Below are 113,165 nucleotides of genomic sequence, written 5' to 3'. Positions count from 1 at the left end.
AAACCTTTACATAGATTGGATCTCAAAAATCCCACTGGTACATGTAGAGCCTTTAGAAACTTCAATTGGTCAAAGAGAATTTATTATGTCGCATGCAGGAATTCCACCTCATTGGGACTTGGACGAAGCCTTGAATGCATCTTTATCTATTGAAAAAATGTTAAAAAATTCTAAAGATAGAAAGCTTTATTTATCTTGTATTTTTAGTAATTTACCCCCTAAAGAATATCCAGAAATTTCTTATTTGGAGATTCTTCGATTAAATACTAATTACTTGACTAGAATGAGATTCTTCTCCGAAGAGAATGGACTAAATTTAACTTGTAAAGGTCCTGCTAATGATTCTCCTAGAGGTTTTCTTCCTTGGTTTAAGCATAATCTTAAAATATTAAAAGGTAACAGACATATTTTATTTGGGCATTGGTCATCCTTGAAAGGTAAAATAGATAAAAAAAATATCTCTGCCTTGGATACAGGTTGTGTATGGGGTAACCCCCTTAAAGCCTTACGACTAGAAGATGGTCGAGAATTTAATTCTAATGTTGTAAATTAGACAAATGAAAATTTACCTTGTAGGCGGTGCTGTAAGAGATTTAATCCTTGAAATACCCTCAAAGGAAAAGGATTGGGTAGTTGTAGGTGCCTCACCTGTTGAAATGGAAAAATTGGGTTTTAAGCTTATAGGAAAGGATTTTCCTGTTTTCTTGCATCCTAAGACTAAAGAAGAGTATGCCTTAGCAAGAAAAGAAAGAAAAACTGGACTAGGCCATAAAGGATTTACTTTTTATAGCGATTCTAGTGTTAGCCTAGAAGAAGATTTAATTAGAAGAGACTTAACTATAAATGCAATAGCTCAGAACGTAGAAAATAATGATCTTATTGATCCTTATGGAGGCATAAATGATATAAAAAATAAAATACTCAAAAAAGTATCTTCGGCATTTTCAGAGGATCCTTTAAGAGTATTGAGAGTTGCTAGATTCAAAGCAAAACTTGCTCACTTAGATTTCTTCATAGAAGATGAAACTTTGAAAACCATGAAATCAATCTCTTCTTCAGGTGAAATCAACACCCTCTCTAAAGAAAGAATATGGCAAGAAACTATTAAAGCTTTAAGTGAAGAGAATCCAGAAGAATTTTTTGAAGTTCTTAACTCTTGTGATGCTCTTCGAGAAATAAGCACAGAAGCTTCCGAAGGATATCAAAAATCAAAAGGAGCTCTAAAAATAATTACAAAATATAAATTTTCTCCTGAAATAGTTTGGTCAGTATTTTGTAGCTACTCTGGCTCTGTTGAAAGAATTAGTAAATCCTTCAAGGCTCCAAAGAAATTTATTGAATCGGCTGAAGTATTAAGTAATCTGCTAAGTTTTCTAGAAAAAAAAGAAGTAACTCCAGAAAATATTCTTAAAGTTCTTTTAAAATGTGATGCCTTGAGAAGGCCAGAAAGAGCTCAAGCATTATTGCCGGCCTTAGAAAAACTTTCTATTTATTATAAATACCCAAAAATAAATTGGGAAGAGTTACTGATTAGATCTATAGAAATAGTACCTGATAAAAACTATATGAATAAATCTGGAAAAAATATTAGTAAAAATTTAGCAGAAAAAAGGTTAATACTAATAAAGGAGGTTCTAAGAGTTGAATAACAACAAGGTTGTTTTGGTGACCGGAGGGGCAAAAAGAATTGGGAAGAGCTTATCTGAATACTTTCATAAGAAGAATTATGATGTAGCTATTCATTACAATAATTCTTCTAAAGAAGCGGAAGAATTATCAATTAACTTGAATAAGTTAAGAAATAATTCTTGTAAAATATACCAAGCTGATCTTACTGAAACTGATTCTGTAACTAATTTATTAAAAGAAATAAAAAAAGAAAATAAAAACCTTCATATTTTAATTAACAATGCGTCTAGTTTTTATCCTACGCCTATAAATAAAGCAAACTTGGAAGATTGGTATGACTTATCATTCACCAACCTAATCTCTCCTTTCATATTGATAAAGGGTCTAAAAGACCTACTGAAAAAAAATGAAGGTTGTATTATTAATATTTCTGATGCTATGGCCAAAAAAGGTATTGACCAGTTTAGTCTTTATTCTGCTGCTAAATCTGGATTGGAAGCTATTACAAAATCTTTTGCTAAAGAATTGAGTCCAAAAATTAGGGTAAACGCAATTGCCCCTGGAGCTATGTTGTGGCCTGAATTAAAAAATAATGAAGGCTCTTTAGAAAGAGAAACTATTCTAAAAACCATCCCTCTTGGCAGAACAGGTGAAGCAGCTGATATAGCCTCTGCAGCTTATTTTATTTCTCAATCTAAGTATATGACTGGTCAAGTGATAAATATTGATGGAGGAAGATCTCTTTCATAAAAAAAACGGCCAGATAAAACTGGCCGTTTTTAGTATTTGTAATAAATTCTAGAATTCAGCCATAAATTCTAAACCCCAAGTTTGAGGAGCTCCCCAACCCTGGAAACCACCAGCTCCAAATAACTGAAGTGTTTGTTCATGATACTCAGTATCTGATAAATTCTTACCAGAAGCTGTAACTGAATATCTAGCATTTGCATCTGACCAAACATACGCAATACTGATATCAGTAATATCATATTTAGGCTCAATAACTCCAGTACCACCTACAGCCTTATCTACAATATAGAATTCATCCATCTGTTTATGAGATATGTAGGTTGTTAATGACCCTTGTCCTATTTGTGTTTCATGTAAAAGTCCAACAGAAAAAGTATCTTCAGGAGTTCTTCCAGTAGGAAGGCCTCCAAAACTTACTGTTCCATCTGGATCATCAGTACACCACAAGCCATCATCAGCTGTTCCATATATACAGTCAGGACCAATTGGAACCAATAAACTGCTTTGAACTGATTTAGTAGTTTCGCCCTCTTGATGGGCATATGTACCCATTAATGAGAATCCATTACCTAATTCAAAAGAATATTCAACTTCAACACCATCTATTTCTGTCTCAGCATGGTTGTTTATTACCGTGTCAGTACCAGGAGGATAAGCTACACTCACAATTGTTTGGAACTGACGACCTTCTACCGTAGTATCAAAAGCTGCTATATTTAGGGTTGCCCTTCCATCCATAAACTGCATTTTTGCTCCAAACTCTGTCTGTTCAACAAGTTCTGGTTCAAAAGTAAATTTAGCCCTAACACCTCTCATACTGTAACCGCCTGACCTAAAACCTTCTGATCTAGAAACATATACCAAGATATCATCCGAAACTTGATAATCTGCACTCAACCTTGTGACTGTATCACCCCAGCTGTCACCTAATTCTTGAAAAGGAACTGAGCTTCCACCAGCTTGCAAATCGAGACGAGTATTAAAGTACTTATCTTCATCTATTTTTCTTGCGCCAATCCCGATATCTAATTTGTCATTAACTGCCCAAATAAAGTTTGCAAAAAAGGACTTGGAATCAGTGTTCTGCTCATTAATTGCAAAAGTAGGTGCTAGAGGAAAATAACATTTTGTTATTCCTTTAGCTAACCATCCAGGATTAGGTGTAGACCCCAAAGCTGCACAAGCCACATCAGGAGGCAAAAAACCTAAAAAACTAGAAGTAGCATCAACTGGGAAATTTAAGAAATTATTTGAAGACTGCCAGAAATCAATTTCATCTTCATACAAATAAGCCCCTATTTGATAGGATAAAGGTCCACTCTCTCCAGATAAACGAAGTTCTTGAGTAAATACATCAAAATTCTGCCTTCTATCGGTATGTAACTGAGCGAAACCAATGCTTGCATCAGTAAAAGACATGCCATCAAAATCTTGCTTAACTCTGTCATAACTATTTGAATTAGCTACTATGTAAGTTAAAGAACCATAACTGGTATCCCATTCTAAAGTTAATGAAGTGTTATCTACCATATACTGAACAAACTCGTCGGTATCAGCTCTATTTTCAAATGGATCAGGTCCATCAGACCTAGGGTCTTGAGGAGGTATATCTGAATTATCTCTAATTGAGTCATATCTCAAGTGAGCACTAAAAGTATCCGTCGGCTCCCAAAGAACTTGAAGTAATTTAGCTTCATAATCAATTGCGCCAGTATCTTCTCCTTTAAAGGTATTTGTCCAATAGCCATCCATTTTTTTAGAAGTAAGACCTAATTTTACTTTCACAGTATCACCAGGAAGATTTTGAATAGCTCTATAAACTTTATTACCATAATCTCCAACTTTCACAGATACCTTAGTACCAAGAACTCCCGTAGGATCAGTTCTTCTTAGTTGGATTGTTCCAGCTGAAGTATTCTTTCCAAACAGAACTCCTTGAGGACCTCTATTAACTTCAATTTGCTGAACATCAAAGGTATCTAACAACATTCCTGTAGTTGAACCCATAAAAACACCATCTATAGCAACTCCAACCGGTGAAGTTTGCGTTTTTTCAATACCTCCATAACCCTGGCCTCTCATAAAAATAGCACCAGCACTTGGCCCAGCCGTATTCATTCCTATAAATAGATTAGGTACCATGGTATCTAGATCTCTAATAGTGGTTACTTGCATTCTTTCTAGAGCTGTTTCATTGAATGCAGTCACTGCCACTGGCACTTCTTGCAAATTCTCAGAAATCCTTCTGCTTGTAACCATTATTTCCTCTACATCGTCTTCTTCCGCTCCAAAAGACACGCTTGTAAAACTTATACCAGTGGTTATTAAAACAAGCACCAAAGGTAAGCGCACAAAAGATTTTAAATACATATGACTTTCTCCCCAAGAATTTCTATAAAATATATAGTTTTATAGTATCAAAAAAAATTGGTTTTGCCTAAAAGGGTTTTTTTTGGTAAACAATCAATATAACATTGCCTAAACGCACTGTTATATGGAAAAAATAAATCGTAAATAATTATGTTATCTAAAGACCAAGACCAACAAACCGGAACTATGGAAGTTTTAGAAAAGCATAAAATAGATGTAAGTGCCATAGAAGGTTGTATGAAAGAAAATATTGATGGATTCAAAGGGCCTATATTTTTAGAAGAATTTAAAGGAGGGCAATCTAATCCTACTTATAAAATTACCTCACAAGATAAATCTTATGTTTTGAGAAGAAAACCTCCTGGAACTTTACTGAAATCAGCTCACGCAGTAGATCGAGAATACAAAGTTATATCTGCCTTAAATAAAACAGAAGTGCCTGTACCTAAAAGTTATTTCCTTTGTGAAGATGAGAATATTATTGGAACTTCCTTTTATATCATGGAATTTAAAGATGGAAGAGTTTTATGGGATCCAGCAATGGAAGATTCAAACTCAGATGAAGCGTTTGAGGTCTATCGATCAATGAATGAATCATTAGTTTTACTTCATAAAGTAATTCCAAAAGAAGTAGGTCTAGAAAATTTTGGTAAGCCAGGAAATTATGTTGGAAGACAGGTATCCAGATGGTCTAAACAATATATTGATTCCGAGACAGAAAATATTGAATCTATGAATAATTTAATTAAATGGCTTCCCGATCACCTTCCAGTTGAGAAACAGACTAGTATTGTCCATGGAGACTACAGTATAAGCAATGTTATGGTAGGAAAAACTGATCCTAATGTGATCGCTATACTTGATTGGGAACTTTCAACTTTAGGAGACCCTTGTGCTGATTTTAATTATCACTGCCTTCAATTTACTTTAAATGATAAGTTAGCTGACTCAAAATATTGTAAAGAAAAAGGAATCCCAGCTATTCAAGATTATGTAAAGATGTATAGCGAAAAGATGGGAATAGACTTATCAGAGGAGTGGAATCTATATACTGCATATAATCTTTTTAAACTTGCAGGTATTCTACAGGGAATAATGGGAAGAGTAAGAGATGGAACGGCAGCGAGTAAACAAGCAGCAGAAAGAGCGAGTGGTGCAAGAGGATTAGCTGATGCTGGGTGGGAATTAATTGAAAAACACTTTAAATAGGAGAAAAGATGGCCATAGGTAAATTTTTAATAGAAGCAAGTCATATCATGATGTTTGCAAGATCAGTAGGTGACCCAAATCCAATTTATTACGATGAAGAGTACGCAAAAAATACAGATTGTAAAGGCATCATACCACCTCCTACTTTTCCACAGGCTAGTGCACAATTTGATCCTGAGTATGGATTACGTCCAAAAATAGGTGAAGAATGGTTTGGATCTGGAAAAGAGGCCACAGGCCTTAAACCAAAAAAAGAGCCTAAAGATGACAAGAAAGAAGATGGAGGAGTAGCAATGGGATTACATGCAGAGCAGCATTTTGAATATCATAAACCTGTCCTTGCAGGAGACATACTTACGGCTTCTATCAAACCTGGAGAAAGCTGGGAAAAAGATAGTAAAAGAGCAGGAAAACTAAAATTTAGTGAAGGCATTACAGAATACAGAAATCAAGATGGAGAGCTTGTGATAACTGCAAGAGGGATAGGTGTACAAACTGAGAAACCAGTGGGGAGTTAAAAAATACTTATGCTTAAATTAAATGAAATAAAAATTGGAGATTCTTACAAAGAAACTCTGGTAGAAGATTTAAAAAGAACTCAAATAGTCCAATATGCAGGTGCCTCAGGAGACTATAATCCTTTGCACACTGATGAAATATTCACCACTCAAGTTGCTGGTTACCCTAGTGTCTTTGCCCACGGCATGCTAACTATGGGGATGACGGGGAAGATGATTACAAATTATGTAGGTGATGGAACTCTTACTAAATATGGAGTAAGGTTTACTAACCAAGTTTGGCCTGGAGATACTTTAGAGAGTGAGGCAAAAATAACTGCTATTCGAGAAGAAAATGGGATAAATTTAATTGACTTAGAAATAGTAACAACCAATCAAGAAGGAGTCACAGTAATCTCAGGTACTGCTACAGCAAAAGTAAGTAAGTAATTTTCGACTATGTTAGACAAAGAAAGCTTGGTCGGAGGTAGACAAGCAAAAATTACTTTAATACTTTTAGTGTTGGTTTATGTTTTTAATTTCATAGACAGACAAATCTTATCTGTCCTTGCTGAAGATATTAAAATGGATCTTAATATTTCAGATAGTGATATTGGTTTTCTTTTTGGTACGGCCTTTGCAATCTTTTACTCAGTTTTTGGAATCCCTCTTGGAAAATTATCTGATGTTTGGTCTAGAAGAAAAATAATCAGTCTTGGTCTAGGAACTTGGAGTTTGATGACTGCACTTTCTGGAACGGCAAGATCTTTTACCTCTTTAGCTATATTTAGATTTGGAGTAGGTATAGGGGAATCAAGTGCTAGCCCAGCTACATATTCAATGTTATCTGATTATTTCTCTCCAAAAGTAAGGAGCACTGTGTTGGCTATTTATGCTAGCGGTCTATATATAGGTGCTGGAATAGGAATCTTTCTAGGCGGCTGGATTGTAGATTTATGGAATAATGCTTTTCCTGATATTTCTTTAGCTCCTTTTGGGTTAAGAGGATGGCAAGTTGCTTTCATGGCTGTTGGTATACCAGGTATTATTCTTGCCTTTTTTACCTGGCAGATAAAAGAGCCGCCTAGAGGTCTAAGTGAAAATATAAGCTCTCCTGAATCGCTCTCTCCTTTTCGTGAGATGCTAAAAGAGTTTATTGGCATTACTCCTTTTGGTCTTTTAGCATCCCCTAACTTAATAAAAGAAATTTTAGTTAATCTATTTATAGGATTAACAATCTTTTATAGCATGTTTGCTCTTATTATTTTCACTGGCGATAGAGTTCAATGGATTGCTTTTGGGATTGGTCTATATTTATTAAGTTGTTGGATTCAAGGAATGAAACATAGAGATTTAGGTGTCTATCAAATCATCTTTAAGAGTAAAGCATTGATAGCTTCTAGCATTGGCTTTGGGTCAATAGCCTTTGTAACTTATTCTATTAGTGCCTGGGTCCCGTCTTTTTATATAAGAAATCACGGAATAAGCGAAGCTGAAGCAGGAACAGTCTTAGGTCTTACAGCGGCAATAGGAGGCATAATTGGTACAATATCTGGAGGTATCTTAGGAGACTTACTTAAGAGAAATTACCCAAATGGACGTTTATATATAGGTTATATAGTTGTAATTCTTACAATTCCATTATGTTTGGGTCTTTTATATGCCGAAAATTTATATGTTTCCTACATATGCAACTTCCTATTTCATATAGTCACGCCATTATGGGTGGGCATTGGGCCAGCAACTGTATCTGATTTAGTATTGCCGAGAATGAGAGCTCTTGCAGGGGCATTTTATCTACTAATTGTATCAATGATTGGTCTAGCTTTAGGCCCTTATTCGGTTGGTTTTATAAGTAATACTTTACAAGATCAGGGAATGAATGATGGTGAGTCTCTAAAATTTGCACTTGCTTCATCTCTAGTAATCTTAGTGATAACCATAATTGCATTATCTTTTGCAGGCAAATATTTAGCAAAAGAAGAGCGGTCACTTTTATCTAAAGCTAAATCTTTGGGTGAAATATTCTAAAATTCTTCTAAAATCTGAGTAAAGGTTTTTTTTGAAATGGGATGCCTCAAATCTCCTGCTATTTCATGCACGGGCTTAAGGACAAAAAGATACTCCAGTATATCTGAACTAGGAAGCTCTAAGCCGTTTTCTGAATAAATTAAATCGTCATACATAATTAAATCTAAATCAATAACTCTATTAACAAATTTTCTTTGGGTTTCATCTCTGCCTAATTTCTTTTCTAAAACTTTTAAAAGAATATTCAATTGACCTGGATTAAGTTCAGTGACTATGCTTAAGGCAAGATTATGGAATTCAGGCCCTTCGAAGCCTTCGGCTGGAGATTTATATATAGAAGAAAATTTACATGAATTAAATGCTTTAAGGAGTAAATCTTTAGCTTTAAATATATTGAGTTCAGGATCTATATTACTTCCAATGCTTATGATTACTAAAGTCATTATTTTGATCTATATATTGTTAGGCCTACAGCCTTAGAACCTCTCAAAGCTCCCGGTTTCTTTAAAGTTAACTTTAAACTACTTACAGGAAACTCTTCTAATATTCTTGAAGAAATTTTTTCTGCTAAATGCTCAATGAGTTTACTTTTAGTTTCTTTAGTTAAACTAATTATCATTTTGGAGACTGCCTTATAATCTAAAGCATCAGATATATCATCCGAAGAACCTGGCTTACTGCAATCATAGTGCATTTCCATATCAATACTTATTAATTGACGAACCTCCCTCTCCCAATCAAAAATACCAATGACTGCTTCAATCTCTAATTCTTCTATTCTTATAATATCCATAAATTATATTTCTTCTAAACTCCATCTAGGATTCACTATCAATTTATTTGGCTCTATAATACCTTCTAACAACTTATGATATCCTGCATAGGCAACCATAGCACCATTATCTGTGCACCTATCTGATTGAGGAAAAAAAATATCATGCCCTTGTAATCCATTTACCAACCTTCGTCTAATATAAATATTTGATGCTACCCCTCCACCAATCACAAGTTGTTTTAAATTTTCATCCTCCAAAGCCCATTTGCATTTAATCAACAAAGTATCAGCAACAGCTTCTTGAAAAGAAGCTGATATATTTGCTCTATATGATTCACTTATATTTTTTTTATTTCTTAAATTGTATAAAACTGCTGTTTTTAATCCGCTAAAACTGAAATCTAAAGAGCGTTTTGAAGTCATCGGTCTTGGCAGTTTAATAAAGTTTGGCTTTCCAAGCCTGGCTAATTTTTCTATATTTGGACCCCCGGGGTAAGGTAAATTTAATAACCTTGCTACTTTATCAAAAGCTTCTCCAACAGCATCATCTAACGTTTGCCCTATGATTTTATAATGCCCTACTTCATCAGATCTTATAAGGAGACAGTGGCCTCCTGAGATTAATAGTGTGATAAATGGAAAAGATGGTGGATTTTCTTCTAAAAGATTTATTAAAAGGTGAGCTTCCATATGGTGAATACCTATCGAAGGGATTCCCCATCCTAATGATAAAGCTTTAGCTATTGACGCACCGACTATAAGGGGCCCTTTAAGTCCTGGGCCCGATGTATAAGCTATACCGTTAATAGAATTATAGTTAACTTCAGAGGAACTCAATGTAGCTTTAATTAAAGGTAGCAACTTTAATACGTGATCCCTAGAAGCTAATTCAGGGACAACTCCACCAAATTTAGCATGCAATTTAGTTTGGCTATAGATCTCTTCAGCTATTATAGAATTTACGGAGCTATCATATATAGCCACTCCTGTCTCATCACATGATGTCTCAATTCCTAAAATTTTCATAATTAATCATAAGTTAATAACAAATTTAAAAAAGAATCTATAAAGAAATTCTTTGCAAAGAAACTAATCCCTCTATAGAATTGCCCGTCTTTGTAAAGATACAGATTATATGCCATCAATTAAAATAAGAGATAAGGAAGCCTTCGACATAGGTTTAAGAAAATTTAAAAGGGCTGTTGAAAAAGCAGGAATAGTCACGGAAATAAAAAAACGTGAATTCTATGAAAAACCCACATCTGTTAGAAAAAGAAAAGCTGCTGCAGCCGTTAAAAGAGAACAAAAAGTTCAAAGAAAAAATAGATTGAATAGACCGCCAAGGTACTAATCTTTCAGTCATATTTAGTGGAAAATAACTCCATAATTCTTCAGATAGAAGAAAATATAAAAATAGCCATGAAAAATGGCCAAAAAAATAGACTATCCACATTGAGAATGCTTAAGTCTGAAATGAACCTATTAAAGATAGAGCAGAAGTCAGAACTATCGATTGACCAGTCTTTAAGTGTAATACAAAGAATGATAAAACAAAGAAAAGAATCCGCGGTTCAATTTTCTAATGCTGGCAGAGAAGAACTCTCTAACAAAGAATTAGAAGAAATAGAAACTTTAAAGGAATATATGCCTAAGCAACTTAATGATGATGAATTAAAATTAGAGATCCTTGATACAATTGAATCTACTTCATCTAAATCTCTAAAGGATATGGGAAAAGTTATGGGCATCTTAAAAGAGAATTTACATGGCAAAGCTGACATGTCAAAAGTAAGTAATTTAGTTAAAGAATCTTTGAGTTAAGTATCTTATTCCTTTAAATACCTATCTCTTAGCCTTAATGAACGAGTCATAACAGGCATCTCATTTCCTGAAATAAAAATACGTTCAGCAAACGCAGTCACCTCTAGAGGATCTTCACTCCATATTATAAAGTCAGCTGTTTTACCAATTTCTATTGAACCTATAGAATTTAATGAGAAAGATTCAGCAATATTTTTAGATAGCGCATCTATCGCCACATGCCAAGGTAACCCATATGAAACTGCTATCCCTGCTCCCTGTCTACTTAAATAAGCATTATGTGTTTCATGAGAAGAGATAAGAATCTTAACACCCGCTTCGTGCAGTTTTGCTGCATTATCTAAAGAAGCTGCTATCTCATCAAAAGAACTTGGCAAGTTATCTATTGGTTGGATGATTACAGGTACTTTTGCTTTCATTAAACTCTCAGCTACTCTCCATCCTTCTTTTGCTCCAGCTATTATTAAATTAATTTCAAATTCTTTTGATAAATCAATCAAAGCTAATATATCTGAGGCTCTATTTGCATGGACAATCAAAGGTATTTCTCTAGAGAGAACTCTAGATATAGATTTAATATCTCTAGTTGAAAAAGATATTTTATCTGGTTTAAAATGTTCTTCTAATTTACCAGAAAGTATGTATTTCTTTGCCTGAAGAAAAGAATCTTCTAACATTAAAATATTAGCAGCTCTAGAATCTTCTCCGCCACCAATCCTAGCTATTAATCCTATATCTCTTTTTATTAAACTTTTCTCTAAAGAGCTTGTTAGAGAAAAAGCTGATATTAAGCCTGAAAACAAATTCTTTCCAAAACTTGGTGACGATAAAGAAGTGGTTATTCCGCCTCTAAGGTTGTAGGGTATTAAAGAGGAAGATGGATTATAGGCCTTAGAAATACCTAGGCCTGAAGAATAATACTTAGAGCTATCATCTCTAGTGTTTGGTTCTAACTCAATTTCTACAAGTCCTATTTGCGTTAGTGGAGCTAGAAAACCTGGGGTTAAAAAGTTACCTTCCGCATCTATTTTATCAATTCCAGATACTATTATATTTTTAGAAATATTAATAATTTTTCCTTCTTTAATATGTAAATCAGCTCCTTCAATAAAACCTAGAGAAGTAGTATGAATCTTTGCATTTTTTATAAGAAATTCTGAAGCTTGTAAAGAACAGCTAATAATTAAATAAAGCAGAATATTGATAAATATCTTCAATATCATAATCTATTTTTGTCAGGTTGAATTATTCCTAACTCAAAGTCTGTTGACTTTGGAGTTAAAGAATCTGATATAAAATATCTTTGAATTCCATCGATAAATACCCTCTCTGTTTTACTATAGACGCTAAAAGGATCACTATCCCAAAGAACTAAATCTGCCATCTTGCCTTTTTCAATAGTACCGACTCTATCAAGAATACCTAAAGCCTTGGCTGGATTCCTAGTAATCCACTGAATAGCTCTTGATCTAGGTATATCTAGTCCAGCTCTTCTACCTGCTGCCATTGCCTTTGCAGCTTCTTGATTTAATCTTTGAATTCCTATTGCAGAATCTGAATGAACAATAGCGCAACCTTTTCCTTCATTTGCCTGATCTACTATTGCAACATTCTCCCAAACCATATCAAAAGCTTCATTTTTAAAACCCCACCAGTCTGCCCACATTGCTGCACAAACATCATTTTCTGACAATAAATTTGCTACCTTATAAGCTTCTATTGCATGATGGAAAGCTGTAACTTTATAGCCAAATTCCTTAGATATGTCTAACATAATAGCCATCTCTTCAGCTCTATAGCAATGATTCTGAACTAAAATCTCTCCATTTAAAACGCCTGCTAAAGTATCTAATTTTAAATCTCTTTTTAAATTGGTTTTATCCGAGTAATTAACAGCATCTATCCAAGCATTCCTGTAACCTGCAACATTTCCCATCCTAGTTGAAGGCTCAGTACCTTTTCTCCTTCCGTAAACTCTTTTTGGGTTTTCTCCACAGGCCATCTTTAAAGTATATGGCGCTCCAGGAAATTTCATCCCTTGAACAGTTGTAGACCAAACATTTTTTAGAGTAACTCCTCTCCCGCCGAATAAATTAGCAGAACCTGGCAAAACATGAAAAGTAGTGATGCCTCCTTTGAGTGCTAAAGGCATTTGAGGATCCTGAGTCCATACAGAATGTTCAGCCCAAACATGAGAAGTCACTGGATTCGTTGCCTCATTTCCATCTGAGTTACCTTTCAAGGAAGGAGAAGGATATACCCCCATATGTGAATGGATATCTATTATCCCCGGTGTTACCCATTTACCTTCGCCTGATATTACTCTAATACCTTCTGGCATATCATTGGTCTCTCCGATATCTTTTATTTTATTTTCTGAGACCCAAATAAAACCATCTAAAATTTCCTTACCAGTGCCTGTTAGGATTCGAGCTCCCTTTATAATAAAATCAACATTCTTTTCAGGAACATAAGTACTTTTAAATACTTCAAAATCTCCTTGTCTTGAGTCATGATCTTCTGAGCAACTAAGTAACGCAAAAAATATTATTAGAAGAAAGTACTTTTTCATAAATTATTATCTCTATTCAACTATTCTTTTTTCCCTGTTTATCCTCTCTGTTGTATCAACAATAGCTACAGTCTGAGAATCAACCTCTATATTAACTAAAAAAGGTTCTTTATTCTTACCTAAATTCGTAGAATTTATTGTTTCTGGAATTAAAAAAATAGATAAAGAATCTTTTCCATTCTTTGCTATTGTTAGACTTGCTCCATTAATAGCTATATATCCCTTATTGAATATATATTTTGATAGTTCTGCAGGCTTTTCTATGACTAATTCTATTTCATTCCCTGAATTTAGTATTGAAGCAAAAGAGACTCCATATATATGACCTGAGAGCAAATGCCCTCCTATTTCACCTCCGTATTTTAAGGATCTTTCTAAATTAACTAAAGAGCCCATTTCTAGGTCTTTTAAATTTGTTGCTCTTAGTGTTTCATGAATTACATCAAAATATACAGTCCGGTAACTTAAGTTAACGACTGTAAGACAAGTACCATTAACTGAAATACTATCTCCTTTTGTTAATCTTGAAAGAAATTGAGATTTAACTTCTAAACCTAGTTTAAACCCAGATATTTCTTCTGCAAATTCTTTTACCTTTCCTATTTCTTGAATTATTCCTGAAAACATAACTAAATTTTAAGGCTTGATTTTAGCAAAGCAGCTTGTTCGGAATATTGTTTATCTTCCTCTAAGAATCTTAAAAGATCTGAAACTTTTGCTATCGAATAAATAGGAAAGCCCAAGTCTCTTATAAGCGTTTTCTTTACTGGCAAGTCTGTGATTATCTCTTCTCTATCCAAGCCTATAATTGCAGCTTCTATCATTCCTCCTGAATCTAAAGTCTTTTTAACACTGCTCCTAAGTGCAGTTCCTACTGTCAAAACATCATCAACTATCAGAACTCTTCCATCGAGCTCTGCACCAATAAAATTACCCCCTTCACCATGATCTTTTAGCTCTTTTCTATCAAAACATATTGGAATTCGTTTTTTTGTTTTGTTATATAAAATAGAACTTATAGCCGAAGCTAAAGGAATTCCCTTATATGCAGGTCCAAAAATAATATCAAAATCTATTTCCTTTTCAAGAATCAGGTTCGAATATAAATCAGCCAGTTCATATATGGCTCCACCGCCAAATAAAGCTGACATATTAAAGAAATAAGGACTATTTAAACCTGATTTGAGCTTAAAATCTCCAAAAATTAAGGCTCCTAACTCTAGAGAAAGAGAAAAGAATTTATTACTATTAGAAAATTCAGACAAAAGATTTATAAACTTTATTTAAATATTTAGAACCTACTTTAACAATTACATGCAACATTGTCGTAAAATATGATTTTAATTTCTACACATGTCTAAATTATTTGTTATAGCAGCACCCTCAGGGACGGGAAAAACTAGCCTGATTAAAGCCCTTTTAGCTCAGGAAATAAACAATCTAAAGCTAGGTATCTCATTTACTACTAGAAAAAAAAGACTAAATGAGAGAGAAGGCAAAGACTATTTCTTTATAGAAAAGAAGAAATTTACAACCATGCTTGAAAAAGCATTATTTCTAGAACATGCAGAGGTGTATGAAAACCTCTATGGCACAAGCAAAGAATGGGTTGATTCTCAGATGAATCTAGGTAAAGACTTAATTCTTGAGTTGGATTATCAGGGCGCCCTTCAAGTTAAGAATATTTATAAAAATGCTGTCTTAGTTTTTATACTGCCTCCATCATTTTATGCCTTAAAAAAAAGACTAAAGGACAGAGATTTAGATTCTAATGAATCTATAGAAAAAAGGTTATCTGAAGCAAAAAAAGAGATCAATTATTCACATAATTTTGATCACATAATTGTAAATGATAATTTTAAGGAATCATTAGAAGACCTAATAGACATAATCTCCCTGAAAAATATACAAAAAAAAGAAAGAATGCTTAGTGCTAAAAAGACTCTTAAACTTCTTATGGAAGATAGTTAAGTTTTAGAGTACAGTACGCATCCCTAATCAATTTATATAAAAGAGCATGGCTAGAATAACAGTTGAAGATTGCCTAGATAAAGTAAATACTAGATACGAATTAATCCTGCTTGCGGCTAAAAGAGCAAGACAACTTACCTCTGGGAGAAGAAGATCAACTCTTGAAACAGATGGTGATAAAGCTACGGTCACAGCTTTAAGAGAAATAGAAGCTGGATTAGTATCTCCTCAAAATATCAATGAGCTTAAAGTTGATATTGCAGACCTTGAAGAAGAATTCACTCAACAACTTTCTGAAAAGCCTTCTATAGACATTAAGTAATTCTTTTTTTGATTTCTTACTTATGCACCCGGAAAATGGGTGTTTTGTCCTATAATATATTTTAGTATGGAATCAATAGACGCTTTAACTGAGAAATTAGGCTCTTATTTAAAGGCTAAAGAAATAGAATTAGTAAAGAAAGCCTATAATTTTGCCTCTCAAGCTCATACTGGGCAATATAGAAGTAGCGGAGATCCTTATGTCTCTCATCCTATCGCAGTAGCAAATATTCTTAGCTCCTTCCAAATGGATCAAGACAGTATTTCAGCTGCAATGCTTCATGATGTCATGGAAGACTCTGGCACTCCAAAAAATGTTATAGAAAAAGAATTTAATAAAAATGTAGCAACTCTTGTAGATGGTGTTAGCAAATTAGACAAACTGCAAACTTCATCAAGACAAGAAGCTCAAGCTGAAAATCTTCAAAAAATGATTCTAGCTATGGCTAGCGATATCAGAGTTATTGTTGTAAAACTAGCAGATAGACTTCATAACATGAGAACTATCGAATATCTCAATAAAGAGAAACAATTAAGGATAGCTAAAGAAACTTTAGAAATCTATGCACCTATCGCACACAGAATTGGCATGAATAATGTTTACCGAGAGCTAGAAGATTTAGCTTTTAAGAGTATCTATCCTACTAGAGCTAAAAGGTTACAAAGAACTGTCAAGAAAAATGTAGGTGGCAAAAAGAGACTAGTAAATAGAATGTTAAAAGCTATCGAAAAAAAACTAAATGATCAAGATATCTTAGCTATTGTTGAAGGAAGGGAAAAACACTTGTATAGCATCTATAGAAAGATGAAAGAAAGAAGAAGATCTTTCCAGGAAATAATGGATACTTATGCCATAAAAATAATTGTTGAAGAAATTTCGGATTGTTATAAGACATTAGGGTTAATACATGCCTTGTACAAGCCCATAGAGGGGAGATTTAAAGACTATATTGCAATACCTAAATCTAATGGATATCAATCTGTTCATACTGGTATTTTTGGACTAGAAGGTCAGCCTATTGAAATTCAAATAAAAACTAAAGAAATGGATGATTTAGCGCAAAATGGCATAGCTTCTCATTGGCTTTATAAGTCTGGTGAAAAACAAGATTCTATTCCTCAAAATAAAGCCCGGAGATGGGTTGCGGAACTTCTTGAGATGAGAGAAGCTACCAATGATTCAAAAGAGTTTGTTGAAACAATTAAATCTGATTTATTCCCAAAAGATATTTATGTTTTTACGCCTGAAGGAGATATTATTGAAATGCCAGAAGGTTCTACTCCCATTGATTTTGCTTTTGCTGTTCACACTGACATAGGCCATCACTGCCAATCTTGCAGAATTAATAAAAGACTAGCCCCTCTTAGTGTCCCTTTAGAGAGTGGACAAACTATAGAAATAATAAGAGATAATTTATCACAAACAAATCCTGCATGGCTAAATTTTGCTAGAACTGCAAGAGCAAGGACGAGTATAAAACACTACTTAAAAAACTTAAAAACCTCTGAGGCTAAGATATTCGGCAAGAAGCTTTTGGAACAATCTCTTGAGTCGTCTAATATAAAACTTAAAAGCATAACTAAGCTTGATTTAAGAGCAGCGCTAGATCATATAGGAGTTAGCTCCTTAAATAAGCTTCTTGAAGAAATAGGACTTGGAGAAAGAACTGTAAATGTTGTGACACACCAAATGCTAGCTAGACTTGGCAAATCTAATTCGCTTACTGAAGAAACAATTCCGATGGAGATAACAGGTTCAGAGGGTTTAGTTGTTAACTATGGTACTTGTTGCAAACCTATACCGGGAGATTCTGTCATAGCTCATTTCACTACAGAAAGGGGAATGGTTGTCCACCAAGAAAGATGTAAAAATATTTTATCTATAAGAGAAGATCCTACTCAATGCTTTCCTGTTAACTGGCAACCAGAACTTAAAAAAGGATTTTCTGCTGAAATAAGAATCCTCGCAATAGATGAAACAGCTCTCTTAGCAACTATTGCTTCGGCTATCTCAAACTCGGATACCAATATAGAATCTATCCAGAGTCTTGCAAAATCTTTGGAGGAAATTGAATTCTTTCTTACAATAGAAGTGTTGAATAGAATTCACCTTGCAAAAATTATGAGGAAAATTAGATCGTTAAGAGCTGTGCATTCAGTAACTAGAGTGCACTCTCAAGAAATGAGAAATATTAGTACTATTCACTAATTCTATAAAAAATGGTTAACAGAAAAAAAATTGAAAGCTCGGATGCCCCAAAAGCAATAGGACCTTATTCACAGGCAATAGCGATGGGAAATATTGTTTATCTATCTGGGCAAATACCCTTGGATCCAAAAACAATGAAACTAGTCCAAGGTGAAGAGGCCCAGATCAAACAAGTTTTTAAAAATCTTGAAGCAGTTTGTAAAGCAGCTGATTCAACATTTGATGACATAGTAAAAATTAATATTTACTTAAAAGATTTAGCTATCTACCCTTTAGTAAATGAAATAATGACTTTATTATTTAAAGAGCCTTATCCAGCCAGAGCTGCGATAGAGGTTTCTAAATTGCCTTTGGATGCTTTAATAGAAGTTGAAGGAGTGATTATTAAAGACAGCACATATAGCTTCTAATGACCTCTGGGAGAAATTCTCTTAGCTCTATATCAAAACTAAAAGGAGTAGGTCCTAAGGTTTATGAATCATTATTAAGGCTAAATATTCAAACTATTGAAGATGCCTTATTCCACCTTCCCTATAGATACGAAGACAGAACAAAAATAACATATGTTGCAGATGCACTAGAAGGGGTGACCGGATTATTTCAAGGTGAAATAACTTCTTGCCAAATTGTATTTCGAGGCAGAAGAATGTTAATTGTTGAACTTTATGACGGTACGGGCTCATTTAAAATAAGAATGTTCCATTTTGCAATGGCACAGAAGAATAATCTTTCAATAGGTAAGATAGTTAGATGTTACGGAACCTTACACCATAGACCTAATGGAAAAGAATTGATACACCCAACCTATCAAGTCTTTAATAAAGATTACATTCCAAACATTGAGAATAGTTTTACTCCAATTTACCCAACAACTGATAATTTAAAACAAGGTAGACTTAGAAACCTCATAAGAAATGGTCTTTCTTATGCAGAGAAATATAATTTACTAAATCAGCATTGGGAAACAAAAAAATTCACTCAATATGGCTCTATACTTGACGCCTTATTATTTATTCACAACCCTCCAGCAGATACTGATATTGGGATACTTTCTCTAGGTAAGCATCCGGCTCAAAGACAATTAATTTATCAAGAGCTCATAGCTCATATGCTATGTTCAGGGATCTTAAAAAAAGAAAATGATGCTAGAAATGGTCCAGCATTGCCCTTGAATTCAAAAAAAGAAGACTCCTTCTTAAATAAACTAGGCTTTAATCTAACTTCTAGTCAGAAAAATTCTTGGTCTGAAATTCTAAATGATCTAAAAGGTAAATCACCTATGAGGAGGCTCCTTCAAGGTGATGTAGGCTCTGGAAAGACAGTTGTAGGCGCTTTAGCAGCTTTGCATGCTTCAGAAAATAAATTCCAGACTGCCTTAATGTGCCCAACAGAAATACTAGCCGAACAACATCATGCAAATCTTGCTAATTGGTTTAATGACCTTGGTATCAAAGTGTCTTTATTAACAGGGTCTACAACCAGTGTAAAAAGGAAACAGATTGTCAAAAAACTCTATGAAGGTGATATAGATATCCTAATAGGAACTCATGCATTATTTCAACCAGATGTTATTTTTCATAAACTTGGCCTAACTCTAATAGATGAGCAACAAAGGTTCGGTGTTCATCAAAGATTCTCTTTATTACAAAAAGGTGGTTCTAAAGAAAATAGCTCACATCAACTTATCATGACTGCCACACCTATACCACGGACCTTAGCAATGACTGTCTATGGTTCGTTAGAGGTTTCTACAATTGATGAAATGCCTCCAGGACGAATACCAATAGAAACAAGTGCCAGACCTAATTCGATGAGGGATAAGATCTCAAAGAGAATACAAGAAGTATGTAGTGAAGGGCAAAAGGTTTACTGGGTTTGTACTCTTATAGATGAATCAGAGGAATTAGAAGCTCAATCTGCAGAAGATTTGTTCAAAGAACTATTGATGACTTTACCAGAAATTAAAATAGGTCTAGTTCATGGTAAATTAAAGAAGAAAGAAAAAGATCAAGTAATTAATAATTTCAGAGATGGGAAAATCCAACTATTAGTTTGTACTACAGTGATAGAAGTTGGTGTAGATGTTCCAGAAGCTAATCTAATGATTATAGAAAATGCTGAGAGACTAGGTCTATCTCAACTCCATCAGCTCAGGGGGAGAGTAGGCAGAAAAGCTAATTCTAGATCTCACTGCCTACTATTATACAAAGAACCTTTAAGTGTTATTGCTAAAGAAAGAATTGAAATTATGGAAACTAATAATGATGGTTTTGCAATTGCCGAAAAGGATTTGGAACTTAGAGGAGCTGGCGAGATATATGGAACAAGACAGTCTGGGATGATGGATCTAAAAATAGCAGATCCTATAAGAGATTCAGAACTCTTAGAACAGGCACAAATAGAAGCAATAGAAATGTCTAAGAATAATAGTCAATTAGCTTATTTACTTGTAGATAGATGGGTAGGTAAGGTAGTTGATTACTCAGATTCATAAAATTTTAACTCAATATAAAGAAAATTCTTTCTGGTCTTGGATATCCCTCTATGGTCTTAAGAGTTGAATCAGGATCTAATCCATCTTTTAATGATCTAAATGGCATCCAATCTGATGAACTTTGCTCATCTATGCTTGTTATTAAAGATTTAGAAACATTATCTATAGATAGATTTACTTTTTTAACAAGTTTCTCTATACCTAAAATAGTATGAAGAAACCAAACATTAGGCATGTTGGAATATTTACCTTTAGGGACCAAAACTTCTCCATAACAATCAGGCGCAATTATTGTCTCTAAAACTATTCTCCCTCCTGGTTTCAAATGGGCTTTAAGATCTTTTAAATGTTGTAATGGGTCTCTTTGATGATAAAGAAGCCCCATACTAAAAACAATATCAAAACAATTACTGATAAAACCTAATTCCTCTATTCTTGAAGGTATCATGTTAATTCTATCTGATTTAATGAATTTATTAATTGCAAGGAACTGAGTGAAATGATTCAAGTTTGGTTCTAGACAGACCACTAAATTAGCACCTGAGCCTAACATCCTAAAACCATAATATCCGTTACCAGATCCTACATCTAAAATATTACTAGAGTTTAAATCTACATCTAACTCTAAAAACCTTTTCCATTTCAGGTCTGAATTCCACTCGCTGTCTATAAAAATTCCTTGAATATCAAAAGGCCCTTTCCGCCATGGAATTAAATTTAAAAGAAGGTTCTTAGTTAATTCTCTATCTTCTTCTTGCCAGTCGCCAGCTATAGAAACAGACTTATCTAAATTTATCTTAGAAGGCTGCATATGAGGTAAATCAGATAGTAACTTTACCCAACTATCTATTCTTTTATCCTTTTTATTTAAATAAGGATTTAGATCATAGCTATTTATTAATTCCTTCCAGGCCGGATTTAATCTTCCCATCTATTTAACACATAGTAATGTAATAAAATTTAAATTACTCATAATCTTCATAACCCTTTTAAAGCCAATTGATTTAATTCTTTTAATGTGGTCTTGCTCTGTTTCTGTTATCAAAACACCATCTAAGGCATCTCTTTTCCTGGCAACCTCAAGATCAGAATAACCATTTTCTAATTTAAAACTATGATGGATGTCCCTTATTAAATTAGTTCTCATTATGGACTTAAAATGTATTTTTTCAGAAATTATGCACGCCCCTTCATCTACTAATGATTCATAAATTATACGAATCAAATCTTTACGTTCTTTAATAGCTAGAAATTGCATTAAGTAGTTCACTATAACCAATGATGCATTTGATAAAACCACTTCCCTAACATCACTTAATATAAACTCTACTTGAGTATTTTCTGCACTCTTAAGAAACCTTTCTTTACACATTCTTATCATGTGCCTCGAATTATCAACTGCTAAAATCTTATTATTTATCATAGGCACTAATAAAAGAGACTCTGTGGCAGCTCCTAATGAACAACCTAGATCATATATATTGGTATCGGGTCTAATATATTTCCTTCCAAATTCCCGGACTAATTTTAGAGAAGACTGATATCCAGGAACAGACCTATTAATCATGTCTTCAAAAACTTTGGTTACTTCCTCATTAAAAGCAAAAGGAATATCCTTTACTTTATCGGAAATATAAATATTATCGCGTTCACTCATCATATTTATTGATATTAATTAAATGAATTACATCATCAAGTCGCCAGAAACAAAACAAGAATGGAGTAAATATTTTTCATTTAGATGGGAATTATTACGTAAACCTTGGAATATGCCATTAGATTCTTTAAAAGATCAATTTGAAGATCAAGGGTTCCATTTAATAGCTATGACTAATGAGTTAAAAATAATTGGAACTGGTAGAATTCATTTAATTAATAAATATGAAGCTCAAATTAGATACATGGCTGTTTCTGAAGATTATAGAAGAACAGGCCTAGGATCAAAAATCCTTGCTGAATTAGAGAAGGAAGCTGAGAATCATAATGTTCATAAAATAATTCTAAATGCTAGGAATAATGCTCTAGATTTTTATAGATCTCTTAAATATATAGAAACAGGGCCATATGAATCAGACACCGGAATACCTCATACTAGAATGGAAAAAGAAATATCTTTATTAGATTAATGGGGCTATCACTAGACTTACTATTGCCATTACATTAATTAAGATATTCATAGCTGGACCGGAAGTATCCTTAAATGGATCACCTACAGTATCTCCAACCACAGTAGCTGCATGAGTATCTGTCCCCTTGCCTCCTAAGTTACCTTTTTCAACGTATTTTTTTGCATTATCCCAAGCACCGCCAGCATTAGCCATAAATAGAGCCATCAATACACAAGCCAACAAACCTCCAGCTAACATACCTCCTAAAGATTCAGCTCCCAGCCAAAAACCTACTACAGGAGGTGCTCCCACAGCGATTATTCCTGGTAAAAGCATCTTTTTTAAAGCAGCAGTAGTTGCTATATCTACACATTTTTCTGTGTCAGGTTCTGCATTACCTTCTAATAAGCCTGGTATTTCTTTAAATTGTCTTCGTATTTCATTAATCATCTCAAATGCAGCATCACCGACTGCGGTCATTGTTATAGATGCTATAAGAAAAGGAATAGCTCCTCCAATAAAGAGACCAATCAACACCATAGGATCATTAAGTAGCAAAATAAATGATTCTTCTCTTCCTGGATTATTGGCTACTGTTGAAACAAAAGCAGCAATAATGGCCAATGCAGCCAATGCAGCCGCACCTATAGCGAAACCCTTCCCTATAGCAGCAGTTGTATTTCCTTGTTCATCTAATTCATCAGTTATCTTTCTTGTTTCTGCAGGCATCCCAGCCATTTCTGCTATACCTCCAGCATTGTCTGCCACAGGTCCGTAAGCATCTATTGCCATAGTTATACCTACAGTTGAAAGCATTCCTACAGCAGCTATACCTACTCCATATAAACCAGTAAGTTCAGTAGATATGTAAATTATAGTAGCTATGCAAGCTATAGGCAGTACAACCGACTGCATACCTACTGATAATCCTGTAATCATGACTGTTGCTGGCCCAGTTTGACCCGATTCAGCTATTTTAACCACCGGCTTTGACCCTGTGTAATACTCTGTGATAAGACCTATTGCTATGCCTCCAACAGAACCACATACAACAGCTAACCAAACATTATCTCCTGCTCCTTCTAGTAAATGATTTGTTAAAAAATACGCTGCCGAAATAAAAACAATTGGAGCACCAATGGTTCCTATTCTCATTGCCAAAGCAGGAGAAAGGTTAGAAAAAATACGGACAATTATAATTCCTATAATTGAAGAGATTAAACCTATAGAAGCTAGAGCTAGAGGTAAAAACATCATGCCTTCTTTTGCTACAGTTAAAGTTGCACCTATTGCTATGCAAGCAATCATGGATCCGCAATAAGACTCAAAAATATCTGAACCCATTCCAGCAATATCCCCTACATTATCCCCTACATTATCTGCTATTACGCCCGGATTTCTTGGATCATCTTCTGGTATTCCAGCTTCTATCTTTCCTACTAAATCAGCTCCTACATCAGCGCTTTTTGTGAATATACCTCCGCCAACTCTTGAAAATAATGCAACTATTGAAGCTCCCATTCCAAAGCCTTCTATAGAATGAGCATCCCCACTTAAAATATAATATAAAGAACCTAAACCTATTAGACCTAAGGAAGCAACGCAAAGGCCCATAATAGAGCCTCCATAAAAAGCTACAGAAAGTGCTGCCTCGGCACCAGAATCAGAGGCTGCCGTTGCCGTTCTAACATTGGCTTTAGTAGCAGAATACATACCCAACCATCCAGCGATTGCAGAAGATACTGCGCCAGAAAACACAGCTAGAGCTGTTGCTTGGCCTAAAGGTGATATAGCAACCAAAATAATTACTACTGATGCAAAGCCCAAAAGATATGTATATTCTCTTTTCATAAAGACCATAGCACCTAAGTGAATTTGGTCTCCTATTTTCTTTACTTTATCATCACCTTCAGGGAATCTATTTACAATAATGTAAATCCCCAAAGCCACTAAAAGACCTAAAACACCTAATATAGGCGGTATAGCCAAATAACTTTCTATCATTATTTCTCCATGCATTTTTAAAAGAAGACTTATTTATGGTTTGCAGTCTACAAGAATAGGCTTTAAATTTAAATATGTATTTATTTAGAATTATTCTCGAATATAGATTCACTGAACTCATCTTCAGACTTTGCGACCACCGTGGATATCATGGCATCACCACAAACATTAACAGCTGTTCTGGTCATATCCAATAACCTATCTACTCCTATTATTAGAGCTATACCTTCAACCGGCAAGCCTACTTGTTGCAAAACCATCGCTAACATAATTAATCCAACTCCTGGAACGCCAGCTGTTCCTATAGATGCAAGTGTGGCTGTAATAATAACCATAAGGTAGCCCGTTAATGTTATATCTACATTGTAGGCTTGAGCTATGAAAACTGTAGCAACTCCTTGCATTATAGCTGTTCCATCCATATTAATAGTTGCCCCTAAAGGAACTGTAAGAGATGAGATTGAGGAATTAACACCTAATTTATTTTGTACTGTATCAATAGTGACTGGCATAGTTGCACTACTTGAAGAAGTACTAAAAGCAAAAACTGCCAAAGATCTTACTTTTGTTAAGAATGTTAAAAAACTCAACTTAGTAAAAGTAGTAAAAATAATTCCATAGGTTACAAGACCATGAAAAACCAAAACAATCAATACTAAGAGAAAATACTTTGCTAAATTCCCAACTATACCTAAACCTTCAACGGCAAAAATAGTTAGAAGTAAAGAAAATACACCGTAAGGAGCTAGATTTATTAACATAGTTACTAGTTTCAAAACAACCTCATTTAATCTCTCGAAGCTCATCTTAAGATTCTTTGCTGAATCTCCAGTTGCTTTTAGAGCTAGACCAAACAAAATAGCAAAAACTATTATCTGGAGCATATTACCTTCTGCCATAGCAGCTACAGGGTTGATTGGAAAAATATTAATTATGACTTCTTTTAAACCGGGAGACTCTTTAGGGGTAAAAGATTGCGGCAGAGACATGTCTAGATTTAAGCCTGGACCAATTAATAAAGCAAAGATCAAAGCTAAACTTATAGCTATAGCTGTTGTAAATAAATATAAAGAAAATGTTTTAAAGGAGATACTCCTTAATTGTGAATTTGACGAAATTGAAGCAACTCCACAAACCAATGAAATAAAAACTAGTGGCACAACAGCTAGCCTCAAAGAAGCTATAAATACTTTACCTATTACATCAAAAATTCCATTGGCTAGAATGTCATAGAAAATAAAATAAAATATAGAATTAAGCATCCCCATGTCGTTAGAGAACTTTATTAACGATCCAATAAAGATTCCCAAAAACATCGAGAAAACTATCTTAGAAGTTAAGGACATAAAATCAGAAAGTTAATCTATTTCAATCATTTCAAAATCTTCTTTCCCTACGCCACAATCAGGACATAGCCAATCTTCAGGAACATCATCCCAAGCTGTGCCAGGAGCTATCCCATCATCAGGCCAACCTTCGGCCTCATCATATATTAGTCCGCAGACTATGCACTCCCATTTTTTCATTTATTTCTCCTTAAATTCTGAATAAAAGTTTAAATATTCTACATTAACTTTTATAAGTACCTAGACTTTAACAACCAATTTTTAAAATAAAGGCTAATATACAGCATGGAAAATCTTCTAAAAAAAATTAAAGCTTTAAGCTTGTTAGCAAGAATAGATAAACCTATAGGTACTCTTTTACTTCTATGGCCAACACTTTCATCATTCTGTCTCCTTACGTATGGAAACCCTTCTTTAAATTTAATCTTAATTTTTATTTTAGGAACTTTCTTAATGAGATCTGCTGGATGTATCATTAATGATATATTTGATAGAGAATTTGACAAGGAAGTTTTGAGAACTAAGACAAGACCTTTGGTCACTAAAGAAATAACAGTAAAAGAAGCATTATTTGCTTTCGTAATATTAATATGCTTATCTGGATTTCTTTTGTTCTTTTTAAATAAACTCTCTTTATATATGGCGCTTATAGGGTTAGGCTTAGCAATTTTATATCCCTTAACCAAAAGGTTTTTTTCAATTCCTCAATTTTTCTTAGGTCTAGCCTTTTCCTGGGGAATAATTATGGTTTCCGCTGCTGAACTTAATCAAATAACTATTAATGCATGGATTATGTTTTTGGCCTGCTTTCTTTGGATAATAGCCTATGACACTATTTACGCATTGGTAGATAAAGAAGATGATTTAAAAATAGGAATTAATTCTTCAGCCATTAGTTTTGGTGATAAAGAGCTAAATATTATTTTAATTTGTCATCTATCTTCAACATTTTTTTGGGCAATATCTGGAATCCTTGCCAAGGTAAGCATAGTTTTTTATATAGCACTATTTTTAGCAGTTCTCCTAAGTTTTTACCAAAAAGAATTAATTAAAGAAAGGGAGAAAGATAAATGCTTTGCAGCATTTACTAATAACAATTGGATAGGTCTATCAATTTTTATTGGTTCTTTTTTAGGAACTATCTAAGTGGAAATTAATTTTATAGAGTCCATTGATTCCATATCTGAAAGTGAATGGGATAATTTAATAGAAACAGATTACCCATTTTTAAAACATTCATTTTTCACAGCTTTAGAAAGATCTAAATGTATAGGACCTAATACCGGATGGATGCCTTTTTATTTACTTCTATATGAAAATAAAGAGTTAGTAGGACTGATGCCTTTATTTCTTAAAACTAATTCTTCTGGTGAATTCATATTTGACTGGTCATGGGCAGATGCATTTTATAGGAATGGTATGCAATATTATCCAAAATTAGTTAGCTCCATCCCATTTACACCTGCATCTGGTCCAAGATTATGTTTAAAAAAAAATCTAAATAAGTCTGAAACAATTAGATTAATTATGTCGGAAATTAAACAACTTTCAGTACAATTAGAAATATCAAGCTTTCATATTCTTTATCCCGACCCGAAAGAAAAAACAGCATTTAAAAATTCTGAGTTAAGCCTTAGAACTAATAATTCTTTTCACTGGTTCAATAAAGGTTATAAAAAGTTTGAAAATTTCTTAGACGACTTTACGTCAAGACAAAGAAAAAACGTTAAAAAAGAGAGGGATAAAATTAAAAAACAAGGCCTAACCATGGTCAGATTTCTAGGCCCTGATATTACAGAAGAAATGTGGGATATTTTTTATCTATTTTATAAAAGAACCAATGGAATAAGGGGAAGTGGTGGATACCTGAACTTAGAATTTTTTAAGATAATCGGAGAATTAATGCCCAATTCTCTATTACTGGTTATGTGTAAGAATGAATCTAATGAATACATAGCGGGGGCATTAAATTTTTTTGATACAAAAACTCTCTTTGGAAGATATTGGGGATCCATAGAGGATTATGATGCCTTACATTTTGAAACTTGTTATTATCAGGGTATAGATTTTTGCATTGAAAATAATATTTCAAAATTTGATCCTGGAGTTCAAGGGGAGCATAAGATTAAAAGAGGTTTCTGTCCTATAGAAACTTATTCATTTCATTGGATAAAAGATGAGAGATTTAAAGAACCTATCTATAATTTTCTTTTGGAAGAAAAACAACATATAACATCTTATAATCAAGCTTGTATAAAACAACTTCCCTTTAAAGAAGATTTAATTAAAGAGATTTATAAAGATGGATTCAATATTAGATAAAGAGCATTTCCAGGAAGGGATTTTTTATTTAAAAAATAAAGATCCTGATTTAAAGAAAATTTTAGATTTTTCAAAAGGAGAGATTGCTTCTTTTAACAGGACTCCTGGATTTGCAGGACTCATAAATCTGATAATAGAACAGCAATTATCAGTTGCTTCTGCCAAAGCTATCTACAAAAGATTGAAAAAACTACTTAAAAATATTAATCCTGAAAATGTACAGAAAATTACTGATCTAGAACTATCTGAGATAGGGCTGAGTAGACAAAAAATATCTTACTGTAAAGTTATAGCTAGAGCATGCATGGATGGAAGCATGAATCTAAATAAAATAAAATCTATGAATAACGACGAAGTTATAAATTATCTAACCCAATTTAAAGGCATTGGGGACTGGACTGCTAATTGTTATCTTTTAGCTTGCTTAAAAAGAGTTGATGCCTGGCCTAGCTCTGATCTAGGTTTACAAGTAGCCATTCAAAGAATTAAAAATTTAGAAAAAAGACCAAATGTATTGACAACTTCTGAGATAGCTGAAGCTTGGAAACCTTTTAGAGGTGTAGCAGCAATAATATTATGGTCTACTTATGATATATAAAAGAATGAGGTTATCTTGTATACAAGTTTTAAATCAAAAAAAAATATATCTAAGACTAGATTATTAATCTCTCTTTTTGAAACTAATTACATAAAATATAAAGAACTCTTTTCTGAAAATAGAATTAAAAAAGATCTTTCTTTTTTTCTTCCAGAAGGCACTTTTAAAAGTGAAGTTTCAATGGTAATTAAATCTCTCTCGCAACACACTGATTTATTGCAAATAAAGCATGGGCATTTCAGCACCTTTGGTTTGCGGGACAGTAAGATAGAAGTTGCCATATATCACGATGCAAAAATGGCAGAAGTTATAAAATTTAATGGAAAGAAGCAGTTCTGGCTCCTAAATAAATATCCGAACCTCAAAATGTTAAGTAAAGATGAAAAGTTTCAATGGAATCTATATTTAGCAGAATGGTTAAGTTTCTCAAAAAAAGAAGGTTTATCAAGCCAAGATTTAAAAATAACTTATTAAGTTTATCTATTATAGAGCATTTGTTCTATTTAAGTGCATTTTAAAAGAATTTTATTCAAAAAATTGCACCTTTGATGATCATATGCTATGTTATAGTCAATCTATATAACATTTTATTAATTCATAAACGGAGAAAACTATGTCAAAAGATATGAACAAATACGAATATATTTGGTTAGATGGCTTTAAACCTGAACCATCACTAAGAAGTAAGGTAAAAGTTTCAACTGATAGAAAGGCGCCTGACTGGTCTTTTGATGGCTCTTCGACTCAACAAGCTGAAGGTGGGAGTTCTGACTGCTTACTAATTCCTGTACAACAATATGAAAACCCCCTAAGTGATGGGTCTTTAATAATGTGCCAGGTTGAGACTGGAGAACATGAAGTGCATCCTTCCAATACAAGAGCTGCTGCAGATAAAGTAGTTACAGATGATTGGTGGTTTGGTTTTGAACAAGAATTTTTCTTAACCGACAAAGAAGGTAATCCACTAGGATGGGAAGATGGAACACCAGCTCCTCAAGGAGACTACTACTGCGGAGTAGGAGCTAATAATGTTCAAGGCAGAGAAATTTCAGAAGCTCATATGGATGCATGTCTAGATGCAGGGATTGAATTAACGGGCACTAATGCAGAAGTTGCATTAGGTCAATGGGAATATCAAGTTTTAGGTAAAGGGATAAAAGCAGGTGATGATTTATGGGTTAGTAGGTACTTACTCTTTAAAGTTGCTGAAGAATTTGGGGTTTCTGTTAATCTTCATCCTAAGCCAAAAGAAGGTGATTGGAATGGATCAGGAATGCATACAAATTTTTCAAATGGCGAGATGAGAACAAGAGGCTCTGAAGAGCTTTTTTCAGTATTTTGTGAAAAATTAGGAGAAGTTCATTCAGAAGGTATAGCTTCGTATGGATCTGATAATGATAAAAGGCTAACAGGACTTCATGAAACTCAAAATATTGATCAATTCTCTTATGGTATTAGTGATAGAGGAGCCAGTATAAGAATTCCTATTTATACTGTGGAGCATAACTGGAACGGTTATTTGGAAGATAGAAGACCAGCTTCAAATGCAGATCCATATAAAATAATAACCCATATTGTTGGAACCCTTATAAATTAAAATAATAAGCTCCAGAACAGAGTTAATCCTTTTCTGGAGCTTATAAGGAACCATGGATCATTTAGACAAATTACTGACCGGATTACAAACTGCATTAATAGTTTTTTCTAAAGATCTGAGAGTAGAGTATATGAATGCATCTGCCGAAGATATTTTCTCAGTAAGCAAAACCTCTTGCTTAGGTAAAAATATATCTGATCTCTTCTATGAAGAGCTAGATAATTTAAATGGATTGAAACAAGTTTTTAAAAAAAAGATACAGCTTACTAAGCATGATGCTGTTCTGTACTTAAGAGAAGGAAAAACAGTTGTATGCGATTATCAAGCTTGCTATATAAATTTAGGAAAAAATTCAGAAAAATTAATATTCGAGATTAATAAGAAAGAATTTGCTTCTAAAATTAAGCAAAATGTCACTTTAATTAATAACCAAAAAGTTACAAGTCAATTTGCTAGAGGAATGGCACATGAAATAAAAAATCCTTTAAGTGGAATTAAGGGCGCAGCTCAGTTGCTAGAAAAACAACTGGATAAAGATGAACTCAAAGAATATACAAAGATTGTTATACAACAAACAGAAAGACTCTCTAGACTTGTTGATAATATCTTAGGCCCGAATACTAAACCCATCTTTGAATTACAAAATATTCATTTCCCTATTGAAAAAATGTTGGCTTTGATAGAAGTTGAGACGCTCAAGGAAATAAAAATAATAAAAGACTTCGATCCTAGTATTCCAGAAATTTCTTTTGATCTTTCTCTAATGGAGCAAGCTCTTTTAAACATTCTCAAAAATGCTCGAGATGCTTTATTTAAAAAAGCGAGTGAATCTTATATTAAGGTTACAACTAGAGTAGGTCACCAAGAATATATAGGAAAAAAACGTTTTGGCACTATATGCAAGATCATAATTGAAGACAACGGGCAAGGCATACCTCAAGAAATTCATGACTCAATATTTTTTCCAATGATATCTGGTAAAGAAGGTGGAAATGGCTTGGGTTTAGCAATAACGCAAGGCATACTATCTCAGCATAATGGTACTGTTACCTTTAATAGCAGCCAGCATAAAACTACATTTACTCTTATGCTTCCAATAGAAAAAAATGATATAGATGAAAATAACCAAAAAGAATTAATTTATGCAAAATACTTTAAATAAAGTCTGGGTTATAGATGATGATGAGTCTATAAGGTGGGTTCTAGAAAAAGGTTTAACTCAGAGTAAACTAGAAGTAATAACTTTTTCAAATGCAGATGCGGCACTAAAGCTGCTAAAAAAAGAAACTCCTTCTGCCATATTAAGTGATATAAAAATGCCAGGAAAAAGCGGTTTGGAATTACTTGAAATAATGCAATCAGAATACTCAAAAATTCCTATAATCATAATGACTGCTCATTCTGATCTTGAAAGCGCAACTTCATCTTTTGAAAAGGGTGCTTGGGACTATTTACCTAAACCATTTGATATTGAACATGCCATTGAAACAGTTCAAAGAGCAATAGTACAAGAAAGTCATATTGAAAGTAGTATTGAGATTGGTTCTGAGATTATTGGAGAAGCTCCTGCAATGCAGGATGTTTTTAGAGCAATAGGAAAACTAAGTAATTCACATTCTACTGTTCTTCTCACTGGAGAAACAGGCACCGGCAAGGAATTAGTAGCTAGAGCTTTATTTCAACATAGCCCAAGAAAGAAAGAACCTTTTATAGGTCTCAATATGGCAGATATACCTAAAGATCTTTTAGAGGATGAACTGTTCGGTCATGAAAAAGGTGCCTTTACTGGAGCAGACGAAAAAAGATTGGGGAGATTTGAGCAGGCAAATAATGGAACACTTTTCTTAGATGAGATTGGTGACATGCCTCTTGAAACTCAAACAAGGCTTCTTAGAGTCCTTTCAAATGGAGAATTTTATAGAGTTGGAGGTCATAAACCTATATCTATAAATGTGAGGGTTATTGCAGCTACTCACCAAAATCTAACTAAACAAGTATCTGAAGGTACTTTTAGAGAAGACTTATTTCATAGATTAAATGTAATAAAAATAGATTTACCTAAATTAAATCAAAGACAAGAAGATATCCCATCTTTGAGTAAACATTTTCTTAAGGCATCTTCCATTGAAATGGATACAGAAGCAAAGTATTTATCTAAAGAAACTGAAGAGCACTTCAAAGGTTTATTATGGCCAGGAAATGTCAGGCAACTAGAAAATACCTGCAAATGGCTAACTGTGATGTCTCCAAGTAGAGAAATTAGATTGGAAGATCTGCCTAAAGAATTGTTAGAAGAAACTTCTATTCAAGAGGAAAAATGGACTGATTCTCTTAATTCCTGGGCTGATTCTCTATTACTCAGCGGTAATCAAGATATTTTGAGGGATGCGCTCCCTATGTTCGAGAAAACAATGATCAAAGCTGCGCTAAATAGAACAAAAGGTAGAAAAAATGAAGCAGCAAAACTTCTTGGCTGGGGAAGAAATACACTTTCTAGAAAAATAAAAGAACTAGATATTTTGTAACACCTTCTTTTACTTAATAGTAGGAAGTCCAGCATTCTGCCAACCCATCATTCCTCCTGATAGTATGTATAAATTTTCATACCCAGATTTCTTCAAAGAAATGCCTGCTTTCTTAGAAACAGATCCTGTTTGACAAACTAATAACAGAGGTTTTTCCTTATCTTTTTGTAAAGTATTTATCTGATCTCCAACATCTTCAATTAATAAATTTACTGCGTTAGATAAATGGCCAATATTAAATTCATGAGCTGGCCTTAAGTCTAGAACGAGACAATTTTCTTTATTTATCAATCGGGTAGCTTCTGTATTATCAACTCTCTTGCCGCCCTTTTTTCCCTCGTAAAAGATTAAAAAGAAAACTAAAAAAATAAGAACAAAAAAAGCAAAAATATTTTGTGCTAAAAAAAGTAATAAGTTTTCCATTTCGGATGGTGATTATATAGATTCGTAATGTAAAATGCGCCTTTAGTTAATATTTAGATTCTATTTATGAATAATAAAGGTCTCTTAGTTCTTGTTAGGCATGGTCAAAGTGCTTGGAATGAGAAAAATCTCTTTACTGGATGGAAGGACCCAGATCTAACCTTAAAGGGAATAAAAGAAGCTAAAGAAACTGGAGTTTTACTTAAAAGGAAAAAGTTATTATTTGATGTAATGTTTACATCAGCGTTAAAAAGAGCACAAAAGACTGGACAAATAATTCTTGAGCAACTTAATCAAGATAATCTAGAGACTATAAAAGATAAAGCTCTTAACGAGAGGAACTATGGAGATCTAGCTGGTCTCAATAAAGATGAAGCAAGAAAAAGATGGGGAAATGAGCAAGTTCATATCTGGAGAAGGTCTTTTGATGTCCCTCCACCAGGAGGTGAAAGCCTTCTTAATACTTCAGAAAGAGTCATTCCATACTTTGAAGAAAAGATACTACCCTTAATTGTTGAAGAAAAAAATGTTCTTGTAACTGCTCATGGAAATTCATTAAGAGCACTTATTATGAAACTTAAATCCTTAACACCAGATGAAGTTGTTAAATTAGAAATAGCAACGGGACAACCCATTGCTTTCTCTATGAAGTCTTTTGGAGAAATTGAAGAAACTACATTAAAAAATTAATAGCCTAATCTAAGGAGCATTTTATGCCTCGGCCTTTATCATTTATTATTTGAGATAAACTTCCAGATTGGCTTTCTCCAAGATAAGTCCCATCTTGACTTCTGCTTGTAACTCTACTCCTATAAATAGCAAATTTGTATCCCTCTATGCAAACAGAATGAATAATACCCAATGCAGGATCACCTTCTGAAACTAATCTCCATGTTTCTATGTCTGGTTCTGCAGACGACATTGGAAAAACAAACAAAGCACCAAATATGAATATAATTTTTTTCATAGACTTTCTCCTCATCATTAATAAACTATTTAATAAAATATTTAGAATTATCTTCTCACATGTACGCCTGATCTTTCTAAGACTTTTTTAGCTTCTGGTATAGAAAATTCAGAAAAATGAAATATGCTGGCAGCTAACACAGCATCTGCTTTGCCTAAAATTATTCCTTCAACTAAATGATCTAAACTACCTACCCCCCCGGAAGCAATTAAAGGCACATTAATTTCCTGTGATAAAGTATGATATAGATTAATATCAAAACCTTTTCTTGTTCCATCTCTATCCATACTTGTTACAAGTAATTCTCCTGCTCCCAATTCACAAACTTTCTTAGCCCATTGAATTGCATCCAGATTTGTTTTCTTTCTTCCTCCATAGGTTACAACTTCCCATTTATTTTTAGTGGAATCTTTCGTTTTTACGTCTATAGCAACAACGATACACTGAGAACCAAACTTATTGGCAGCTGATCTTATAAAATCAGGATCTTCAACTGCCGCTGTGTTGATAGATACTTTGTCTGCTCCATGTAACAACAGGTTTCTTATATCTTCTATTGTTCTGACTCCCCCGCCAACAGTTAAAGGAATAAAAACTTCTCCGGCAATATCCTCAACTGTTTTATATGTGGTATCTCGATATTCGTTACTAGCTGTTATATCTAGCATAGTTATTTCGTCTGCGCCATCTCTGTCATAACGCTTAGCAATTTCTACGGGATTTCCGGCGTCTTTAATATCTAAAAAATTAACTCCTTTAACTACCCTACCTTTATCAACGTCAAGACAAGGTATAATCCTAGCCGCTACACTCATATTAGTTGTTTGGCTAATTCCATAGCCTCTTTTAAAGTAAACTTTTCTTCATATAACGACCTTCCACAAATGACACCATCAATTCCTATTTTATTTCCTTCTTTTGAAGCGCTAACTAAATTCTGAATATCTTCAAGACTAGATATCCCGCCTGAAGCTATTACTGGGATTGAGGTAATAGCAGCCAAACTTAAAGTTTCATGTATATTCAATCCTTTCATCATGCCATCTCTTTTAATGTCAGTAAAAATAATTGCACTAATCGCAAGTCCTTCATATATTTCAACTAAATCTTTAGGAGTAATTTTAGAATCCTCTAGCCATCCATCAGTCTTTACATATCCATACCTTGAATCAATACCTAAAACAACTTGATTTGGAAACTCTTCACACAAATCTCTTATTAATTCAGGCTCTTTAACTGCATGAGTTCCAAATACAACTCTTTCTACTCCTGAATCTAGATACTCTTTAGCTGTTTCGAAATTTCGAATTCCTCCACCAACTTGAATTGATAAAGTATCATTTTTATTTACGATATCTTTGATAAGAGATTTATTTATAGGAACACCATTAACAGCTCCATCCAGATCTACGATATGAAGTAATTCTGCCCCTTGAGCATGCCATGAATTAGCCACTTCAATTGGATTATTTGAAAAAATAGTCTCATCATTCATTTTACCTTCTCTAAGTCGAACACACTTTCCTCCTTTTAAGTCTATAGCTGGGATAACTATCATGATTCATCACCTTCCCATTTTGAAAAGTTTTCGTAAATTTTGAGCCCTATCTGTTGACTTTTTTCTGGATGAAATTGCACTCCAAAAATATTTCTTCCAGCTATTGCGGCACTAAAGTCTATCCCATGTTGAGAAATGCCTTGAGTTGAATCTAATAACTCACATGCATAACTATGTACAAAATAAAAATAACTATCATCAGGAATTCCAGACCACATGAAGTGTTTTTTGGACTGTTTAACAGTATTCCACCCCATGTGAGGGATCTTGATATCTAAATTCTCTTTATCTCTTCTAAATTTCTTAACATTACCCTTTATTAAGCCTAGACCTTGTGTAAGATTATTCTCCTGACTAAAATCTAAAAGAAGTTGCATTCCAACACATATAGCTAACAAAGGTTTAATGCCCACATTATTTATAATAGCTTTATCCAGATTGGAATCCCTTAAAGCTTTAACACAATCGCCTATAGCTCCAACTCCTGGTAAAACAATTTTATCTGATTCATCTATTTCTGATGAAGAGCTAGTAACAACAATCTGTGATTTAGGCGCAGATCTTTCTAAAGCCTTTTTTACTGAATGTAAATTACCCATGCCGTAATCAACAATAGCTATTTTTTTCATTTATACTCTATATAAAGACTATTTTAAAGCGAACCTTTCGTAGAAGGTATAACACCTTCTGATCTAGGGTCTAATTCAATAGCCATCCTTAAAGCCTTTCCAAATGCCTTAAAAATTGTTTCTATTTGATGATGTGTATTTTCACCACTTAAATTATGTATATGTAAAGTTACATGAGCATGATTACAAAAAGACTGAAAGAAATGCTCAAACATACTTACATCCATACCTCCTACAGTCTCTTTTGAAAACTTAACATTCATAAATAAACCAGGCCTTCCAGAAAAATCTAGTACGACTCTTGATAAAGCTTCATCTAAAGGGACATAAGAAAAACCATATCTTCTAATTCCTTTCTTGTCTTCTAAAGCTTTTGAGAATGCTTGCCCTAAAGTGATACCTATGTCTTCTATAGTATGATGATCATCTATCTGCAAATCTCCTTTAGCCTTAATATCAAGATCTATAACACCATGTCTCGCTATTTGATCTAACATATGCTCCAAGAAAGGTAAGCCAGTTGATAGAGAGCTAGATCCCTTACCATCTAAATTTATCTTTATAAAAACTTCAGTTTCCGAAGTTTTTCTATTAATTTCTGAGATTCTCATTATCTATATTTTGTCCCTTTAATTTAGGAAGCGCATTATATCTAATAATACTAAGCACACCAGCTAGAGTAAGATAGAATTGAATACTAAACAATGGTTTCATTCAGCAGTTCATTAATAAATTGGCATAAAAAAAATGGTAGAAAGGATCTGCCATGGCAAAAAAATAGAACTCCTTATACAGTTTGGATATCTGAGATAATGCTTCAACAAACTCAAGTTAGCACAGCTTCACCTTATTTCATTAGATTTATCAAAAGGTTCCCTAATTTGAAAACCTTATCAGAAAGTAATGAAGATGAAATTCTAAAATATTGGTCTGGACTTGGATATTATTCAAGAGCTAAAAATATTCATAAATCTGCGAATATAATTATTCAAGAATTTGATGGAAACTTCCCGAACTCCTTAGAAAAGCTCGAATATCTTCCTGGTATTGGTAAATCGACAGCTGGTGCTATTCTCGCATTAGGTTTTAATAAAATTGCACCAATTTTAGATGCGAACGTAAGGAGAGTTATTTCACGTTATCAAGCTATAGAAGGAGATTTATTGAATTCAAAAAATAATAAAAAACTTTGGCAGCTTGCGGAAAAACTTTTGCCAACTAAAGACATTTCTATTTATACCCAAGCAATTATGGACTTGGGTGCAACAATTTGTTCAATAAAAGAGCCTGAATGTACTTTATGTCCAATAAATAAAAAGTGTATAGCAAATAATAATAACCTTATTAATTCAATTCCAAAAAAAAAGGAAAGAAAACTCAAGCCAATTAAAAAAGTCTACTGGTTAATCGTAAATAATAAAAAAGGAGAATACCTCTTAAAAAAAAGACCTGGGGAAGGTATATGGCCTGGTCTTTGGTCCTTTCTAGAATTTAATAGCTTTGAAGAAACTAAAAATATAAGTAAAGAAATGTTTAATCTAGAGATAAAAAGTTACTTAAAGAAAAAGCCTATAAAACATACCTTTAGTCACTATAATTTAGAAGCTATACCGATCAACATATGCTTGGCCCCTTATAGAACTAAATTACCTAAAGAGTTAATATGGCTTGGAGCAAAGAATATTAATTCCATTGGCCTACCTTCACCTATTAAAAAAACCATAGTAAAATTATCACGTATATGACAAGAATTATTTTTTGCAAAAAATATAAAAAGGATCTTGAAGGTTTAGATAAACCTCCACACCCTGGGCCTAAGGGTGAAGAAATATTTGACACCCTCTCAAAGAAAGCCTGGGACGAATGGCTAGAAAATCAAAAAATGTTAATTAATGAAAACCAATTGAACCTTCAAGATAAGGAATCAAGAAATTGGCTAAAGGAGCAAATGGAACTTTTTTTTTCTGGAGAGGACTATGCTAGACCTAAAGGGTTTATTCCTCCTAAATCTTAATACTTCTACACAAACTAATATTTGTATACAATCCGTCATTCAATTTTGCCCAGATAGCTCAGTCGGTAGAGCAAAGGACTGAAAATCCTTGTGTCGGTGGTTCGATTCCACCTCTGGGCACCACTATTTATAATTCTAACAAAAAAATAATAGCTAACTAAAAGTATAACATGTTATTATTTTTGTAAGATGCCACAACGTTTTAACTTCATTGACTTCTCGAGCTCAATTAGAGCTGAACCCCACAAAGAAGCTAGTCTTTCGACTGATAGATATACAACTCCAGATTTTATGAAGCTTGAATGGGATAATATTTGGACCAAAACATGGTTATTTGCTGGCCTAGAATCAGATCTTGAAGAGATAGGTGATTTCTTTGTTTATGATATTGGAAGGGAGTCGATTATTATTACAAGGAATGCTGAGAAAGGCTTGTCTGCCTTTTATAATGTATGTCAACACAGAGGAAATAAATTACTATCTATAGAAACTGGATCTGTAAAGAAGATATCCTGCCCCTATCATGGATGGACTTACAACTTAGAAGGTAAATTACAATTTGTACCTGATAGGGAACTTTTTAAGGATGGAGTATCTTGCGATCAAAGATCATTAAAACCTGTCCAAGTCTCAACTTGGTCAGGATTGATATTCATAAATATGGATAAAGGTTCAGCTAGTCTTGAAACATTTCTAGGAACAATTATTTCTCAGCTAGATCATTATCATTTTGAAGAAATGATTCTAGTAAAACATCAATCATTAGAACTAGAAGCTAATTGGAAAACAGTTAGAGATAATTTTTTAGAACAATATCATGTGGATTTTATCCATCCGCAACATGCAAGTTTCGTTGATTGCTGTGATGCTGATAACGACATGTGGCCTTTTGGCCACTCCAGAACCTCTGTAGAGAGTCCTGTGATAAATCCAAGATATGAAACTCCTACTCAACCTCCTGAATTTATGAGTAATTACCTTAAAGGTCTTAGATTAAATCCAGATGATTTTAAAGGTAAAGTTTCAGAAATAAGACAAGCAATACAGGAACAAAAAAGAACCATAGGAAATGAGTTAGGGTTTGACTACTCTAAATTTACCAATGATCAAGTATCAGATGTTTACCAATATGATATTTTTCCTAATATATTTATGACTATTCATCCCGAAAGGATGTGGCTATATGGTCCTAAACCTCATTTATCGGATCCTAATAAATGTACTTTTACAAAATTAAGCTTTCAAATACCCAAAGAAAAAATTATAGATTCTAAAAAAGGTATAGAGTTATTACCTGGATCATCAATGTATGAATATCCTGATATTAGAGCTGAGCACGAAATATTTACTAGAGAAGATGTTATAGAAGGTCGTCAGTCTTTAACTGTAACAATAGATCAAGATATCCATTATTTGAATGATATGCAGGCTGGCATGCATTCAAGAGGGTTTAATGAAGCGTTACTTAATAATGATGAAGGCAGAGTCCAGCATTTCCATAATTGGATAGATAATTGGTTGAGTGATGAGAGCCTTTGGAAAAAGGTAAGCAATATAAAATAACCTAGATATTATTAACTTCGCCCGTTTTAAGCGCAGGATAATCTGCAGGTTGATAGGTAATTATAAAAGCACGCCTAGGATTATCAGAAACATTCGGATCGGAGCCATGGACTATGTGAGGGTTAAAAAAGATAACTGAACCTTCATTTACTTCCATGGGTACTTGATTCGATAAATCAAATAATTCAGGGTTAGTATAAAAACCACCGAGTTGTGTTCCATCATTCCTTCCTATAAGGCATCCATCTTTATGACTGCCTTTTATGACTCTAAAACATCCATTACTTTGATATGAATCATCTAAAGCTACATAAACATTGGGAAGAAGATTTACGTGACTACAATCATGAATCCAATAAGGAGAGTCTTGATGCCAACCAAAACCGGAACCTTCTCTAGGCCTTTTAAGGTTCAGTTTATTAGTCCAAAGAGATACTCTGTCGGTTCCAATTATGCCTTTAATGGGTTCCACTAATCTCTTGTCACGAATTAAGTCATCAAGTGATTTATTAAGTAAGTTAGCAGGCTCAATTACTTTAATTATCTTACTATCATCTTTTGATTCAAATTGGACTGTTAGTTTTCCTATATCTACAAATCTCTTTCCATCTAGCCAATAAGTATTTCCTTTTTCACTAAGCTCTTTAGCCTTTTTTACAGAATCTTCAACTGCCTCTCTAATAAAGCTTAATTCATTTTTAATGAAAACCTTATTTCTTATGAAATATCCATCATTGCTATATTGAGAAGATTCAGAAGTTGTAAGTGTATGTAACATCTTAAATAGATATGTTATAAAGGATACAAATTATAGAACAATCTTATTTATAAATTGAATAAATAATATGACTAATTCAGGTTCAATACTATCAATTCTTATATCCTTGATAATAGCTGCATTAATGATGACTGCAGGAAGTCAAGGAAGTGTAATCATCAACGAATTACCTTTGTTTTTAGTATGTGCTTCCATAGGATTTATTCTCCATTGGATGATATTTATTCCTTCATACATTTATCAAACTGAACACTATTTTGATCTGACTGGCTCCATTTCATACCTTTCTATTATCATTTTTGCTTTAATCAATAAACCGGAACAAGACTTTAGGGCATTCTTAATTTGCTTCTTGGTAGTTATTTGGGCAGTTAGACTGGGCTCTTTTCTATTCTTGCGAGTCAAGAAAGACGGAAAAGATAATAGATTTACTATAATGAAAACAAAATTTTGGTGGTTCTTAATGACTTGGACTATTGGAGGATTATGGGTCTTCATCACCATGGCTAGTGCTCTTGCAGCTATAACCTCAGAAAATACAGCCCCCTTCAGTTTTTTTGGCTTCATTGGTTTGTCACTTTGGATACTTGGATTTAGTATTGAGGTTTTAGCGGATAGACAAAAAACAAAATTTAAGTCTGTAGAAGGAAATACTCAAAAATTTATTAATGAAGGCCTATGGACGCTATCTAGACATCCTAATTATTTAGGAGAAATATTACTTTGGCTTGGAATTGCCTTAATTGCCTATCCTGTGTTGTCAGGCTGGCAATTAGCTACATTGATATCTCCTTTATTTGTTTACATATTATTAACTAAAGTAAGTGGTATAAATATACTTGAAGCTAGATCTGATAAGAAATGGGGTAAAGACCCAGACTACATTAACTATGTTAATTCAACGCCTAAATTATTCCCCATAAAAAAATTTAATAAAATATAATCAAAAATGGTTAAAAAGAAAGCGAAAGGTAGCTGTTTATGCGGTTCCTTTAAATATGAATTTAATATTTCAACAATTATCTCTTCTCATCATTGTCATTGTAAAGACTGTCAAAAATCTACCGGAAGTGGAAAAGCTACTATTATTATGGTGCCTGCAAAGGAACTGAAAAAAGAAGGTGAGTTAAAATTCTTTGAAGTCCAAGGTACAGATGGAAGCCATGTTAACAGAGGCTTTTGTCCGATTTGTGGTTCTCCTATTATTAGTTTTGTTAAGGAAGTTTCTCATATAAATTTTATTAAAGCTGGGAGTCTAGAAGATGCATCTTGGGTAAATATTGACTCTAGCTTCTGGAATACCTCTGAATCTGCATGGTCTCCCGTAGATAATACAAAACCAAGCTTCAAAGGTAATCCTGAATAATAATTTCATCACATGAATCCTTCAGACATTTATGCTGACCTGGTGAGAAGGTCTGAACTGTCTGAAGATAGATTTCAAATTGAAGTTTTAAAGAAATTAGACCTCATATCTTCAAACCTAAATACTAAATCATGGAAATGGTTTAGAAGTAAACCTTTAAAAGGACTTTATATTTATGGAGAGGTAGGAAGAGGTAAAACTAAATTGATGGATATATTTTTTCTAAGTATAGACTCTGATAAAAAAGTTCGTCTGCACTTTCATCGTTTTATGAAGAAGTTACATGATGAATTAAAAGAAGTATCAGGGACTGTTGACCCTATACTTAAAATTGCAAGAAATATGGCAAATGAGGCAAGAATTTTATGTTTTGATGAATTTTATGTTGAAGATATTGGAGATGCAATGTTGTTAGCTAGATTCCTTAATAGAGCATTTGAAGCAGGAATAACTTTAGTTGCCACTTCAAATATAAGACCTGAAAACTTATATATAAATGGACTGCAAAGAAATAGATTTTTACCAGCAATAGATGCCATAAAAAATCATTGCGAGATTTTTGAGCTCACTTCTAAGCAAGACTATAGATTAAGGACTCTAACTAAAATGCCTATGTATCTTGTCAGTAATGATTCTTGGATATTAGAAGACTCTTTTAATTCTCTTTTAGGAGAAGAAAATGCGGATGATAAACCAATTTCAATTCTTGGAAGATCTTTGAAACCAAAAAAGAAGTCTTCAGGAATCATTTGGTTTGATTTTATTGAACTTTGTTTAGGTCCAAGGAGTACAAAGGATTATATTGAGCTTACTAAGGAATTTCACACTATATTACTTTCAAACATCCCTGCCCTAATAGATCAAAATAAGGATGGAACCAGAAGATTCATTGCCTTAATAGATGAATGTTATGAACGTAATGTCAATGTAATTCTCTCCTCAAAATACTTACTGAAGAATCTTTATAAGGGAACTCAATTAAATAGTATTTTTCAAAGAACTCTTAGTAGGTTAACAGAAATGCAAAGTAAGGAATTCTTATCAAAGCCTCATATACCATAGCATTATAAAGACTTAAGAATCTTTACTTCCGGCGGTTCTGACATATATTGCCCCATTTCAGCACCTATATTTCTAAAATGATCATATTGACTATGAGCATCTAAATCACTTTGTGATTCATATCTCTCCATTACAATGTATGTTGCCTCTTCTTCGCCGCGATATACATCGTAATATAAATTTCCAGGTTCATTTATCTTGACTGCCTCAGACATTTTCTTTACAGCTTTTTCAAACTCTTCATTAGTTCCAGACTTAATCGTTAATTTCGCTAAAATTCCTATCATCTTAACCTCTTTTATAATGTAAAATAGACACTCTAAATTATATTCTAGAAGTAATCGAGAAAGAAAATGAGTGATGTAGTTATTATTGGTTCAGGTCATGCAGGTGGTCAATGTGCAGCTGCGCTCAGAAACTCTAAGTTCGAAGGCTCTATAACAATAATTGGCGAAGAAACTCATCCACCTTATCAAAGACCTCCTTTGTCGAAGGGTTTTTTATCTGGAGAAGTTGGAATAGAGAGAGTTTATTTAAAAAAAGATGATTTCTATAACAAGAATAATATTACTTTAAAACTGAATAATAGAGTTAATTTAATAGATAAAGATAAAAAAATAGTTTTTTTTGGAGATAATCAAGAACTACCCTATAAGAATCTAATCCTCGCAACTGGGAGTAGAGTCAGAAAATTAGATGTTCTAGGAAGTTCTCTAGATAATATAGGGTATCTTAGGAATATTGAAGATGTTGAGAACTTAAAGGGTATTCTTTCCAAAAAATCTAAAGTCGTAATTGTTGGTGCTGGCTATATAGGCCTTGAAGTAGCGTCTGTTTGTGCACAAATGGAATCTGATGTTACTGTCATTGAAATGGCCGATAGAGTCATGAACAGAACTGTTGATCCTATAATTTCAGATTACTATCATAAACTACATCAAAGTTATGGAGTAAAGATACTCTTAAATACTTCCCTACAATCCTTCACAGGATCAAAATCAGTTGAGAAGGTGATCTGCTCAGAAGGTGCTGATCTTGAAGCAAATGTAGTAATAATAGGAGCTGGTATTATTCCAAATACAGAACTTGCTGAAAGTGCAGGCATAGAATGTGATAACGGGATTTTAGTAGATAAGTATTGTGCGACTAGTATTTCAAATATTTATGCATGTGGTGATTGCACTAACCATCCAAATGAACTTTTAAATACAAGACTTAGATTAGAATCAGTTCATAATGCTTTAGAGCAAGCCAAAACAACAGCTAACTCAATTATTGGAGAGAAAACAGCTTATAACCAAGTTCCTTGGTTTTGGTCAGATCAATATGATCATAAATTACAAATAGTTGGCCTATCAGGGTCTCATAATGAAGTAGTGACTAGAGAATCAGACAAAAATACTTCTTTCACTATTTTTTATCTTAGAGACGATGAACTTATAGCTTGCGATGCTGTCAATAATCCAAAAGAATTCTTAATTTGTAAAAAGCTTGTTGCAAATAAAGTAAAAATAAGTTCAGATAAGCTAAAGGATCCAACCTTAGATCTCAATAATTTATTATGAAAAATGTAGTTGAAACAGAATACTCAATTGGACAGGTGGTAAAGCACAAATTCCTTGATTTTAGAGGTGTGATCTATGATGTGGATCCTGAATTTAATAACACTGAAGAATGGTATAAATCTATACCTGCAGCAATTAGACCCATAAAAGAACAGCCCTTTTATCATGTATTTGCTGAAAACGATCAGGTCTACTATACGGCCTATGTTTCTCAACAGAATCTTTTACAAGACGAAAGTGAAGTTCCTGTGGAGCATCCAGATGTTGAAATACTCTTCGGAGAATTTAATGGCAAAAGCTATAAAATATTGGAGCAGGCTAAAAATTAAGAATTCTTTAGCGTAGCTAAAGACAGACAAACAACAAAGATTTCCATTGCTACATTAAGTTCTTCAAGAGAACAAGCTGTAGGTGCTATTCGGATATTACTATCGCCCGAATCTATACCGTAAGGATAAGTAGCGCCAGCCTGTGTAAGTTTTAGGCCCGCCGATTCTGCTAATGAAATAATTTCTTTTGCTAATCCTTTTTTTGCCATAAAAGAAACAAAATAACCTCCTGTTGGCTTTGTCCATGTTCCATGTTCTTGTTTTGAAAGCCAATCAAAAACGCATTCAAATTTTGGTCTTATAATTTCAGCATGTTTAGACATATGATTTTGAATTCCTCCTATGTCTTTAAAAAAATTAATGTGCCTTTGTTGATTAATCTTATCTGGCCCAATCACCATAGCAGCATAATGCTTCAAGAAGATTTTTAAATTCTCTTCAGATAGGGCTAAAAAACCAATGCCTCCTCCTGCAAAAGTGATTTTTGAAGTAGATGCGAAACCTACAACTGAGTTTAAACAATTTTTTTCTTTTGCTAAATCAAATATATTGATTAACTCTTTTGAGTCTGAAAAATCATGAACTGAATAAGCGTTGTCCCAGAGTATTCTAAAATCTCCTTCTTTTAACTTTGCAATATCTAGTAATTTCTCAACACATTCATCTGAATAAATCTCTCCAGTAGGATTCGAATGCTTAGGAACACACCAAATACCTTTGATGGAGTCATCATTCATTACTAAGTCTTCAACAAATTGCATATTAGGTCCAGAACCAGTCAAAGGGACTTGAACCATATTTAGCCCAAATTCTTCACATAACTTAAAATGTCTATCGTAGCCGGGTACAGGACACAAAATTGAAACTCTCTCTAAATGAGACCAAGGCTCTTTACCATATCCATGAAAAAAAAGGCTTGCAAGGTACTGGTACATAAGAGTGAGGCTGCTATTACCCCCAGCTATTATTAGATCTTCACTGCATTCCAGAAGTTCTGCTCCAATCTTTCTACATTCAGTTAAACCTAATATATCTCCATAATTCCTTATATCTTCATTTGTTATTAATAAATTCTCAGGACTATATTCTAAAACCTTGTTAGACAAAGACAATTGATCGGAATGGGGTTTCCCTCTAGTCAAATCTAAAGAGTAACTTTTTTTAGTGATTTCTTGATACTTTGCTTGTACTTCTTTAAGATTTAAAAAATTCATGACTACTATTAAATTTATGTAAGATGCAGACCTTAATTACTTTAATAAAGAATATCAATAACTAATATTTATGCATTTTCATACTGATCGATTTTTGATCAATCAATTAAAACCAAGCTGATAACTAGATCCTAAATTTCATACACATAGTTATTAACATTTCTTGTGGATAAGTTACATATTTAGCAACCTTTTTTTTTGAAATTTAGTTAAAATACCTTTAACTTAATTTAATCTTGAATTTAAAAACGCCTCTCTACAATAAACACTTGATGTCATCAGCCAAAATTGTTGATTTTCATGGTTGGGATATGCCAATAAACTATGGCTCGCAAATTTCTGAGCATGAAGCTGTTAGAAATAACTGTGGTATCTTTGACGTTTCTCATATGACGATACTAGATTTTGAGGGTCTTGAGGTTAAAAAATTTCTAAGGTACCTGCTAGCTAATGATATAAACAAGCTAAAAGAAAATTGCGATGGGCTTTATTCTGCAATGTTAAATGATTCAGGTGGAGTCATAGATGATCTTATTGCTTATAAAATGCCATTTGGTTATAGACTTGTAGTAAATTGTGCTACAAGGGGAGAGGACCTTAAATGGATTACTTCTCATAAAAACAAATTTGAAGTTTCCATGACAGAAAGAAAAGACCTATGCATGCTTGCTATACAAGGTCCAAAATCTATTGAAGTACTATCAAAATGCCCCGCTCCTTTGGTTAGATCTTTGGAGACAAAGAAACGACAACAAGGGGTGATTGAAAAAGAAATGTTTGCGGCAAAAACTGGCTATACTGGAGAATTAGGATTTGAAGTGATTCTACCTAATGAGCAAGCTAGATTTCTTTGGGATAATGCAGTAACAGCAGGTGCTAAGCCTATAGGCTTAGCTGCCAGAGATACCCTTAGACTGGAAGCAGGCATGAATCTTTATGGCTTTGAAATGGATGAAACAATATCTCCTTTGGAATGCAATATGGAGTGGACCGTTTCTTTGAAGGATGAAGATAGAAATTTTATGGGAAAAGAGGCCTTCATAAAAAAGAAAAAGGAGAAAAATAACCATCATCTAGTAGGAATTCTGCTCGAAGAAAGAGCAATTATAAGGACAGGTCAAAAGATTTTTCTAGATAAAGATAGATCATTGAATGGAATAGTAACAAGTGGTACTTATTCTCCTACATTAAAGAAATCTATTGCCCTTGCAAGAATTCCTAAATCAAACAAAGAGGTCTGCTTTGCAGAAGTACGTGGTAAAATTATAGAAGCTAAAATAGGCAAACCTAGCTTCATTAAACAAGGAAAAATTATATTTTAAGGAATAAAACATGAGTGAATCACCAAATAATCTAAAATATTTAGCAAGTCATGAATGGATTAGACTAGATGAAGATGGCACTGTGACAGTGGGTATTAGTGACCATGCACAGGATCTTCTTGGCGACATTGTATTTATTGAACTACCTGAGGTTGGCCAAAGACTTGGTGCAGAAGAAGAAGTAGCAATTGTTGAATCTGTTAAGGCTGCATCTGATGTTTACTCTCCAATTGGAGGAAAAGTTATTGCAATTAATGATAAGCTTTTAAATGAACCCGATGCAGTGAATAACTCTCCTTATGAGGAAGGTTGGTTCTTTAAAATGGAACCGGATGATATTCAGAGCATAGAAGGATTGCTTTCATCAGAAGAATACGTCAACTCTAGAAAAAATTAAAATTCAAAAATCAATGATCCAAAAAGAGATTAATTCTCCTAACTCACAATTGTTTAGTAAGAGACATATAGGTTTGAATGACTCTGAAATCCATGAAATGCTCAAGGAGGTTGGTTATAAAAGCCTTGAAGAATTCATCAAAAATGTTGTCCCCGAAGATATCTTTTCTAATTCTGGACTATCCATAGGATCTGAAAAAACTGAACAAGAAGCATTAATTGAATTAAAAAAAATAGCCAAAAAAAACGAATCTTATAAGTCTTATATAGGCCAAGGGTATTTCAATACAATCACACCTAGCGTGATACTTAGAAATGTATTTGAAAACCCAGGATGGTATACCTCTTACACACCTTATCAGCCTGAAATTTCTCAAGGCAGGTTAGAAGCTTTGATTAACTTCCAAACAATGGTATGCGATCTTAGCTCAATGGAAATAGCTAACGCATCATTATTGGATGAAGCTACAGCAGCAGCTGAAGCAATGACCTTATCTAAACGAATAGCTAAATCAAAATCAAATATCTTTTTTATTGATGAGCAATGCTTACCTCAAACAATTAATGTCCTCAAAACAAGAGCAAAACCTCTAAGTATTGATATAAAAATTGGTGATCCAAATAAAAGTTCATCTGATGATTACTTTGGGATAATTCTTCAATATCCTGCAGGAAATGGTGGCCTTAATGACTATACATCGATAGTTTCTCAAGCCAAAGAAAAGAAAGCTTTAACAATTTTTGCTACTGATCTCTTAGCCTTAACTTTAATTAAACCGCCTGGAGAATTTGGAGCTGACATAGCAATAGGATCTTCTCAAAGATTTGGAGTACCTATGGGATTTGGAGGACCTCATGCAGCTTTTATGGCTACCAAAGAAGATTATAGAAGATCATTGCCAGGTAGAATTGTGGGAGCTTCTATAGATAATCATGGAAATATAGCTTATAGGCTTGCTCTGCAAACACGTGAACAACATATCAGAAGAGAAAAAGCGACTAGTAATATATGCACTGCTCAGGCTCTTTTAGCTATTATGGCTGGTTTCTATGCCATCTATCATGGCGCAGCTGGTCTTAAAAATATTGCAGAAAGAATAAATTTATATACAAGATTATTAGCAAATAATATTAAGAAAAGTGGCTTTGATCTTGAATCAGATTCTTTCTTTGACACTGTTGTGGTGAAGACTGGAAAGAAAACACAAGACATCTTTAATCAAGCTTTAACTAACAAAATTAATCTAAGAAGAATTAATGAAGATAATCTTGGCATATCTCTTGATGAAACAACTACTCATGATGATATGCAGAATATAGCAAGTCTTTTTTCTAAGGCACTCGAAAAACAAGAAGGTAATGCAATAAAGAGTTCAATTCCTAGAAACCTAATAAGAAAATCAAAATATCTTAATCATAATGTTTTTAATAAGTATCACACTGAAACAGAAATGATGAGATATATAAGAAAACTTTGTGATAAAGACATAGCCTTGGATAGAGCCATGATCCCTCTTGGGTCTTGTACCATGAAGCTAAATGCCACGTCTGAAATGTTACCTGTGAGTTGGCCTGAATTTTCTTCAATACATCCACTTGCCCCGTCATCACAAATAAAAGGTTATCAGCAACTAATTTCTGAATTAGAAATTATGCTTCAGGATATTACAGGATATTCGGCTATTTCACTACAGCCTAATGCTGGATCACAGGGTGAATATTCAGGCCTTTTAGCTATAGATGCATATCACAAAAATCGCGGTGATGAAGCGCGAAATATCTGCCTTATTCCAAAATCAGCCCATGGTACCAATCCTGCTTCTGCGCAAATGGTAGGAATGAAGGTTATTCCTATTGAATGTGATAGTAAGGGCAATATAGATATAAGAGACTTAACAGAAAAAACAAAATTATATTCGAAGAATCTATCAGCTTTAATGATAACCTATCCCTCAACTCATGGAGTCTTTGAAACAACAGTTAAAGAAGTGTGCTCTCTAGTTCATGAATATGGAGGGTTAGTTTATATAGATGGAGCAAACTTCAATGCAATGGTTGGATTATGTTGCCCCGGAGAATTTGGAGGGGATGTTTCGCATCTTAATTTACATAAAACATTCTGTATCCCACATGGAGGGGGAGGACCTGGTATTGGACCTATCGGTGTTGTGAAAAAACTTGTAGATTTTCTTCCAAGTAATCATAATATGATTAATTCTCCAGTAGGTCCTGTTTCAGCTACAGACTGGGGAAGTGCTAGCTTACTCCCTATAAGTTGGATGTATATTAAGATGATGGGTTCAGATGGGCTAAAAAGATCCTCACAAATTGCTATTCTCAATGCAAATTATATAGCTTCTAGACTCCAACATTTCTATGAAATCCTTTATAAGGGTGATACAGGTTTAGTAGCTCATGAATGTATTATCGATGTAAGGCCTCTAAAAGAGAGTGCAAATATAGAAGTAGAAGATATAGCTAAAAGATTAATTGATTATGGTTTCCATGCACCAACAATGTCTTGGCCTGTTACTGGAACCCTAATGATTGAACCAACAGAAAGTGAATCTAAAAAAGAAATAGATAGATTTTGCGATGCAATGATCTCTATAAGACAAGAAATAATGAAGATAGAATCAGGTGAATTTGATGAAGAAAATAACATGTTAAAAAATTCTCCTCATACAGCTCACTATGTTACTAGAGATAACTGGGATCAGCCCTATTCACGTCAAATAGCTGCTTACCCAATGAAAGATCTTATCGAGAATAAATACTGGCCTCCTGTCGGAAGAGTTGATAACGTATATGGTGACAAAAATTTAATGTGTAGCTGTCCTTCAATGGAAGGTTTTGAATAGCTTTTTTTATCTATCTATAATTTCCCAACCTTTCTCTAGTGCAATTTTTCTCAAGCCATAATCTGGACTTACAGCAAAAGGCTTATCTGCATATTCTAAGAGAGGTAAATCATAAATAGAATCTGAATAAGCAAATACCTCAATATCATCTATTTTTGAATTATTGTTTAACCATTCCTTAATACTTTTAACCTTTTCTTTTCCAAAATTGGGGAGTCCTTTTATTTCTCCTGTAAAGATACCATTCTTTAATTCTGCTGAGGTTGATAAACTTTCCTCAATTCCTATTAAATTAGAGATCTCATGAACTATAAAATCCAAAGTACCTGAAACTATAATGCACTGATCTTCAGAATGTCTTGAAATTAATTCATTTGTTAATCTGTCAGTAAAGTCATTAAATATTTCTTTCGCAAATAATTCTGATAGAGATTTTACCTCTAAAAAAGACATCCCTTTGATTGGATTTAATAAAAATTTAATATATAGATTTATATCTAACTTGCCTTCCCTGTAGGCCTTTTCAAATATTTCTAGTTGCGATACAAAACCCTTTTCTTTTACAATTCCGTTCTTTACCATAAAATTAGCCCATGCTGTCTCACTATCTCCAGCAAGTAATGTATCATCAAGATCAAAGATAACTAATGACATAGTATAAAATATCAATTTTTTAAGTTCTAAGAAACATTATATAAGGAGACTCCTTTGACCGCACTCTTCAGTTCAACAGACGAATATAGATTAAATGCTGCTATTATTATAATAAATAAAGATGGAAAGCTTTTATGGTGCCAAAGAAAGAGAGAGAAAGGATGGCAATTCCCTCAGGGAGGAATAGATAAAGGCGAAACGCCAGAAGAGGCGATTATCAGAGAGACATATGAAGAAGTAGGACTAGAACCACATGATATTAATATAATTACCTGTTTGGATGAATGGCTATACTATGATATTCCAATCAGCAAAATAGGAAAATATATCCCTTCTAACTATAAAGGCCAAAAACAGAAATGGTTCCTAGCAGAATTGGTAAGCTCTGAATCCAAAATTAATTTAAAAAGACACGATCATATTGAATTTGATGAATGGCAATGGATCAGCTATTGGTTTCCAGTGTATGCAGGAGTTCATTTTAAACAGGAGCTTTACAGGAAAGCTTTAACTCTATTGCTTCCAGCATATAATAAGTTTATTCAGGGTAAAAAGAAAAAATAGACTTTCCGCACTTTTCTCCTCTAGCTTTAAATCTCATTTCGGAAACTTCATATAACCCATTTTTACTTATCGTTAGAACAGTTGTGCAACGTGTGCCATACGATTTAGAGGTAATAAACCTATATGGTATCTCCCCTATTGATGGAGTTAAGTAAGATGAGTTCTCTTCCTCTATGTTGCCTTTATCATGAAACATAAATTCAATATATCCTGAATGATCTTTAATAGATTCTTTACTTTTATTAAAGTCCTTTTTTACACTATTAGCTTTAGATTCTTCTGAATTTAAAAGGATATTTGATAGAGCATGAGTTCCGCTAATAAGACTAGTTACTGCAGATGATCGATTAGAAAAATAATGAACCCCACTCTTATCTCCTAAGATTAGGCTAAATCCAGAATAACTGTTTCCATCAATTTGATCAAAATAAGCTAATGCGTTAAATCCAGGATTTTCTAAATACTCCTTAATGAGTAAACCTCTTGATACTATATTTTTTTCTTTATTCACTGGTTCTTTATAATTAGTAATAGCACCAAATCTTCCATCTTTTCCTATACCCAACCAAGTTCCTCCTGAACTTATATCTTTTCCAGCCAATATTTCATGGTTATCTTTCCACCATTGCATTGGACTTGCCTGTCTTTCATAAAACTCATCCCGATTAGCAAATAAAACAAACTTATGATCAGTGGGGGGTTCAAAACTAAAGACAACTAAGCACATAATGTAAATATAAGTTTATAGACGAGCTTTAATGCTGGATAATGTAATTTCTACTGTGATTGAAATTATATTATATCTTTTACTGGGATCTATCTCAGGTATTTTAGCTGGACTCTTTGGTATTGGAGGTGGAATAGTTATTATTCCAGCTTTATTTTATATCTTTGGTTACTTGGAAATTTCCTCTTTAATCATTGCCCATCTAGTTCTAGGAACTTCGTTAGGTGTAATAGTTTTTAGTTCTATTTCTTCTAGTTTAGCTCATAGTAGAAACCTCAATGTCCAATGGGATCTAATAAAAATAGTAGTACCTGGAATAATTATTGGCTCTGCCTTAGGAGGTGTCACAGCAAGCTACTTAGAAAGTGAAACTTTAAAAAATCTAGTATCCCTATTCTTAATTGCAACAGCTCTTCAAATGATGTTTCAATTTCCACCTCCTGATGCATCTCCAAATACAAACAAGGTTGGTCCCGTAGTAGTCGGGGGTTTCATAGGCTGGTTGTCTGGAGTTTTCGGCATTGGTGGAGGAATATTCTCTGTTCCTTATTTCTTCCATAGAGGCCTTGGCATGAAAAAATCTATCGGAACCTCTGCTGTTTGCGGTTTTCCAATAGCCATGGCCGGCTCTGTTTCATATATGATTGTAGGATTTCAAGATATGGAACTTCCTGAATATACAATAGGATTTGTTTATTTGCCTGCGGCTTGTGTCATAGGTTTAGTAAGTATGATCACAGCTCCAATCGGAGCAAATATTGCTATAGGTGTTAATCAAAAAGCTTTGAGGAGAACTTTTTCTTTATTGATTATAATCATGGCACTTAACTTACTTCTTAGATGATAGACCAAGATATTAATAAATCTTACTGGAAATCAAATATAAAAATAATTTTAATATTATTACTTATCTGGTTTTTGTGTTCTTTTGCTCTTGGGATATTATTTGTAGATTGGTTGAATGGATTTAAAATAGGCGGTTTTAAATTAGGGTTTTGGTTTGCACAGCAAGGAAGTATTTTTTCTTTTGTTCTAATAATATTTATTTATGTTTTTTTGATGAAAAAATTAGATAAAAAATATACTAATAAAGAAGATTAGAAGTAATGTCAGTTCAAGCCTTAACTTATCTATTTGTAGGCTCTAGTTTTATACTTTACATATCAATAGCCCTGTGGACCAAAGCAAAATCTACTTCTGAGTTTTATGTTGCCGGAAAGGGTGTTAATCCTATTGCTAATGGCATGGCAACTGCTGCTGATTGGATGTCTGCAGCTTCATTCTTGTCTATGGCAGGTTTGATAGCTTTCGTAGGGTATGACGGAAGTGTATACCTAATGGGCTGGACAGGAGGATACGTTTTACTAGCTCTTTTACTAGCGCCATATCTTAGGAAATTTGGAAAGTTTACGGTACCTGATTTTATAGGTGAACGTTATTATTCTAAAACAGCAAGACTCGTTGCAATTTTATGTCTTATTTTTGTATCTTTTACTTATGTGGCCGGTCAAATGAGAGGAGTGGGAATTGTTTTTTCTAGATTTCTTGAAGTAGATATTGATTTAGGAGTGATTATTGGAATGGTAATAGTCTTCTTTTACGCTGTCTTAGGTGGCATGAAAGGAATTACCTATACTCAAGTAGCACAATATTGTGTTTTAATTTTTGCTTACTTAGTACCTGCTATATTTATTTCAATCATGATGACTGGCAATCCAGTGCCTCAGTTAGGCTTTGGCGACCAATTAATAAATAGTTCCACCTATCTCTTAGAAAAATTAGATCAAGTGACAGTAGACTTAGGATTTAATGGCTATACACAAGGTAGCAAGAGTACATTGGATATTTTTTGTATAACTGCAGCTCTCATGATGGGCACTGCCGGATTGCCGCATGTGATTGTAAGATTTTTTACTGTTCCTAAAGTTAGTGATGCAAGAAAATCAGCAGGTTATGCCCTTATATTTATCGCCTTACTTTATACAACAGCGCCAGCTGTTTCTGCTTTTGCAAGAATGAATCTAATTGATTCTCTAACTGACCTTAAGTATTCAGATGCTCCTGATTGGTTTAGTAACTGGGAAAATATAGGTCTTATTTCCTGGAAAGATAAAAATAATGATGGAATCATTAACTACGAATCTGGAAACTCTTTAAATGGAATAAAACCTATCTTCACTAACGAAAAGGGTCTTTATGGAGAAAGGTTAGTAAAAAATGAATCTGATTTAACGAATAACAATGAGGTATATATAGATAAAGATATTATTGTATTAGCTAATCCGGAGATAGCTAACTTACCTGGTTGGGTGATAGCGTTAGTTGCAGCTGGAGGCTTAGCTGCAGCTTTATCTACTGCTGCTGGCCTTTTATTAGTTATTTCTTCTTCAATTTCTCATGATTTACTAAAACAAACTTTTATGCCCAGCATAACTGAAAAACAAGAGCTAAGATATGCTCGAATAGCTGCTGGCTTTGCAATTGTTATAGCTGGACTATTTGGTATCTACCCGCCAGGTTTTGTTGCTCAAGTAGTTGCTTTTGCCTTTGGTCTTGCAGCTTCAACTTTTTTTCCAGTCCTATTCTTAGGAATTTTTTCTAAAAGAACTAATAAAGAAGGTGCTATTTCTGGAATGATTGCAGGTTTAATTTTCACCTCAAGTTATATAATATATTTTAAATATATTAATCCTGCTGCTAATGATTCTACGAACTGGTTCTTGGGGATATCTCCAGAGGGAATAGGTTTTTTAGGTATGATGTTAAATTTCTTAGTAGCCTATTCCGTATCATTCGCTACCCCAAAAGTACCAGAAAATATTATAAAATTAATAAATGATATTAGAAAACCAGAATGATCCTGCCCTATATTGATCCTATTATTTTTGAAATAGGCCCTTTAGCAATAAGGTGGTATGGACTTACATGGCTTATTGCGATACTTCTTATATATGGTATTTCTAGATATAGAATTAGAACTGTAAAGAAATGGGATGATGATAAATTACAAGAATTTATTTTTTATGGTCTTTTTGGGGCTATTTTAGGTGGCCGAATTGGTTATATGGTTTTCTACAATATAAATCAGTTAATAGCGGACCCCTTATCCCTCTTTTATATCTGGAAAGGGGGTTTATCATTCCATGGAGGACTGCTTGGCGTTCTGCTATTTACATATATATTTTCAAAAAGGAAATGGGAATCCACTTTCTTTGAATCAACTGATTTCATTGCTCCTGCTATTCCCTTGGGTTTAGGAAGCGTAAGAATTGGTAATTTTTTAAATTCTGAATTATTAGGTAGATCTACAGATGTATCTTGGGGAGTAATTTATCCTAATGACCCTACTGGTTTAATAAGACATCCATCTCAACTATACCAAGCTGCCACTGAGGGTATTATTTTATTTATATTTTTATACTGGTTTTCAAGAAGTGAAAGGCCTAGTAAATCTATTTCTGCAATGTTTTTAATAGGTTATGGCACTTTAAGATTTGTAACAGAATTTTTTAGAGAACCAGATCCTCACATTGGATATGAGTATCTAGATATTTTTACAAGGGGGCAAATCCTATGTATTCCCATGATTTTAATCGGCATCATGCTATTATTTATTTCTTATAAAAAAGTTTAATAAAATGCAACAATATTTAAATCTAATGAAGCTAGTAAGAGATACTGGCATAAAGAAAGAAGATCGAACAGGAACAGGAACTATAAGTATTTTTGGGCATCAGATGCGCTTTGATTTAGGAAAGGGATTTCCTATGATTACTACAAAGAAAACCCACTTAAAGTCGATAATATATGAACTGCTTTGGTTCTTAAAAGGATCAACGAATATAGAATATTTAAAAAAGAATGGTGTAAGTATTTGGGATGAATGGGCGGATGAAAGAGGAGAATTAGGTCCTGTTTATGGTTCTCAATGGAGATCATGGCCAGCCCAAGATGGAAACTCTATAGACCAAATAACGAACGTCTTATCTGAAATAAAATCTAATCCAAATTCTAGAAGATTGATTGTCAGTGCTTGGAATGTCGGTCTAATAGATCAAATGGCTTTACCGCCTTGTCACGCGTTTTTTCAATTTTATGTACTCAATAATAAGCTCTCATGCCAACTCTATCAAAGAAGTGCTGATATATTCTTAGGAGTCCCCTTTAATATTGCATCATATGCATTACTTCTTCTAATGGCAGCTAAGGTTTCTAACTTAGAGCCCGGAGAATTTGTGCACACTTTAGGAGATGCACATTTATATTTAAATCACTTAGCACAAGTAGAAGAACAACTATCTCGAACTCCTTTTGAGCTTCCTAAAATGGAAATTAAGAAAGAAACTAATAATATTTTTGACTTTGAATATGAAGATTTCGAACTTGATGGCTATGAATATCATCCACATATTCCAGCTCCGGTAGCTATCTAACCTTGAACTTTACAATAATAGCAGCAGTATCCAACAATCAAGTAATTGGCTCTTCTGGAAGAATCCCGTGGAGCATTCCTGAAGATTTAAAACATTTTAAAAAGCAAACATTAGGATCCATAGTTGTAATGGGAAGAAAAACTTATGAGTCTATAGGTAGACCCCTTCCAGACAGGACAAATATAGTAATTACATCTTCTTTGGAAAAGATAGATGGAGTGCTAATCTTCAAATCTATTAAAGATTTTATAGCAACGATTGATGGAGATAAAAAAGAAATTTTTATTATAGGTGGACAAAAGATATATGAAGCTTTCCTTCCTTTATCTAATAAACTTATTATTACTGAAGTGAATTTAGACATTGAAGGAGATACTTTTTTTCCTTTTTGGCCCCAATCTGAATGGCGTGAAATTTCTAGGCAAGAACAACAAGATATGAAGTCAGAATTTAAATATAATTTTGTAACCTTAGAAAAGATAATTTAAATACCCAAAGCTTTCCTCTTTAAGTCAAGAGCTACAACTCTTTCCTCTTCACCCATAGTATAGGTAATCCATTTTCTTGCTGAATCTTGAACTTTCTTTTTCTTTTCTTTTTGCTTCTTCTTCTTATCACTGTATTGCTTTTCAGCGACATCTATACATTTTCTAAAAGACGTTACTGCATCTTCCCATTTTTGGTTTTCAAAATTTATTTGACCTAATAACATATGAGCAGTAGCCGGATCCTTTAGTTTTCCTTTTTTTATACCTTCTTTTATAGCTTTTTCTGCATCCTTATAATCATCTAAAGCAAAATGCACTTGACCTAAAAAAATATAAAGTTCTCCTTCTTTTGAAAGTTTTGCAGCCCTTGAATAAATTGGCACTGCTTTATCTAATTCTCTTGCTGCATGCCAAGCTTGAGCTAAACGTTTTAAATTCTTCTCATCTTGCTTAACCGCCTCAATCTTTATTCCTGCATTTAATACTTTTGCTGCCTTATAGGGATTTTGATGCATCATTAGTAATTGTGACAATGCTACAAACTCGGCAGACTTGTCTAACAGGCCGTCATCAAAGGCTGCTTCTAAAGCACCTTGTTGGTCTAGTAATCTATCTCTATCTCCATAAAGACCAGCTAAACCTACCCAATAGAGTTTTTTTGGATAATGTGTAACCAAAATCTCATAAATAGGTAAAGGATCTAACTTCTGTTTAGTCTCTGAATAAAGAGCCATTTTTAACAAGTAATGATTTTCTGCCCCTACTCCCTTTCTTGTTTTTTTAGTTTCATTTCCTTCTTCATCAAGGATAGGTATATCTTTAGCCTCTTGGATATCTATAGCTACCTGGATGGCATCTATAGCTTTGTACCAATCTTTAAGTTGATAATAACCTTGAGCTAAAAGGGCATAAGCATCTGAACTTGGAAACTCTTCTTCATCTAGCCACCGTATTAAATACTTAACAGCCAGTCGATAATCCTCTTGGATATAGGCAAGTTGAGACAAAGAATACAGAGCATTATTTTTTTGTCTGTAATCTCCATCAGGCTCATCTATCAAACTCTGATAAGCGTTTATTGCTTCTTTGAATTTCTCTTGAGAGAAGTAAATATATCCATAATAGTACCAAGCTGTTGCTCTATCTGTACCTGTATAAATGTCTTCCCTGTCATATCTAATCTGTGACAATAAATCGGCAGATTCTGTCCATAGATCAGCTTCTATAAGGGGCTGTAATTGCTGGAAGACCTTTTGAGCCTTCCTAGAAGGAAGTTTTGTTCTTTTTCTTTTTTTCTTAGTTTTTGCTTTATTATCATCAGCCGCAAATAAAGAGTTACTCTTAAAATCAATAGGAGAAACCTCTACAAGCATTGGAACTAAATTAATACTTATAAAAACTATTAAAAAATTAATTAAAAATTTCTTCATACCATTCTATGCGCAACCTTCTGGAACATATTCTGAAGTCTTACCAGCATCCTCAATAACAAATGTAATTTGATTTAAAACCCCCGTAACTTCTACAGGATTACCGTCTCTAATCATTGGCTTATATTTAAACTTAAGAGCTGAACGAACTGCAGCTCTATCAAACATTCCATTCGGTTGAGACCAAACTACAACTGGATCTCTAACCGATCCAAGTTTAGTAACTACAAATTCTAACATCACACAACCTTCTATGCCTCTTTCTTGAGCTCTTCTTGGATATATGGGAGGTACTTTAAAAATTGGTACATAAGATCCATCTGCAAATACACCACTTCTTTTGCCTTTGAAGTTCATTTTAGGCCTAGGTGCAGAATTATCTATATCCGTTGGGGGAGTAAGATCAAACTCAGGTGGAAGAGTGTCCGGGGGTGGCTCTTCTTCTTTTGGCCTATCCATATCTGCCATCAATTCTAGATCTCTTTCTGGCATAGTGACGTCCACTATTCTAATAGCTTTGTCATCAAGTTCTACATCTCCTACTGCTATCAGAGCCTGCATCATATAAAAAAGCGCTACTGTTCCAATCAAGGCAACTACCGAGGTAGAGCCTAGCTTCTTAATTTGTCCTTCCGAAAAATCCATACTTTAATTTTATTTCTAATATTAAATTTTTGGTTCCGATGCCAATGATATTGCATAAACGCCAGCATCTCTAGACTGATCCATAACTGCAATAATTTTATCCGCTGTGGCTCTTTCATCTGCTTGAATTACAACTGTGCCTTGAGGATTGTCTGCCAATAATTTTGTAATATTTGCTTTTACTTGTCTAACATCCACTCTCCTTCCATCTATCCAAATATCTCCTGTAGCACCTATAGCAATTAAAATGGCTGCATTTTCTTGTATATTAGACGTTTCAGCATCAGGCCTGTTTACTTCTAATCCAGGCTCTTTAATAAAATTAGCAGTAACAATGAAAAATATCAAAAGAATAAAAACCACATCCAACATAGGAGTTATATTAATATCATCTTCTTTTGCAACTGCCTGACTTATTGGTGATCTTCTCATAACTATATTCCTATCTATTTATTCAGATACTAAATGATCTGATAAAGAATCTATCTCATTTTTAGCTTTATTTTCTAAAATCTGTTTTGCTACTTGCCCAGGTATCGCTATTGCCAGACCTGCCATAGCAGGTATTGTTGCTCTAGATACACCTCCAGCCATAGCTTTTGCATCCCCTCCTCCAGTTACTGCAAGTAGATGAAACACTTCTATCATGCCAGTGATGGTACCAAATATACCAAACAACGGAGCAACTATTACACAAACTTTTATGAGAGATAAATTTTGCTTTATGTTCTCAGTTGTGGTTGAAATTAACATTTGTCTAATTGCCAGAGATTCCCATGAATTTTTATCTGCCCTAGATTCCCATTTATGAATTGTGGAATTAATGACATCATTATGAGTATATTGAAAATACCAGATTCTCTCTAAGATCAAAAAAAACAGAACGAATACAAGTATTCCTATAAGGTAAAGAACGTCTCCGCCTCTCTGTAAAAACTCAAATAAGGCGTCCGCGGCATCGTAGAAAAAAAACATCTACTTTTTCCTTTTAACTAGCCTGACTCTCAGAACGTTCAGCTACCATTCCAACACTTTGCTCCTCTATTGTTGCCAGTATTCCTTTAGAGTAATTGTTCACAATTGCATGCATAAAAGTTGTTGGTATAGCCACCATCAATCCTAACCAAGTTGTCACTAAGGCTACTGAAATTCCACTTGCCATTGTCTTTGGATCTCCAGTTCCAAATAAGGTTATCATTGTAAAGGTTTCAATCATTCCAATAATTGTTCCAAAAAGTCCACCTAATGGTGCTACTACAGAGACTAGTTTGATCATCCATATCCAAGCCTCAATAGGGGGCCTCTCTTGAAGAATTTGCTCAGCCATCTTCAATTCTAAAGTATCTGTATCAGAATCTTTGTTATCTTCAGCAACCTTTAATACCCTTCCTAGGGCATTATCTACTGAAATTGAAGTTGCTGCCAATTGATCATTCACTGCATTCCTAACTCCGTACAAGAAATAAAATCTCCAAGCGAATAATAGCACTGTTAAAAATCCTACAATTAATATGATATAGCCTACCGGACCTCCAAGTGACATTCTTTCAATAGTGCCTGGCATGGTAATTAGACTTGATAAATAGGTTCCTCCTTGCGGACCGGTTGGGTCTACAGCAAATTGAACAGGGAAAGTATCACTCCCAAAAAGATCTCCCGTAGAGGATGTATACCTTCCTGGTGGTTGAGATGGCAATTCTTCATACATCCCTCTTCCAGAGGAGTATTGCAAATATTCTCCATCTGATACGGTATTGAATACTCCAACTCTAACTACATCCCTAGTTTCAACTTCGCCATCAGTACCAATTACATTTGTTGAGAATTTTGTTACTTCACCTTGAGCAGTAATTTCTCTTTGAAGTTCATACCAAAGAGTTTCTAGTTCAGATATAGAAGCAAGCTTAATGCCTTCAGCCATTTTCTTGGCTAAGGTAGACATAAATTCTTCTCTTTCCTTACCAAATTGACCTGCCGTAACAGATTCCTGAAAAATATCTCTAGCTTCTGTAGCTGTTCCAGCTATATGACCAAATATTTCGTTTAAAGAACCTAGATTTTCTTTTAATTGTGCTTCAGCAACAACTAATAGGGCTTCATTTGCTTCAAATTTGACTTCTAATTGTTTTGCTATCCTTTCTAACCTAGCTCTTTCTGCTTTCTCATCTGCTAAAAGTTTAGTCTGTTTGTTTTTTTCAGTCCTAAATCTCTGTTCTCTCTGTCTCTGATCTTGGGAATCAGCAAATTGACCCTGTCGGACTATTTCTAAAAGTTCTTGAGGTGTTGAAGGTGAATCAACTTCATCATCTGTAGTTTCAGTCTCTGCCGACGATAAAGGCAGAATCAATATTAAAGGTAGTAATAAAGCTATTTTCTTTAACGATTTCATTTGCTTTCCTCCGCGTAAGGAACAGGCATTTCAAGCATATCAACTGTAGCTAACCTATTAGCTATTCTTAAACCTTTCCTGGTTGGGTTTCTATAACTCGACCCAAGTTCTATCCAACTTCTTGACTTATTATCCCAAGCCAAAGCCTCAGTCTCATCTGCTGTTTGAGCGATCAAAGAAAGTCTACCTATTCTGAGAATGTTCACCTCAGTTGGGTTACCATCAATTTCAACTGTATCTTTATAAGCATCCAGTTTTCTGCCATATTCAGCTTCTACCGTAAATGCTTCCATAACTTGTCTCAAGCCTTCAGCAGGCGAAACTGTAGGATTATCAAGAGCTGCCTTAGCAAAAGCAATCCTCTCCTTTCGTTCTGCTAAGTGAAAAGGCATATCTAATTCAATTGATTTCTCAACCCCTGCCAACATCCTTCTAGTAAAAGGAGGTATTTGGCGTTGCATAACTTGGGCTTCTTTTAAAGTCTTATCAATTTCCTTTAAACGCTCTTCTTGTCTTTGAATCTGTTTTCTTAATTGAGCGTTGTATACCCGTAAGCCCTCGACCTGTTTACTAACTTGTTTATATTCATTGACTATCAATGAAGTATCGTCTTCCATTTGGTCAATTTTTATTTGAGATGTTGTTTCTAGTTTCTGCCTTTCAAGACCAATATCTAAAATAGGCCTTATTTGATCAGCCATAGCTGAGTAAGTTGAGATTATCAAACTTATAAACGCTGCGAATCTAATTAAAAAACTAAACATTCGCTCCTCCTTAATGAGTTATAGAATGGCTTCATTATAAATAGATTAAAAAATCAGACAACTTTGTCTATTCATTATTCTCCCCTTACATAAAGATGATAAAATCTTTATTTAATTGCAGATTTAGATCTAATAATAAAACCTGACGTGCGACTATAAAGTGTATTTTCTAACAAATCAACGAGAAATTTGTGTCCTTATTTAACCTCTTCTCATGGTATTTAGTTTTCCTGTTGTTTACTTACTCTATTGTTTATTTTTTAAACACTAAAAAAAGAGATAAATTAAATAGAATATTCATTCTTGGTATTACCATTCTAATATCAAATTGGTTGCTTTTCTTAATTCAGGCAACTATTTATTCTCAAAGTATTTCCATAAGGCAATGGATTTTGAATATTACATTAAGCATTTCAGCAATAACTCTTTTAATAGGAAAACTAGAACTAAAAATGCCAGAAGAGTTAAATTCCATAAACTTAACTAAGGTAGAAATGTATGTTTATGGTTTTCTTAGAACAGCTTTAATGAACTTTTTTATTGTACTTCCTATTCTTTCTATTCATCATATGCCTGGCTCTTATAGTCTTGGAATGCTAGATCTGTTTGCTCTTTTGTTATGGTTAACTGGCATTTTCTTCTTATATAATCCAAAAGTTCAAAATCAAAGAGTGAAATTTTTTAGCTTGATGTCTCCATTTTGGGCCTTTTATTTTATGGCACTTAGTTCTGTCTCAAGTTATTGGATTATAATTTTTCCTATAATAGGATCTTATTACTTATTTAAAGTTGACTATCAATATAATAAAAATTAAACGGCTATAAAAGTTATGTATAAAATTATTAATCTATTAATACCTCATAGAGTTTTAACTTTATTAGCTGGAAAGATTGCTTTCTCTAAAATTAATTGGCTAAAAAATAGTTTAATCAAGTTATTCATATGGGCCTATAAGCCAAGGATGGAAGAAGCTATTTATAAAAATCCAGAGGAATATGAAAGTTTTAATGACTTTTTTACTAGAGAATTAATTCAGAGAAGATTTATTTCTAAAAATAAATTAGAAATATTATCTCCTGTTGATGGAATAATTTCTGATTATGGTTTGATAGATAAAAAAATCTTAATTCAAGCCAAAAATTTTAACTATTCAACTTCAGATTTATTACAAGATAAAAATATCGTGGAAGAACTTAATCTTAAAGCTTTTATTACACTTTATCTTGACCCAAGTGACTATCACAGAATTCACGCTCCAGCTAGCGGAAAAGTTCTTAGAACTAGATATATTCCAGGTGAACTTAATAGTGTCAATGACACTTCTCAAAAAAATATACCTTATTTATACATAAAAAATGAAAGAGCTTGGATGGAAGTAAAAACTGATTATTTCTCATATATCTTAGTTTTCGTTGGAGCATCAATTGTTAGCGGAATAATACCCTTCTGGCATCAAAAAGATAACTATCAATACAATCACATCCTTAAAAGTTGGGAATTAGGTCCTAATAATAACCAAAATATTATCGACCAAACCCAATATTTAGGTCATTTTTCGTTTGGATCAACGGTTATAATGTTAATCTCAGAGAATATTGACTTAAAAAGATTAGAGAGAGATAGGTATAAAAAGAAGCAACGTTTTGGTGATGTTTTAATTAGATTTGGCAGCAGTTTAGCTGCCATTAAAGAAAAAGGAGAGTAATTTGGTTTCATTTTCAACAAGCGATTTCAAGCCTGGGCTAAAAGTTATAATAGATAATGCCCCTTGTTCAATAATTGAGGACGAATTTGTAAAACCTGGTAAAGGTCAAGCTTTTAGTAAAATCAAATATAGAAATCTACTTACAGGGAGGGTTGGAGAAAAAACCTGTAAAGTTGGGGAATCTCTAGAATCTGCTGATGTTACTGAATATGAAATGCAGTATTTATATAACGATGGAAATGAATGGTTCTTTATGAACTCTCAAACTTACGATCAAGTTGGTCTTAATAAAAACTTGATAAGCTCTACTTCTAACTGGCTCAAAGAAGAAGATATTTATAAACTAACCTTTTGGGATAATAATCCTATCATGATCCAAGCTCCCAATTTTGTAGATCTTGAAGTAACTCAGACTGATCCAGGACTTAAAGGAGATACAGCTCAAGGAGGCACCAAGCCTGCAACTTTATCAACTGGCATAGTTGTTAAGGTACCTCTTTTTGTATCGGAAGGAGAAGTAATTACAATAGATACTAGAACGGGCGAATATCAAGGAAGAAGTAAGTAAATTATATCTACTAACTACAAGATATATGAAAAAAGAACTCTTCAACCTGATAAAAGAATCAATACATCAAATTAAAAATGTTGAGAACATTGAAAATGTTATTTCTAAAATTGAAATAAGTGAAACCAAGAATAAGATTCATGGAGACTTCTCTACAAATATAGCTCTAATTCTTGCAAAAGAATTAAATAAATCTCCTATTGAACTTGCCGAAATATTAGTTTCATCTTTTACTAAAATACAAAACTTAGAAAAAACTGAAATAGCAGGACCAGGATTTATTAACTTTTTTATTTCAGATCATTCTCATTTGAAAATTATCTCTATTGTTCATCTAGAGGGTAATAAATTTGGAAGGATTGAATCAACTAATAAGTCCCTTAATATTCTAATTGAGTATGTTTCCAGCAACCCCACTGGCCCTCTTCATGTTGGTCATGGCCGAGGCGCAGCCTATGGCTCTACTATATCTAACCTTCTTAGGGCTACTGGACAATCTGTAGAAGAGGAATATTACGTCAATGACTTCGGAAGACAAATGGACATCTTAACTTTAAGTGTATTCATTAGATATATTGAACGATGGAAAGAATTAGAGATATCTTATCCTGAAAACTGCTATCAAGGTGAATATATAAAACAAATAGCCTTTAAATTACCTAAACCAAATAATTCTCTTCATCAACTCTATTCCAATGAGTTTTTAGAAGAATTAGTTAAAAAAATGAAAGATTGTTCAAATGATAAAGCTCTCGATGAACTGACAAATTTTACCAAAGGTTGGAAAATAAACTTAAAGAAAAAAGAAAAACAACAGCCAGAATTCGAGGAAATAAGAGAATATGCTCTTCATTCTATATTAAGTAATATTCAGAAGGATTTAGAGTCTTTTGGAGTCAAACATAATAATTGGTTTTATGAATCCACTTTATATGATGACAAAAAATCTGACTCCGTTGATATAGTAGTTAAAGATCTAAAAAGTAAAAAACTTATTTTTGAAAAAGAAGGAGCTATCTGGTTCCGATCTTCAGCTTTTGGTGATGACAAAGACAGAGTGGTCATTAGAGAAAACCTTGAAAATACTTATTTTGCTTCTGACATAGCTTACCACCATAATAAATACAACAGAGGATTTGATAAAATCATAAATATTTGGGGCTCAGACCATCATGGATACCTCCCAAGAGTTTCTGGAGCTATAGAAGCTTTGGGGCATGATAAAGACAAATTGCATATTATATTTGTTCAATTTGCCAATCTTATAAGAAACAAAAAGAAAGTTTCTATGTCAACTAGAGGAGGGAATTTTGTTAGTTTAAATGAGTTAATAAATGAAGTTTCTCAAGATGCAGCTAGGTTCTTTTACATCATGAGGAAAGCAGACCAGCATTTGGATTTCGATTTGGACTTAGCTAAAGATCAATCTAAAGATAACCCTCTTTACTACATCCAATATGCCCATGCAAGAATATGTAGCATCCTAAAAGAAAGTTCTAATGAGTTTAATTCCGAGATCGCCTTAGAACGGGAAGATTATCTTAGTTTTTTAAATTCACCTGCCGAAATTGAACTTTGCAAACAACTTAAAGTTTACCCTGAAATAATACGAAATGCAGCTGAAAAATACGAACCACACCTTGTCTGTTATTTCTTAAGAGAATTAGCTTCTAATTTCCATTCCTACTACAACAACGAAAGAATTCTTATAAAAGACAAAGAACTTCAATCTTCTAGACTACTTCTCATTGGAGCAATAAAACAAGTTTTGGCAAATGGTCTGGAAATAATTGGGGTAAGCGCTCCTGAGAGTATGTAGGATTATGGCAGCCAATAAAATTGAAAATCGAGTGAAAGAATTGAAAAAAAATATCAATAAACTAACTAATGATATTGATATAAATAATAAATCATTGAAAATAATAGGTGCAAGTAAAGCTAAATCTTTTCAAGAAATATCTTATGCTTATAATGCAGGTATAAAAGATTTCGGAGAAAATTATCTCCAAGAGGCTCTACCTAAAATAATTAAGCTAAAAAATCAAAAAATTCATTGGCACTTCATTGGATCTATACAAAAGAAAAAATGTAAAGAAATAGCTTTTAATTTTGACTGGGTTCATACCGTAGATAGAATCGAAATAGCTGAAAGACTAAATAAATTTAGGGAAGAGATGTCAACAAAACTAAATATATGTATCCAAATTAATGTAGATAATGAGAAAACTAAATCTGGAATCAAAATTAATGATTTAGAATGTTTTTCTGATGAATTATTATCCTTAAAAAATCTTGAAATTAGAGGACTGATGACTCTTCCAAAAAAAACAGTTAATACTTCCATGCAAAAAGAAAGCTTTTCCAAGCTTAGAAGAGCTCTTTCAACTCTGCAAGTTAATTTTCCTAATGCTCAAGAACTCTCTATGGGAATGTCAAATGATTATCCTCTTGCCATTAAACAAGGTTCCACAATGGTAAGAATAGGAACTAATATCTTTGGAAAAAGGAAATAAATATGAAAAGTAATATAGGTTTCATAGGTGCTGGAAATATGGCATCTGCTTTAGTATCTGGACTTATAAATAGTGGTCATGATCCTAAGAACCTAATGGCAAGCTCACCTGAACCAGAACATTTAGAAAATATGAGGGACTCTTTTGAAATTCTAACTTCTAACGATAATATAGATATTTTTGATTCTTGCGATACAGTAGTCTTAGCAGTTAAGCCTCATAATATAAGTGACGTTCTAAGAAGTATAAGCCAAGTAGTTTCTAAAGAAAGACACTTACTAATATCTATAGTAGCTGGAGTTTTAATCAAAGATATAGAGGCTAATCTGACTAATGAACAGAGAATTATCAGAGCAATGCCCAATACTCCTGCTAGTATTAAGCTTGCTGTATCTGCTCTTTCATTTAACAGCGAAGTTAGCCCAAATGATAAAAAAATAGCTGAAAATCTTTTTAATTCTGTCGGAACTACTTGCTGGCTAAAAGAAAGTTCTTTAGATCTTTATACCGCTTTAATAGGTTCGGGACCAGCCTATATATTCTATTTAATTGAATCTCTTTTAGAATCTTCCAAAGAATTAGAATTAGACCAGAATACAACGAAAAATTTAATAGCTGAAATGATAATTGGATCTGCTCAACTTGCAAAATTAAGCGCTGATTCGCCTACTATCTTAAGACAAAAGGTTACCTCTCCGGCGGGCGTGACTCAGAAAGCCCTTGAAGTATTTGAAAAAGAAGGTATCAAGGAAAGTATTATGCTAGCCATAAAAGAAGCAAAAAAAAGATCTGAAGAGTTGGGGAATTAAAATATGTCTGAAGCAACTATATATCTAATTAAAGCGCTCGGTGATGTTTTAACGCTAGCTATTCTTTTTGGTTTCTTATTTAGACTTTTTAAAGTTGACTATTTTAATCCTATAGTTCAAGGAATTATTAAAATCACTGATATTCCTACTGGGATTATTAGGACTGCAATAAAGCCTATTTTTGGAATAGATATAGCCAGTCTTTTTAGTGCAATTATTATTCAGTCATTCTGCTTATACCTGATAGTGATCTCTGGAGCCTTAAATGCTAATTTTTTTAATTTATTAGAGTGGTCCTTCTTTTCTGTTTTTCTTTTAATAATTAAAATACTATTTTATTCAATGTTTGCAGGAATAATACTAAGCTGGATATCACCATCTAGTAGTCATCCAGCTGTGAGAATAATATTTCAATTATCAGAACCCCTTTTCCAGCCCTTTAGAAAATTAATACCTCCTATGGGTGGAATCGATTTTTCTCCTATATTAGCTTTTATTGCTTTAAATTTTTTAGAAACAATATTCAGAAATTTTGCCATTCAAGTGGGTGTTCCCTATGGAGTTTTAATGGGTTTTTAGCATAGATAAGGAACTTAGACTATAATGACAATGCGCTGATTTGTTAAAGATTGCGGGCGCTAAAGAAAATACAGCTAAAACCTTCATAACCTGTTGAGTGAAAGCTGACAGGTTTTTTTATGTTTTATTGATTAAGAATGATGGAAATAGGAAAAGTTATACCTACAAAAGCTTTTATTGAAGAGAAGATAAACCTTGAGTGCGGAAGAGATCTTGATTCTTATGAAATTGTATATGAAACATATGGAAATCTTAATGCTGAAAGGAATAATGCAATTCTTATTTGCCATGCTTTAAGCGGAAATCACCATGCCGCTGGACTAAATGAAGAAGGAAGGCAGGGTTGGTGGCATGAATTAATTGGTCCAGATAAAGCCATAGATACTAATAAATTTTTCATAGTCTCGCCTAATAACCTGGGCGGTTGCCATGGGACTACAGGTCCTGCTTCTATAAATCCAGTTACAAATAGACCTTTTGGTCCTGATTTCCCTGTTTTAACTGTTATAGATTGGGTAAATTCTCAACTAAAATTAGCTGATTTATTAGGGATAGATAAATGGCATGCCGTTATAGGAGGTAGCTTGGGAGGTATGCAAGCATTGCAATGGAGTATATCCTATCCAGATAGGATAAAAAAAGCAGCTATAATTGCCGCCGCTCCTAAATTAAGTGCTCAGAATATCGCTTTTAATGAAGTTGCAAGGCAAGCGATCATTTCTGATCCTGATTTTCATCAAGGCCGCTATCTTGAAAATAATGAATCTCCAAAAAAAGGACTAGGTCTAGCTAGAATGGTAGGCCATATAACCTATCTATCTGATGAGGCTATGAGAAATAAATTTGGCAGAGAGCTAAGAGAAGGAAAATTAAATTTTGGATTTGAGGTTGATTTCCAAGTCGAAAGTTATTTAAGACATCAAGGGGATGTGTTTTCAGATCGCTTTGATGCAAATACTTACCTTCTAATGACAAAACTTCTAGATTACTTTGATCCAGCACTCGAGAATGATGGAGATCTAATTAAAACTCTCTCTCCAATTCAATCAAAAATACTAGTAGTATCTTTTACAACTGATTGGAGGTTTGCACCTGAAAGGTCTAAAGAAATTGTAGATGCTCTTCTAGCTTCAAAAAAGGAAGTAAGCTATCTAGAGGTAAATTCATCTCATGGGCATGACTCTTTCTTATTTCCAGAAGAAAGATATGTAAATGCTATTAATGCTTTTTTAACTAATTAATATGAATAACTTAAAGCTAATGTCAAAATGGTTAGAACCTAGAAGTTCAGTTTTAGATCTGGGCTGTGGAGAAGGAGAGCTTTTAGAAGAATTATCTAATTCCCTTGCAATAAAAGGTTATGGAATAGAAATAGGTAATAAAAATATTGAGGCTTGCTTAAAAAAAGGCCTCAACATTATCCAGCAAGATATTGATGATGGCCTAGAGAATATAGGGACTAAGAGTTTTGAGACTGTAATTCTTAGCGAGACAATTCATGTTCTAAAAAAACCAGATCAAGCACTTAAAGAAATTACAAGAATAGGTAAAAATAGCATTGTAACAATTCCTAATTTTGCTCATTGGAGTAGCCGATTATCTCTACTCTTAAAAGGAAGAATGCCTATATCTGGACCTCATCCTAGTTCATGGTATGAATCTGAAAATTTACACATATGTACTTTGAAAGATTTTGAAGACCTCTGCAATTCCTTAAATATAAATATCATGGATAGAATATTAATTTCTTCCTCGAATAAAACTTCAACTCATCTGAATATATTACCAAATCTACTTTCTCACTATGCCATGTATAAACTTTCAGACTGAATAGATCATGTTAAGAAAAATTATTTTAGCAACTGAGAATATTCATAAAGTTCAAGAGTTTAGTAATTTAATCAAAAAAGAAGACCTTCAATTTATACTGCCTCCCTCCGCAGCCATTCCGTTTCCAGAAGAGACAGGGAATTCTTTTTCAGAAAATGCTGCCTTAAAGACCTTACATATATTTGAAAAGACTGGAAAGCCAAGTTTAGCTGACGACTCGGGGCTAGAAGTAGAATACTTAAAAGGTGCGCCTGGTATTTATTCTGCTAGGTACTCTAAATCTGGATCTTCAGAAGATAATATTAAAAAACTTTTAAATAAACTATCTGGAATAGATACAATAAAAAGAAAAGCAAAATTCACATGCTGTATAGCTTATAACAAAGGAAATGGTGAAAAACCTTCTATATTTGAAGGAAGTATAGAAGGTTATATAACTGAATCTCCATCTGGAAATTCAGGATTTGGATATGATCCAATTTTTTTTATCCCTAAAGAAAATTTAACTTTTGCAGAAATGCCAGAAGCAAAAAAAAATCTTTTAAGTCATAGAGCTATTGCTTTTGATAAATTTTTAAAACAACTCAGGATTTAAACTTTCTTGAATAAAAGAAAGTTTGATTCTCTTCCTTCAAGTTTTGCTTTTTTTTCAAAGTTTGTCTCGGTAAAAAATTTAAAATCACTAGGCAATTGAGGATACGATAATTCTATCCAATTTTTATTGCTTGATAATAAATTATAGATTTGCTCGCCGTAATCTTTCCAATCTGTTTTGCAAATTAAGATCCCTTTATTTTCCAAAACTCTCTCTAATTTGATAATAAATTCTTCGTTTACAAGCCTCCTTTTTTTATGTTTCCTTTTTGGCCAAGGATCAGGATAAAAGAGTATTACGGCTTCAAACTTATTCTTATTACTTAATTCTTGTAAATAAATATCTGCATCCTGCTGGACAACTCTAATATTTTTTAAAGATAATTTATTAATCTTACTTATTAAAGAGCCTATACCAGGCTTATGCACTTCTATTCCTATAAAATCTTTTTCTAGATTATTTTGAGCTAAATCAATTAAAGTTTCGCCAGCTCCAAATCCTATATCTAAAACTTTCTTTGCACGTCTTCCAAAGATTTGATCTAAGTCTTTTGTATTCTCATTAGATATTCCAAAAATATGCCAATAATTTTTTATGGCATAACCTTGAGCTCTTGTCATTCTGCCATGCAAAACAAAACTTTTTAGTTTTCTTTCCAATAGCCTATCAGTCTATTATTCCGTCTACAGGAGAAGAAGCAGAAGCGTAAGGCCTTTTTATCATTCTTCCTGCTAAATATGCCTCTCTTCCAGATTCAATAGCTTTCTTCATGGCGCTTGCCATTAGTATAGGCTTATCTGCTAAAGCTATTGCTGTATTCATTAGAACACCTTCACAGCCTAACTCCATTGCTATTGTGGCATCAGATGCCGTTCCTACTCCTGCATCTACAATGATAGGAACATTTGCATCTTCAAGAATTATTTTTATATTATGAGGATTAATAATTCCTAAGCCTGAGCCTATGGGTGAGGCTAAAGGCATAACTGATACGCAACCTATCTCTTCCAGCCTTTTTGCTTGTATTGGATCATCAGTGCAATAAACCATTACATCAAAACCATCTTTTACTAAGATCTCTGCTGCTTTTATAGTTTCTGGCATATCGGGATATAGTGTCTTTTCATTACCGAGCACTTCGAGCTTTACTAAATTATGACCTTCTAATAATTCTCTTGCTAATTTACAAGTTCTTACAGCATCTTCACATGTATAGCACCCGGCTGTATTGGGAAGGATAGTAAAGCTTTCTGGTGATAGATAATCTAATATATTAGGTTCTGAAATATCTTGACCTATATTTGTTCTTCTAATAGCAACTGTTACTATTTCTGCTCCACTTGCTTTTATAGACTGAAGTGTTTCTTCAAAATCTTTGTACTTCCCTGTTCCTACAAGTAATCTAGAATTATACTGTTTCCCTGCTATCACTAAAGGATCCATTACCCTCCTCCTATTGCCTTTACAATCTCTATTTCATCACCGTCTTGTAAAACCGTTTCTAAAATTTTAGATCTAGATATAACTTCTTTATTTAATTCCACTGCTATCCTAGTCTCTGGAATATCTAACTTTTTCAATAAGGATTTTACTGTTGAACTATCTTCAATCTCTAGAGACTCGCCATTCGCCCTTATGATCATATTAGTGTTCTTAGTTAAGGAAACTGTGAATTAATTGAATTACAAATTTATTCGCACTTTTTCCATTGCGCTTTGCTCAATTTGTCTAATTCTTTCTGCTGAAATCTTATACTTATCCGCTAGTTCATGAAGCGTTAATTTATCTTCGTTAAGCCATCTATCATTCAAAATATCTCTACTTCTAGGATCGAGCTGTTTAAGTGCATAATGAAGCTTTTCTTTATTTATCTCTGATAGGTTTTGTTCTTCAAGGATCTCCAAAGGGTCAGCATCTCTATCTTCTAGATAATTTGCTGGTGCAAAAGAAGTTTCATTATCGCTATCATCGTTAGACGGATCGAAAGGAATGTCTAAGCCACTTAATCTTTTTTCCATTTCGCTGACTTCTTCAGGAGTTACACCTAAATCTTTTGATATTGCACCAATTTCTTCTTCAGAGAGCCAGTTAAGCTTCTTGCTCTTGCTTCTTAAATTAAAGAATAGTTTTCTTTGGGCCTTAGTAGTAGCTATTTTTACTATTTTCCAATTTCTTAAAACATATTCATGAATTTCTGCTTTAATCCAATAAACCGCAAAAGAAACTAGCCTAACTCCTACCTCTGGATTAAAACGTTTTACAGCTTTCATTAAACCGATATTACCCTCTTGAATTAGATCAGCTTCAGATAATCCATAACCAGAATATGACTTGGCCACATGGACTACAAACCGCAAATGAGCCAAAACTAGTTTTCTCGCTGCCTCTAAATCTCCATTATAATAATAGTCCTCTGCCAATTGCTTCTCTTCTTCCTTAGTAAGAATACCAATGCCATGCACGGAATTAATATAAGCCTGTAAATCTTTACCCGGCAAAGATATATCCATTGGCTGCAATGCTGTATTGCTAGATTTGCTCTCTGTTTTTATCTTTTCTATAGCCATTTTGTTCACTATTCTACATATTTAAGGGTAATTTTACCAAAAAAGGAGTTTATAGCTGAATTCTAGAAAATAAATTGAATATATTACTTTATGAGAAGTGGCTGCCAATCTTCACCTTTATTCCCTAAAGCAAGAAACTCAGGGTTAAGTTGATCTCGATTAAATATGTAACTTAACCTGTTGCCATTCAAGGCCCTAACTTCTCCTCCGGCCGCTTCTAAAACTGCCTGACCAGCAGCAATATCCCATTGATATGTAGGGCCAAGTCTAGGATAGACATCTGCTAAACCCTCTGCAACCCTGCAGAGCTTTAAAGAGCTTCCAGCCTTAAGTAGTTCCACCTTTTTAAAATTTCTGCCTGCCATCCTTATTAATCTAGTGTCTTTACTACTCTGGTGACTTCTGCTTACTACAATCCTACATAGATCTTTTGTCATGGGGATTGAGCTTATTCTTTCTTTAGATTTACTTTTTATCTTAAAAGCACCTATTTCAGCCATTCCTAAATAAACTTCATCGATAGCAGGAGCTTGAACTATACCCAAAACTGGTGAATTATTTGATATTAAAGCGATATTTACTGAAAATTCTCCATTCCTATTTAAAAACTCCTTTGTACCGTCTAAAGGGTCCACAAGCCAAAAAGTATTAATTGATAAATCAGCTTCAACTGACTGCTCCTCTGATAATATAGGTATATCTAATTGGATGCCTTTTAAACCATCACATATTATTCTATTTGAATTCAGATCTGCTTCCGTAAGAGGAGAACCATCATCTTTATTCTCTTGGTTTATATCTCCACTATCATATACAGCCATAACAGCCTTAGAAGCTGAAGAAGATATCTCCAAAACTTTTTTAGCTAGTTTTTCTAAATCCATATTCTTATTAAATAAATTATTTTACAATAATATCCTATTAAGAAGGACGAATGAGCACAATGATAAACGAAGAAAAAACAAAAGAAAATTTAGAAGAGGTAATTAAAGGTCTTAATTTATTAAGCAGAGAGAGAAAAGTTGTACTATCTCATCATAAAGCATTTGATTTAGTAGATGACTTAAAAAATAGAATGAATGAGATCAAACAATCCCTTAATCAAACTTAACAACAAGGAAAAAAATGACTTATACCTGTTTTACATACGAAATTGAAAATAATATTGCGCATATACAAATGAGCAGACCAGATGAGTTTAATTCAATGAATAAAGCTTTCTGGTCTGAACTTCCTTCATTAATTGAAAAAATATCAGATGAAGGAAAGGCGAGGGTTATTGTTCTTTCTGCTCAAGGAAAACACTTTTGTGCTGGAATGGACCTAGCTAATTTTGTTGGCAGTTCTGAACAACCAAAAGCTCATTTAGGAATGAGAAAAGAAGCCGGTTTCAGAGTTACTCTGGATCTTCAACACAGTATTTCTTGCTTAGAGAAAGCTAGAATTCCTGTAATTGCAGCAATCCAAGGAGCTTGTGTAGGCGGTGGAGTAGATCTAGCTACCGCTACTGATATGAGATTCTGCACAAATGATGCTTTTTTCTGTATTCAGGAAATTAATATTGGCATGGCTGCTGATGTTGGAACTCTTCAGAGACTTCCAAGATTAATCCCAGAAGGAGTAGTCAGGGAACTGGCATATACCGGTAGAAGATTTATGCCTGAAGAGGCAATGAAATTTGGACTAGTAAATAAAATTTATGATACGCAAGCAGAAATGATTAAAGAAGTGATGTTAATAGCTAAAGAAATAGCTTCTAAAGGCCCTTTAGCAATAACTTCAACTAAGGAAATGTTGAACTTTAGTAGAGATCACTCTATTGAAGAATCTCTAAATTATGTTGCTCTTTGGAATACGGCAATGGGGATAAATGATGAAATGTCAGTTGCATTCAAAGCAAAAGCTGAAAAGAAAGAAGCTGAATTTGAAAACTTACTTCCTAGAAGAAAGTATCTTGATGGGGAGTTTAGCGGTTAAATCTGTCGCCTCAGAAAAACAGGAAATAAATCTGTAGACTCCTTACTATTATATTTATAACCAGCAACATTAAAATTATTTAATCCATTAAGATCATCTATCTTATTTTCAATTATAAAACGAGCCATCATGCCTCTAGCCTTTTTAGCAAAAAAGCTAATGATTTTATATTGACCATTTTTATAATCTTTAAATATAGGGCTTACAACTTTTCCTGATAAATTTTCTTTATTTATTGAAGAAAAATATTCTACAGATGCTAAATTCACTATCGTGGTATTTTTCTGATCATCTAAGTCTCTATTAATTGATTCAGTAAGATCATTGCCCCAAAACTCGTAAAGGTTTCTGTGATTTCCAACTTCTAATTTTGTTCCCATTTCTAGTCTATATGGAGAAATCAAATCTAGGGGTTTTAATAGCCCATATAGCCCTGATAAAATTCTCAAATGCTTCTGAGCATATTTAATACCTTCATCACACATAGAATATGCTTCCAGCCCTATATATACATCTCCTTTAAAGGTAAAAAGAGCTTGCCTAGAATTCCTGGATAGCTTCTTTGGAGAGGACCAGTTCATATTCCTTTCAAAATTTAAAACTGCTAACTTGTCACTTATACCCATCAAGCTTGATAACTTATCAGGATCTTTTAATCTTAGCTCTTTTATAAGTTTTTTTGTCTTAGAAAGATGAGAAGCGATAGTATAATCTTCTGTAGGAAGATCAGTTTCATAATCTAATGTTTTTGCTGGAGCTATCACTATAATCATAATTACAAGCCCAAAACTAATTTGGCCATTATATTCCGCTGAACTTCATTAGAACCAGCATAAATAGTTGCTTTTCTATAATTAAAATACCTTGGGGCTGAAGTGTTAGCAAATTCATAACCTATAGGATCTTCATTATGACCTAAATCTGGTCCAGGATTATTGAAAGGTAGCGCATAGTAATCTACAATTTCCACAGCCAATTCAGTCAGTGCTTGGCCTATTTCAGTTCCTCTAGTTTTAAGCAGTGAAGATTCTGGGCCAACATTCTCTCCTGTTGATAAACTGCCTAAAATTCTTAGCTCTGTTGCTTCCATAGCGCAAATTTGGATATCGAGATCAGCTATTTTCTTGTGATAGTGAATATTTTTAAATTTAGATCCATCATCTCCTTTCAGGACCTTTTTAATTTTTTGTAGTTGGGAAAAAAGTTCTGCTGAATATCCATTTCCTCTTTCAAACTCTAATAAATATTTAGCATAAGTCCATCCTTTTCCTGCTTCACCTATTAAATTTTCTTTAGGGACTTTTACATTTTCAAAAAAAACTGTGTTTACTTCATGGTGTCCTATAGGGGTATTGTCTAAAGTATTTATGGGTTGTATCTCTATTCCAGAAGACTTCATGTCAATGAGTAAGAATGAAATCCCTTTTTGAGGAATATCTTCTTTTGAAGTTCGAACAAGGCAAAAAATCATATCCGCATACTGAGCCATAGTAGTCCATGTTTTAGCTCCATTTACAAGGTAATGATCGCCCTTATCCTCTGCTTTTGTATTTAAAGAGGCTAAATCAGATCCAGAACCTGGTTCTGAATACCCTTGGCACCACCATGTATCTGAAGATAAAATATTAGGTAAATACTTTTCTTTTTGTTGTTCATTCCCAAAAGCCATGATCACCGGGGCTACCATTTTTTCTCCGAAAGCAACAACAGAAGGAGCATGAGCTGCAGCCATCTCTTTATTAAAAAGATATTTTTGTGAAGGCCCAAAAGAGGCTCCCCCAAATTCCTTAGGCCAATTAATTCCTGCCCATCCCTTTTTATACAAAGCCTTTTGCCACTGAACATGTTCATCTTTTGTTAAATGACCATTTGCACTTTTTATATATCTTTCCTGCATTCCTGTAGAATAGTTTTCTTTAATCCAGGAACGAACTTCTGTTTGAAAGTCTAGTTCTTCTTTAGTAAATTTTAAATCCATAGATAAATTATAGACAAGAAAGAGCATAACAACAAAGGAGAATCCCTTTGGGTAAATTAATTAATAATCTAGATAGAGTATCTGAGCTAACTGGAAAAATTGCTTCTTGGTTCGTTTTGCTTATGGTCCTTATTACTTGTGTCGTTGTAATCATGAGATATGCCTTAGGTCTTGGTTCAGTACTACTCCAAGATGTTGTGCTTTATCTTCATGGAGGGCTTTTCCTTCTAGGAGCGTCTTTTGCCTTTAAAAGAGATGCCCATGTGAGGGTAGATATATTCTATAGAGATATGTCTGATAAAAATAAGTCTATAATTAATATGCTAGGTAATATATTTTTATTACAACCTTTATGCCTAGTTATTTTCTTTTACTCCTTTGGGTTTGTAGAATTTTCGTGGAAGATTATGGAAACCTCTCCTGAACCTGAAGGCTTGCCTTTTGTTTATTTACAGAAAACCCTTTTACTACTTATGAGCTTTTTATTATGGCTACAAAGTATTTCGGAAATTCTTAAATCTTTCACTACATTTAAACATGGTTGAATTAATACCGCTTCTTATGTTTATGGTTATTTGCTGCGTCCTTTTAGCTGGATTTCCTGTTGCTTTTTCTCTTGGAGGAACAGCCTTAATATTTGCGGCTATAGGAATCATTACTGGTAATTTTGATGCATCTTTATTGGGAACTATTCCAAATAGGATGTTTGGAGATATGACCAATACTACTCTTGTAGCTGTACCACTTTTTGTATTCATGGGTGTACTTCTAGAAAAATCAAATTTAGCAGAGGATTTATTAGCTAATATGGCAAATCTTTTTGGTGGCTTTAGGGGGAGCCTAGCAATATCTGTAATTATTGTAGGAGCTATGATTGCTGCTAGTACAGGCATAGTTGGAGCAACCGTAATAGCGATGGGTTTAATCTCTCTGCCAATTATGCTCCAAAGAGGTTATGACCAAAGTTTAGCCACAGGAACAATATGCGCAACTGGAACTTTAGGGCAAATCATTCCTCCATCTATAGCACTTGTAATCCTTGGTGACGTTTTGTCAGCAGCTTACCAACAATCTCAATTGAGTATAGGAAACTTTTCGGCAAAAACTATATCAGTAGGCGATTTGTTTATGGGAGCAATAATTCCTGGAGGAATTTTAGTATTAATGTATGCACTTTATGTTCTATTAAAAGCATATTTTTCTCCTGAAAGTGCTCCTGCTCATGAAATTAAAATCAAGGAAGGTAGGCTGAAGGTCATTCTTATAACACTAGTGCCTCCTTTAGCATTAATAACTATGGTTCTGGGTTCAATATTACTAGGGATAGCCACTCCTACGGAAGCTTCTGGAGTAGGAGCTCTAGGAGCCCTTATTTTATCTTATACTAGAAAATCTCTTACTAAGGAAAACTTAACTTCGGCAGTAGAAACTACGGCCGAGATTACTGCAATGGTTTTTATGATCCTCATAGGTTCATCAATTTTCTCTTTGGTTTTTAGAGGATTTGGAGGGGATGATTTAGTCTCTAATATTTTTAGTCAAATGCCTGGAGGTGTTTTCAGCGCTGTATTAGTTGTCATGATTATGATTTTCCTCTTGGGTTTCATTCTAGATTTTATTCAAATCACATTTGTTGTTGTTCCTATCGTAGGTCCGGTTCTTTTAGCTATGGGGGTTGATCCTATTTGGCTCGGCATAATGATAGCTATTAACCTACAAACTTCTTTTTTAACACCGCCTTTTGGGTTCGCGCTTTTTTATCTTCGAAGTGTAGCCCCTGACAATTTACCAACGATGGCAATGTATAGAGGGGTAATTCCATTTATAATAATTCAAATTTTTCTGTTAGTTATTTTATCCATTTTCCCTGAATTAATAACAACTCTTCCTAATCTAGTATACGGGCCTTAATTCTTTATCTTACTAAATGAGCTATTTTATCTGCTCTATAGGATGATCTAACTAAAGGACCTGATGCAATCTCAACAAATCCTTTTGAAAAAGCAAGAGCTTCATAATTCTTGAACTCTGAAGGTGTCACCCATCTTTCTACCGGCAGATGATTTAATGTAGGCCTGAGGTACTGGCCCATTGTCAGAACGTCTACTCCTGAAGATAATATATCATCCATTGCATTCTCAATCTCTAGATCACTTTCGCCTAAACCGAACATCAAACTAGTTTTTGTGATTATATTTGGCTTTATCTTTTTAGCTAAAGACAAAACATTAAGAGTTTGACGATAGCCAGCTCTAGGGTCCCTTACCTTATAAGTCAGACTTTCTACAGTTTCTAGATTTTGTGCGAAAACGTGTACACCTGAATTAACTAGAATTTGTATAGAAGACTCTATTCCACAAAAATCAGGTACCAGTGCTTCTACGATAACCTCAGGACAAGAATTAGTAACTTCTTGAATTGTTTTAGCATAATGCTCCGCTCCTCCATCTTCTAAATCATCTCTATTTACAGAAGTTAGTACCGCATACTTGAGTTTCATTAATTTGATTGACTGAGCTACATTCTTGGGCTCTTTTGGATCTAATTTTCCTTTAGGATTTCCTGTATCAACGGCACAAAATTTACATGCCCTAGTGCATACAGAGCCCATTAACATAAAGGTTGCAGTGCCATGACTCCAACATTCAGATATATTTGGACACATTGCTTCTTCACAGACAGTATGTAAATTATTGTCCTGAACTACACTTTTGGTGGTTAAAAATTCTTGAGTATTGGAAGTAGTTATCCTCAACCATTTTGGTTTTTTGGATGGAGAAATCATAGAATTTTTATTTCGTTTTATTCCGTTCTTGATAGCAATCGTTCCATCTTCCTTGATAGTCTTAGAAGGTATCAAATCTATAGAATATTTCATGCTGCTTTAAGGGGTAAATTTTTTTGTATACTTCGTTTAAAGGCACTTCTAACTTCATCAAATGAAATATGACAATGATCTTTCATTTGAGTAACCTCTAAAGAATCATAACCACATGTATTTATACGTTTAAATGGTTCCAAATCCATATCTACATTTAGGCTGACACCGTGATAGCTATAACCTCTTTTAATTTTAAGCCCGATAGAAGCTATTTTTTTTCCCTCTACATAAACTCCAGGCTTACCAGGCTCCCTAGTCCCTAGAATATTGAAATCAGATAAAACTTCAATAACAATTTTTTCTAAATTACTTATTAAAGTTTTTGGACCCCAACCCAACCTCCTAATATTAATAATGAAATAAACTACTAGCTGTCCTGGGCCGTGATAAGTTACTTGGCCACCTCTATCTGATCTAAGAACAGGGATACTCCCTGGATCAAGTATATTTTCCTCAGTAGCGCCCAAGCCCAATGTAAAAATAGACTTATGTTCCAAGAACCAAACCTCATCTATATCTGATTGAGCTCTTGAAAGGACATAATTGATCATAGATGCCCAAGTCTTTTTATAATCTTGAATGCCTAACTCTTTAAAAGAAATACTCTTCAATCTAGAGCCCTTGCATCTATGAAAGCTTTTTCTGAGATTGCATGATAATTAATTACATCTCTTTTAAAGTCTCTATAAGATTCATAAACTTTAGAAGCCATTGGATCGTCTGCAACAAACTCCTTCATAACTTGATCTGATAATATTCTTAATTCTCTTAAAACATCGTTTGGAAGTTTTCTTAATTTTACGCCATGCTTATTAACTAAATCAATTAAAGCGCTGTTATTCCTTGCCGTGTACTCATCTAACATCTCTTGGTTTACAGCTCTAGCAGCATATTTCATAATGGCTTTGAGATCTGAAGGTAATGAGTCTAAAGCCTCTTTATTTACTATTATCTCAAGAGTTGAGCCTGGCTCGTGCCACCCAGGATAATAATAATAATCCGCTACTTGGTGAAAACCAAAAGTTAGATCATTGTAGGGTCCTACCCATTCTGCAGCATCTATCACTCCTTGTTGTAAAGAAAGAAAAATTTCATTCCCAGCCAGTTGAACAGTCTCAGCTCCCAATCTAGTAAATACTTCTCCTGCTAGTCCTGGTATCCTCATTTTTATACCTTTTATGTCTTCGATAGAATTTATTTCTTTATTAAACCATCCAGCCATTTGAACACCTGTATTTCCTCCAGCTAAAGGAATAATATTGAAAGGGCTATAAGCTTCTTCCCATAATTCTAAACCTCCCCCATGATGCAACCATCCATTCATTTCTTGGGCGGTTAAGCCAAAAGGAACTGCGGTAAAGAATTGAGAAGATTTTACTTTTCCAGTCCAGTAATAAGAAGCTCCATGGCCTAATTCAACATTTCCTTGAGATACAGCATCAAAAACTCCCATTGGAGGTACTAACTCTCCAGCTCCATAAACTTTAATTAATAAGCGGCCATTACTCATTTCTTCAACATATTTAGATAGGTTCTCTGCAGCCATTCCCAGTCCTGGAAAATTCTTTGGCCAAGTTGTCACCATATTCCATTTGTATACTTCAGAAGAATTAGAGTTAAGGGTATCGGTATTTGATTCTTTTCCCTGACCACAGTTAACTAATAATAAAAAAGCTAAAGATAAAACAATATTTTTTTTCATATTTATATTTTAAGGGATTGATTAACTAGTATACAGGAGATAAGTTAGCAAACTCTACCATAAGCCATTTACTAGAACTTTTTCCAAATTTAACTTCAACCCTAGCATTTGCTCCCTGACCTTCATAATTTAAAATTACGCCTTCACCAAATTTTGTATGTTTCACTCTTTGCCCCAAAGAGAAATCTGTCTCTGGTACTTGTCCTGAATTTACTGGTGAATTCTTTTTCTGATATGTACGTTTTTCTCTTGCTGCTCTTATCTCATTGATAAGCTCCTTGGGTATTTCTTCCAAGAAGCGTGAAGGAGGATTATATGTTTCAGAACCATATAAATTTCGAGTCTCAGCATGAATGAAATGGAGCTTCTTCATAGATCTAGTGATTCCTACATAACAGAGTCTCCTCTCTTCTTCTAATTGCCCAGCTTCTTCTATAGATCTTTGATGTGGAAAAAGACCTTCTTCAAATCCTGTAATAAATACTAATGGAAACTCCAAGCCCTTTGAAGAATGAAGGGTCATTAATTGGATTGCTGACTCATGCTCTAAGGCTTGCGTCTCTCCTGCATCTAAGGCAGCATGATCTATAAATTTCCTTACAGGGCTAGATTCTTCTTCATCTTCTTCTATAGGTATCATTTCAAATTCTCCTGCAGCTGATACAAGCTCTTCTAGATTATCTACTCTTGTTCTCCCTTTCTCTCCCGGTTCCTTTTTATGAAACTCTATAAGGCCGCTCATTTGGACCACATGATCCACTAAATTCCTTAGATTTAAGTCTTTTATTTCTAGCCTCAGATTCTTTACGATAGATAAAAAACCTTGAACTGATTGAAGGGCTTTAGGTGAAAGGCTATTTGTATCAACCAAATTTTCAGAAGATTTCCATAAAGATAAATTACTATTCTTTGCTTCCAGCCTTATTAACTCTAATGTTTTTTTACCTATTCCCCTAGTTGGAATATTTATAACCCTTTCAAAAGCTGCATCATCTTCGTTACCTGAAGCCAATCTAAGATAAGCCATGGCATTTTTTATTTCAGCTCTCTCATAAAAACGAACGCCTCCGTATATCCTGTAAGGCAAGTCTTCTCTCAAGATTGCAGCTTCCAGAACTCTCGACTGGGCATTAGATCTATATAAAATAGCAGCTTCATCTAAACTTCCTCCTTGAGCTAACCAAGATTTTATTGAAGAAACTACATATTTTGCTTCATCCTCCTCATTAAAGGCTCTATAAACTGATATAGCCTCTCCCTCTTTTGCCTCTGTCCAGAGCTCCTTGCCCATACGGGATGGATTATTCCTAATCACAGTGTTAGCAGCATCTAAAATAACTTGAGAGGATCTATAGTTTTGTTCTAACTTTATAGTTTCTGAACCTAAGAATTCCTTGGAAAACCTCATTAAATTTTCACTCTTTGCCCCTCTCCAACCATAAACAGATTGATCATCATCTCCTACAGCCGTTATATTCCCATCTGGTCCTTTAAGTAACTTTAAAAATTGATATTGTATTTCATTAGTATCCTGAAATTCGTCTACAAGAATATGATTAAAATGTCTTTGATAATGGGAAAGAATATCTGGATTAGATTTTAAAAGAGTTAAAGTCCTAAATAATAATTCACCAAAATCAACTAGACTTTCTCGGTGACAAACTTCTTCATATTGTGTATATATTTTTGTCATCTGCTCATTAAAGTAATCCTTATCAGAGTCTATTTCTGATGGCCTCCTCGCTTCATCTTTTTGTTTATTTATATACCACTGGGCTTGTCTTGGCGGCCACTTATCTTCATCTATCGACATTGATTTACATACTCTTTTAATGACCCTTAGCTGATCTTCGCTATCCAAGATAGAAAAATCTTTTCTTAACCCAGACTCTTCCCAATGTCTCCTTAACAGCCTATGTGAGATTCCATGAAAAGTGCCACACCAAAAATTTCCTAACTGCGCTTCCACTATGTTCTCAATTCTATCTCTCATTTCTCTTGCAGCTTTATTGGTAAAAGTTACGGTTAGAATTGACTGTGGATTTATTTCTAGAATTTCCACCAACCATGCTACTCTGTGGGCTATGACTCTTGTCTTGCCTGACCCTGCCCCTGCAAGAACTAATAAAGAAGCATTCTCAGATGAAACTGCTTTTCTTTGGGCTTCATTTAGATTTTCAAAAATTTTTGATACGTCCATAAGTCTATTTTATAGAAGATAAATATAATTAGCCTAACAACTTCATCTTCTTTTTTTAAATAAATAAAATAAAATGAGAATATAATAATCTTAAGTTATTATATTTAAAAAAGGATAACCAATATGACAGAAGCAAAAGAATTCTTTTCAACTTATTGTGATTTTGTAACTAAAGTAACTAGCGATCCAAGCTTAAATATCGAAGCTCTAAAAAAATCACTAGATAGGATACAAGAAAATTCTCCGATAGATGTGCCTAGGCTATTAACCGGCGCCTTGGGCCTAGGAAGTGAAGGGGGAGAGTTTGTAGAAATAGTTAAAAAAATGATTCTACAAGGAAAGCCAGCTGATGAAGATAATATATTTCATATGAAAAGAGAGCTTGGAGACATAATGTGGTACTGGGTTACAGCTTGTATGTCTCTTGGACTTGACCCGGTTGAAGTAATCTCAGAGAACCAAAAGAAATTAGAAGCTAGATATGGCAAGCAATTTACTATTGACCAAAGTGAAATAAGAGCTGAAGGGGATCTCTAATTAAACTTTAAGTGCAACTTTTCCAATATTAGTTCCCTGAAAAAGTTTTGAATAAGCCTCAACTAAATTCTCTAATCCTTCAGTAATCTCGATAGGTAACTTTAAAAGGCCTTGGTCGTTCCATCTTTCTAGAATGGGATTAATTTCTGATTCTCGATGATAAAAATCAGGAGAAAAGAATCCCTCAAACCTTAACCTTTTCATTAATATAAGATCATAGTTATAAGGCCCCGGCAACCTCTCTGTTGAGCCATAATTTTCCATAAGACCACAAACTGCTATAACTCCAAAATTTGCCATATTCTCTAATACAGCGTCTAAAGTGGATCCAGCTACGTTATCAAAATAAACATTCACGCCTTCAGGGCACAATGATTTGAGTTCTGCCGAAATATCTTCTTTTTTGTAATTGATAGCTCCATCAAAGCCATATTCATCAATAATCAAATTGCATTTGTCATCAGATCCAGCAATTCCAATTACTTTGCACCCAGAGATTTTTGCTATTTGTCCTGCCATTAAGCCAGTACATCCCGCAGCTGCAGACACAACAAAAGTATCTCCTGCTTTAACTCTGCCTGTATCTATTACCCCGGTATAGGCTGTCCATCCATTTGCCCCGAAGATGCCTACATAATTTACTATATCAATCTTAGAATCATCCACTTTACTTGGATACATGGCACTAGGATCTACAACTGAAAAATCTGCCCATTGACCATAAGACCTAAGTTTTTCTCCAACTATGAAATCAGGATGATTGCTTTCAATAACCTCACTAAGAACAGTTCCCATCAACTTTTCTCCAATAGGTATTGGGGGCTGATATGAGTCTTCTCTGTCTGTCATGTACATACGCGTGCCAGCATCCATAGATATATACAAATTCTTAGTTGCAAAACACCCAACAGGAACTTCCAAGTTAGACTCTTCTAAAAGCTCTAATACATCTGAAAAGTTATGCCCAGATGGCCTATCTTTCATTACCCAAAACCTATTCTTTTTTTCTAAAGTACTCATAGTTATCTCCTTACTCCGAACAGTTATCCTTTACACAATTTAAATCCAAATAAGTTCCATCTGGATAGATATAGCGACCTAAGCCATGCCTTAAATCTTCAAAAAATAAACCCTCATAACTTGTACCGTCTGCGTAAGTATATTTCCCATAACCTTGCTTCTTGTCTTCTACAAAATTACCTATATAAAGGTCATTTTCCCACTCACCTACTTTGTGTGCGTAAACTCCCTTGCCATGTCTTTTTCCTTTTTGCCATCCGCCAGAATAGATATCCCCATTTTGGTATGAATAAGCTCCTTGTCCATCTGGAAGATCTTCCTTGAACTCTCCTATATATCTATCTCCATTTTGGTAAAAATATACTCCTTCTCCATGAAATAAATTGTCTTTCCAATCACCTGAATACATTTCTCCACCTTGATATAGGAAAGATCCTGAGCAATTGTCCCAAACTACTGTTGGTTCTTCAGGACAGGGGTCCAAGGAAAAAATTTTTAAAGGCAGCAGGACTAAAATTGAAATTATAAAAATATTGGTTATAGCTCTCCAGAAGAAGTGCTTATAAAAAATTATTATATTAACTGTAAAGTTCATTTATTTGTCTTCAACATCCCAACAATTTATATTTCCAGCTATAGTCCTTCTTTCTCCCTCGCCCCTGAAAGGATAAACTGTATGTTGAACCCAGGAAGGAAAGAAAAGTAGTTTGCCTTCTTTAGGTTCTAGTAAAATGTTATTTTTGGGCCTTAAACGTTCTTTATCTGTAAGAGAAGTACTTCCCCAAGTAAAATTAATAAAGCCATCGCTAGCTCCTGAAGCATTATACATATCGATGCCGTGCGAACCTATTTGTTCTGGGATTTTAGTCCAGCCCGTAAACGAAATACCCATCGTAGTTTTTGTTAGATGATCATGGAGGGGGTTGTAATCTCCTGCATAGCTATGGACGGACCAAAGAGAATCTATCTCTAATTTCTTAGTTTTTCTGAAGTATTCTTTTGTGTTTTCAGAATATCGTTTGATATATTCTACTCCCAAAGTTAAAACTATTTCAGAAAAGGCTCCAAACGCTTTTTCTTTAGGGTCAAGCCTCAATTGCTCTATCGTTTCTCCCTGACCTATTAATCTGTCAGCATTTGTTAAAGATAAATCAGAATTAATAGCCTTATCTAAATAACTATTAATCTCATCAAGCATCTCTTGGGGCATCTCTGCCTCTAAGATAAATATTGCGGGAATGCTAAGGTACTTATATTGACTCATGTTATTTATTTAAAAAAATTGTCAGCGGCCCTCAATAAATACTATAAATTAATATTTATAAAGTGAAACCATCATCAACAATAATATTTTGACCGCAAATAGATTTAGACATATCAGAGCATAAAAACAAAACCGTTCCACTAAGATCTTCAGGGTCTAACATGCCTTTCGTTCTAGAATTTTTTTTGTATCTTTCTAAAAACTTTGGATCTTGACCATCAAGAATACCTCCTGGGGAAATACAATTAACTCTAAAATTAGAGCCTTTAGTATAGGCAGCAACATATTTTGTAAGATGTTGAATAGCTGGTTTTATGGCTGCATATTCGACTGCAACAGTCATATCTGTTCCTTCATACATATCAAATTTTGGTGCAATTACACCATATACTGAAGAAAAATTAACCAAAGAAAAGGACAGATCATTTAAAGCAGAAAATTTAGCGCATTTTTGCATGAACAAGAAATATCCTCCTAAATGTAAAGAGATATTTTCACAAAAATCTTCATACTCTACGTCAAAAAAATGTCTTCCAAAGTTCTCATTACGTGGGTAAGAAGTATTTATGGCTCCATCTATTTTTCCGTACTTTTTTACCCCATAATCAAACAAAGAATCAACTGACGCACCATTTGATACATCTCCCATTTGATAATCATAATCTTTATGCTCCTGATGTTTGTGCTCTTTAGGGTTAGATTCTTGAATATCTAAAGCTATTACAGATGCACCTTGTTCAAGAAGATCATTAGATAAGGTTTTACCTATTCTTCCTAAAGCCCCTGCTAGGATGATTGTTTTTCCTTTTAAATTTAAGTTATTCTTCATACAGAGTTTTAGTTAGTAAAAAATCAGTTTGGTCATCAATATCCACAGCTCTTTCTCTAGGAATTATAACTGACTTGACTTTTCCATCAAAAATTCCATTATTATTAAGAATAAAAGATGGTTTTGATAAATATGCTGCCGTTGCAACGTCATACACTTCTGGAGCATCCTGGCGTCTATGAACTGGATTGGTTTCAAAGATTAATTTAGAAGTGCCATCTTTTTCTCTAAAAATCATATTAAAGTAAGGATTTCTTTGAGAGGGTGAAGCTGTTATGACGACATCTACATTACTCGCAATTAAATCAAAACACTTCAATACATCTGACTCTTGCCTAAGAGGTGCAGTAGGCGGCAGGCTAAGGAAATAATCAAAATGTCTATTCTTAGACTCTAAATGCTTTACAGCATGTTGCCAAGCCTCCCATTCAGAGCTCTCATCTAAAGCGAGCGATGATGGTCTATCTATTATTTCTGCACCAAAATCTTTTGAGACGCTTTTTATTTCTTTTGATTCTGTGGATACAAAAACTTCGTCAACTAGATCTATAGACTTAGCAAGATTTATTGAATGGCCTATTAAAGGGGTATTGCCTAATTTTTTTAAGTTCTTGCCCGGAAGACCTTTAGAGCCGCCTCTGGCAAATATAAAAGCAAAAGTTTTCATTGTCATTAAATTCTCTTTATATTTATTGCGCACCTCTGAAGATGAGATAGCTCTAAACCAGATATAAGATGCATAACATTTAGAGCTTCTTCAAGAGAAATAAGAGGGTTTAACTCACCATTCGCTAAAATAGAAAAGCGAGACAACATATCTAAAAACATTTTATTACGATCCAAATCTGGCTCTTCAAATAATGTTTTTTTCTCATTTTTATTTTCTAAAGAAATTGAATTTTCTAAGAGGTTCCATATTAAAACTCCATTTTCACCTATAACTTTGCAAAACCTAGTAGGTGGTTTTTGTAAAAAGTCCATATGGAGATTAATATTACAACCTCTTGATTTCATTAATATTGCATCAATATTATCTTCAACATCTATATCTAAATTCCCTATACTCAAAATATTACAAAATACTGAATCTGGAATGCCGAATATCCAATTTAAATAATCTAATTCATGGCTGAGCTCTAATAAAACACCACCACCCAAACTCTTATTTGCTGAAACACTTTTTTTATAATCTAGCCCCGGTCGCCACTCAGGTAAATATTGCCCTACGTTTACAATGATAGAATATTCCTTCCCCAGAATTCTGGAAGTAATTATTTCCTTAAATTTTAAGGCTCCCTCTTGGTATCTTAAGCAATAGCCAAAATCTAAAAGGTTTTTTTTACTGAATAAAAGCCTTTTAAATTTTTTAAATTCCTCCAGGTCTTTACATAAGGGCTTCTCTATTAATGTTGGTATATCATGTTGCAAAAACTCTGCCGCATTAGTTAAATGTAAATTAGCCGATGATGCAACTACCACAAATTTAGGGTTAAATTTCCTTGCCTCTTCTGGACTTTGAAATAATTCGTCTACCAAGGAGTTTTCTATATTTGAGTTGGAAGACGAACCGGGTAAATTACCTATTTTGCTTTTAGGAAACAATAGCCTCAAATTTTGAGAATGACGACGGGCCATACTTCCACTGCCTATTATAAGAAAATTGTCTACTCTACTCATAGATCTAAAATTGGAGAACTAGGAACATTCACAAGTCTTTCAAAAGCCCAAGATGTATTTTCTAGTCTATCTCTTTGGCAATCTTGATAAGGGGGTAAAGAATGGGCAGGATTCCATGAAGGCCTAGTTCTTATATTATTTTTATTTGTTTCTCTAATAAACTTGTCTCTTGATTCAAGATTTTCAGTGATTAAACAATTTAGCCAGTAATTTGGTGAAGTATCTTGTTGCCCTCTATGAAAAACCATTCCTCTTTCTTTTCCCCAATCATAGTAACAGCTAGCTAAAGATTTTTTACTAACCAAAAATTTATCTAAGGATTCAATTTGTGCCAGTCCAAGAGCTGCATTTAAATTTGGCATCCTATAATTAAAACCCACCTTATCGTGATTGAATTCCCAAGGGTGCTCTATCTTTGCTACTGTAGAGAGGTGTCTTACTTTATTTGATAAATCAAGGTTGTTTGTTAACACCATGCCTCCACCACCTGTAGTAATTATTTTATTGCCATTAAAACTGAGAGCACATAAAAGTGACTCAGAGCCAGTATGTTTTTTGTGATAAAAACTTCCCAAAGATTCTGCACAATCTTCAACTAAAGGAATGTTGAATCTAGAACAAATAAGGTTTATTTCTTCAATGGCGGCTGGAAAGCCATATGAGTGCATAGGCAAGCAAGCCGTTATCTCTTTTCCTGATGTTTTATTCCAACATGAGCCGTCATCTCTGACTTCTGCATATTTATCCAAAAATTCTAATAAACTTAATGGCGACATAGACAAAGTTTCTTTATCTATGTCAACAAAAACTGGGCTTGCTCCACAATAATCTATAGCATTACATGTCGCTACAAAAGTTAAAGACTGAGTTATTACTTCAGTATTCTGACTAACTCCTGATACTAATAGAGACAAGTGTAGAGCTGAAGTTCCATTTGAAGTTGCTACAGCATGATCTAAGCCCATATAACTTGCAATTTTCTTTTCAAATTCTCCTATTGATTTTCCAACGCTGGAAACAAAAGTAGAACTTATAACTTCAGATAAATATTCTTTTTCTTTGCCAATGAAGCATGGTTCATGCAAAGAAATAACATCTGAGGTTTTATATAAATCTCTTACCAGAGTATTGAATTCTTCAATCATTTTAAAAGTCTAAGATCTAGATTGAATGTCTTTAATTTTAGTCAGCATATCTTTATTCTATTAAGTCATCCAGATGATAATCTTTTGAAGCTTTAGTTCCTAGTATCTCCTTCCATTTCATAGGAGAAATTCCAAGTGCTGGCCTCTTAGTTGTCACATTGTCTTCTGTAAACAAATCTCCTTTTTTAATAGATTCTTTTGCCACTATTGATCTCCTGACAATTTCAATGTTCTTAAATTCACTAGGTGAAGGCTTTTTAACAAAAGATCCTAAGGATTTTTCTATATTTCTTATAGCTATTACAAAGTTAGATAATTCATTCGGCCCCAAACTAGCTCGATGATCAGGTCCAGGTAGCTCCTTATCTAAGGTGAAATGCTTTTCGATAACCTTTGCGCCCATCGCAACTGCTGCAATAGATACTTCCTGTCCAAGAGTATGATCTGAATAACCCACTGAAAGATTGAATTCATCCCTTAAAGTTAACATAGCATTTAAATTAACATCTTCAATAGGGGTTGGATATTCTGTATTGCAATGTAACAATGTGATAAATTCTTTTGTGAGCCCCGCCTCCAACAGAACATCTATTCCCTGATTTACCTCCACTAAAGTAGACATACCAGTTGATAAAATGACCGGTTTAGAGATTTTGCCGACAGCGTATAAATATGGGTAATTATTTATTTCACCAGACGGAACCTTAAAAAAATTCTGACCTAAATCTCTTAAGTATTTAAGACTTTTGAGATCAAATGCCGAAGACATAAACTCTATACCGCATGCGTCGCATTCATGTTTCAGTGTCTTATAATCAGATAAAGGGAGGTGTATTTCTTTTATCATATCTAATTGAGTCTGCCCATTATCATTTGGATTTTTTTGATACTCTGCTTTAGAAGCGGATCTAGTAACCACATCTTCTGGTACTGCTGTTTGAAATTTTATTGCATCTGCACCCGCATCTTTGGCTATTGATATCATTTCTAATGCTCTTATTAAGTCACCATTATGATTTACCCCTGCCTCTGCTATGACATAGACCTGATTATTTGAGTTAAACATTATCCTAGTGTACTTAAATTTCTAGACAGAAAACAAAATTTGTAATTTTTAATACCTAAATTATTGATCTATTAAATGAGCAAGAGCGCCTAGGTAATCTACTTTATTTTCAACTATACCTTTAATTAATTCTTTGTCTTTTGCCCAAGATAAAGCCCTTTTAGAAAAAGGATAAGGCATAAACATATGCTCATCATCTTCAGGAGATAAATTAATAGGGATTATTCCACTTCTTAATGATTCACATAGTGCGGTAGATGACCAACCAAAAGTAAACATTGGAGATTGCTCGACCAGCAATTCATTTGTAGAAATTTCATCATGTTCTAATATATTTAAATCATTTGATAAAGCTTTTAAGGCTTTAATAGATTCAATATCAGTAGCAGGGTGAGGCTTTACAAGGACTTGATAAGACATCCCATTAAAGAAATTTAATAAATCCAACAGGTCTTTTTTTTTGACATCATCGAAGGTAGACTCATATTGTAAGAAGCCTATTATTTTTTTTAACTTTGTTTCCACTTTTCGCATTGGATATATTGAAACTTTTGCATTTGGCCAAAACTCTTCAAAAAAATTTGCCTCCTCCTTTGAATAAACATAAATGTGATCATCGTCAGCATAACTAGAATACAAATTGTTGATAACAAGGCCGTGTGTTAAATGAGTAGATGAAATTCCCGAATTATTTGCTGCCAGAGCCAATAAATGAGAGCCGCTATGAAAAATATTTATCTTAGGGGTATCTAGCTTTATCTCTTCAAATAAAGCTAAAAAGAAGGAGTAAGGAGCTAAATTTAATAAGGCATTTTCTTTAACCAGTTTACTAATCCTAAGTCCTCTATATTCCTCACAAAACTTATTTATTAACTGATATTGCTTTATAAAATGAAATAGAATTTTAGAAAATTTTAACTTCTTTAGCTTTGCATAACTCTTTCGATTAAAAACTTCAAAAATTCTATAGGGATAAACTTTATTTTTATTTATATGCCTTAAATAATTATGATGCCTATAACTTCTGTCAGATTTCACTACCAAATGTTCGGGAAGAGATTCAAATCCCCCTTTCAAACCGGACCATTTATGTATAAAAAAAGTAACTAAAATATTTAAGAAGCTTAAAAATATGAGAAAGAAAAATTTAATTTTATTTTTATTGTCTTGATTTTTAAAATTATTTTCATTAAGAATCTCCCTTTCTTTGACCCCAATCAATAACCATTTATTTGAAGTATTAATGTTTTTAGAGAGAATACTTATTTCCTGAATCATAATAAAACCACTGAAAATATTGAGTGTAGCTTAAACCAAATAGGCTTTATACAAAGTATTAATTCTTACTCAATAGGAATTTATTGCAAATAAAGAGATGGTCTAAACCAGAAAGTTCAAACGTCCTAACAGCATCATTAATATTGTTAACTATTGGTTCACCATGTAAGTTAAAGCTAGTATTTAGTAGGGCTGGAATCCCTGATATTCGATAGAATTCATCTATTAAACTATGGTAATTTAAGTTTGCATCCTTTCTCACAAATTGAGGTCTTACAGACCTATCATAAGGATGAGTGCCTGCTTGTATAGATTCATATGTACTCTTTTTTGAATCTAAACCAATAGCCATAAATGGCGAGCTAAAATTCTTAGGATTGCTTATATATTCTTCATGCACTTCATCCAATATTGAAAGGGCAAAGGGCATCCAAAAATCTCTATTCTTGATAGCCTCATTAATTCTTTGAACAGAGCCTTTGAGGCTGGGATTTGCTAAAATACTTCTGTTACCTAAAGCTCTAGCTCCAAATTCTGCTTTCCCATCAATCAAGCCTACTATATCTCCATCTTTTAATAGGCTAGCTACTAATTCATTTCCTGGATCACTTATTATTCTAAAATTCTTATCCTTAATTATAGTTTCTAAATTTGAAATATCATCTTCAGCGTCATAGCCTAAATATAAATGGTCAAGCGGTTTACTTTTTTTAGCATTTATAAAATAACAACCTCCTATAGCTAAGCTCTCATCTCCACCTGATCCGCAAACAAAAAACTCCTCTACTGTGTCTAATTCTCCTAAAACTTTATTCATCTTTATATTCATAGCTATTCCGCCACTAATAACAAACCTTTTAATCCCCGTCTCTTCAAAGATATTCGTAAATAGTTTGCTTACTATTTCTTCAGTATAAAGTTGGACGGCTCCAGCAATATTATCAAATCTATGAAATTTCCATTCCTTTTCAAGATAAGAGAGAAGATCTGGAGGTCGGTTCTTCGATACTATTTTTAAGCCTTTTACATCTGATATATCTTTTATTACTGATTTGGCTTTTTCTACATATGATTCCTTTGCATAGGGAGCCATGCCCATAACTTTAAATTCATGCTCATCTGGTCTCATCCCTAATAATAAAGTTGCAAATTTATAAATTCTTCCCAAATCATTTTGATCTGAATCAGCTAATAAATTTAAATCATTGTTTTTTATTTCCCATACAGTTTGATTCCTGCCATCTCCCCATCCGTCTAAAGTAACTGCTATGCAGGCTTTATCACGAAAAGGTGAACCAAAATAAGCATAATTAGCATGGCATGTATGGTGATCTGCAAAGACTATTTTTCTGCTTTCTACACCCCATGTTTCAATCAAAAATTCACAGCATTTGTCAGCAAAAAGCTCTTCATCTTTAACTGGATCTGACAGAACCTCATCTGTTAAAAACTTAAAATCTAAATACTCCACATCTTGATTAAATTTTATATCGTCCCTTAACCATTTCTTATAATCGAGAGTATCTTCTCCTTTCATTCTTTTTCCAAAATACTTGGGGCCATAATAGTTATAATAATCCTGCAGATTAAAAGAAGTGCTATTCTTGGACTTAACGTAAATCCCCGAATTATTAACAGTTGTAAAAACAACGTTATCTAAATCTGAACCTAATATTCCTTCTTTTCTAAGGATGTAATCAATTGATTGTTTGGGGAAGCCAATATAATTTTTAGTTTTCGTAAATCTTTCTTCGCAACAAGCACTAACAATCTCTCCGTCACGCATTAAAGCTGCTGAAGAATTATGGCTAATACTTATTCCTAAAATATACATGTCTTTCAAAGTCTTATACGAAGTAAAAATGCTTATTTAATAAAGATCCAGTTTTAACCCTTAACAATCATCCAAAATAAGGATTCACAAGATCAGGATAATTAAAGCTCGTCTTGTCTAATATAATGGCTCTCTGTAAAAATTCAGAGGCTACCTTGTCAGTAAAATCCATATTTTTAGTATATCGCACTTCTAAGGAGCGATCTTGTTCAATAGGCTTTATATCAAATATCTCTTCACTTGATATCCTCTCAATGAGAGACTGATGGGCTATCTTTACCGAATTCATGGTGAACTCGAAAACGCTTTCTCCTTTATATTTAGGCAAGCAATGATAAAGAATAGGTCCATTGTCTAATCCTTTAGATAATTTGTGAATAGTAGCGCCTACATAGGAAGGGTTTTCATCATATAAAGCCCAAAAATTACATGAAGAACCCCTGTAATAAGGAGAAACCCCCATGTGTATATTTATTGTATTTTTTGAAGTTAAATATTCGGCAAGCCATCCTTTGATATAACTGGCACCAAAAACAATATAAATATCAGACTGGAGGCATTTTGAAAGGGATTCTTTATCTAATAAACTTAAGTCGCCTACCTTGATGGAAAAACTAACTATATTCTTTTGAAGAAAAGAAGGTTTCCCAAATATTTTTTTTTCTGCATTTAATACAGACCCAAAGTACTCTTGCATAATATCTGTCTTTTTATAAAAATCTTCAACAGATCCAGGAAAAATTGTATTACATTCTTGAACACAATAAAGTTCGTCACAAATGTTTGCTAAATTTTCTATCAAGGATATATGGCGGGCTTGATTACTAGTAAAAACAGTAATTCTCATAGATTCATTTCTCTTGCTACATTTGCTTGATCTTCCCTAGGAAGCTCTAGAAGAGAATTAATTTTTGTACCGGCCATGCTAGAAAGAAAACCTACTTTTATTCCCATATCCTTCAAAACTTTTAAAGTATCTTGATTATAGTTTCCACAAGGATGGGACATGGTTATAATTTTAGTCTCTCCAATAACTTTCTTCAAATGATCATAATTCTCTTTATACTCTAGTTGCTGTTCGGAATACGACAACTTTTGTATTGTCATTGGGTGATTATAAGAATGTAAGCCTAAAATATGACCCTTTGAGTTTAAATCACTAATGTGCTCGTCAGTCATCCAAAGCTGAGACGTAGCTGCCTCCATATCGAAATCTTTCTTTTCTAGAAGTTTTAACATTATAGCTTGATAACTTTCACTGGTGAGAACTTGATCCCTTATATATCTAAACCATTTATCGTCATTTGAATAAAATTCAAAGGCACTCAAATAGTCCAATTTATTATATTTTTCCTTTTCTTTGAGGAATTCATTAAAATTTTCTATTTTATAAACAGAAAAGAAATCAGCATAAAATTCATGTATTGTTTCATAGCTAATTGTTCTGAAAAATCTAAAAATTTCTAAATAATCAACCTGATTATTTAGAGGTGATGAATAGATAAAAAAGAATGCCTTAATATTTCTTTCTTCTAATACTGGAAATGCCACTTCATATTGACACAACAAAGCATCATCGAAAGAAAGACAGATATCATCTTTTTCTAATGAAGAACTCAAAGCCTTTTTTAAATAATCATCTGCTGAAAGCAAGTTATAGTTAGATTTTAACCAGTCTAACATTTTATTAAAATTGTTCGTGTCAAGAGAACCCTGGCCTTGTGGATGTGTTTCATTGTGAAAGTGATGAAACATTACTGAATGACTTAAATCATGCATACCAAACTATTCTTTCAATGAATTCCTAATATAAAACTACTCGGAGTGTAAAAAATTTTTTAGTAGTTTGTTGTTTTCTTAGGTAAATGGGGCATCACCCACTCTCCATTTACCTTTTCCCAAACATTAGAAATTTCTCTATACTGGTCAATCACTTCCCAGAAAAAATCTTCATCTATATCTATGTAATCTAGGAAAAAAGCAAGATCCCGTTTGGGTATTTCTCCATCATACTTCTCAACCAAAGCCACTCCTTCGTCTCTTGTTATGTGCCCACGCCTTATGTCTGTTTGTGCATCCCTAGAGCCTCTACCCATGCCAAACTTTGCATAACTCTGATACCAGTGAATGCCATCTAGTTTATCATCTAAGCTAACATATTGAGTATATGTACCTTCAGACCTACCTTCTGGATTAGGCCTAAAGCCAGTATGTTTATAGGCATAATAATAATTCTCCTGAGGCGTCCACCTTTGATAATAAGAATACCAGTGCATTTCCGCTCCAGATTGTAATACATCTTCTGGATTAGGAGGCTTGTATAGTTGAAAGGTATTTTCTTCGACCTCACTTTTCTCTAAAACTCCTTTTTCTATGCCTTTATCTACAAGATCATCGACGCTTGCACCTTTAAAGTATTCATATTCCCATTCTTCTGGGCCCTCTTTGGGTGAATGCTTATATTTTTCTGAACCTCCATATTCAAGTTCTCCATTTTCACCATACATTATTAGTTTGACCCCAAATCTAGTAGCTATATGAAAGGCCCAAGCTTTTTGACCATACGCAAACGGTTCCCATGCATCACCTTTAAGCTCAAAGGCTAGCTTAGTTAATTTTCTATGCAATGCTCCATCGGGTTGGCCCAAAATATTGTTAAAACCCGCATTAATAAAATTTTTGATGTTCGTCCACCCCGCATCCGTATATTCAAAAGGAGACCAAGTAACGCATAAAGGGTGCATGTTGTACCTATGCTTGAGTTGATGTGCTACAAATGCACTATCTTTACCTCCGCTGCCGGGGACAACCACATCAAAACTTCCATCATTACTTCTAAATTTATCGCAAAGTTCTTCCAGTTCTTTTTCTCTTTGATCCCAATCAATGATTACATCTTTTTCTAAAGCCCAAACACAAGCAGAGCAAATGCCCTCGTCATTAAACTTTGTTCTAGGTCTTTGATTTGAAACTACACAGTTTTTACAAAAAACTACCTCTTTAGGTATCTCGTCCCACTGTTTATCTAGCGTAGTGAATTTTTTTTCAGTCATAATTAATTAAAGTTCAATAAAATTTTTCAAGAGTTGAAGTCCGTCTTCTGCGCTTTTTTCTGGATGAAATTGAAAACCATAAATATTATTGTCTTCAAACGCTGAACAAAATGTATTCTCTCCATATGAAGTTTCGGCTAAAACTATATCTTTATCTAAAGGATCAACAAAGTAAGAATGTAAAAAATACATACTGGGCTCTTCATTCATTGCACTTAGAATCTTACTTTTTGATAAATTTGACTTAATATTAAGTTGATTCCACCCAATTTGAGGTATTTTAAACTTGTTGTTTTCAGACTTACTTTCGTCAAACCTTAAAACGTCTCCTTCGACAATATTTAACCCTTCATGATTTCCATTTTCTTCTGACCTGCTCATCATTAATTGCATTCCAACGCAGATACCAAGAATAGGGTTTCCCTTATTTACGAAATTGATAATAGCCTTGTCAAGATTAAGAGATTTAAGGTTGCTTATTCCATCTTCAAAGGCGCCAACACCCGGAAGCACTAGTTTGCTAGAATTTTCTATTATGCTAGGGTCATTTGAAAACTCTACTTCACACCCAAAAGATTCAAGGGCTCTAGTGACACTGAAAGTATTACCCATGTCATAATCTATCAAAGTTATTTTCTGCATTTATACTAGATTTATTGGCTTATTCTTATTTTTATGCCTTTATCTTGAAGATAATCTTTGGCAGATTTTATAGAAAAGGGATCTACTTGAATGGCATCAAAGCCTCCATATCCTTCCCTAATAAATTCTAAATTCCCTAAATCTTCCTGTTTCCCCATTCTTAACTCTCCGCCTTCCTCGCCTGCTAAATCATCCATAAATTTATCGAAGTAATGGTAATGAAATGCTGAAGCTGCTGAAACGGCATCTGCTTCTCCTTCTTCAATAACCTTATGAAAGTCAACCAAACTTCCAGCCCCACTAGAGGCTATAACTGGGATTGAAGCTTTGGATGAAACCTCATGGATTAAATCTATTTCATACCCTTCTCCCGAGCCATCTTGGTCTACAGACGAAAGATAAATTTCTCCAGCGCCTAAATCCTCTCCACGCTTTGCCCACTCAAAAGCATCTATGCCCGTAGGCTGACGGCCGTAATCAACCCAAGCTTCATATTTTTTTTCTGTTCTTCTTTTTGCCTCTATGGAAAGAACAATGCATTGAGATCCAAATTTTTTGGCTGCTCTTTCTATAAAAGAAGGATCCTTAGTTGCTGCAGTATTGATAGCTACCTTGTCTGCTCCAGCTCTCAACACTTCTCCCACATCGTCTATACTCCTCATCCCTCCAGCAACAGTTATAGGAATTCTAACCTTTTCGGCTGCGAGGCTTATCATATCTAATAAATTATTCCTTTCGTACAAGCTGGCGACTGCATCCTGAAAAAAAAGTTCATCGGCTCCCTCTTTGTAATACAATTCGGCTAATCTATCAGCTTTGCCTAACACTCTATAACCGTCAAAACAGAGGCCTTTTACAACATTTGGTCCTTTTATATCTAACCTTGGAATGATTCTTATCATGAATTAATCTTCTTAATTATATTTAAATCCCTATATGGGGCGCGATATTACTATTATTGAATATTAAATAATAGTCTACTCATTATTTATTTCATTATAACTAGAGGCTATATTTCAATTAATTTTCTTAATTTTGAAGTATCAAGGATAAATTTTTCTCTTTTTCCTTCTTTTACTAAGTTAACGGAAGAATCCTTATTGCCTTTTGATTTTATCAGCCTTGTAGCTAGTTCTAGTAGTGATATATTTTCTTTACCCACATTGTATGTTCCCTCATTAGAGGATATAAGAAAATATTCAATAACTTTGCAAAGATCTCTAATTTCTATGAAATTTGTCTTTCTCTCTCCCTCGCCAAATACAGTTATTTTATTTTCTTTTTTTAACTCATTAAGCATGACCGGAATAATTCTATCCGCTCTCATTCCTTCTCCGTATACTTGGGCTACCCTCAGGTTTACCAGTCTGGAGGTTGTTTCTGCTAACGCATTAGACAAAATCATTTCTCCATTCAATTTAGATAACCCATAATAGAAATCTGAATTCTTAAAAGGTTCGCATTTAGACTCCTCAGAAAAATTTCCATCTTCATAAGGATAAACAGACATAGAGGAAAGGTTTATGAAAACTGACGGCGATAGCTCTCTAGCTAAATCTGCAACGTGTTCATTGATATGATTATTATTCTTTAAAACTATTCCATCTTTTATTGGATTTTGAGACGCAGGAACTCCAGCGCAGTGAATAATTGTCTGCCAGTCTCTTAAACCATTTTTTTTAACTTGTTTCAGAAAATCTTCTATATCTGCTTTATCTAATAAATTAACCTCAAATTCATTCTTAGGGTTAATTTTATTTTTTTTTGAACGTCCTAAACCAAAAACGCTATAATTTTTACCCAAATGATTTGTTAAGCTCTTGCCAACAAACCCGTGAGAGCCGGTTATTAGAATATTCAATTTTTGAAAGAATTATATTTTTTCCATTCAACAAATTCACTTTCCATGTATCTAATCACTACCCCAGGTTTTTTTATAAACTCTTGATTATAGTTTTCAAATAAAATGGCTTGTATAGAAGCTTCTACTTCGTTAACTCCAAATATTGATCTGATTGGGGTTGTTCCAGAAAACCTTGGATTGATTTCAAAAATGACTGGTCCTTTTTCAGTTAATCTCAATTGAAAATTCGTAGCGCCATGAGGCCTAAGCACTTTGGTTACTTCATTTATGTAATCATCTATTTCTTCATACTCTTCTAAGAAAGCAACATGAGTGTTTCCATTTTTTAAAGTTCTTTTAAGGCTTATAGTGCTTATTATTGATTCTTCTACAAAAACTGTACTACAGGTATATTCTTCATCAGCACTACCGAGATATTCCTGGATAATCGGCCTATCTACTTTATCTAATGCTCGTTTTAATTCTTCAATATTATTGACAATAAAGACATCTTTTGAAGTATGTCCAAAACGAGGTTTAACGATTAAAGGGTAATTATTATCTGACAGAAAATCTTCTCTGTCTTCGGGCAAAGAAGACTCCGGAAAAATTAATCCACTTTCCTTAAGAAATTTATAGGTTTCCCATTTATCATTCCCTATTGTGACCACTTTTTCTGGACTCACAATTACAAAAGATCCGGTATCTTTTTCTATAGCATCTTTATGTTTTGCGAGAATCGGTATCTCAAAATCAAGGCCCGGGATTACTATCTCGATCTCATGAGAGATAATTATTTCTTTTAATGCTTCTAACCAACTATCTTCAGACACTGAATCTTTTAGGATATCTGGCATTAAAAAGGATTTATTTGCCCAATAAAGGCCTACAGCAGAGGAAAAGTAATCAGTTGAATAAAGTTCAAAATCTAAATTAGAACTTTTTAAGGACTTTATAATCCCCTGCCCTAGCAGTGAGCCAGATCCTGTTACTAATATATTCACTTTCTATCCTTCAATCTGTAATAATCCAAACATTCCTTAGGATAACCTTTTTTGAGCATTTCATTTATGACAGCATCTACATCGTAAAGCATGCTTCTAAAATCAACCGCCCCAGTTTCTCTATCTAAAAGAGCAAAATTTATCTCATTAATAAACTGGCGATTCTGACCCACGCTTCCTGGGTTTATTAACGAATATTTTTTGTACTCTTTTTTAAATTGTTTATGCGAATGACCTATTATGTAATTTTGATCCAGCGGTATTTCTGTATCCTCGAAAATATATTGATCCTCTATCGTATGGATACATTTAAAATCATCTAAATAATAATGATCCAAGTAATTCTCAATAATTTGTTGTTGAGAAAACTTTTCAAAACATACATCAAAGAATCTTTCACACAAATGGCTATTTGCTGTGCAAACTCCATTGATGAAATAATCTTCATGGTTTCCTCTCAATGTAATGCAATCGTCTAAACTGTCTAGTAATTCAACGCATTCATTCCCCCAAGGGCCATAGTTCACAACATCGCCCATCACGATATAAGAGTTTTCTGTTTTTGTTTCTGATATTACACGTTCAAGAGCAGGAAGATTTCCATGTATGTCAGATAAAAGTACTATTTGCACTATTCTTAACCTTTTTTAGAAAGTAATTCTAGACATTCTTTATTTAATATAAATAAAATCATACTAGCTCAATTTTATTAACTCACATTTTATCATCTAGAAATCTACCTCGCTCATTGTGACTAAAATTTGGCAAGCACGTTTCAAATAATTCTACTAATTCAGGTTTACTCCACTTTTTTTGAGACCTTAATTTATAAATAGTTTTCTCAAAGTTTTCCAATGAGGCTGTATTTAATTCTTCTGAATGCTTGACCACCCCAATACCCTTATATGTTTTTAAATCTAGCTCTTCCCCTTCTGTAAAGAACTCTTCAAAGCCCTTTTCACCGGTTGTATTACTTTCTTCAAAAAAACAAGGCCAAGTATTTTTTTTCCTGAAACTTTCTATATCTTTACGCGCCTCCTCCTCAGAGGTGCAGATATAGGGGGTGTATCCTCTAAGTTTTAGAAACTTTATAGCTATGTCCGAAAATTTTATTAAATGTAAGCTTTCATCTAATTTTGGAAAAAATATATCCTTACTCTCTCCAAATAAACACGACATCAAACACAGCTCTCCAGATTCTTGAGGCGTTATAAAATATCTAAGAATATCCGATGGCGCAGCAAGAGGTTGCCCCTTTTCCATCCTATATCTAAAACCGTCTAAAAGAGAGCCATTGGAGAAAGCGACATTTGCAAATCTAGCAGTGGAAATATCCACTAGACGCCCATGCTTGATTAAAAATTTTTCCATTATCCTTTTAGATGCGCCCATCATATTGACGGGATTAGCGGCTTTATCTGTAGAAACACAAAAATATTTTTTAATTGATTTATCCTCCACCAGCTTTAAAGTCTTAATGGTGTTTATAATATTCACTTCAACCATTCTCATTAAGCTAAGAGGATCACTTTCACTTCGCACATGCTTTAAAGCCGAGAGATTTAATATAAAATCATAAGAGTTCATGCTCAATAAGGCCTCGAACTCTTCAGAGCCACAGTCTATGACGAAAGTCTTGAATTCCCCCTTAATGTAGCCAAAGGAACTCCTGATATCTCGAACAAGCTCAACAAGATTGTTTTCATTGATATCTACGCAATGAAGAGAAGCTGGATTTCGTTTAAAAATTTCTTTGGTTACTGCTTCGCCTATGGATCCCGCAGCTCCAATAACTAAAAAGGTAGATGTTTGGATAACTTCTTGTATACGCTCCTCATGACTTGAAATATCAAGACTAAATAGTGCTTGATCTCTACCTATCAAAGATAAAATGTTTTCCATTTTGCTATTCTACTGTTAGAAAGTGGGCGGGAACAGAGATTATTATGAATCTATTGGATTTATAAAAATAAAATATTATCCCTCTTTTAAGTTCCAAAGACCCTGCTCAACTAGCCTTGCTCTTGCCTGAAGATATATGAAGGTATCAGGTTTTATATCTATTGCCTTCTGGTAATTTCTAATAGCCTTGTCATTATCACCTATTTGCTCATAAGCAAGGCCCATGTTGAAGAATACAGCTGAAATATCTTTTATGTTGTGAGCCAGAGAACTTTTGTATTTTTCTAAAGCCAAACTAAAGTTTTTTAAGAGATAAAAACTATTGCCTTGATTTAGAATTGCCTCTGGCTTAGCAGCCTCATTTAGCTTTGCTAAATTAAATTCATTTATAGCCTCTTGAGGTCTTAAAGCATTATTATAAATTATCCCAAGATTTACCCTTGTTGCCGCTAATAAATCGTCCGGAACATTCTTATCTGACAAAACATCTCTGCATATGGATATGGACGTCTTAGATGAAGAGCCTGTATCAGCATATCTATAACATATAGCTGCGTCTGAATTACCTATAACAGTGACGGCAGAACTAAGACTATTGCTAAAGATCAATAATAAAAAGAATAATTTATTCTTTAGAATTCTATCTATAAATTTTTCCATTCAGCTCCTTAATATAATTTTATCTCATCTAAATTGTATAGCACCTTCAACTTTTTTTCATTCTGCTCTTTAACCAGTTTAATAATCTAAAAATATAGCCCTCTCAAGAAATCTTGGAAAGTTTTTACTGCTTTTGCAAGGAAAAGAAAAAAACTGATTTCCTAACAGATGAGATCTGTTCATTTTATAATCTTGTGATAGATAAAATAATAGTTTCAAATACAAACCTCATACAAAAAATTATGGGAAATAAAATGAATAAAACATTAAGTCTTTTCGTGCTTTTAGTCATGATGATGCCTCTAAATGCTGATACGTTTTCAAAAAAGTCTTTATCTCTTGAAACAGCCAGAAAAATGGCAGAAGCTTGTCTCTTGCTTGCGAAAGAAAACAAATGGAAAATAAATATAGCCATTTATGATTCATCAAGAGCTTTAAAATATTACGCTGCCATGGATAACTCATATCCTGCATCTGAAGAAATAGCAAAGTTGAAAGGGAAAACCTCAGCAGGACTTCCTCTCACAACTAAAGATTTAAGTGATAGAGCATTCCAAGGAGAAAAGCTTGGAGCTGGACTAATTACCATCCCTGAAACCATGTTACTGCAAGGAGGGATACCTATCATTTTACAAGATGGCAACCATATTGGGGGGATAGGAGTGTCTGGAGATAGCGGGGCAAATGACGAAGTATGTGCCGAGGCAGCGCTCAATACAATTTTTAAATAATTTGGAATTAAAAAGCAAAAAGGACATTTAAATAATGCCCTTTTTTAAAAAAATGTCCTACATCCTAAGTAAAGCGCAAAGTTTATTCCCTGAAGGATCTCTTAAATAGGCTAGATAGGTTTTAAAACCGCCGCCTTCTCTAATACCAGGAGGCTCTTCGCAGGCGGTGCCTCCGTTCTCTATTCCGGCAGCATGCCAAGCATCTCCTGTCTCAGTATTTTTTACGCTGAATCCTATGGTGCCCCCATTGCCATGAGTCGCCTCATTACCATCTATTGGTTCTGAAATACAAAAAGCCATATTATCTAGAAAATAAAAATAACGTTTTTGACCTGTTGTATTTGGTGATAGAACCCCCGGCTCTCCACCCAAAACCCCTAATAAAGCATCGTAAAAAATTTTTGATTCTTCTATATTATTCGCCCCTAACATTACATGACTAAACATACTTCTCTCCCTATTCAATTCTTATAAAATAAAACTACATCTCTAGATTCAATCTCAAGATCCCAACCCCTTTGAGCGGCAATCACTTCAAAAGTTTCTGTGGCGTAAAAAACCACATGAGTTGGATCTTTTCTATAATACCAATTTTTGAATAATTCGTCTTTTGGTAAAAAAGAAGTCATTATTCCAAGCCATCCTTCTTTCTCTAAAAGGCTATCTAAGAAAATAAACTCTTGAAATGGGTAATAAAAATGCTCAACTACTTCGGTGCAGGTAATAAAGTCATATTTTTTTAAAAGAACATCCTTATCGGGGGAAAAAAATGGGTCATATAGATTCATTCCAAATCCATTAGATTTAAAAATATCTGCTAACGCAGGCCCTTCTCCGCAGCCGTAATCTAAACCTTCACTTTTTTTTGACAACTTTTCTTTCAAAGGATTTGCTAACTTTGATAAAAAATCTCTGTATGCTTTGTCTTCTATTCTATTTTCGTGCAATAAATACCTTTCCCTTTCTAAAGCGGGATCTAAATGATGGCCCTTATCTAAAAATCTTGCAGAGCAAAATTTACAGTCCCAATATTTCTTACTATCAAGAATTTTATAAACTGAAACTAAATCACTTTTGCAAACAATACAATTCATTCTGAATAAACTAATGAGGCTAGATAGTGTTGATTAAAAAAATGACCAACTTTGTCATTGACTCGATAGCTCCTCATATAAAGAAAAGATTTCATTAGCGGTAATTATATCTCCAGCAGTGCCGCCATAGTAGTAGCCTAAATTAGTATTAGGCGTAGCTACTACATGCCCAGAATTCACAAGAGAATATAAGGCTACTACCCTTTTGCCATTACTTTGTTTTCTTGTTACAGAAGTTTTAATATCACCGTCTTTCTCTTCATAAAGAAATGTATCTTCCCTAGCTGGACCAATTAAATTGACCCAATATTTATAAGTATCATCGGAAGACAATACTGCTCCCCTGCTAGCATTTCCCTGTAGTTTTACCACTCCCCCGTCAAAAGGGTTTATAGGGTCATTGGTGCCATTAAAAATCATCATGTGAACAGCTAAGCCAGAAGGGGTGCAATCAGAATTTTCTTCCACAGGAAGGTTTGCCGCTAGTGGTGCCGCTATAAAAACATCCTCCGGAGCCTCCAAAGCTAATTTATAAACCATATGTCCGCCATTCGATAAGCCTGTAGTTATAATTTTTGTAGGATCTACTTTGAAATCTTTAACTATTAACTTTACTACTTTTTTAAAAAAGCCTAAATCGTCTATATTTTCTAGGTTAGCTAAATAATCAGCGGAAGCCCTGCAATCATTCCAAAAATTTTTATACCCTTGCGGATAGACAACCAAAAAACCTTTTTCTTCAGCTAAATACTCAAAATCGTATCCAGTGATCCATCTCATGTCTTCTGACTTTCCAAAAGATCCATGAAAGACAAATATAGCAGGAGGGTTAATAGAGAGAGTACTAGGAATGTAAACATCAAATGACCTTTCAAGGCCGTCATGTGTAGTCTTAAATGATTCAAATGATCCTTGAGAAGGCGGATCTCTGAATACTTTTCCAGTTAAAGAATTTAAATAAGAAATCGTAAAAAGAAATCCTAAACAAAGGCCAAAAAGAAATGTAATAGAAAGCCCCTTATAACTTATTAAAAAAGATTTAATCATGAAAGGTAAAAAACATAGGCCAAAGAAAGAGCTCCTCCAAAGACCAGCCCAATGATGAATATAAGAAATATCAGCAGGTAGCCTCTAAAGAATGAGTTTTTCCTTTCCAGCATTTTGCTTAAAAAACTTTTTTAAAGTCGTAACAAATAAGCTTTAAAGCATCATCCACGCCTGATATTAACTCCATATTTGCAAACCCATGAATATATCCATCAAAAGTAAGATGATGGGTTTCGACACCTGAATTTATTAATGATTCTGCATACCTATCGCCCTCATCACGAAGAGGATCAAAACCTGCGGTCACTACAACAGCGGGGGGGAGTCCTGAAAGGCTTTCGGCAAAGAGGGGAGAAACCAGAGGCTCTTTAATTGACTCCTGGTCAGACAGATATTGATCTCTAAACCATAGCATGGCTTCTTTAGTTAACATAAAACCTTCTGAAAGTTCTTCAATAGATGGGTGAAGAAAATCTAACGCAGTTGCTGGGTATAATAAAAGTTGAGCTTTGGGTAGATATTTTTCTTCTTGATTAAGTTTTAAACATAATGCAGCGGCTAAATTTCCTCCCGCACTATCTCCTCCAACAGATATTCTCTCAGGATTTACTGCCAAAACTTCATGACTCTCTCTTACCCAATTAAATGCTGCTTCACAGTCACAAAGACCTTCGGGATATGGGCTCTCAGGAGCCAAACTATAATCAACAGAAAAAACCTTTGCATTAAGTTCTTTTGCCAAGAAACCAGTAAACCTGTGGTGACTTTCAATATCCAAAAGAGCCCAACCGCCTCCATGAAAATAAACCAAAGAGGCTGCGTTTTCTTTTATGCCTTTCGGCACATACTCTCTTATACGAATTAAATTTCCAGACCTATTTATTTCATGATCCTTAAAAGAAACATCCTTAGAGAAAGGTCGATCAAAAGCACTAAAGGTCTTTGTTTGTTCTGCGGTTTGCTCTCTAATTTTAGAGGCTGGCAAACTAAAATCAGCACCTTCGTCTCCCATGTAATGCAATAATAATTGAAACCCAGGGTCTAGCCTTCTATGACCGTTAGTCATTTGGTCCTTCCCTGAAAGCCACAATAAGAAGCTTCCCGGCAACTTAAAAAAAAGTTTTATAAATATAAACACTATTCGACGTTATTTAAAAAAAATTTATCCTGCATAGATTGATATTTCTACTTCATCTTCTGCATTTGAGTACTCCAACGAAGTCTTAATATTTGTACTCTCAAATTTTGCATGGTTTCTTACATAGTCTAAATAATTATTTGAATTGCCCTTTTCTCCCACTAAAGCTGATATTAGTTTACCAACGTTATCTGCAAAAATTACAGAGCCTTTTTTTAAAATTCCACTCTCCTCTATAGCTATTAGATCCCTTTTGTAGAGATCCTTCCAGTGATCTATAAATACAAGATCAAATTTATCTTCCAAAGTGGGTATTATTTCTTTAGAGGAGCCTTCTATAATAGTAATTATGTGCTTTAGTCCAGCAAAATCAATTATTTCGCGAGCTACTTTTGCATAATTTATATCAACTTCGATGGATATGATTTTTCCTTTGTCGCCCAAATTTTTTGCCATTAGAATAGCGGAATAACCACAAAAACAGCCAAGTTCTAGAACTACTGGGTTTTCCCTTAATTTAGTTAATTCCTTGATTAAAATTTTACCTTTCACATCTCCTACATTCATTAAAAACCTTTCTTTCTTTGCGTACTGATCCATAACATCTAAAACGCTTTGCGGATTGTTTCTTGATGCATTATTTAGAATATATTCTTTGACGGAATTAGTTAATTCTGGCTTTTTTAGAATTTTATTGGTCAGGTTTTCTTTTATTAACCTCGTAAGAAAGCCTATATTTCTGGGCTTCAATAGAACTAGTTTCATGATAATAAGTTAGTTAATAAATTGATACAGGGCATTATTTCATAAAAGCTATTTATATCCATTGATCATTTTTTTTAGTAAGTTCATTTTTTTTATCCCCTGTATTTATTACCCCTTTTGGTTCAATTAACATAATCTTTGATTCTTCTTCTGCAAAAGGCTTATGTTTTCTCCCTTTGGGCACAACTATCATCTCACCTTCCTTTAGTTGAATAACTTCATCTTCGAATTCAATACTAATTTTTCCTTCTATTACAACAAAAACCTCATCTGTATCTTCGTGGTTATGCCAGATAAAATCGTTTTTAATCTTTACTAATTTAAAATGATAGTCGTTCATTTCTGCAATAATTTTAGGCGACCATATTTCATTAAATTTACTGAACTTAGATTTAAAATTTATCTTTTCCATGAGGCGAATGTTTCTTCTTGCTTAACGTTTATCAAGAATAATAAAAAAGTAACTAATTTTTTCATTCCAAGGGGTCTAAGCGGAGAATTTGTCTTGGCGGCGGAAACCCCATCATGAACTTTACTCCAAGCGGCAAAGGATGCTCAGCTGCCACTTGATTAAACTCTTCTCCTTCAATCGGCACCGCAATATAATCTTTAATATTTCCTTGAATTTCTCCTTGTACATTAGGATTCTTAAGAGCCGCTTTATGCCAACCTCTTGTCCAATGGTGAGCAGAAACATATAGCTTTTCGTTAGTAACAAAGCGGGCTACCATCCTACTATTTGTCATCCCCTTATCGTTCGTCGTTGTAATAGCAATCATTGGTATGCCGCAATCTCTCCTTAGGGTCTTTTGTCCTTTTGCGTTTGGGCATCCCTCTGCGGCCTCAAAAGAAGGTTGATACATTCCTAGAAATACGGTCTCAAATAGCAAAACAAAAACAACATAAACTAGAGCTATGATTCCTAACCTTTTTAATACTTTCATTTGTTTTATTATCTATTTTTTTGAATATGATTTGCAACTACTTATCAAAACCTATATATATTTCTTCCATGAAGAATTTTAAATATTTTAATATGTAACCTTTACTTCTCTAAAATATCATGTTAAGTTTGCGTTACATTTTAGCAAGGAGAAGATAATGAACTACGCTACAAGCGAAAAAAGAAATTTAATAATGCATATAGGGCTTGGATTAAGTCTATTTGGTGTCGTCTTATATGACCCCTTGGGTTTTTTATTTACAGGCATGGGATTGGTTGTTATCGCAACAGGTTTAAGCTTTGTATTTGCAGGCTACATCTATTTAAGTGAAAGTGAAAGAGTCAATAAAGCCGTTGAGCAATTTGAAAAAAGATAGGAGAAATTATGGAAATTATAGTACCGCTTGCAGGAATCTCTGTTGGAATCATTGTGCCCCTGGCAGTCTTCTTCTGGCTTTATCATGAAACCAAACATAAAAATGAAACCATTTTAGAAATATCAAAAAACCTTGATGACCCAACTAAGCTTGAGCGTTTATTAAGTATTTTTGATGAAAGGAAAAAAGAGCCAGTCGACTATCGTAGGGGGGGCCTAATAACCATTTTTGTAGGTGTCGGAATTTATTGTTTTGGTTTTGCTTCTATGGGATCTTTTTTTGAGGGCGTAGGGTTGTTAGTTGGCTTCATAGGAATAGGTACCATGGCTGCCGGCTACATCTATCCAAATACTAGCGAAGAAATCACAAAGGCAGTTGAAGACTTCGAAGAAAAGTAAGAGGTATAGATGACGTATTTTGTAAGATTTTTAATAGTTTCAACTTGTGGTTTAGCTCAAATATTCTTCGCTTTATATTTGTTATTAGATTTACTAAATCTAAGTTTCCTTAGCCTGCCTTCTAATGCCATGTTTATTCCGGGAGTGCTTATTATTCTTGGTTCAAGTTATCTGTGCGCTTCGTATTATTTTGGGGATAAGAAAATGAATAATATGCTGTATGATGAGTATTCGGCCTTAAGGTATTACAAACTAGGTTCAATTGGCTACGCTTTGAACGGCTTTGGAATTTTTATTATCTTTTCTATTCAAGATTGGTCCAACTGGGATTTGGCCAGCGCCAATAAGATGATCTATCAAATAGCAGCTTTTGCTTGGGCAGTATTTGGTGCTCTAATGTTAATTTTCTCTTTGGGAGATTTTAAAGAATCTAAAGCAGAAGCTTCTTATTAAAAGGATTTTAAGTGGGCAAACATCACCAAAATCTTTTAAATAATCTTGAAGAACTCAGGAAAGCAGCTGGACTAACTCAGCAAGAACTTTCTGAAGATGCAGAGGTTTCTCGGAAAAGTATCAATGCAATTGAAAATGGCATATACGTGCCCTCTACTGTTCTTGCATTAAAAATTGCAAAAAGACTTGGTTGTAAGGTGGAGGATTTATTTAAATTACCTAAAAATTAATTCGGCAAACGAAACTACTCAACCGTTAAGGAATTGTTCACAACGGTGAATTATGTAACTAGCCCAGAGGGCTTGATCCGTAGTGATTATCCCCTTCTTCGCTTAAAGTAAAAAGCAGTTTAATGGCATACATAAATCCAAATATAGGCATTAACACTTTGTGGTTCCTTCCTTCATAGCTATATATGGCTATGGGCAGAAGGATAATCCAATACCACCACCCAGAATGTCCTGTATCGTGCAGCCTTCTTATAAAAACACTAAGAAACGGGAAGAGGAGTGCTAAAGAAAAGACTGTATTTAATACAGGCACGCCGTAAATTAAATCTACTAGGGTTGTAACTATTGTGCCTACGATATAAAAAAGATAAAACCACCAAAATTCTGATCTTGATGCCCTTCCTTTCCAAACAAAATATTTCTTAAATGCTGATTCTATAGATTCTACAAAGCTCATTCCTTCCTCTTAGAGATTACAAAGTAAAACATTAGTCCTCATGAGGTGCTTTAGTCAAGAACATCTCGCCTGAAGGATATTATTTACCGTTGTGAATTACTCCACTGTAACTGATGTCGATTGTTCGTCGAAGTAGATTTTTTCATTAATCAAAAAAATCAAACGTTATAAAAATCATACCAACAAGATAGACTCCCACAACAACTATAACAAACCATCCCAACCAGTTAGGTTCGTTTTGATAACAAAGAAACTCTACCTTACAAAAAAAATTATAAAAATCGTTCATTTTCTAATCTAAATTTAGTTCGACGATCGAAACTACTCAACCGTTACGGAGTTGTTTATAACCGTTACTGGGTAAGATTGTAGATCTAATGGATATAATTCTTTAATTTTTTTGGCTTCTCTTAGCCCTGTGTTTAAAGCACCATGAGTAAAGGCATACTCTAGGACACTTGTTGCCTCGCCGGCAAAAAATATTTTATTTTGAACTGGGCTGGCTAATTCGGTTCGCAATTTTAAGTCGTCTTGATTGTGTCCAGGAGCTGAGTAAGCTCCTAGTATGTATGGCTCCATTCCC

The 113,165-nt window shown here is 33.9% G+C and carries 132 protein-coding genes and 1 tRNA gene (1 of these 133 running past the window's edge); 62 read left to right on the top strand and 71 right to left on the bottom strand.

What is annotated here, in order from left to right:
• The 3 genes in view from P8J93_03085 to P8J93_03075 are tightly spaced (at most 4 nt apart) and all read left to right on the top strand, a layout consistent with a single transcriptional unit that may run on beyond the window.
• Positions 1 to 553 carry the 3' portion of a symmetrical bis(5'-nucleosyl)-tetraphosphatase gene (locus P8J93_03085; protein ID MDG2060787.1) on the top strand. It extends 284 nt beyond the left edge of the window, so only the last 553 of its 837 coding nucleotides appear in the window; its start codon lies beyond the left edge, outside the window; its stop codon occupies positions 551 to 553.
• Between the two features lie 4 nt (positions 554 to 557).
• Positions 558 to 1,649 (top strand): multifunctional CCA tRNA nucleotidyl transferase/2'3'-cyclic phosphodiesterase/2'nucleotidase/phosphatase, encoded by a 1,092-nt coding sequence (locus P8J93_03080; GenBank protein ID MDG2060786.1) that lies wholly within the window; start codon positions 558 to 560, stop codon positions 1,647 to 1,649.
• Complete coding sequence (locus P8J93_03075) at positions 1,642 to 2,379, top strand: SDR family oxidoreductase (protein ID MDG2060785.1); 738 nt, start codon at positions 1,642 to 1,644, stop codon at positions 2,377 to 2,379. Before P8J93_03080 ends, P8J93_03075 begins: the two co-directional genes overlap by 8 nt.
• Before the next feature lie 48 nt (positions 2,380 to 2,427).
• On the opposite strand, the gene P8J93_03070 is transcribed toward P8J93_03075, so the two are convergent.
• Entirely contained in the window at positions 2,428 to 4,749 is a 2,322-nt protein-coding gene (locus tag P8J93_03070; protein MDG2060784.1) for a TonB-dependent receptor, read from the bottom strand.
• Between the two features lie 150 nt (positions 4,750 to 4,899).
• On the opposite strand from P8J93_03070, the gene P8J93_03065 reads away from it, so the two are divergent.
• Genes P8J93_03065 through P8J93_03050 form a run of 4 tightly spaced genes read left to right on the top strand, consistent with a single transcriptional unit; the run spans position 4,900 to position 8,486 of the window.
• Positions 4,900 to 5,958, top strand: coding sequence for a phosphotransferase family protein (locus P8J93_03065; GenBank protein ID MDG2060783.1), 1,059 nt, complete (start codon positions 4,900 to 4,902; stop codon positions 5,956 to 5,958).
• Positions 5,959 to 5,966: 8 nt separating this feature from the next.
• Positions 5,967 to 6,476, top strand: a complete 510-nt coding sequence (locus tag P8J93_03060; GenBank protein ID MDG2060782.1) for a MaoC family dehydratase N-terminal domain-containing protein — start codon at positions 5,967 to 5,969, stop codon at positions 6,474 to 6,476.
• A gap of 9 nt (positions 6,477 to 6,485) precedes the next feature.
• Positions 6,486 to 6,905, top strand: a complete 420-nt coding sequence (locus P8J93_03055) for a MaoC/PaaZ C-terminal domain-containing protein (GenBank protein ID MDG2060781.1) — start codon at positions 6,486 to 6,488, stop codon at positions 6,903 to 6,905.
• A gap of 9 nt (positions 6,906 to 6,914) precedes the next feature.
• On the top strand, positions 6,915 to 8,486 hold the full coding sequence (locus tag P8J93_03050; GenBank protein MDG2060780.1) for an MFS transporter: 1,572 nt from the start codon (positions 6,915 to 6,917) through the stop codon (positions 8,484 to 8,486).
• Here P8J93_03050 and folK read toward each other — a convergent pair.
• The 3 genes from folK to tsaD are packed head-to-tail and all read right to left on the bottom strand — an operon-like array spanning position 8,483 to position 10,287.
• Entirely contained in the window at positions 8,483 to 8,929 is a 447-nt protein-coding gene (folK, locus tag P8J93_03045; GenBank protein ID MDG2060779.1) for a 2-amino-4-hydroxy-6-hydroxymethyldihydropteridine diphosphokinase, read from the bottom strand. The genes P8J93_03050 and folK overlap by 4 nt on opposite strands.
• Positions 8,929 to 9,279, bottom strand: coding sequence for a dihydroneopterin aldolase (gene folB / locus P8J93_03040; GenBank protein ID MDG2060778.1), 351 nt, complete (start codon positions 9,277 to 9,279; stop codon positions 8,929 to 8,931). The genes folK and folB overlap by 1 nt, the downstream gene beginning before the upstream one ends.
• Positions 9,280 to 9,282: 3 nt before the next feature.
• Entirely contained in the window at positions 9,283 to 10,287 is a 1,005-nt protein-coding gene (gene tsaD / locus P8J93_03035) for a tRNA (adenosine(37)-N6)-threonylcarbamoyltransferase complex transferase subunit TsaD (GenBank protein ID MDG2060777.1), read from the bottom strand.
• A gap of 109 nt (positions 10,288 to 10,396) precedes the next feature.
• Here tsaD and rpsU point away from each other — a divergent pair, with 109 nt between their 5' ends.
• Positions 10,397 to 10,612: a 30S ribosomal protein S21 gene (rpsU, locus tag P8J93_03030; GenBank protein MDG2060776.1), complete on the top strand. Its 216-nt coding sequence runs from the start codon at positions 10,397 to 10,399 to the stop codon at positions 10,610 to 10,612.
• Positions 10,613 to 10,629: 17 nt separating this feature from the next.
• Positions 10,630 to 11,082 carry a GatB/YqeY domain-containing protein gene (locus P8J93_03025; protein ID MDG2060775.1) on the top strand — a complete coding sequence of 151 codons (453 nt, stop codon included), beginning with the start codon at positions 10,630 to 10,632 and terminating at the stop codon, positions 11,080 to 11,082.
• Between the two features lie 5 nt (positions 11,083 to 11,087).
• On the opposite strand, the gene P8J93_03020 is transcribed toward P8J93_03025, so the two are convergent.
• The 4 genes from P8J93_03020 to pyrE are packed head-to-tail and all read right to left on the bottom strand — an operon-like array spanning position 11,088 to position 14,919.
• The gene (locus P8J93_03020) at positions 11,088 to 12,305 is read right to left on the bottom strand and encodes an amidohydrolase family protein (GenBank protein ID MDG2060774.1); all 1,218 of its coding nucleotides are present in this window, start codon (positions 12,303 to 12,305) and stop codon (positions 11,088 to 11,090) included.
• A complete protein-coding gene (locus tag P8J93_03015) occupies positions 12,302 to 13,654 on the bottom strand; it encodes an amidohydrolase (GenBank protein ID MDG2060773.1) in 1,353 nt (450 codons plus the stop codon). Before P8J93_03015 ends, P8J93_03020 begins: the two co-directional genes overlap by 4 nt.
• Positions 13,655 to 13,666: 12 nt before the next feature.
• Positions 13,667 to 14,281 carry a riboflavin synthase subunit alpha gene (locus P8J93_03010; protein ID MDG2060772.1) on the bottom strand — a complete coding sequence of 205 codons (615 nt, stop codon included), beginning with the start codon at positions 14,279 to 14,281 and terminating at the stop codon, positions 13,667 to 13,669.
• A 2-nt stretch (positions 14,282 to 14,283) separates the two neighbouring features.
• The gene (gene pyrE / locus P8J93_03005) at positions 14,284 to 14,919 is read right to left on the bottom strand and encodes an orotate phosphoribosyltransferase (protein ID MDG2060771.1); all 636 of its coding nucleotides are present in this window, start codon (positions 14,917 to 14,919) and stop codon (positions 14,284 to 14,286) included.
• Positions 14,920 to 15,007: 88 nt separating this feature from the next.
• Between pyrE and gmk the strand changes: the two genes are divergently transcribed.
• The 5 genes from gmk to recG all read left to right on the top strand — a co-directional run bounded on the left by gmk (position 15,008) and on the right by recG (position 20,649).
• Positions 15,008 to 15,625 carry a guanylate kinase gene (gene gmk, locus P8J93_03000; GenBank protein MDG2060770.1) on the top strand — a complete coding sequence of 206 codons (618 nt, stop codon included), beginning with the start codon at positions 15,008 to 15,010 and terminating at the stop codon, positions 15,623 to 15,625.
• A 46-nt stretch (positions 15,626 to 15,671) separates the two neighbouring features.
• Positions 15,672 to 15,947 (top strand): DNA-directed RNA polymerase subunit omega, encoded by a 276-nt coding sequence (gene rpoZ / locus P8J93_02995; GenBank protein ID MDG2060769.1) that lies wholly within the window; start codon positions 15,672 to 15,674, stop codon positions 15,945 to 15,947.
• A 66-nt stretch (positions 15,948 to 16,013) separates the two neighbouring features.
• The gene (locus P8J93_02990) at positions 16,014 to 18,155 is read left to right on the top strand and encodes a bifunctional (p)ppGpp synthetase/guanosine-3',5'-bis(diphosphate) 3'-pyrophosphohydrolase (GenBank protein MDG2060768.1); all 2,142 of its coding nucleotides are present in this window, start codon (positions 16,014 to 16,016) and stop codon (positions 18,153 to 18,155) included.
• Positions 18,156 to 18,166: 11 nt separating this feature from the next.
• Positions 18,167 to 18,565, top strand: a complete 399-nt coding sequence (locus P8J93_02985) for a Rid family detoxifying hydrolase (protein ID MDG2060767.1) — start codon at positions 18,167 to 18,169, stop codon at positions 18,563 to 18,565.
• On the top strand, positions 18,565 to 20,649 hold the full coding sequence (gene recG / locus P8J93_02980; protein ID MDG2060766.1) for an ATP-dependent DNA helicase RecG: 2,085 nt from the start codon (positions 18,565 to 18,567) through the stop codon (positions 20,647 to 20,649). The genes P8J93_02985 and recG overlap by 1 nt, the downstream gene beginning before the upstream one ends.
• 4 nt (positions 20,650 to 20,653) lie before the next feature.
• Here recG and cmoB read toward each other — a convergent pair whose 3' ends face one another.
• The gene (gene cmoB / locus P8J93_02975; protein ID MDG2060765.1) at positions 20,654 to 21,580 is read right to left on the bottom strand and encodes a tRNA 5-methoxyuridine(34)/uridine 5-oxyacetic acid(34) synthase CmoB; all 927 of its coding nucleotides are present in this window, start codon (positions 21,578 to 21,580) and stop codon (positions 20,654 to 20,656) included.
• Entirely contained in the window at positions 21,581 to 22,306 is a 726-nt protein-coding gene (gene cmoA / locus P8J93_02970; protein MDG2060764.1) for a carboxy-S-adenosyl-L-methionine synthase CmoA, read from the bottom strand.
• 22 nt (positions 22,307 to 22,328) lie between these two features.
• Here cmoA and P8J93_02965 point away from each other — a divergent pair, with 22 nt between their 5' ends.
• Positions 22,329 to 22,775, top strand: coding sequence for a GNAT family N-acetyltransferase (locus P8J93_02965; protein MDG2060763.1), 447 nt, complete (start codon positions 22,329 to 22,331; stop codon positions 22,773 to 22,775).
• Here P8J93_02965 and P8J93_02960 read toward each other — a convergent pair.
• The 3 genes from P8J93_02960 to P8J93_02950 all read right to left on the bottom strand — a co-directional run bounded on the left by P8J93_02960 (position 22,767) and on the right by P8J93_02950 (position 26,287).
• Complete coding sequence (locus P8J93_02960) at positions 22,767 to 24,761, bottom strand: sodium-translocating pyrophosphatase (GenBank protein MDG2060762.1); 1,995 nt, start codon at positions 24,759 to 24,761, stop codon at positions 22,767 to 22,769. The genes P8J93_02965 and P8J93_02960 overlap by 9 nt on opposite strands.
• Before the next feature lie 80 nt (positions 24,762 to 24,841).
• Positions 24,842 to 26,107: a dicarboxylate/amino acid:cation symporter gene (locus P8J93_02955; GenBank protein ID MDG2060761.1), complete on the bottom strand. Its 1,266-nt coding sequence runs from the start codon at positions 26,105 to 26,107 to the stop codon at positions 24,842 to 24,844.
• Positions 26,108 to 26,119: 12 nt separating this feature from the next.
• On the bottom strand, positions 26,120 to 26,287 hold the full coding sequence (locus P8J93_02950; GenBank protein MDG2060760.1) for a rubredoxin: 168 nt from the start codon (positions 26,285 to 26,287) through the stop codon (positions 26,120 to 26,122).
• A 105-nt stretch (positions 26,288 to 26,392) separates the two neighbouring features.
• On the opposite strand from P8J93_02950, the gene ubiA reads away from it, so the two are divergent.
• The 7 genes from ubiA (at position 26,393) to ntrC (ending at position 33,149) form a co-directional block, all read left to right on the top strand.
• Positions 26,393 to 27,253: a 4-hydroxybenzoate octaprenyltransferase gene (gene ubiA / locus P8J93_02945; protein MDG2060759.1), complete on the top strand. Its 861-nt coding sequence runs from the start codon at positions 26,393 to 26,395 to the stop codon at positions 27,251 to 27,253.
• On the top strand, positions 27,254 to 28,429 hold the full coding sequence (locus tag P8J93_02940) for a GNAT family N-acetyltransferase (protein MDG2060758.1): 1,176 nt from the start codon (positions 27,254 to 27,256) through the stop codon (positions 28,427 to 28,429). It abuts the gene before it with no gap.
• Positions 28,410 to 29,027, top strand: coding sequence for a DNA-3-methyladenine glycosylase 2 family protein (locus P8J93_02935; protein ID MDG2060757.1), 618 nt, complete (start codon positions 28,410 to 28,412; stop codon positions 29,025 to 29,027). Before P8J93_02940 ends, P8J93_02935 begins: the two co-directional genes overlap by 20 nt.
• Before the next feature lie 15 nt (positions 29,028 to 29,042).
• The gene (locus P8J93_02930) at positions 29,043 to 29,501 is read left to right on the top strand and encodes a DUF1249 domain-containing protein (protein ID MDG2060756.1); all 459 of its coding nucleotides are present in this window, start codon (positions 29,043 to 29,045) and stop codon (positions 29,499 to 29,501) included.
• A 139-nt stretch (positions 29,502 to 29,640) separates the two neighbouring features.
• The gene (locus tag P8J93_02925; GenBank protein MDG2060755.1) at positions 29,641 to 30,624 is read left to right on the top strand and encodes a glutamine synthetase beta-grasp domain-containing protein; all 984 of its coding nucleotides are present in this window, start codon (positions 29,641 to 29,643) and stop codon (positions 30,622 to 30,624) included.
• Between the two features lie 52 nt (positions 30,625 to 30,676).
• Positions 30,677 to 31,786 carry a nitrogen regulation protein NR(II) gene (gene glnL, locus P8J93_02920; GenBank protein ID MDG2060754.1) on the top strand — a complete coding sequence of 370 codons (1,110 nt, stop codon included), beginning with the start codon at positions 30,677 to 30,679 and terminating at the stop codon, positions 31,784 to 31,786.
• Complete coding sequence (gene ntrC, locus P8J93_02915) at positions 31,767 to 33,149, top strand: nitrogen regulation protein NR(I) (protein ID MDG2060753.1); 1,383 nt, start codon at positions 31,767 to 31,769, stop codon at positions 33,147 to 33,149. Before glnL ends, ntrC begins: the two co-directional genes overlap by 20 nt.
• Before the next feature lie 9 nt (positions 33,150 to 33,158).
• Here ntrC and P8J93_02910 read toward each other — a convergent pair whose 3' ends face one another.
• Positions 33,159 to 33,572: a rhodanese-like domain-containing protein gene (locus P8J93_02910; GenBank protein MDG2060752.1), complete on the bottom strand. Its 414-nt coding sequence runs from the start codon at positions 33,570 to 33,572 to the stop codon at positions 33,159 to 33,161.
• 66 nt (positions 33,573 to 33,638) lie between these two features.
• On the opposite strand from P8J93_02910, the gene P8J93_02905 reads away from it, so the two are divergent.
• Positions 33,639 to 34,262 carry a 2,3-bisphosphoglycerate-dependent phosphoglycerate mutase gene (locus P8J93_02905; GenBank protein ID MDG2060751.1) on the top strand — a complete coding sequence of 208 codons (624 nt, stop codon included), beginning with the start codon at positions 33,639 to 33,641 and terminating at the stop codon, positions 34,260 to 34,262.
• A gap of 4 nt (positions 34,263 to 34,266) precedes the next feature.
• Here P8J93_02905 and P8J93_02900 read toward each other — a convergent pair whose 3' ends face one another.
• The 5 genes from P8J93_02900 to hisB are packed head-to-tail and all read right to left on the bottom strand — an operon-like array spanning position 34,267 to position 37,337.
• Positions 34,267 to 34,539 (bottom strand): hypothetical protein, encoded by a 273-nt coding sequence (locus P8J93_02900; protein ID MDG2060750.1) that lies wholly within the window; start codon positions 34,537 to 34,539, stop codon positions 34,267 to 34,269.
• A gap of 47 nt (positions 34,540 to 34,586) precedes the next feature.
• Positions 34,587 to 35,354 carry an imidazole glycerol phosphate synthase subunit HisF gene (gene hisF, locus P8J93_02895; protein ID MDG2060749.1) on the bottom strand — a complete coding sequence of 256 codons (768 nt, stop codon included), beginning with the start codon at positions 35,352 to 35,354 and terminating at the stop codon, positions 34,587 to 34,589.
• Positions 35,351 to 36,097, bottom strand: coding sequence for a 1-(5-phosphoribosyl)-5-[(5-phosphoribosylamino)methylideneamino]imidazole-4-carboxamide isomerase (gene hisA / locus P8J93_02890; GenBank protein MDG2060748.1), 747 nt, complete (start codon positions 36,095 to 36,097; stop codon positions 35,351 to 35,353). The genes hisF and hisA overlap by 4 nt, the downstream gene beginning before the upstream one ends.
• Positions 36,094 to 36,726 (bottom strand): imidazole glycerol phosphate synthase subunit HisH, encoded by a 633-nt coding sequence (hisH, locus tag P8J93_02885; GenBank protein ID MDG2060747.1) that lies wholly within the window; start codon positions 36,724 to 36,726, stop codon positions 36,094 to 36,096. The genes hisA and hisH (P8J93_02885) overlap by 4 nt, the downstream gene beginning before the upstream one ends.
• 23 nt (positions 36,727 to 36,749) lie before the next feature.
• Positions 36,750 to 37,337: an imidazoleglycerol-phosphate dehydratase HisB gene (hisB, locus tag P8J93_02880; protein ID MDG2060746.1), complete on the bottom strand. Its 588-nt coding sequence runs from the start codon at positions 37,335 to 37,337 to the stop codon at positions 36,750 to 36,752.
• A gap of 93 nt (positions 37,338 to 37,430) precedes the next feature.
• Here hisB and mutY point away from each other — a divergent pair, with 93 nt between their 5' ends.
• From mutY to P8J93_02860, 4 genes are all read left to right on the top strand, one after another.
• Entirely contained in the window at positions 37,431 to 38,471 is a 1,041-nt protein-coding gene (gene mutY, locus P8J93_02875; protein ID MDG2060745.1) for an A/G-specific adenine glycosylase, read from the top strand.
• Complete coding sequence (locus P8J93_02870) at positions 38,468 to 38,740, top strand: oxidative damage protection protein (protein ID MDG2060744.1); 273 nt, start codon at positions 38,468 to 38,470, stop codon at positions 38,738 to 38,740. The genes mutY and P8J93_02870 overlap by 4 nt, the downstream gene beginning before the upstream one ends.
• A 47-nt stretch (positions 38,741 to 38,787) precedes the next feature.
• Positions 38,788 to 38,863, top strand: a tRNA-Phe gene (locus tag P8J93_02865).
• A gap of 66 nt (positions 38,864 to 38,929) precedes the next feature.
• On the top strand, positions 38,930 to 40,303 hold the full coding sequence (locus P8J93_02860; GenBank protein MDG2060743.1) for an SRPBCC family protein: 1,374 nt from the start codon (positions 38,930 to 38,932) through the stop codon (positions 40,301 to 40,303).
• Position 40,304: 1 nt separating this feature from the next.
• On the opposite strand, the gene P8J93_02855 is transcribed toward P8J93_02860, so the two are convergent.
• Positions 40,305 to 41,081: a phytanoyl-CoA dioxygenase family protein gene (locus P8J93_02855; GenBank protein MDG2060742.1), complete on the bottom strand. Its 777-nt coding sequence runs from the start codon at positions 41,079 to 41,081 to the stop codon at positions 40,305 to 40,307.
• A 67-nt stretch (positions 41,082 to 41,148) separates the two neighbouring features.
• On the opposite strand from P8J93_02855, the gene P8J93_02850 reads away from it, so the two are divergent.
• Genes P8J93_02850 through zapE form a run of 3 tightly spaced genes read left to right on the top strand, consistent with a single transcriptional unit; the run spans position 41,149 to position 43,509 of the window.
• Positions 41,149 to 42,024, top strand: a complete 876-nt coding sequence (locus P8J93_02850; GenBank protein MDG2060741.1) for a DUF1295 domain-containing protein — start codon at positions 41,149 to 41,151, stop codon at positions 42,022 to 42,024.
• 6 nt (positions 42,025 to 42,030) lie between these two features.
• The gene (locus P8J93_02845; GenBank protein MDG2060740.1) at positions 42,031 to 42,447 is read left to right on the top strand and encodes a GFA family protein; all 417 of its coding nucleotides are present in this window, start codon (positions 42,031 to 42,033) and stop codon (positions 42,445 to 42,447) included.
• Between the two features lie 12 nt (positions 42,448 to 42,459).
• Positions 42,460 to 43,509 carry a cell division protein ZapE gene (gene zapE / locus P8J93_02840; GenBank protein ID MDG2060739.1) on the top strand — a complete coding sequence of 350 codons (1,050 nt, stop codon included), beginning with the start codon at positions 42,460 to 42,462 and terminating at the stop codon, positions 43,507 to 43,509.
• Between the two features lie 2 nt (positions 43,510 to 43,511).
• Here the strand turns inward: zapE and P8J93_02835 are convergent, their stop codons facing one another.
• Positions 43,512 to 43,796, bottom strand: a complete 285-nt coding sequence (locus P8J93_02835) for a putative quinol monooxygenase (GenBank protein MDG2060738.1) — start codon at positions 43,794 to 43,796, stop codon at positions 43,512 to 43,514.
• Between the two features lie 66 nt (positions 43,797 to 43,862).
• Here P8J93_02835 and P8J93_02830 point away from each other — a divergent pair, with 66 nt between their 5' ends.
• Positions 43,863 to 45,074 carry an FAD-dependent oxidoreductase gene (locus P8J93_02830; GenBank protein ID MDG2060737.1) on the top strand — a complete coding sequence of 404 codons (1,212 nt, stop codon included), beginning with the start codon at positions 43,863 to 43,865 and terminating at the stop codon, positions 45,072 to 45,074.
• Positions 45,071 to 45,403 carry a heat shock protein HspQ gene (gene hspQ / locus P8J93_02825; GenBank protein ID MDG2060736.1) on the top strand — a complete coding sequence of 111 codons (333 nt, stop codon included), beginning with the start codon at positions 45,071 to 45,073 and terminating at the stop codon, positions 45,401 to 45,403. Before P8J93_02830 ends, hspQ begins: the two co-directional genes overlap by 4 nt.
• Here the strand turns inward: hspQ and P8J93_02820 are convergent.
• Positions 45,400 to 46,617: an aminotransferase class I/II-fold pyridoxal phosphate-dependent enzyme gene (locus tag P8J93_02820; GenBank protein MDG2060735.1), complete on the bottom strand. Its 1,218-nt coding sequence runs from the start codon at positions 46,615 to 46,617 to the stop codon at positions 45,400 to 45,402. The two genes, hspQ and P8J93_02820, sit on opposite strands and share 4 nt — an antisense overlap.
• A 236-nt stretch (positions 46,618 to 46,853) precedes the next feature.
• Here P8J93_02820 and gcvT point away from each other — a divergent pair, with 236 nt between their 5' ends.
• The 3 genes from gcvT to gcvP are packed head-to-tail and all read left to right on the top strand — an operon-like array spanning position 46,854 to position 51,196.
• The gene (gene gcvT / locus P8J93_02815; GenBank protein MDG2060734.1) at positions 46,854 to 47,939 is read left to right on the top strand and encodes a glycine cleavage system aminomethyltransferase GcvT; all 1,086 of its coding nucleotides are present in this window, start codon (positions 46,854 to 46,856) and stop codon (positions 47,937 to 47,939) included.
• Between the two features lie 10 nt (positions 47,940 to 47,949).
• Complete coding sequence (gene gcvH, locus P8J93_02810) at positions 47,950 to 48,336, top strand: glycine cleavage system protein GcvH (GenBank protein MDG2060733.1); 387 nt, start codon at positions 47,950 to 47,952, stop codon at positions 48,334 to 48,336.
• Positions 48,337 to 48,349: 13 nt separating this feature from the next.
• Entirely contained in the window at positions 48,350 to 51,196 is a 2,847-nt protein-coding gene (gene gcvP, locus P8J93_02805) for an aminomethyl-transferring glycine dehydrogenase (GenBank protein ID MDG2060732.1), read from the top strand.
• Positions 51,197 to 51,202: 6 nt separating this feature from the next.
• On the opposite strand, the gene P8J93_02800 is transcribed toward gcvP, so the two are convergent.
• On the bottom strand, positions 51,203 to 51,850 hold the full coding sequence (locus tag P8J93_02800; protein MDG2060731.1) for an HAD-IB family hydrolase: 648 nt from the start codon (positions 51,848 to 51,850) through the stop codon (positions 51,203 to 51,205).
• A 54-nt stretch (positions 51,851 to 51,904) separates the two neighbouring features.
• Here P8J93_02800 and P8J93_02795 point away from each other — a divergent pair, with 54 nt between their 5' ends.
• Positions 51,905 to 52,414 (top strand): RNA pyrophosphohydrolase, encoded by a 510-nt coding sequence (locus P8J93_02795; protein MDG2060730.1) that lies wholly within the window; start codon positions 51,905 to 51,907, stop codon positions 52,412 to 52,414.
• Here the strand turns inward: P8J93_02795 and P8J93_02790 are convergent.
• Positions 52,389 to 53,141, bottom strand: a complete 753-nt coding sequence (locus P8J93_02790; protein ID MDG2060729.1) for an NRDE family protein — start codon at positions 53,139 to 53,141, stop codon at positions 52,389 to 52,391. The two genes, P8J93_02795 and P8J93_02790, sit on opposite strands and share 26 nt — an antisense overlap.
• 31 nt (positions 53,142 to 53,172) lie before the next feature.
• On the opposite strand from P8J93_02790, the gene P8J93_02785 reads away from it, so the two are divergent.
• The 6 genes from P8J93_02785 to P8J93_02760 are packed head-to-tail and all read left to right on the top strand — an operon-like array spanning position 53,173 to position 58,062.
• On the top strand, positions 53,173 to 53,985 hold the full coding sequence (locus tag P8J93_02785) for a sulfite exporter TauE/SafE family protein (GenBank protein MDG2060728.1): 813 nt from the start codon (positions 53,173 to 53,175) through the stop codon (positions 53,983 to 53,985).
• Positions 53,982 to 54,242: a DUF4212 domain-containing protein gene (locus P8J93_02780; GenBank protein ID MDG2060727.1), complete on the top strand. Its 261-nt coding sequence runs from the start codon at positions 53,982 to 53,984 to the stop codon at positions 54,240 to 54,242. The genes P8J93_02785 and P8J93_02780 overlap by 4 nt, the downstream gene beginning before the upstream one ends.
• A gap of 5 nt (positions 54,243 to 54,247) precedes the next feature.
• A complete protein-coding gene (locus P8J93_02775) occupies positions 54,248 to 55,999 on the top strand; it encodes a cation acetate symporter (protein ID MDG2060726.1) in 1,752 nt (583 codons plus the stop codon).
• On the top strand, positions 55,996 to 56,775 hold the full coding sequence (lgt, locus tag P8J93_02770) for a prolipoprotein diacylglyceryl transferase (protein ID MDG2060725.1): 780 nt from the start codon (positions 55,996 to 55,998) through the stop codon (positions 56,773 to 56,775). Before P8J93_02775 ends, lgt begins: the two co-directional genes overlap by 4 nt.
• A gap of 4 nt (positions 56,776 to 56,779) precedes the next feature.
• A complete protein-coding gene (locus P8J93_02765) occupies positions 56,780 to 57,574 on the top strand; it encodes a thymidylate synthase (GenBank protein ID MDG2060724.1) in 795 nt (264 codons plus the stop codon).
• A gap of 2 nt (positions 57,575 to 57,576) precedes the next feature.
• Entirely contained in the window at positions 57,577 to 58,062 is a 486-nt protein-coding gene (locus P8J93_02760) for a dihydrofolate reductase (GenBank protein ID MDG2060723.1), read from the top strand.
• On the opposite strand, the gene P8J93_02755 is transcribed toward P8J93_02760, so the two are convergent.
• The 6 genes from P8J93_02755 to P8J93_02730 are packed head-to-tail and all read right to left on the bottom strand — an operon-like array spanning position 58,059 to position 63,290.
• A complete protein-coding gene (locus P8J93_02755; GenBank protein MDG2060722.1) occupies positions 58,059 to 59,492 on the bottom strand; it encodes a tetratricopeptide repeat protein in 1,434 nt (477 codons plus the stop codon). The genes P8J93_02760 and P8J93_02755 overlap by 4 nt on opposite strands.
• A 6-nt stretch (positions 59,493 to 59,498) precedes the next feature.
• Positions 59,499 to 60,137, bottom strand: coding sequence for an energy transducer TonB (locus P8J93_02750; GenBank protein ID MDG2060721.1), 639 nt, complete (start codon positions 60,135 to 60,137; stop codon positions 59,499 to 59,501).
• A 21-nt stretch (positions 60,138 to 60,158) separates the two neighbouring features.
• Positions 60,159 to 60,569: a biopolymer transporter ExbD gene (locus tag P8J93_02745; GenBank protein ID MDG2060720.1), complete on the bottom strand. Its 411-nt coding sequence runs from the start codon at positions 60,567 to 60,569 to the stop codon at positions 60,159 to 60,161.
• Between the two features lie 18 nt (positions 60,570 to 60,587).
• Positions 60,588 to 61,112, bottom strand: coding sequence for a MotA/TolQ/ExbB proton channel family protein (locus tag P8J93_02740; GenBank protein MDG2060719.1), 525 nt, complete (start codon positions 61,110 to 61,112; stop codon positions 60,588 to 60,590).
• Positions 61,113 to 61,125: 13 nt separating this feature from the next.
• On the bottom strand, positions 61,126 to 62,526 hold the full coding sequence (locus tag P8J93_02735) for a MotA/TolQ/ExbB proton channel family protein (GenBank protein ID MDG2060718.1): 1,401 nt from the start codon (positions 62,524 to 62,526) through the stop codon (positions 61,126 to 61,128).
• Entirely contained in the window at positions 62,523 to 63,290 is a 768-nt protein-coding gene (locus P8J93_02730) for a DUF3450 domain-containing protein (protein ID MDG2060717.1), read from the bottom strand. The genes P8J93_02735 and P8J93_02730 overlap by 4 nt, the downstream gene beginning before the upstream one ends.
• A 392-nt stretch (positions 63,291 to 63,682) precedes the next feature.
• Here P8J93_02730 and P8J93_02725 point away from each other — a divergent pair, with 392 nt between their 5' ends.
• The 10 genes from P8J93_02725 to rdgB all read left to right on the top strand — a co-directional run bounded on the left by P8J93_02725 (position 63,683) and on the right by rdgB (position 71,890).
• On the top strand, positions 63,683 to 64,105 hold the full coding sequence (locus tag P8J93_02725) for a hypothetical protein (GenBank protein ID MDG2060716.1): 423 nt from the start codon (positions 63,683 to 63,685) through the stop codon (positions 64,103 to 64,105).
• A 15-nt stretch (positions 64,106 to 64,120) separates the two neighbouring features.
• A complete protein-coding gene (gene asd / locus P8J93_02720; protein MDG2060715.1) occupies positions 64,121 to 64,996 on the top strand; it encodes an archaetidylserine decarboxylase in 876 nt (291 codons plus the stop codon).
• A gap of 1 nt (position 64,997) precedes the next feature.
• Complete coding sequence (gene efp, locus P8J93_02715) at positions 64,998 to 65,564, top strand: elongation factor P (protein ID MDG2060714.1); 567 nt, start codon at positions 64,998 to 65,000, stop codon at positions 65,562 to 65,564.
• Positions 65,565 to 65,589: 25 nt separating this feature from the next.
• Entirely contained in the window at positions 65,590 to 67,383 is a 1,794-nt protein-coding gene (argS, locus tag P8J93_02710; GenBank protein MDG2060713.1) for an arginine--tRNA ligase, read from the top strand.
• A gap of 4 nt (positions 67,384 to 67,387) precedes the next feature.
• Positions 67,388 to 68,077, top strand: a complete 690-nt coding sequence (locus P8J93_02705) for a YggS family pyridoxal phosphate-dependent enzyme (protein MDG2060712.1) — start codon at positions 67,388 to 67,390, stop codon at positions 68,075 to 68,077.
• Positions 68,078 to 68,079: 2 nt separating this feature from the next.
• Complete coding sequence (proC, locus tag P8J93_02700; GenBank protein MDG2060711.1) at positions 68,080 to 68,886, top strand: pyrroline-5-carboxylate reductase; 807 nt, start codon at positions 68,080 to 68,082, stop codon at positions 68,884 to 68,886.
• 3 nt (positions 68,887 to 68,889) lie between these two features.
• Positions 68,890 to 69,465: a YggT family protein gene (locus P8J93_02695; protein ID MDG2060710.1), complete on the top strand. Its 576-nt coding sequence runs from the start codon at positions 68,890 to 68,892 to the stop codon at positions 69,463 to 69,465.
• Positions 69,466 to 69,602: 137 nt separating this feature from the next.
• The gene (locus P8J93_02690) at positions 69,603 to 70,706 is read left to right on the top strand and encodes a homoserine O-acetyltransferase (GenBank protein MDG2060709.1); all 1,104 of its coding nucleotides are present in this window, start codon (positions 69,603 to 69,605) and stop codon (positions 70,704 to 70,706) included.
• A 1-nt stretch (position 70,707) separates the two neighbouring features.
• A complete protein-coding gene (gene metW, locus P8J93_02685; GenBank protein ID MDG2060708.1) occupies positions 70,708 to 71,295 on the top strand; it encodes a methionine biosynthesis protein MetW in 588 nt (195 codons plus the stop codon).
• A 7-nt stretch (positions 71,296 to 71,302) separates the two neighbouring features.
• Positions 71,303 to 71,890 (top strand): RdgB/HAM1 family non-canonical purine NTP pyrophosphatase, encoded by a 588-nt coding sequence (gene rdgB, locus P8J93_02680; protein MDG2060707.1) that lies wholly within the window; start codon positions 71,303 to 71,305, stop codon positions 71,888 to 71,890.
• On the opposite strand, the gene trmB is transcribed toward rdgB, so the two are convergent.
• The 5 genes from trmB to cysQ all read right to left on the bottom strand — a co-directional run bounded on the left by trmB (position 71,887) and on the right by cysQ (position 75,341).
• A complete protein-coding gene (trmB, locus tag P8J93_02675; protein ID MDG2060706.1) occupies positions 71,887 to 72,549 on the bottom strand; it encodes a tRNA (guanosine(46)-N7)-methyltransferase TrmB in 663 nt (220 codons plus the stop codon). The two genes, rdgB and trmB, sit on opposite strands and share 4 nt — an antisense overlap.
• Positions 72,550 to 72,556: 7 nt before the next feature.
• The gene (locus tag P8J93_02670; protein ID MDG2060705.1) at positions 72,557 to 73,333 is read right to left on the bottom strand and encodes a thiazole synthase; all 777 of its coding nucleotides are present in this window, start codon (positions 73,331 to 73,333) and stop codon (positions 72,557 to 72,559) included.
• Positions 73,333 to 73,533, bottom strand: a complete 201-nt coding sequence (gene thiS, locus P8J93_02665) for a sulfur carrier protein ThiS (protein ID MDG2060704.1) — start codon at positions 73,531 to 73,533, stop codon at positions 73,333 to 73,335. The genes P8J93_02670 and thiS overlap by 1 nt, the downstream gene beginning before the upstream one ends.
• 39 nt (positions 73,534 to 73,572) lie before the next feature.
• Positions 73,573 to 74,457 carry an RNA polymerase sigma factor RpoH gene (gene rpoH, locus P8J93_02660; GenBank protein ID MDG2060703.1) on the bottom strand — a complete coding sequence of 295 codons (885 nt, stop codon included), beginning with the start codon at positions 74,455 to 74,457 and terminating at the stop codon, positions 73,573 to 73,575.
• A gap of 83 nt (positions 74,458 to 74,540) precedes the next feature.
• Positions 74,541 to 75,341, bottom strand: a complete 801-nt coding sequence (gene cysQ, locus P8J93_02655) for a 3'(2'),5'-bisphosphate nucleotidase CysQ (protein MDG2060702.1) — start codon at positions 75,339 to 75,341, stop codon at positions 74,541 to 74,543.
• Positions 75,342 to 75,391: 50 nt separating this feature from the next.
• Here cysQ and P8J93_02650 point away from each other — a divergent pair, with 50 nt between their 5' ends.
• A complete protein-coding gene (locus P8J93_02650; GenBank protein ID MDG2060701.1) occupies positions 75,392 to 75,568 on the top strand; it encodes a hypothetical protein in 177 nt (58 codons plus the stop codon).
• A gap of 14 nt (positions 75,569 to 75,582) precedes the next feature.
• A complete protein-coding gene (locus tag P8J93_02645; protein MDG2060700.1) occupies positions 75,583 to 76,434 on the top strand; it encodes a crotonase/enoyl-CoA hydratase family protein in 852 nt (283 codons plus the stop codon).
• Here the strand turns inward: P8J93_02645 and yaaA are convergent.
• Positions 76,431 to 77,207, bottom strand: a complete 777-nt coding sequence (yaaA, locus tag P8J93_02640) for a peroxide stress protein YaaA (GenBank protein MDG2060699.1) — start codon at positions 77,205 to 77,207, stop codon at positions 76,431 to 76,433. The two genes, P8J93_02645 and yaaA, sit on opposite strands and share 4 nt — an antisense overlap.
• Before the next feature lie 2 nt (positions 77,208 to 77,209).
• Positions 77,210 to 78,412, bottom strand: a complete 1,203-nt coding sequence (locus P8J93_02635; GenBank protein ID MDG2060698.1) for an acyl-CoA dehydrogenase family protein — start codon at positions 78,410 to 78,412, stop codon at positions 77,210 to 77,212.
• A 47-nt stretch (positions 78,413 to 78,459) separates the two neighbouring features.
• Between P8J93_02635 and P8J93_02630 the strand changes: the two genes are divergently transcribed.
• Together P8J93_02630 and P8J93_02625 are read left to right on the top strand one after the other, a co-directional pair.
• Entirely contained in the window at positions 78,460 to 78,957 is a 498-nt protein-coding gene (locus P8J93_02630) for a TRAP transporter small permease subunit (protein ID MDG2060697.1), read from the top strand.
• Positions 78,950 to 80,323, top strand: a complete 1,374-nt coding sequence (locus tag P8J93_02625) for a TRAP transporter large permease subunit (GenBank protein MDG2060696.1) — start codon at positions 78,950 to 78,952, stop codon at positions 80,321 to 80,323. The genes P8J93_02630 and P8J93_02625 overlap by 8 nt, the downstream gene beginning before the upstream one ends.
• Positions 80,324 to 80,327: 4 nt before the next feature.
• On the opposite strand, the gene lipA is transcribed toward P8J93_02625, so the two are convergent.
• Genes lipA through uvrD form a run of 4 tightly spaced genes read right to left on the bottom strand, consistent with a single transcriptional unit; the run spans position 80,328 to position 85,195 of the window.
• Entirely contained in the window at positions 80,328 to 81,290 is a 963-nt protein-coding gene (lipA, locus tag P8J93_02620; protein ID MDG2060695.1) for a lipoyl synthase, read from the bottom strand.
• Entirely contained in the window at positions 81,287 to 81,904 is a 618-nt protein-coding gene (lipB, locus tag P8J93_02615; protein ID MDG2060694.1) for a lipoyl(octanoyl) transferase LipB, read from the bottom strand. The genes lipA and lipB overlap by 4 nt, the downstream gene beginning before the upstream one ends.
• Positions 81,901 to 82,995 (bottom strand): TRAP transporter substrate-binding protein, encoded by a 1,095-nt coding sequence (locus P8J93_02610; protein MDG2060693.1) that lies wholly within the window; start codon positions 82,993 to 82,995, stop codon positions 81,901 to 81,903. The genes lipB and P8J93_02610 overlap by 4 nt, the downstream gene beginning before the upstream one ends.
• Before the next feature lie 25 nt (positions 82,996 to 83,020).
• On the bottom strand, positions 83,021 to 85,195 hold the full coding sequence (gene uvrD / locus P8J93_02605) for a DNA helicase II (GenBank protein MDG2060692.1): 2,175 nt from the start codon (positions 85,193 to 85,195) through the stop codon (positions 83,021 to 83,023).
• A 123-nt stretch (positions 85,196 to 85,318) separates the two neighbouring features.
• Between uvrD and P8J93_02600 the strand changes: the two genes are divergently transcribed.
• On the top strand, positions 85,319 to 85,732 hold the full coding sequence (locus tag P8J93_02600; GenBank protein ID MDG2060691.1) for a MazG nucleotide pyrophosphohydrolase domain-containing protein: 414 nt from the start codon (positions 85,319 to 85,321) through the stop codon (positions 85,730 to 85,732).
• Here the strand turns inward: P8J93_02600 and P8J93_02595 are convergent, their stop codons facing one another.
• The 20 genes from P8J93_02595 to P8J93_02500 form a co-directional block, all read right to left on the bottom strand.
• Entirely contained in the window at positions 85,733 to 86,752 is a 1,020-nt protein-coding gene (locus tag P8J93_02595; GenBank protein ID MDG2060690.1) for an NADP-dependent oxidoreductase, read from the bottom strand. It lies immediately after the preceding gene.
• A 10-nt stretch (positions 86,753 to 86,762) separates the two neighbouring features.
• A complete protein-coding gene (locus P8J93_02590) occupies positions 86,763 to 87,347 on the bottom strand; it encodes a hypothetical protein (GenBank protein ID MDG2060689.1) in 585 nt (194 codons plus the stop codon).
• Positions 87,348 to 88,016, bottom strand: a complete 669-nt coding sequence (locus P8J93_02585; GenBank protein ID MDG2060688.1) for a putative 2OG-Fe(II) oxygenase — start codon at positions 88,014 to 88,016, stop codon at positions 87,348 to 87,350.
• A 55-nt stretch (positions 88,017 to 88,071) separates the two neighbouring features.
• Positions 88,072 to 88,845: an oxidoreductase gene (locus tag P8J93_02580; GenBank protein MDG2060687.1), complete on the bottom strand. Its 774-nt coding sequence runs from the start codon at positions 88,843 to 88,845 to the stop codon at positions 88,072 to 88,074.
• The gene (locus tag P8J93_02575) at positions 88,835 to 89,518 is read right to left on the bottom strand and encodes an acylneuraminate cytidylyltransferase family protein (protein ID MDG2060686.1); all 684 of its coding nucleotides are present in this window, start codon (positions 89,516 to 89,518) and stop codon (positions 88,835 to 88,837) included. The genes P8J93_02580 and P8J93_02575 overlap by 11 nt, the downstream gene beginning before the upstream one ends.
• A complete protein-coding gene (locus P8J93_02570) occupies positions 89,518 to 90,522 on the bottom strand; it encodes a Gfo/Idh/MocA family oxidoreductase (GenBank protein MDG2060685.1) in 1,005 nt (334 codons plus the stop codon). Before P8J93_02570 ends, P8J93_02575 begins: the two co-directional genes overlap by 1 nt.
• On the bottom strand, positions 90,519 to 91,667 hold the full coding sequence (locus P8J93_02565; protein MDG2060684.1) for a LegC family aminotransferase: 1,149 nt from the start codon (positions 91,665 to 91,667) through the stop codon (positions 90,519 to 90,521). Before P8J93_02565 ends, P8J93_02570 begins: the two co-directional genes overlap by 4 nt.
• 52 nt (positions 91,668 to 91,719) lie before the next feature.
• Positions 91,720 to 92,733 (bottom strand): N-acetylneuraminate synthase, encoded by a 1,014-nt coding sequence (gene neuB / locus P8J93_02560; protein ID MDG2060683.1) that lies wholly within the window; start codon positions 92,731 to 92,733, stop codon positions 91,720 to 91,722.
• A 60-nt stretch (positions 92,734 to 92,793) separates the two neighbouring features.
• A complete protein-coding gene (locus P8J93_02555) occupies positions 92,794 to 94,011 on the bottom strand; it encodes a hypothetical protein (GenBank protein MDG2060682.1) in 1,218 nt (405 codons plus the stop codon).
• A 58-nt stretch (positions 94,012 to 94,069) separates the two neighbouring features.
• A complete protein-coding gene (locus tag P8J93_02550; GenBank protein MDG2060681.1) occupies positions 94,070 to 95,845 on the bottom strand; it encodes a carbamoyltransferase C-terminal domain-containing protein in 1,776 nt (591 codons plus the stop codon).
• Between the two features lie 67 nt (positions 95,846 to 95,912).
• Positions 95,913 to 96,692 carry a formyltransferase family protein gene (locus tag P8J93_02545; protein ID MDG2060680.1) on the bottom strand — a complete coding sequence of 260 codons (780 nt, stop codon included), beginning with the start codon at positions 96,690 to 96,692 and terminating at the stop codon, positions 95,913 to 95,915.
• Positions 96,689 to 97,528 (bottom strand): polysaccharide deacetylase family protein, encoded by an 840-nt coding sequence (locus P8J93_02540; protein MDG2060679.1) that lies wholly within the window; start codon positions 97,526 to 97,528, stop codon positions 96,689 to 96,691. The genes P8J93_02545 and P8J93_02540 overlap by 4 nt, the downstream gene beginning before the upstream one ends.
• Positions 97,529 to 97,683: 155 nt before the next feature.
• Positions 97,684 to 98,898, bottom strand: a complete 1,215-nt coding sequence (locus tag P8J93_02535; GenBank protein ID MDG2060678.1) for an N-acetyl sugar amidotransferase — start codon at positions 98,896 to 98,898, stop codon at positions 97,684 to 97,686.
• Positions 98,899 to 98,904: 6 nt separating this feature from the next.
• Entirely contained in the window at positions 98,905 to 99,540 is a 636-nt protein-coding gene (gene hisH, locus P8J93_02530; GenBank protein MDG2060677.1) for an imidazole glycerol phosphate synthase subunit HisH, read from the bottom strand.
• 11 nt (positions 99,541 to 99,551) lie between these two features.
• Positions 99,552 to 100,442 (bottom strand): imidazole glycerol phosphate synthase cyclase subunit, encoded by an 891-nt coding sequence (locus P8J93_02525; GenBank protein ID MDG2060676.1) that lies wholly within the window; start codon positions 100,440 to 100,442, stop codon positions 99,552 to 99,554.
• 107 nt (positions 100,443 to 100,549) lie between these two features.
• Positions 100,550 to 101,401: an NAD-dependent epimerase/dehydratase family protein gene (locus tag P8J93_02520; GenBank protein MDG2060675.1), complete on the bottom strand. Its 852-nt coding sequence runs from the start codon at positions 101,399 to 101,401 to the stop codon at positions 100,550 to 100,552.
• A complete protein-coding gene (locus P8J93_02515; protein ID MDG2060674.1) occupies positions 101,398 to 102,387 on the bottom strand; it encodes an ATP-grasp domain-containing protein in 990 nt (329 codons plus the stop codon). Before P8J93_02515 ends, P8J93_02520 begins: the two co-directional genes overlap by 4 nt.
• Positions 102,384 to 103,019 carry a metallophosphoesterase gene (locus P8J93_02510; GenBank protein MDG2060673.1) on the bottom strand — a complete coding sequence of 212 codons (636 nt, stop codon included), beginning with the start codon at positions 103,017 to 103,019 and terminating at the stop codon, positions 102,384 to 102,386. The genes P8J93_02515 and P8J93_02510 overlap by 4 nt, the downstream gene beginning before the upstream one ends.
• An 82-nt stretch (positions 103,020 to 103,101) precedes the next feature.
• Positions 103,102 to 104,289 carry a polysaccharide biosynthesis protein gene (locus P8J93_02505; GenBank protein MDG2060672.1) on the bottom strand — a complete coding sequence of 396 codons (1,188 nt, stop codon included), beginning with the start codon at positions 104,287 to 104,289 and terminating at the stop codon, positions 103,102 to 103,104.
• A gap of 75 nt (positions 104,290 to 104,364) precedes the next feature.
• Positions 104,365 to 104,949: a tetratricopeptide repeat protein gene (locus tag P8J93_02500; GenBank protein MDG2060671.1), complete on the bottom strand. Its 585-nt coding sequence runs from the start codon at positions 104,947 to 104,949 to the stop codon at positions 104,365 to 104,367.
• A gap of 254 nt (positions 104,950 to 105,203) precedes the next feature.
• Between P8J93_02500 and P8J93_02495 the strand changes: the two genes are divergently transcribed.
• Complete coding sequence (locus P8J93_02495) at positions 105,204 to 105,680, top strand: heme-binding protein (protein MDG2060670.1); 477 nt, start codon at positions 105,204 to 105,206, stop codon at positions 105,678 to 105,680.
• Between the two features lie 57 nt (positions 105,681 to 105,737).
• Here the strand turns inward: P8J93_02495 and P8J93_02490 are convergent, their stop codons facing one another.
• The 7 genes from P8J93_02490 to P8J93_02460 all read right to left on the bottom strand — a co-directional run bounded on the left by P8J93_02490 (position 105,738) and on the right by P8J93_02460 (position 110,668).
• A complete protein-coding gene (locus P8J93_02490) occupies positions 105,738 to 106,127 on the bottom strand; it encodes a VOC family protein (protein ID MDG2060669.1) in 390 nt (129 codons plus the stop codon).
• Positions 106,128 to 106,141: 14 nt separating this feature from the next.
• Positions 106,142 to 106,774 (bottom strand): class I SAM-dependent methyltransferase, encoded by a 633-nt coding sequence (locus P8J93_02485; protein MDG2060668.1) that lies wholly within the window; start codon positions 106,772 to 106,774, stop codon positions 106,142 to 106,144.
• 54 nt (positions 106,775 to 106,828) lie between these two features.
• The gene (locus tag P8J93_02480) at positions 106,829 to 107,821 is read right to left on the bottom strand and encodes a PHB depolymerase family esterase (protein MDG2060667.1); all 993 of its coding nucleotides are present in this window, start codon (positions 107,819 to 107,821) and stop codon (positions 106,829 to 106,831) included.
• 118 nt (positions 107,822 to 107,939) lie between these two features.
• Positions 107,940 to 108,887 carry an alpha/beta hydrolase gene (locus P8J93_02475; GenBank protein MDG2060666.1) on the bottom strand — a complete coding sequence of 316 codons (948 nt, stop codon included), beginning with the start codon at positions 108,885 to 108,887 and terminating at the stop codon, positions 107,940 to 107,942.
• Between the two features lie 96 nt (positions 108,888 to 108,983).
• The gene (locus P8J93_02470; protein ID MDG2060665.1) at positions 108,984 to 109,724 is read right to left on the bottom strand and encodes a class I SAM-dependent methyltransferase; all 741 of its coding nucleotides are present in this window, start codon (positions 109,722 to 109,724) and stop codon (positions 108,984 to 108,986) included.
• 52 nt (positions 109,725 to 109,776) lie between these two features.
• Positions 109,777 to 110,136 (bottom strand): cupin domain-containing protein, encoded by a 360-nt coding sequence (locus tag P8J93_02465; GenBank protein MDG2060664.1) that lies wholly within the window; start codon positions 110,134 to 110,136, stop codon positions 109,777 to 109,779.
• A gap of 61 nt (positions 110,137 to 110,197) precedes the next feature.
• Entirely contained in the window at positions 110,198 to 110,668 is a 471-nt protein-coding gene (locus P8J93_02460; GenBank protein ID MDG2060663.1) for a hypothetical protein, read from the bottom strand.
• Positions 110,669 to 110,825: 157 nt separating this feature from the next.
• Between P8J93_02460 and P8J93_02455 the strand changes: the two genes are divergently transcribed.
• The 4 genes from P8J93_02455 to P8J93_02440 are packed head-to-tail and all read left to right on the top strand — an operon-like array spanning position 110,826 to position 112,125.
• On the top strand, positions 110,826 to 111,044 hold the full coding sequence (locus tag P8J93_02455) for a hypothetical protein (protein ID MDG2060662.1): 219 nt from the start codon (positions 110,826 to 110,828) through the stop codon (positions 111,042 to 111,044).
• Positions 111,045 to 111,052: 8 nt separating this feature from the next.
• The gene (locus tag P8J93_02450) at positions 111,053 to 111,442 is read left to right on the top strand and encodes a DUF6249 domain-containing protein (protein ID MDG2060661.1); all 390 of its coding nucleotides are present in this window, start codon (positions 111,053 to 111,055) and stop codon (positions 111,440 to 111,442) included.
• A 9-nt stretch (positions 111,443 to 111,451) separates the two neighbouring features.
• Positions 111,452 to 111,895, top strand: coding sequence for a hypothetical protein (locus P8J93_02445; GenBank protein MDG2060660.1), 444 nt, complete (start codon positions 111,452 to 111,454; stop codon positions 111,893 to 111,895).
• Positions 111,896 to 111,906: 11 nt separating this feature from the next.
• Complete coding sequence (locus P8J93_02440; GenBank protein ID MDG2060659.1) at positions 111,907 to 112,125, top strand: helix-turn-helix transcriptional regulator; 219 nt, start codon at positions 111,907 to 111,909, stop codon at positions 112,123 to 112,125.
• Positions 112,126 to 112,183: 58 nt separating this feature from the next.
• On the opposite strand, the gene P8J93_02435 is transcribed toward P8J93_02440, so the two are convergent.
• The 3 genes from P8J93_02435 to P8J93_02425 form a co-directional block, all read right to left on the bottom strand.
• Positions 112,184 to 112,582, bottom strand: a complete 399-nt coding sequence (locus tag P8J93_02435; protein ID MDG2060658.1) for a DUF805 domain-containing protein — start codon at positions 112,580 to 112,582, stop codon at positions 112,184 to 112,186.
• 145 nt (positions 112,583 to 112,727) lie between these two features.
• Positions 112,728 to 112,871: a hypothetical protein gene (locus tag P8J93_02430; GenBank protein ID MDG2060657.1), complete on the bottom strand. Its 144-nt coding sequence runs from the start codon at positions 112,869 to 112,871 to the stop codon at positions 112,728 to 112,730.
• Positions 112,872 to 112,903: 32 nt separating this feature from the next.
• On the bottom strand, positions 112,904 to 113,165 hold a 262-nt coding region (locus P8J93_02425), incomplete at its 5' end, for an FAD-dependent oxidoreductase (protein ID MDG2060656.1).

Source organism: SAR86 cluster bacterium, from assembly GCA_029268615.1.
In the GTDB taxonomy this organism is placed as follows: domain Bacteria; phylum Pseudomonadota; class Gammaproteobacteria; order Magnimaribacterales; family Magnimaribacteraceae; genus JAQWNM01.
Note: the sequence above shows the minus strand (reverse complement) of the source record. Positions and strands in the feature narration are given on the sequence as shown.

Excerpts from the sequence above, each read along its gene's own strand:
- P8J93_03080 (MDG2060786.1), top strand. The coding sequence starts at position 558 with ATGAAAATTTACCTTGTAGGCGGTGCTGTAAGAGATTTAATCCTTGAA.
- P8J93_03070 (MDG2060784.1), bottom strand. The coding sequence starts at position 4,749 with ATGTATTTAAAATCTTTTGTGCGCTTACCTTTGGTGCTTGTTTTAATA.
- P8J93_03065 (MDG2060783.1), top strand. The coding sequence starts at position 4,900 with ATGTTATCTAAAGACCAAGACCAACAAACCGGAACTATGGAAGTTTTA.
- P8J93_03060 (MDG2060782.1), top strand. The coding sequence starts at position 5,967 with ATGGCCATAGGTAAATTTTTAATAGAAGCAAGTCATATCATGATGTTT.
- P8J93_03055 (MDG2060781.1), top strand. The coding sequence starts at position 6,486 with ATGCTTAAATTAAATGAAATAAAAATTGGAGATTCTTACAAAGAAACT.
- P8J93_03050 (MDG2060780.1), top strand. The coding sequence starts at position 6,915 with ATGTTAGACAAAGAAAGCTTGGTCGGAGGTAGACAAGCAAAAATTACT.
- folK (MDG2060779.1), bottom strand. The coding sequence starts at position 8,929 with ATGACTTTAGTAATCATAAGCATTGGAAGTAATATAGATCCTGAACTC.
- folB (MDG2060778.1), bottom strand. The coding sequence starts at position 9,279 with ATGGATATTATAAGAATAGAAGAATTAGAGATTGAAGCAGTCATTGGT.
- tsaD (MDG2060777.1), bottom strand. The coding sequence starts at position 10,287 with ATGAAAATTTTAGGAATTGAGACATCATGTGATGAGACAGGAGTGGCT.
- rpsU (MDG2060776.1), top strand. The coding sequence starts at position 10,397 with ATGCCATCAATTAAAATAAGAGATAAGGAAGCCTTCGACATAGGTTTA.
- P8J93_03020 (MDG2060774.1), bottom strand. The coding sequence starts at position 12,305 with ATGATATTGAAGATATTTATCAATATTCTGCTTTATTTAATTATTAGC.
- P8J93_03015 (MDG2060773.1), bottom strand. The coding sequence starts at position 13,654 with ATGAAAAAGTACTTTCTTCTAATAATATTTTTTGCGTTACTTAGTTGC.
- P8J93_03010 (MDG2060772.1), bottom strand. The coding sequence starts at position 14,281 with ATGTTTTCAGGAATAATTCAAGAAATAGGAAAGGTAAAAGAATTTGCA.
- gmk (MDG2060770.1), top strand. The coding sequence starts at position 15,008 with ATGTCTAAATTATTTGTTATAGCAGCACCCTCAGGGACGGGAAAAACT.
- rpoZ (MDG2060769.1), top strand. The coding sequence starts at position 15,672 with ATGGCTAGAATAACAGTTGAAGATTGCCTAGATAAAGTAAATACTAGA.
- P8J93_02990 (MDG2060768.1), top strand. The coding sequence starts at position 16,014 with ATGGAATCAATAGACGCTTTAACTGAGAAATTAGGCTCTTATTTAAAG.
- P8J93_02985 (MDG2060767.1), top strand. The coding sequence starts at position 18,167 with ATGGTTAACAGAAAAAAAATTGAAAGCTCGGATGCCCCAAAAGCAATA.
- recG (MDG2060766.1), top strand. The coding sequence starts at position 18,565 with ATGACCTCTGGGAGAAATTCTCTTAGCTCTATATCAAAACTAAAAGGA.
- cmoB (MDG2060765.1), bottom strand. The coding sequence starts at position 21,580 with ATGGGAAGATTAAATCCGGCCTGGAAGGAATTAATAAATAGCTATGAT.
- cmoA (MDG2060764.1), bottom strand. The coding sequence starts at position 22,306 with ATGAGTGAACGCGATAATATTTATATTTCCGATAAAGTAAAGGATATT.
- P8J93_02965 (MDG2060763.1), top strand. The coding sequence starts at position 22,329 with ATGAATTACATCATCAAGTCGCCAGAAACAAAACAAGAATGGAGTAAA.
- P8J93_02960 (MDG2060762.1), bottom strand. The coding sequence starts at position 24,761 with ATGATAGAAAGTTATTTGGCTATACCGCCTATATTAGGTGTTTTAGGT.
- P8J93_02955 (MDG2060761.1), bottom strand. The coding sequence starts at position 26,107 with ATGTCCTTAACTTCTAAGATAGTTTTCTCGATGTTTTTGGGAATCTTT.
- P8J93_02950 (MDG2060760.1), bottom strand. The coding sequence starts at position 26,287 with ATGAAAAAATGGGAGTGCATAGTCTGCGGACTAATATATGATGAGGCC.
- ubiA (MDG2060759.1), top strand. The coding sequence starts at position 26,393 with ATGGAAAATCTTCTAAAAAAAATTAAAGCTTTAAGCTTGTTAGCAAGA.
- P8J93_02935 (MDG2060757.1), top strand. The coding sequence starts at position 28,410 with ATGGATTCAATATTAGATAAAGAGCATTTCCAGGAAGGGATTTTTTAT.
- P8J93_02925 (MDG2060755.1), top strand. The coding sequence starts at position 29,641 with ATGTCAAAAGATATGAACAAATACGAATATATTTGGTTAGATGGCTTT.
- glnL (MDG2060754.1), top strand. The coding sequence starts at position 30,677 with ATGGATCATTTAGACAAATTACTGACCGGATTACAAACTGCATTAATA.
- ntrC (MDG2060753.1), top strand. The coding sequence starts at position 31,767 with ATGCAAAATACTTTAAATAAAGTCTGGGTTATAGATGATGATGAGTCT.
- P8J93_02910 (MDG2060752.1), bottom strand. The coding sequence starts at position 33,572 with ATGGAAAACTTATTACTTTTTTTAGCACAAAATATTTTTGCTTTTTTT.
- P8J93_02905 (MDG2060751.1), top strand. The coding sequence starts at position 33,639 with ATGAATAATAAAGGTCTCTTAGTTCTTGTTAGGCATGGTCAAAGTGCT.
- P8J93_02900 (MDG2060750.1), bottom strand. The coding sequence starts at position 34,539 with ATGAAAAAAATTATATTCATATTTGGTGCTTTGTTTGTTTTTCCAATG.
- hisF (MDG2060749.1), bottom strand. The coding sequence starts at position 35,354 with ATGAGTGTAGCGGCTAGGATTATACCTTGTCTTGACGTTGATAAAGGT.
- hisA (MDG2060748.1), bottom strand. The coding sequence starts at position 36,097 with ATGATAGTTATCCCAGCTATAGACTTAAAAGGAGGAAAGTGTGTTCGA.
- hisH (MDG2060747.1), bottom strand. The coding sequence starts at position 36,726 with ATGAAAAAAATAGCTATTGTTGATTACGGCATGGGTAATTTACATTCA.
- hisB (MDG2060746.1), bottom strand. The coding sequence starts at position 37,337 with ATGAGAATCTCAGAAATTAATAGAAAAACTTCGGAAACTGAAGTTTTT.
- mutY (MDG2060745.1), top strand. The coding sequence starts at position 37,431 with ATGGTTTCATTCAGCAGTTCATTAATAAATTGGCATAAAAAAAATGGT.
- P8J93_02870 (MDG2060744.1), top strand. The coding sequence starts at position 38,468 with ATGACAAGAATTATTTTTTGCAAAAAATATAAAAAGGATCTTGAAGGT.
- P8J93_02860 (MDG2060743.1), top strand. The coding sequence starts at position 38,930 with ATGCCACAACGTTTTAACTTCATTGACTTCTCGAGCTCAATTAGAGCT.
- P8J93_02855 (MDG2060742.1), bottom strand. The coding sequence starts at position 41,081 with ATGTTACATACACTTACAACTTCTGAATCTTCTCAATATAGCAATGAT.
- P8J93_02850 (MDG2060741.1), top strand. The coding sequence starts at position 41,149 with ATGACTAATTCAGGTTCAATACTATCAATTCTTATATCCTTGATAATA.
- P8J93_02845 (MDG2060740.1), top strand. The coding sequence starts at position 42,031 with ATGGTTAAAAAGAAAGCGAAAGGTAGCTGTTTATGCGGTTCCTTTAAA.
- zapE (MDG2060739.1), top strand. The coding sequence starts at position 42,460 with ATGAATCCTTCAGACATTTATGCTGACCTGGTGAGAAGGTCTGAACTG.
- P8J93_02835 (MDG2060738.1), bottom strand. The coding sequence starts at position 43,796 with ATGATAGGAATTTTAGCGAAATTAACGATTAAGTCTGGAACTAATGAA.
- P8J93_02830 (MDG2060737.1), top strand. The coding sequence starts at position 43,863 with ATGAGTGATGTAGTTATTATTGGTTCAGGTCATGCAGGTGGTCAATGT.
- hspQ (MDG2060736.1), top strand. The coding sequence starts at position 45,071 with ATGAAAAATGTAGTTGAAACAGAATACTCAATTGGACAGGTGGTAAAG.
- P8J93_02820 (MDG2060735.1), bottom strand. The coding sequence starts at position 46,617 with ATGAATTTTTTAAATCTTAAAGAAGTACAAGCAAAGTATCAAGAAATC.
- gcvH (MDG2060733.1), top strand. The coding sequence starts at position 47,950 with ATGAGTGAATCACCAAATAATCTAAAATATTTAGCAAGTCATGAATGG.
- gcvP (MDG2060732.1), top strand. The coding sequence starts at position 48,350 with ATGATCCAAAAAGAGATTAATTCTCCTAACTCACAATTGTTTAGTAAG.
- P8J93_02800 (MDG2060731.1), bottom strand. The coding sequence starts at position 51,850 with ATGTCATTAGTTATCTTTGATCTTGATGATACATTACTTGCTGGAGAT.
- P8J93_02790 (MDG2060729.1), bottom strand. The coding sequence starts at position 53,141 with ATGTGCTTAGTTGTCTTTAGTTTTGAACCCCCCACTGATCATAAGTTT.
- P8J93_02785 (MDG2060728.1), top strand. The coding sequence starts at position 53,173 with ATGCTGGATAATGTAATTTCTACTGTGATTGAAATTATATTATATCTT.
- P8J93_02780 (MDG2060727.1), top strand. The coding sequence starts at position 53,982 with ATGATAGACCAAGATATTAATAAATCTTACTGGAAATCAAATATAAAA.
- P8J93_02775 (MDG2060726.1), top strand. The coding sequence starts at position 54,248 with ATGTCAGTTCAAGCCTTAACTTATCTATTTGTAGGCTCTAGTTTTATA.
- lgt (MDG2060725.1), top strand. The coding sequence starts at position 55,996 with ATGATCCTGCCCTATATTGATCCTATTATTTTTGAAATAGGCCCTTTA.
- P8J93_02765 (MDG2060724.1), top strand. The coding sequence starts at position 56,780 with ATGCAACAATATTTAAATCTAATGAAGCTAGTAAGAGATACTGGCATA.
- P8J93_02755 (MDG2060722.1), bottom strand. The coding sequence starts at position 59,492 with ATGAAGAAATTTTTAATTAATTTTTTAATAGTTTTTATAAGTATTAAT.
- P8J93_02750 (MDG2060721.1), bottom strand. The coding sequence starts at position 60,137 with ATGGATTTTTCGGAAGGACAAATTAAGAAGCTAGGCTCTACCTCGGTA.
- P8J93_02745 (MDG2060720.1), bottom strand. The coding sequence starts at position 60,569 with ATGAGAAGATCACCAATAAGTCAGGCAGTTGCAAAAGAAGATGATATT.
- P8J93_02740 (MDG2060719.1), bottom strand. The coding sequence starts at position 61,112 with ATGTTTTTTTTCTACGATGCCGCGGACGCCTTATTTGAGTTTTTACAG.
- P8J93_02735 (MDG2060718.1), bottom strand. The coding sequence starts at position 62,526 with ATGAAATCGTTAAAGAAAATAGCTTTATTACTACCTTTAATATTGATT.
- P8J93_02730 (MDG2060717.1), bottom strand. The coding sequence starts at position 63,290 with ATGTTTAGTTTTTTAATTAGATTCGCAGCGTTTATAAGTTTGATAATC.
- asd (MDG2060715.1), top strand. The coding sequence starts at position 64,121 with ATGTATAAAATTATTAATCTATTAATACCTCATAGAGTTTTAACTTTA.
- argS (MDG2060713.1), top strand. The coding sequence starts at position 65,590 with ATGAAAAAAGAACTCTTCAACCTGATAAAAGAATCAATACATCAAATT.
- P8J93_02705 (MDG2060712.1), top strand. The coding sequence starts at position 67,388 with ATGGCAGCCAATAAAATTGAAAATCGAGTGAAAGAATTGAAAAAAAAT.
- proC (MDG2060711.1), top strand. The coding sequence starts at position 68,080 with ATGAAAAGTAATATAGGTTTCATAGGTGCTGGAAATATGGCATCTGCT.
- P8J93_02695 (MDG2060710.1), top strand. The coding sequence starts at position 68,890 with ATGTCTGAAGCAACTATATATCTAATTAAAGCGCTCGGTGATGTTTTA.
- P8J93_02690 (MDG2060709.1), top strand. The coding sequence starts at position 69,603 with ATGATGGAAATAGGAAAAGTTATACCTACAAAAGCTTTTATTGAAGAG.
- metW (MDG2060708.1), top strand. The coding sequence starts at position 70,708 with ATGAATAACTTAAAGCTAATGTCAAAATGGTTAGAACCTAGAAGTTCA.
- rdgB (MDG2060707.1), top strand. The coding sequence starts at position 71,303 with ATGTTAAGAAAAATTATTTTAGCAACTGAGAATATTCATAAAGTTCAA.
- P8J93_02670 (MDG2060705.1), bottom strand. The coding sequence starts at position 73,333 with ATGGATCCTTTAGTGATAGCAGGGAAACAGTATAATTCTAGATTACTT.
- thiS (MDG2060704.1), bottom strand. The coding sequence starts at position 73,533 with ATGATCATAAGGGCGAATGGCGAGTCTCTAGAGATTGAAGATAGTTCA.
- rpoH (MDG2060703.1), bottom strand. The coding sequence starts at position 74,457 with ATGGCTATAGAAAAGATAAAAACAGAGAGCAAATCTAGCAATACAGCA.
- cysQ (MDG2060702.1), bottom strand. The coding sequence starts at position 75,341 with ATGGATTTAGAAAAACTAGCTAAAAAAGTTTTGGAGATATCTTCTTCA.
- P8J93_02650 (MDG2060701.1), top strand. The coding sequence starts at position 75,392 with ATGAGCACAATGATAAACGAAGAAAAAACAAAAGAAAATTTAGAAGAG.
- P8J93_02645 (MDG2060700.1), top strand. The coding sequence starts at position 75,583 with ATGACTTATACCTGTTTTACATACGAAATTGAAAATAATATTGCGCAT.
- yaaA (MDG2060699.1), bottom strand. The coding sequence starts at position 77,207 with ATGATTATAGTGATAGCTCCAGCAAAAACATTAGATTATGAAACTGAT.
- P8J93_02635 (MDG2060698.1), bottom strand. The coding sequence starts at position 78,412 with ATGGATTTAAAATTTACTAAAGAAGAACTAGACTTTCAAACAGAAGTT.
- P8J93_02625 (MDG2060696.1), top strand. The coding sequence starts at position 78,950 with ATGGTTGAATTAATACCGCTTCTTATGTTTATGGTTATTTGCTGCGTC.
- lipA (MDG2060695.1), bottom strand. The coding sequence starts at position 81,290 with ATGAAATATTCTATAGATTTGATACCTTCTAAGACTATCAAGGAAGAT.
- P8J93_02610 (MDG2060693.1), bottom strand. The coding sequence starts at position 82,995 with ATGAAAAAAAATATTGTTTTATCTTTAGCTTTTTTATTATTAGTTAAC.
- uvrD (MDG2060692.1), bottom strand. The coding sequence starts at position 85,195 with ATGGACGTATCAAAAATTTTTGAAAATCTAAATGAAGCCCAAAGAAAA.
- P8J93_02600 (MDG2060691.1), top strand. The coding sequence starts at position 85,319 with ATGACAGAAGCAAAAGAATTCTTTTCAACTTATTGTGATTTTGTAACT.
- P8J93_02595 (MDG2060690.1), bottom strand. The coding sequence starts at position 86,752 with ATGAGTACTTTAGAAAAAAAGAATAGGTTTTGGGTAATGAAAGATAGG.
- P8J93_02590 (MDG2060689.1), bottom strand. The coding sequence starts at position 87,347 with ATGAACTTTACAGTTAATATAATAATTTTTTATAAGCACTTCTTCTGG.
- P8J93_02585 (MDG2060688.1), bottom strand. The coding sequence starts at position 88,016 with ATGAGTCAATATAAGTACCTTAGCATTCCCGCAATATTTATCTTAGAG.
- P8J93_02580 (MDG2060687.1), bottom strand. The coding sequence starts at position 88,845 with ATGAAGAATAACTTAAATTTAAAAGGAAAAACAATCATCCTAGCAGGG.
- P8J93_02575 (MDG2060686.1), bottom strand. The coding sequence starts at position 89,518 with ATGACAATGAAAACTTTTGCTTTTATATTTGCCAGAGGCGGCTCTAAA.
- P8J93_02570 (MDG2060685.1), bottom strand. The coding sequence starts at position 90,522 with ATGAGTAGAGTAGACAATTTTCTTATAATAGGCAGTGGAAGTATGGCC.
- P8J93_02565 (MDG2060684.1), bottom strand. The coding sequence starts at position 91,667 with ATGATTGAAGAATTCAATACTCTGGTAAGAGATTTATATAAAACCTCA.
- neuB (MDG2060683.1), bottom strand. The coding sequence starts at position 92,733 with ATGTTTAACTCAAATAATCAGGTCTATGTCATAGCAGAGGCAGGGGTA.
- P8J93_02555 (MDG2060682.1), bottom strand. The coding sequence starts at position 94,011 with ATGATTCAGGAAATAAGTATTCTCTCTAAAAACATTAATACTTCAAAT.
- P8J93_02550 (MDG2060681.1), bottom strand. The coding sequence starts at position 95,845 with ATGTATATTTTAGGAATAAGTATTAGCCATAATTCTTCAGCAGCTTTA.
- P8J93_02545 (MDG2060680.1), bottom strand. The coding sequence starts at position 96,692 with ATGAGAATTACTGTTTTTACTAGTAATCAAGCCCGCCATATATCCTTG.
- P8J93_02540 (MDG2060679.1), bottom strand. The coding sequence starts at position 97,528 with ATGTTAGACTGGTTAAAATCTAACTATAACTTGCTTTCAGCAGATGAT.
- P8J93_02535 (MDG2060678.1), bottom strand. The coding sequence starts at position 98,898 with ATGACTGAAAAAAAATTCACTACGCTAGATAAACAGTGGGACGAGATA.
- hisH (MDG2060677.1), bottom strand. The coding sequence starts at position 99,540 with ATGCAGAAAATAACTTTGATAGATTATGACATGGGTAATACTTTCAGT.
- P8J93_02525 (MDG2060676.1), bottom strand. The coding sequence starts at position 100,442 with ATGATAAGAATCATTCCAAGGTTAGATATAAAAGGACCAAATGTTGTA.
- P8J93_02505 (MDG2060672.1), bottom strand. The coding sequence starts at position 104,289 with ATGGAAAACATTTTATCTTTGATAGGTAGAGATCAAGCACTATTTAGT.
- P8J93_02500 (MDG2060671.1), bottom strand. The coding sequence starts at position 104,949 with ATGGAAAAATTTATAGATAGAATTCTAAAGAATAAATTATTCTTTTTA.
- P8J93_02495 (MDG2060670.1), top strand. The coding sequence starts at position 105,204 with ATGAATAAAACATTAAGTCTTTTCGTGCTTTTAGTCATGATGATGCCT.
- P8J93_02490 (MDG2060669.1), bottom strand. The coding sequence starts at position 106,127 with ATGTTTAGTCATGTAATGTTAGGGGCGAATAATATAGAAGAATCAAAA.
- P8J93_02485 (MDG2060668.1), bottom strand. The coding sequence starts at position 106,774 with ATGAATTGTATTGTTTGCAAAAGTGATTTAGTTTCAGTTTATAAAATT.
- P8J93_02480 (MDG2060667.1), bottom strand. The coding sequence starts at position 107,821 with ATGATTAAATCTTTTTTAATAAGTTATAAGGGGCTTTCTATTACATTT.
- P8J93_02475 (MDG2060666.1), bottom strand. The coding sequence starts at position 108,887 with ATGACTAACGGTCATAGAAGGCTAGACCCTGGGTTTCAATTATTATTG.
- P8J93_02470 (MDG2060665.1), bottom strand. The coding sequence starts at position 109,724 with ATGAAACTAGTTCTATTGAAGCCCAGAAATATAGGCTTTCTTACGAGG.
- P8J93_02465 (MDG2060664.1), bottom strand. The coding sequence starts at position 110,136 with ATGGAAAAGATAAATTTTAAATCTAAGTTCAGTAAATTTAATGAAATA.
- P8J93_02460 (MDG2060663.1), bottom strand. The coding sequence starts at position 110,668 with ATGAAAGTATTAAAAAGGTTAGGAATCATAGCTCTAGTTTATGTTGTT.
- P8J93_02455 (MDG2060662.1), top strand. The coding sequence starts at position 110,826 with ATGAACTACGCTACAAGCGAAAAAAGAAATTTAATAATGCATATAGGG.
- P8J93_02450 (MDG2060661.1), top strand. The coding sequence starts at position 111,053 with ATGGAAATTATAGTACCGCTTGCAGGAATCTCTGTTGGAATCATTGTG.
- P8J93_02445 (MDG2060660.1), top strand. The coding sequence starts at position 111,452 with ATGACGTATTTTGTAAGATTTTTAATAGTTTCAACTTGTGGTTTAGCT.
- P8J93_02435 (MDG2060658.1), bottom strand. The coding sequence starts at position 112,582 with ATGAGCTTTGTAGAATCTATAGAATCAGCATTTAAGAAATATTTTGTT.
- P8J93_02430 (MDG2060657.1), bottom strand. The coding sequence starts at position 112,871 with ATGAACGATTTTTATAATTTTTTTTGTAAGGTAGAGTTTCTTTGTTAT.